Origin of the sequence: Streptomyces tubbatahanensis (genome assembly GCF_022699385.1) — a bacterium.
Classification (GTDB): Bacteria; Actinomycetota; Actinomycetes; order Streptomycetales; family Streptomycetaceae; genus Streptomyces; species Streptomyces diacarni.
Genome location: NZ_CP093846.1, coordinates 3,645,001 through 3,760,343 on the forward strand (window position 1 = coordinate 3,645,001; position 115,343 = coordinate 3,760,343).

Annotated in this window: 82 protein-coding genes, 4 tRNA genes, 1 rRNA gene, 8 pseudogenes and 1 riboswitch (1 of these 96 running past the window's edge); of the genes and pseudogenes, 53 read left to right on the top strand and 42 right to left on the bottom strand. The window is 72.5% G+C overall.

Features of this window, described 5'->3' with window-relative positions; genetic code table 11:
- Positions 1–287 (bottom strand): 16S ribosomal RNA (locus MMF93_RS15610) (it extends 1,242 nt beyond the left edge of the window).
- 689 nt (positions 288–976) lie between these two features.
- The gene (locus MMF93_RS15615) at positions 977–1,513 is read right to left on the bottom strand and encodes a MarR family winged helix-turn-helix transcriptional regulator (RefSeq protein ID WP_242751959.1); all 537 of its coding nucleotides are present in this window, start codon (positions 1,511–1,513) and stop codon (positions 977–979) included.
- Positions 1,514–1,663: 150 nt separating this feature from the next.
- Between MMF93_RS15615 and MMF93_RS15620 the strand changes: the two are divergent.
- A pseudogene (locus MMF93_RS15620) lies at positions 1,664–2,968 on the top strand (MFS transporter); the annotation flags it as partial.
- Between the two features lie 283 nt (positions 2,969–3,251).
- On the opposite strand, the gene MMF93_RS15625 reads toward MMF93_RS15620, so the two are convergent.
- Complete coding sequence (locus tag MMF93_RS15625; RefSeq protein ID WP_423835609.1) at positions 3,252–5,123, bottom strand: ATP-binding SpoIIE family protein phosphatase; 1,872 nt, start codon at positions 5,121–5,123, stop codon at positions 3,252–3,254.
- Between the two features lie 614 nt (positions 5,124–5,737).
- Complete coding sequence (locus MMF93_RS15630) at positions 5,738–7,465, bottom strand: NAD(P)/FAD-dependent oxidoreductase (RefSeq protein WP_242751962.1); 1,728 nt, start codon at positions 7,463–7,465, stop codon at positions 5,738–5,740.
- Positions 7,466–7,823: 358 nt separating this feature from the next.
- Here MMF93_RS15630 and MMF93_RS15635 point away from each other — a divergent pair, with 358 nt between their 5' ends.
- The gene (locus tag MMF93_RS15635; RefSeq protein ID WP_242751964.1) at positions 7,824–8,660 is read left to right on the top strand and encodes a TetR/AcrR family transcriptional regulator; all 837 of its coding nucleotides are present in this window, start codon (positions 7,824–7,826) and stop codon (positions 8,658–8,660) included.
- A gap of 829 nt (positions 8,661–9,489) precedes the next feature.
- Positions 9,490–10,002, top strand: a pseudogene (locus tag MMF93_RS33710) (RNA polymerase sigma factor); the annotation flags it as partial.
- Between the two features lie 839 nt (positions 10,003–10,841).
- Here the strand turns inward: MMF93_RS33710 and MMF93_RS33500 are convergent.
- Complete coding sequence (locus tag MMF93_RS33500) at positions 10,842–14,789, bottom strand: AfsR/SARP family transcriptional regulator (RefSeq protein WP_341483271.1); 3,948 nt, start codon at positions 14,787–14,789, stop codon at positions 10,842–10,844.
- An 88-nt stretch (positions 14,790–14,877) separates the two neighbouring features.
- Positions 14,878–17,343, bottom strand: coding sequence for an asparagine synthase-related protein (locus MMF93_RS15650; protein ID WP_242751966.1), 2,466 nt, complete (start codon positions 17,341–17,343; stop codon positions 14,878–14,880).
- Positions 17,344–18,494: 1,151 nt separating this feature from the next.
- Here MMF93_RS15650 and MMF93_RS15655 point away from each other — a divergent pair.
- The 4 genes from MMF93_RS15655 (at position 18,495) to MMF93_RS15670 (ending at position 24,267) form a co-directional block, all read left to right on the top strand.
- Positions 18,495–20,036 carry an NsdA family TPR-like regulatory protein gene (locus MMF93_RS15655; protein ID WP_242751968.1) on the top strand — a complete coding sequence of 514 codons (1,542 nt, stop codon included), beginning with the start codon at positions 18,495–18,497 and terminating at the stop codon, positions 20,034–20,036.
- A 239-nt stretch (positions 20,037–20,275) separates the two neighbouring features.
- Complete coding sequence (gene lhgO, locus MMF93_RS15660) at positions 20,276–21,559, top strand: L-2-hydroxyglutarate oxidase (protein WP_423835442.1); 1,284 nt, start codon at positions 20,276–20,278, stop codon at positions 21,557–21,559.
- Between the two features lie 316 nt (positions 21,560–21,875).
- Positions 21,876–22,610, top strand: a complete 735-nt coding sequence (gene trmB / locus MMF93_RS15665) for a tRNA (guanosine(46)-N7)-methyltransferase TrmB (protein WP_242757595.1) — start codon at positions 21,876–21,878, stop codon at positions 22,608–22,610.
- Between the two features lie 163 nt (positions 22,611–22,773).
- Complete coding sequence (locus MMF93_RS15670; RefSeq protein WP_423835610.1) at positions 22,774–24,267, top strand: PrsW family intramembrane metalloprotease; 1,494 nt, start codon at positions 22,774–22,776, stop codon at positions 24,265–24,267.
- Between the two features lie 62 nt (positions 24,268–24,329).
- Here MMF93_RS15670 and MMF93_RS15675 read toward each other — a convergent pair whose 3' ends face one another.
- The 5 genes from MMF93_RS15675 to MMF93_RS33505 all read right to left on the bottom strand — a co-directional run bounded on the left by MMF93_RS15675 (position 24,330) and on the right by MMF93_RS33505 (position 32,319).
- On the bottom strand, positions 24,330–25,283 hold the full coding sequence (locus tag MMF93_RS15675; RefSeq protein ID WP_423835443.1) for an aldo/keto reductase: 954 nt from the start codon (positions 25,281–25,283) through the stop codon (positions 24,330–24,332).
- Positions 25,284–25,436: 153 nt separating this feature from the next.
- Positions 25,437–26,888 (bottom strand): M23 family metallopeptidase, encoded by a 1,452-nt coding sequence (locus MMF93_RS15680; RefSeq protein WP_242751972.1) that lies wholly within the window; start codon positions 26,886–26,888, stop codon positions 25,437–25,439.
- 13 nt (positions 26,889–26,901) lie between these two features.
- A riboswitch (cyclic di-AMP (ydaO/yuaA leader) is annotated at positions 26,902–27,061 on the bottom strand.
- A 154-nt stretch (positions 27,062–27,215) separates the two neighbouring features.
- Positions 27,216–28,355, bottom strand: a complete 1,140-nt coding sequence (locus tag MMF93_RS15685) for a PP2C family protein-serine/threonine phosphatase (protein WP_242751974.1) — start codon at positions 28,353–28,355, stop codon at positions 27,216–27,218.
- Positions 28,356–28,884: 529 nt separating this feature from the next.
- Complete coding sequence (locus tag MMF93_RS15690; RefSeq protein ID WP_242751976.1) at positions 28,885–29,739, bottom strand: DUF4232 domain-containing protein; 855 nt, start codon at positions 29,737–29,739, stop codon at positions 28,885–28,887.
- Between the two features lie 255 nt (positions 29,740–29,994).
- Complete coding sequence (locus MMF93_RS33505) at positions 29,995–32,319, bottom strand: serine/threonine-protein kinase (RefSeq protein ID WP_341483272.1); 2,325 nt, start codon at positions 32,317–32,319, stop codon at positions 29,995–29,997.
- A gap of 18 nt (positions 32,320–32,337) precedes the next feature.
- Here MMF93_RS33505 and MMF93_RS15700 point away from each other — a divergent pair, with 18 nt between their 5' ends.
- From MMF93_RS15700 to MMF93_RS15720, 5 genes are all read left to right on the top strand, one after another.
- Complete coding sequence (locus MMF93_RS15700) at positions 32,338–33,039, top strand: RNA polymerase sigma factor (RefSeq protein ID WP_114024807.1); 702 nt, start codon at positions 32,338–32,340, stop codon at positions 33,037–33,039.
- A 163-nt stretch (positions 33,040–33,202) separates the two neighbouring features.
- Positions 33,203–34,300, top strand: coding sequence for a sigma-70 family RNA polymerase sigma factor (locus MMF93_RS15705; RefSeq protein ID WP_242751978.1), 1,098 nt, complete (start codon positions 33,203–33,205; stop codon positions 34,298–34,300).
- A gap of 136 nt (positions 34,301–34,436) precedes the next feature.
- Positions 34,437–35,297, top strand: coding sequence for an SDR family oxidoreductase (locus tag MMF93_RS15710; RefSeq protein WP_242751980.1), 861 nt, complete (start codon positions 34,437–34,439; stop codon positions 35,295–35,297).
- Between the two features lie 69 nt (positions 35,298–35,366).
- Entirely contained in the window at positions 35,367–36,200 is an 834-nt protein-coding gene (locus MMF93_RS15715; protein WP_242751982.1) for an alpha/beta fold hydrolase, read from the top strand.
- 82 nt (positions 36,201–36,282) lie between these two features.
- Positions 36,283–37,407 carry an NAD-dependent epimerase/dehydratase family protein gene (locus MMF93_RS15720; protein WP_242751984.1) on the top strand — a complete coding sequence of 375 codons (1,125 nt, stop codon included), beginning with the start codon at positions 36,283–36,285 and terminating at the stop codon, positions 37,405–37,407.
- Positions 37,408–37,430: 23 nt separating this feature from the next.
- On the opposite strand, the gene MMF93_RS15725 is transcribed toward MMF93_RS15720, so the two are convergent.
- Complete coding sequence (locus MMF93_RS15725; protein ID WP_242751986.1) at positions 37,431–38,552, bottom strand: sensor histidine kinase; 1,122 nt, start codon at positions 38,550–38,552, stop codon at positions 37,431–37,433.
- A 6-nt stretch (positions 38,553–38,558) separates the two neighbouring features.
- Positions 38,559–39,464: a response regulator transcription factor gene (locus MMF93_RS15730; protein ID WP_242751988.1), complete on the bottom strand. Its 906-nt coding sequence runs from the start codon at positions 39,462–39,464 to the stop codon at positions 38,559–38,561.
- Positions 39,465–39,708: 244 nt separating this feature from the next.
- Between MMF93_RS15730 and MMF93_RS15735 the strand changes: the two genes are divergently transcribed.
- From MMF93_RS15735 to MMF93_RS15745, 3 genes are read left to right on the top strand one after another with little or no spacing between them, the layout of a single operon-like run.
- Entirely contained in the window at positions 39,709–40,488 is a 780-nt protein-coding gene (locus MMF93_RS15735; protein WP_242757597.1) for a glycosyltransferase family 2 protein, read from the top strand.
- Positions 40,485–41,270, top strand: a complete 786-nt coding sequence (locus tag MMF93_RS15740; protein ID WP_242751990.1) for a TIGR04282 family arsenosugar biosynthesis glycosyltransferase — start codon at positions 40,485–40,487, stop codon at positions 41,268–41,270. Before MMF93_RS15735 ends, MMF93_RS15740 begins: the two co-directional genes overlap by 4 nt.
- Complete coding sequence (locus MMF93_RS15745) at positions 41,267–42,043, top strand: class I SAM-dependent methyltransferase (RefSeq protein ID WP_341483273.1); 777 nt, start codon at positions 41,267–41,269, stop codon at positions 42,041–42,043. The genes MMF93_RS15740 and MMF93_RS15745 overlap by 4 nt, the downstream gene beginning before the upstream one ends.
- Here MMF93_RS15745 and MMF93_RS15750 read toward each other — a convergent pair.
- Together MMF93_RS15750 and MMF93_RS15755 are read right to left on the bottom strand one after the other, a co-directional pair.
- Positions 41,995–42,711, bottom strand: a complete 717-nt coding sequence (locus MMF93_RS15750) for a hypothetical protein (protein WP_341483274.1) — start codon at positions 42,709–42,711, stop codon at positions 41,995–41,997. The two genes, MMF93_RS15745 and MMF93_RS15750, sit on opposite strands and share 49 nt — an antisense overlap.
- The gene (locus tag MMF93_RS15755) at positions 42,708–44,084 is read right to left on the bottom strand and encodes a molybdopterin-dependent oxidoreductase (protein ID WP_242751992.1); all 1,377 of its coding nucleotides are present in this window, start codon (positions 44,082–44,084) and stop codon (positions 42,708–42,710) included. Before MMF93_RS15755 ends, MMF93_RS15750 begins: the two co-directional genes overlap by 4 nt.
- Positions 44,085–44,523: 439 nt before the next feature.
- On the opposite strand from MMF93_RS15755, the gene MMF93_RS15760 reads away from it, so the two are divergent.
- Positions 44,524–45,909: a hypothetical protein gene (locus tag MMF93_RS15760; RefSeq protein WP_242751994.1), complete on the top strand. Its 1,386-nt coding sequence runs from the start codon at positions 44,524–44,526 to the stop codon at positions 45,907–45,909.
- A 129-nt stretch (positions 45,910–46,038) separates the two neighbouring features.
- Positions 46,039–48,305, top strand: a pseudogene (locus MMF93_RS15765) (ATP-binding cassette domain-containing protein).
- Positions 48,306–48,330: 25 nt separating this feature from the next.
- Here MMF93_RS15765 and MMF93_RS15770 read toward each other — a convergent pair.
- Both MMF93_RS15770 and MMF93_RS15775 read right to left on the bottom strand, forming a co-directional pair.
- Positions 48,331–49,065: an SDR family NAD(P)-dependent oxidoreductase gene (locus MMF93_RS15770; protein ID WP_423835445.1), complete on the bottom strand. Its 735-nt coding sequence runs from the start codon at positions 49,063–49,065 to the stop codon at positions 48,331–48,333.
- A 164-nt stretch (positions 49,066–49,229) separates the two neighbouring features.
- Positions 49,230–49,745, bottom strand: coding sequence for a cupin domain-containing protein (locus tag MMF93_RS15775; RefSeq protein WP_242751999.1), 516 nt, complete (start codon positions 49,743–49,745; stop codon positions 49,230–49,232).
- A 280-nt stretch (positions 49,746–50,025) separates the two neighbouring features.
- Between MMF93_RS15775 and MMF93_RS15780 the strand changes: the two genes are divergently transcribed.
- The 5 genes from MMF93_RS15780 (at position 50,026) to MMF93_RS15800 (ending at position 55,286) form a co-directional block, all read left to right on the top strand.
- A complete protein-coding gene (locus MMF93_RS15780) occupies positions 50,026–50,385 on the top strand; it encodes an STAS domain-containing protein (protein WP_114024822.1) in 360 nt (119 codons plus the stop codon).
- A 209-nt stretch (positions 50,386–50,594) separates the two neighbouring features.
- Positions 50,595–51,578, top strand: coding sequence for a Bug family tripartite tricarboxylate transporter substrate binding protein (locus MMF93_RS15785; protein ID WP_242752001.1), 984 nt, complete (start codon positions 50,595–50,597; stop codon positions 51,576–51,578).
- Positions 51,575–52,138, top strand: a complete 564-nt coding sequence (locus MMF93_RS15790) for a tripartite tricarboxylate transporter TctB family protein (RefSeq protein WP_423835446.1) — start codon at positions 51,575–51,577, stop codon at positions 52,136–52,138. The genes MMF93_RS15785 and MMF93_RS15790 overlap by 4 nt, the downstream gene beginning before the upstream one ends.
- Positions 52,139–52,150: 12 nt before the next feature.
- Positions 52,151–53,683 carry a tripartite tricarboxylate transporter permease gene (locus MMF93_RS15795; protein ID WP_242752003.1) on the top strand — a complete coding sequence of 511 codons (1,533 nt, stop codon included), beginning with the start codon at positions 52,151–52,153 and terminating at the stop codon, positions 53,681–53,683.
- Positions 53,684–54,047: 364 nt separating this feature from the next.
- Entirely contained in the window at positions 54,048–55,286 is a 1,239-nt protein-coding gene (locus MMF93_RS15800; protein WP_242757600.1) for a cation:proton antiporter, read from the top strand.
- Positions 55,287–55,464: 178 nt separating this feature from the next.
- Here the strand turns inward: MMF93_RS15800 and MMF93_RS15805 are convergent, their stop codons facing one another.
- Positions 55,465–56,799 carry a DedA family protein gene (locus tag MMF93_RS15805; protein WP_242752005.1) on the bottom strand — a complete coding sequence of 445 codons (1,335 nt, stop codon included), beginning with the start codon at positions 56,797–56,799 and terminating at the stop codon, positions 55,465–55,467.
- An 861-nt stretch (positions 56,800–57,660) separates the two neighbouring features.
- Here MMF93_RS15805 and MMF93_RS15810 point away from each other — a divergent pair.
- The 3 genes from MMF93_RS15810 (at position 57,661) to MMF93_RS15820 (ending at position 60,666) form a co-directional block, all read left to right on the top strand.
- On the top strand, positions 57,661–59,328 hold the full coding sequence (locus tag MMF93_RS15810; RefSeq protein WP_242752007.1) for a M28 family metallopeptidase: 1,668 nt from the start codon (positions 57,661–57,663) through the stop codon (positions 59,326–59,328).
- Positions 59,329–59,578: 250 nt separating this feature from the next.
- The gene (locus tag MMF93_RS15815) at positions 59,579–59,875 is read left to right on the top strand and encodes a type II toxin-antitoxin system VapB family antitoxin (protein WP_003999914.1); all 297 of its coding nucleotides are present in this window, start codon (positions 59,579–59,581) and stop codon (positions 59,873–59,875) included.
- 125 nt (positions 59,876–60,000) lie between these two features.
- Positions 60,001–60,666 (top strand): LytR C-terminal domain-containing protein, encoded by a 666-nt coding sequence (locus MMF93_RS15820; protein ID WP_242752009.1) that lies wholly within the window; start codon positions 60,001–60,003, stop codon positions 60,664–60,666.
- Positions 60,667–60,833: 167 nt separating this feature from the next.
- On the opposite strand, the gene upp is transcribed toward MMF93_RS15820, so the two are convergent.
- Positions 60,834–61,469 (bottom strand): uracil phosphoribosyltransferase, encoded by a 636-nt coding sequence (gene upp / locus MMF93_RS15825; protein ID WP_242752011.1) that lies wholly within the window; start codon positions 61,467–61,469, stop codon positions 60,834–60,836.
- Between the two features lie 187 nt (positions 61,470–61,656).
- Here upp and MMF93_RS33715 point away from each other — a divergent pair, with 187 nt between their 5' ends.
- The 6 genes from MMF93_RS33715 (at position 61,657) to MMF93_RS15845 (ending at position 66,151) form a co-directional block, all read left to right on the top strand.
- Positions 61,657–61,950 (top strand): hypothetical protein, encoded by a 294-nt coding sequence (locus MMF93_RS33715; RefSeq protein ID WP_423835447.1) that lies wholly within the window; start codon positions 61,657–61,659, stop codon positions 61,948–61,950.
- 287 nt (positions 61,951–62,237) lie between these two features.
- Positions 62,238–62,789: a tRNA adenosine deaminase-associated protein gene (locus MMF93_RS15830; protein ID WP_242752013.1), complete on the top strand. Its 552-nt coding sequence runs from the start codon at positions 62,238–62,240 to the stop codon at positions 62,787–62,789.
- A 136-nt stretch (positions 62,790–62,925) separates the two neighbouring features.
- Positions 62,926–63,510, top strand: a complete 585-nt coding sequence (tadA, locus tag MMF93_RS15835) for a tRNA adenosine(34) deaminase TadA (RefSeq protein WP_423835448.1) — start codon at positions 62,926–62,928, stop codon at positions 63,508–63,510.
- A 10-nt stretch (positions 63,511–63,520) separates the two neighbouring features.
- Positions 63,521–63,607, top strand: a tRNA-Ser gene (locus MMF93_RS15840).
- A 707-nt stretch (positions 63,608–64,314) separates the two neighbouring features.
- Positions 64,315–64,857, top strand: coding sequence for an SLATT domain-containing protein (locus tag MMF93_RS33720; protein WP_423835449.1), 543 nt, complete (start codon positions 64,315–64,317; stop codon positions 64,855–64,857).
- A gap of 187 nt (positions 64,858–65,044) precedes the next feature.
- Positions 65,045–66,151, top strand: coding sequence for a hypothetical protein (locus tag MMF93_RS15845; RefSeq protein WP_242752015.1), 1,107 nt, complete (start codon positions 65,045–65,047; stop codon positions 66,149–66,151).
- A gap of 159 nt (positions 66,152–66,310) precedes the next feature.
- Here the strand turns inward: MMF93_RS15845 and MMF93_RS15850 are convergent, their stop codons facing one another.
- Positions 66,311–67,072 carry a GntR family transcriptional regulator gene (locus tag MMF93_RS15850; RefSeq protein WP_242752017.1) on the bottom strand — a complete coding sequence of 254 codons (762 nt, stop codon included), beginning with the start codon at positions 67,070–67,072 and terminating at the stop codon, positions 66,311–66,313.
- A gap of 180 nt (positions 67,073–67,252) precedes the next feature.
- On the opposite strand from MMF93_RS15850, the gene MMF93_RS15855 reads away from it, so the two are divergent.
- From MMF93_RS15855 to MMF93_RS15865, 3 genes are all read left to right on the top strand, one after another.
- On the top strand, positions 67,253–67,426 hold the full coding sequence (locus tag MMF93_RS15855) for a hypothetical protein (RefSeq protein WP_242752019.1): 174 nt from the start codon (positions 67,253–67,255) through the stop codon (positions 67,424–67,426).
- Positions 67,427–67,781: 355 nt separating this feature from the next.
- Positions 67,782–68,096: a hypothetical protein gene (locus MMF93_RS15860; protein ID WP_242752021.1), complete on the top strand. Its 315-nt coding sequence runs from the start codon at positions 67,782–67,784 to the stop codon at positions 68,094–68,096.
- The gene (locus MMF93_RS15865) at positions 68,077–68,664 is read left to right on the top strand and encodes a hypothetical protein (protein WP_242752023.1); all 588 of its coding nucleotides are present in this window, start codon (positions 68,077–68,079) and stop codon (positions 68,662–68,664) included. The genes MMF93_RS15860 and MMF93_RS15865 overlap by 20 nt, the downstream gene beginning before the upstream one ends.
- A gap of 406 nt (positions 68,665–69,070) precedes the next feature.
- Here the strand turns inward: MMF93_RS15865 and MMF93_RS15870 are convergent, their stop codons facing one another.
- Together MMF93_RS15870 and MMF93_RS15875 are read right to left on the bottom strand one after the other, a co-directional pair.
- Positions 69,071–69,694: a GyrI-like domain-containing protein gene (locus MMF93_RS15870; protein WP_242752025.1), complete on the bottom strand. Its 624-nt coding sequence runs from the start codon at positions 69,692–69,694 to the stop codon at positions 69,071–69,073.
- A gap of 749 nt (positions 69,695–70,443) precedes the next feature.
- Positions 70,444–70,830, bottom strand: a complete 387-nt coding sequence (locus tag MMF93_RS15875) for a MerR family transcriptional regulator (protein WP_242752027.1) — start codon at positions 70,828–70,830, stop codon at positions 70,444–70,446.
- Positions 70,831–70,881: 51 nt separating this feature from the next.
- On the opposite strand from MMF93_RS15875, the gene MMF93_RS15880 reads away from it, so the two are divergent.
- Entirely contained in the window at positions 70,882–71,769 is an 888-nt protein-coding gene (locus MMF93_RS15880) for an MBL fold metallo-hydrolase (protein ID WP_242752029.1), read from the top strand.
- Between the two features lie 171 nt (positions 71,770–71,940).
- A complete protein-coding gene (locus MMF93_RS15885) occupies positions 71,941–72,357 on the top strand; it encodes a hypothetical protein (RefSeq protein ID WP_242752031.1) in 417 nt (138 codons plus the stop codon).
- Positions 72,358–72,368: 11 nt separating this feature from the next.
- Here the strand turns inward: MMF93_RS15885 and MMF93_RS15890 are convergent.
- Positions 72,369–73,107 (bottom strand): annotated as a pseudogene (locus MMF93_RS15890) (IS5 family transposase).
- Positions 73,094–73,620: pseudogene (locus tag MMF93_RS15895) on the bottom strand (pyridoxamine 5'-phosphate oxidase family protein). Before MMF93_RS15895 ends, MMF93_RS15890 begins: the two co-directional pseudogenes overlap by 14 nt.
- Positions 73,621–73,708: 88 nt before the next feature.
- Between MMF93_RS15895 and MMF93_RS15900 the strand changes: the two are divergent.
- The 8 genes from MMF93_RS15900 (at position 73,709) to MMF93_RS15935 (ending at position 82,336) form a co-directional block, all read left to right on the top strand.
- Positions 73,709–74,461, top strand: coding sequence for a DUF4232 domain-containing protein (locus MMF93_RS15900; RefSeq protein WP_242752033.1), 753 nt, complete (start codon positions 73,709–73,711; stop codon positions 74,459–74,461).
- 139 nt (positions 74,462–74,600) lie between these two features.
- Entirely contained in the window at positions 74,601–75,854 is a 1,254-nt protein-coding gene (locus MMF93_RS15905; RefSeq protein WP_242752035.1) for a glycosyltransferase family 4 protein, read from the top strand.
- Positions 75,851–77,053, top strand: a complete 1,203-nt coding sequence (locus tag MMF93_RS15910; RefSeq protein WP_242752037.1) for a hypothetical protein — start codon at positions 75,851–75,853, stop codon at positions 77,051–77,053. Before MMF93_RS15905 ends, MMF93_RS15910 begins: the two co-directional genes overlap by 4 nt.
- 248 nt (positions 77,054–77,301) lie before the next feature.
- The gene (locus MMF93_RS15915; protein ID WP_242752039.1) at positions 77,302–78,249 is read left to right on the top strand and encodes an NADP-dependent oxidoreductase; all 948 of its coding nucleotides are present in this window, start codon (positions 77,302–77,304) and stop codon (positions 78,247–78,249) included.
- 225 nt (positions 78,250–78,474) lie between these two features.
- On the top strand, positions 78,475–78,639 hold the full coding sequence (locus tag MMF93_RS15920) for a hypothetical protein (protein ID WP_181861162.1): 165 nt from the start codon (positions 78,475–78,477) through the stop codon (positions 78,637–78,639).
- A 228-nt stretch (positions 78,640–78,867) separates the two neighbouring features.
- Positions 78,868–79,965, top strand: a complete 1,098-nt coding sequence (locus tag MMF93_RS15925) for an RNA polymerase sigma factor SigF (protein WP_423835450.1) — start codon at positions 78,868–78,870, stop codon at positions 79,963–79,965.
- Positions 79,966–80,163: 198 nt separating this feature from the next.
- Positions 80,164–81,249, top strand: a complete 1,086-nt coding sequence (locus tag MMF93_RS15930; protein ID WP_242752041.1) for an RNA polymerase sigma factor SigF — start codon at positions 80,164–80,166, stop codon at positions 81,247–81,249.
- 430 nt (positions 81,250–81,679) lie between these two features.
- Entirely contained in the window at positions 81,680–82,336 is a 657-nt protein-coding gene (locus tag MMF93_RS15935; RefSeq protein WP_242752043.1) for a hypothetical protein, read from the top strand.
- Between the two features lie 251 nt (positions 82,337–82,587).
- Here MMF93_RS15935 and MMF93_RS15940 read toward each other — a convergent pair whose 3' ends face one another.
- Entirely contained in the window at positions 82,588–82,812 is a 225-nt protein-coding gene (locus tag MMF93_RS15940; RefSeq protein ID WP_242752045.1) for a hypothetical protein, read from the bottom strand.
- A 260-nt stretch (positions 82,813–83,072) separates the two neighbouring features.
- Here MMF93_RS15940 and MMF93_RS15945 point away from each other — a divergent pair, with 260 nt between their 5' ends.
- The 3 genes from MMF93_RS15945 to MMF93_RS15955 all read left to right on the top strand — a co-directional run bounded on the left by MMF93_RS15945 (position 83,073) and on the right by MMF93_RS15955 (position 87,379).
- The gene (locus tag MMF93_RS15945) at positions 83,073–83,549 is read left to right on the top strand and encodes a MarR family winged helix-turn-helix transcriptional regulator (protein ID WP_114016640.1); all 477 of its coding nucleotides are present in this window, start codon (positions 83,073–83,075) and stop codon (positions 83,547–83,549) included.
- A gap of 181 nt (positions 83,550–83,730) precedes the next feature.
- Complete coding sequence (locus tag MMF93_RS15950) at positions 83,731–86,247, top strand: MFS transporter (protein WP_242752047.1); 2,517 nt, start codon at positions 83,731–83,733, stop codon at positions 86,245–86,247.
- Positions 86,248–86,434: 187 nt separating this feature from the next.
- Complete coding sequence (locus tag MMF93_RS15955; protein WP_242752049.1) at positions 86,435–87,379, top strand: YceI family protein; 945 nt, start codon at positions 86,435–86,437, stop codon at positions 87,377–87,379.
- 44 nt (positions 87,380–87,423) lie between these two features.
- Here MMF93_RS15955 and MMF93_RS15960 read toward each other — a convergent pair whose 3' ends face one another.
- Both MMF93_RS15960 and MMF93_RS15965 read right to left on the bottom strand, forming a co-directional pair.
- Complete coding sequence (locus MMF93_RS15960; protein WP_242752051.1) at positions 87,424–88,230, bottom strand: TetR/AcrR family transcriptional regulator; 807 nt, start codon at positions 88,228–88,230, stop codon at positions 87,424–87,426.
- A 173-nt stretch (positions 88,231–88,403) separates the two neighbouring features.
- A pseudogene (locus tag MMF93_RS15965) lies at positions 88,404–88,781 on the bottom strand (winged helix-turn-helix domain-containing protein); the annotation flags it as partial.
- Between the two features lie 325 nt (positions 88,782–89,106).
- Here MMF93_RS15965 and MMF93_RS15970 point away from each other — a divergent pair.
- Complete coding sequence (locus tag MMF93_RS15970; protein WP_242752053.1) at positions 89,107–89,622, top strand: hypothetical protein; 516 nt, start codon at positions 89,107–89,109, stop codon at positions 89,620–89,622.
- A 101-nt stretch (positions 89,623–89,723) separates the two neighbouring features.
- Here MMF93_RS15970 and MMF93_RS15975 read toward each other — a convergent pair.
- Both MMF93_RS15975 and MMF93_RS15980 read right to left on the bottom strand, forming a co-directional pair.
- Positions 89,724–89,796: transfer RNA gene (locus tag MMF93_RS15975), tRNA-Arg, on the bottom strand.
- 216 nt (positions 89,797–90,012) lie between these two features.
- Positions 90,013–90,102, bottom strand: a tRNA-Ser gene (locus tag MMF93_RS15980).
- 455 nt (positions 90,103–90,557) lie between these two features.
- Here MMF93_RS15980 and MMF93_RS15985 point away from each other — a divergent pair.
- Both MMF93_RS15985 and MMF93_RS15990 read left to right on the top strand, forming a co-directional pair.
- On the top strand, positions 90,558–90,914 hold the full coding sequence (locus MMF93_RS15985; protein WP_242752055.1) for an SSI family serine proteinase inhibitor: 357 nt from the start codon (positions 90,558–90,560) through the stop codon (positions 90,912–90,914).
- 470 nt (positions 90,915–91,384) lie between these two features.
- A complete protein-coding gene (locus tag MMF93_RS15990) occupies positions 91,385–96,373 on the top strand; it encodes a PAS domain-containing protein (protein WP_242752057.1) in 4,989 nt (1,662 codons plus the stop codon).
- A gap of 53 nt (positions 96,374–96,426) precedes the next feature.
- Here the strand turns inward: MMF93_RS15990 and MMF93_RS15995 are convergent, their stop codons facing one another.
- The 11 genes and pseudogenes from MMF93_RS15995 to MMF93_RS16045 form a co-directional block, all read right to left on the bottom strand.
- Positions 96,427–98,082, bottom strand: coding sequence for a long-chain fatty acid--CoA ligase (locus MMF93_RS15995; RefSeq protein ID WP_242752059.1), 1,656 nt, complete (start codon positions 98,080–98,082; stop codon positions 96,427–96,429).
- Positions 98,083–98,420: 338 nt separating this feature from the next.
- A pseudogene (locus tag MMF93_RS16000) lies at positions 98,421–98,987 on the bottom strand (SigE family RNA polymerase sigma factor); the annotation flags it as partial.
- Between the two features lie 170 nt (positions 98,988–99,157).
- Entirely contained in the window at positions 99,158–100,303 is a 1,146-nt protein-coding gene (locus MMF93_RS16005; RefSeq protein WP_242752061.1) for a DUF1906 domain-containing protein, read from the bottom strand.
- An 88-nt stretch (positions 100,304–100,391) separates the two neighbouring features.
- Positions 100,392–101,552: a lipid-transfer protein gene (locus tag MMF93_RS16010; RefSeq protein ID WP_242752069.1), complete on the bottom strand. Its 1,161-nt coding sequence runs from the start codon at positions 101,550–101,552 to the stop codon at positions 100,392–100,394.
- Positions 101,549–102,043, bottom strand: a complete 495-nt coding sequence (locus tag MMF93_RS16015; protein ID WP_274709466.1) for a MaoC family dehydratase — start codon at positions 102,041–102,043, stop codon at positions 101,549–101,551. The genes MMF93_RS16010 and MMF93_RS16015 overlap by 4 nt, the downstream gene beginning before the upstream one ends.
- Complete coding sequence (locus tag MMF93_RS16020) at positions 102,040–103,188, bottom strand: acyl-CoA dehydrogenase family protein (RefSeq protein WP_242752073.1); 1,149 nt, start codon at positions 103,186–103,188, stop codon at positions 102,040–102,042. The genes MMF93_RS16015 and MMF93_RS16020 overlap by 4 nt, the downstream gene beginning before the upstream one ends.
- Entirely contained in the window at positions 103,188–104,228 is a 1,041-nt protein-coding gene (locus tag MMF93_RS16025) for a bifunctional MaoC family dehydratase N-terminal/OB-fold nucleic acid binding domain-containing protein (RefSeq protein WP_242752075.1), read from the bottom strand. Before MMF93_RS16025 ends, MMF93_RS16020 begins: the two co-directional genes overlap by 1 nt.
- A complete protein-coding gene (locus MMF93_RS16030) occupies positions 104,225–105,361 on the bottom strand; it encodes an acyl-CoA dehydrogenase family protein (protein WP_242752077.1) in 1,137 nt (378 codons plus the stop codon). The genes MMF93_RS16025 and MMF93_RS16030 overlap by 4 nt, the downstream gene beginning before the upstream one ends.
- A gap of 146 nt (positions 105,362–105,507) precedes the next feature.
- Positions 105,508–105,789: a hypothetical protein gene (locus MMF93_RS16035; protein WP_114016697.1), complete on the bottom strand. Its 282-nt coding sequence runs from the start codon at positions 105,787–105,789 to the stop codon at positions 105,508–105,510.
- Positions 105,790–106,344: 555 nt separating this feature from the next.
- Positions 106,345–106,431 (bottom strand) — tRNA-Ser (locus MMF93_RS16040).
- 45 nt (positions 106,432–106,476) lie between these two features.
- Complete coding sequence (locus tag MMF93_RS16045) at positions 106,477–108,390, bottom strand: S1C family serine protease (RefSeq protein WP_242752079.1); 1,914 nt, start codon at positions 108,388–108,390, stop codon at positions 106,477–106,479.
- 852 nt (positions 108,391–109,242) lie between these two features.
- Between MMF93_RS16045 and MMF93_RS16050 the strand changes: the two genes are divergently transcribed.
- The 3 genes and pseudogenes from MMF93_RS16050 to MMF93_RS16060 all read left to right on the top strand — a co-directional run bounded on the left by MMF93_RS16050 (position 109,243) and on the right by MMF93_RS16060 (position 112,577).
- The gene (locus MMF93_RS16050; protein WP_274709467.1) at positions 109,243–110,202 is read left to right on the top strand and encodes a glycerophosphodiester phosphodiesterase family protein; all 960 of its coding nucleotides are present in this window, start codon (positions 109,243–109,245) and stop codon (positions 110,200–110,202) included.
- 71 nt (positions 110,203–110,273) lie between these two features.
- Positions 110,274–110,823, top strand: a pseudogene (locus MMF93_RS16055) (ATP-binding protein); the annotation flags it as partial.
- A 764-nt stretch (positions 110,824–111,587) separates the two neighbouring features.
- Positions 111,588–112,577 (top strand): DUF5926 family protein, encoded by a 990-nt coding sequence (locus tag MMF93_RS16060; protein ID WP_242752081.1) that lies wholly within the window; start codon positions 111,588–111,590, stop codon positions 112,575–112,577.
- A 271-nt stretch (positions 112,578–112,848) separates the two neighbouring features.
- Here the strand turns inward: MMF93_RS16060 and MMF93_RS16065 are convergent, their stop codons facing one another.
- Both MMF93_RS16065 and MMF93_RS16070 read right to left on the bottom strand, forming a co-directional pair.
- A complete protein-coding gene (locus tag MMF93_RS16065; RefSeq protein WP_242752083.1) occupies positions 112,849–113,499 on the bottom strand; it encodes a hypothetical protein in 651 nt (216 codons plus the stop codon).
- Positions 113,500–113,916: 417 nt separating this feature from the next.
- Positions 113,917–114,642: a bifunctional DNA primase/polymerase gene (locus MMF93_RS16070; RefSeq protein WP_242752085.1), complete on the bottom strand. Its 726-nt coding sequence runs from the start codon at positions 114,640–114,642 to the stop codon at positions 113,917–113,919.
- Between the last annotated feature and the right edge of the window lie 701 nt (positions 114,643–115,343).

A 115,343-nucleotide genomic window follows, 5' to 3' on the forward strand; every position in this document is an offset into this window, starting at 1 on the left:
CGGCTACCCGTCGTCGCCTTGGTAGGCCATCACCCCACCAACAAGCTGATAGGCCGCGGGCTCATCCTGCACCGCCGGAGCTTTCCACACGGAGACCATGCGATCCCGTGTCATATCCGGTATTAGACCCCGTTTCCAGGGCTTGTCCCAGAGTGCAGGGCAGATTGCCCACGTGTTACTCACCCGTTCGCCACTAATCCCCCACCGAAGCGGGTTCATCGTTCGACTTGCATGTGTTAAGCACGCCGCCAGCGTTCGTCCTGAGCCAGGATCAAACTCTCCGTGAATGCTTGCATCATCCACAGGAAGAGCGGAACAGGCCGGAGGAATAATCCAACCCGTTCACAGCGTCCTCGCTGTCATGTGTTTCAAAGGAACCTCAACCCACCGGAAACCCGGCAGGTCGGGGTATCAACATATCTGGCGTTGACTTTTGGCACGCTGTTGAGTTCTCAAGGAACGGACGCTTCCTTCGAAACCGTCTCACCGGTTTCTCCGGACGTTTGCCCTTTCGGTGTCTCCGACTCTATCAGATCCGTTTCCCGGCCCGTTTCCGTGCCGTTCTTCCGAATCGGATTCCCCTGTCGGCGAGGCGCCTTCCGGCTGGTCTCTACTTTAGAGCCTTTTCCCTCCGGCTCCAAATTGAGCCGGCCGCAGAAGAAATTCGGCATGCCGAAGAAACCCCTGCGAAGGGAGATCGTGCTCTCGAAGTGGTACCCGCCGGAGTGGCGAAGAGGAGTCGCCGCGAAACCAGGACGGCTTTGCGGCAACCCGATGAACCTTACGGATCACTGGTCGTACTGTCAACCAGGATCGGCGCCCCCCTCAGCGTCCGTGGAGGCGACACCGGCGACACCGGCTAGCCCGCCGTGACCGGCCGCGAGCGGCCGGTCGACGTCCATGCCCCCGGGGCTGGTCGACGTCCGTCCGCCGTGGCTCCGGTCGGCGTCCGGCCACCGCGTCGGGTCGAGACCCGTCAGTCGAGGTCGGTGAGTCGGCCGCCGGCGTCGTGCTGGGCGTGCTCGACGCGGCGCAGGAGGCGGGTGAGCATGTCGCCCAGCTGGGTGCGCTCCGTCGTGGAGAGGTCCTGGAGGAGGTCCTCTTCGAAGACCGAAGCCTTGCGCATGACCTCCAGCCACTTCTCCCGGCCGGTGTCGGTCAGGCCGATGATGACGCGGACGCGGTTGTCGGGGTCGCGCTCGCGGGTGACGAGGTCCTGGCCGAACATGCGGTCGATGCGGTGGGTCATGGCGGCCGGGGTGAGGCCGAGGCGCTTGGCGATGGTGCCGGGCCACAGTTGATAGGGGCTGCCGGCCATGACGAGCTCCTTGAGTACCTCCCACTCGGGGCTGCTGAGCCCGAGGGTGGCGAGCTGGCGGCCGTAGGCGACGTTCATGCGGCGGTCCAGCCGGCTCAGCGCGTTGACCACCTTCTCCACCTGGGGGTCGAGGTCGCGGTACTCGCGCTGGTAGATCGCGATCTGCTCGTCGAGGGTCGGTTGTCGGTCCGGCATGTGGCCAGTATCCCATGGCAACTCGTTCGCCCTAAACGGTTGCCCTGTGTATTCTTTAGTATCGAACTTTAGCTTCGAACTCTGCGGGCTCGGCGCCCGTCTTCCCTCCATCCCCCTTCTCGATCTAGGCAGGTGAGTGTGACCACGGCGATGGCCGCCGCGCTGCGGCGGATCCAGCTCGGTAACGCGCTGGCAGCTTTCGGCAACGGCTTCACGGTGCCGTTCCTCTTCGTGTACGTCGCGCGGGTGCGCGATCTCGGCGACGGCACCGCGGGTGCGGTGCTCGCCGCGTTCGCCGCGGCCGCGCTGATCGTGCTGCCCTTCACGGGCCGCGTGATCGACCGGAGCGGACCTCTCGTGATGGTCGTCATCGGGGCGGTCTCGGCCGCCCTCGGTGCCCTGGGATTCGGGTTGTCGACCACCGCGCCCGCCGTACTGGCCGCCTCGGCCGTGATGGGCGCGGGCATCGCCGTACTCCAGCCGGCGCTCGCGACGATGATCGTCTGGTGCTCGACACCGGGTACGCGGTCGCGGGCCTTCGCCACCCAGTTCTTCCTCAACAACCTCGGGCTGGGTGTCGGCGGGCTGCTCGGCGGCATGCTCGTGAACGAGCACGACCCGGCGAGCTTCACCCTGCTGTTCTCCATCGAGGCGACGATGTTCCTCGTCCTGCTCGCCGTCCTGGTGACGGTCAGGGTGGCTCGGCCCGCCGAGGCGGCAGCCGGCTCCGGCGCGGGGGCTGCGTCCGGTGCCGGTTCCGGCGCTGCTCGGGGCTCCGGGTGGGGCGTGCTCCTGCGGGACCGTCCGATGGTGCTGCTCGGCGTCCTGGGGTTCGTGATCTTCTTCGCGTGCTACGGCCAGTTCGAGTCGGGTCTGTCCGCGTACGCCGTCGAGGTCACCCACATCTCCACCGCGACGCTGGGGACGGCGTTGGCGGCGAACACGGCGATGATCGTGCTCGCGCAGTTCGTCGTCCTGCGGCTGGTGGACGGGCGCAGGCGCAGCCGGGTGGTCGCCCTGGTGGGCGCCATCTGGACCGTCGCGTGGTTGGCCGCGGGGGCGTCCGGGCTCGTGCACGGGGCGCAGGCTGTGGCGACCGCGCTCCTCATCGGTACGTACGCGCTGTTCGGCGTCGGCGAGACGATGCTCTCGCCGACGGTCGCCCCGATGGTCGCCGACCTGGCGCCCGCTCGGCTCGTGGGCCAGTACAACTCGGCTTTCGCCCTGGTCAAGCAGCTCGCTCTCGCCGTCGGACCCGCCGTGGGCGGGGCGATCGCCGCGGCCGGCGCGTGGTCGACGTACATCGTCATGCTGGTGCTGTGCTGCCTCGGCGTCGTCGGGCTCGCCTTCCTGCTGGGCCGGAGGCTGCCCGAGCGGGTCGACCGGCCGGGGTCGGTCGTCATCGCGCGCGGCGGCTCTCCCTCCGGCAGCGGCGGGGAGGCCCCGGAGAGTGCGGTCGCGACGTCGGCACAGGGCGCCCTGTCACCCGAAACCGCGGTGCTGTCGGGCAGTGCCGCGGTCTCGGGCAGTGACGTGCTGTCCGAGAGTGCGGTGCTGTCGAAGGACGCGGCGGCGCCCAGCGGTGGCGGTGCGGTGTCGTCCGGCGGTGCGGGTGAGCGGGTGCCCAGCGCCGTGTGACCGTGCTCCGGGCGGCTGCCCGCCCGGCCGTCGCGGTCCCTGTCCAGCCAGGTGACCCCGCCCTTCCCCGACCGGAGGGGCGGGGCTCCTTCCGGTCCTGTTACGCGCTCGGAAGAGCGAACTCGCACCACACCGACTTGCCGCCCCCGGGCGTTCTGCGGCACCCCCACGAGGACGCGATCGTCGCGACGATCGAGATGCCCCGCCCCGACTCGTCACCCGGTTCGGCGCGGCGGCGCCGGGGCAGGTGATCGTCGCCGTCGGTGACCTCGACGATCAGACGGCGGTCCGTACGGCGGAGCCGCAGCCGCATCGGCGGGGTGCCGTGCTGGAGGGAGTTGGCGACGAGTTCGCTGGCGGCCAGCACGCCGAGGTCGCGGAGCTCCACCGGAAAACGCCAGGAGGCCAGCACGCCGGAGGCGAAGGCGCGGGCGCGCGGGGCGGCCTCCGTGCCGCCGAGCAGATCGAGCGCCGCGTTGTGGAACAGCTCGGCGTCCGTGCCGGTGCGCTCGGGGTGCTGGCAGACGAGGACGGCCACGTCGTCGTCGTGGTCCTCGGTGATACCCAGGGCGCGCAGCAGGCGGTCGCAGACGATGTCGGGCGAGCCGGTCGCGCCGGCGAAGGCGGCTTCCAGCGCCGCCACGCCCTCGTCGATGTCGGCGTCCCTGCGTTCGATCAGACCGTCGGTATAGAGCACGGCGGCAGCGCCCTCCGGCAGCGGCACGCTGCCGGAGGTGTGCAGCCAGCCCCCCGTCCCCAGGGGCGGGCCCGTGTGGTCGGTGGCGCGTCGGACAGTGCCGTCGGGATCGCGCACGAGGACGGGCACGTGGCCGGCAGACGCGTAGCTGAGTCGGCCCTCGCTGGGGTCATGGACCGCGTAGACGCAGGTGGCGATCTGGGTGGCGTCGATCTCTGCGGCGAGGTCGTCGAGGAGTTGCAGCACCTCGTGGGGCGGCAGGTCCAACCGCGCGTAGGCCCGCACTGCCGTACGGAGCTGACCCATGACGGCGGCGGCCCTGACACCGCGCCCCATGACGTCGCCGATGACGAGCGCGGTGCGGCCGGCGCCCAACGTGATCACGTCGTACCAGTCACCTCCGACGGCGGCGTCCGTGCCGCCCGGCTGGTACGTGGCCGCCACCCGCAGGTCGTCGGGCTGTTCGAGCTCCTGGGGCAGCAGGCTCCGCTGGAGGGTGACGGCGGCTTCCCGCTGCCGGCGCTCGCTGGCGCGCAGGCGTTCGACGGCCTCGACCTGGTCGGTCACCTCGGCGGCGAAGATCAGCACCCCGCTGTCGTCGGAGGTGGTGATGGGTGTGCAGGTGAACGTGTAGTAGTGGCCCGTACGGCGCCTGGATTCCTGGCGCGTGGCTCCCTTGGCGCCAGCTGCCACGGCTCCCTTGGGACCGGTCGGACCTCCCTTGGGACCGGCCACGCCTCCCTTGGACCCGCCGGAGCCTCCCACCGGGACGCCGGACGTCGTCGCCGTCTGACGCTGCTGGACCCTGCGGGACTTGACCGTACGGGGCGTGCCGCTGCGCCGTACCTGGTCCATCAGCGGGAGCAGTCCGAGCTCCACCAGCTCGGGCAGCGCCTCGCGCGCCGCCGCCCCGGTGGGGCGCGGGCCGAAGACGCGGGTATACGCGTCGTTGACGAACGCGATGCGGTGCTCCGGCCCGTGGACGATCGCGGCCAACGCGGGCACCTGGCCCAGCAGGTCGTGCACGGGCAGCGCGTCGATGCCGCCGCGCTGCCGTGGCGGCCGAGTGCCGCCCCCGGCCTTCGGCGTCCCCGTGTCCCCCTTCGCGGAGGGCGGGTCCGTCTCGGAGCGGGGGCGGCCCCGGGCGCCGGGGACGGTGGGTTTCTCCGCCGCACGCGTGACCGGGGCCGGCTGCGGGTCCGGTCCCGTGGGTGTTTCGGCGCTCCCTTGCGCACGCGTGCTCACGTCCGCACGGGCGTCACCGTCCGGTGTCATGTCCTCGGGATACGGCTCCCTGCCCGCCGGCGGCGGTTGCCTGGCCACGTGGGCGCCCGCGTACCCGCCCGTGCGCACGTCCGCGTGGAGGCCCGGGTCCGGGTCGCTGCGGGGTCCTCGCGCACCGCCCTCGTCTCCGCCCGTTCCTTCGGCGTCCGCGCCCGTCCCTCCGGACGCACCGGAGCCTTCGTCTCCGTGGCCCTCGCCTCCGTGGCCCTCACGGTCGCCCTCGCTGTCGCTCTCCGAACGGTCGGCGTGAGCCGGGCCGGACGACTGCGCTCGCGCCTTTATCGCCGCCTGAGCGGCGGCGGTCCGCCGCTGTGTGCCGGGCAGTCGGGCGCTCCAGCGCGTGAAGTTCACGTCGTCCGATTCCTCATGTGGTTCGCGGTGTTCGCTCGGGTCGCTCGGGGGCCGCTCAGGGATCACTCTTCGCAGACGCGGGCCCACCCATGGTCACACGTCCAGTGTGGCGCACCGCGCCGACATTCGTCAGACGCCGCTGAGCGGCGGCCACTTGCGACGCGGCGACTTCGGTCTTCTCGGTGCTCCAGGTGCTCCAAGTGCTGCCGGTGCTCCAGGTGCTACCGATACCGCCGATGCCGCTCCGGCGGGGGTCAGTTCTTGTCGGGATGCCGTACGGTGCCTGCCGCCATCTCGAACTCGGCGCGCGGGTGCTCCAGGGATCCCAACGAGACGATCTCCCGTTTGAACAGCCCGGAGAGCACCCATTCGGCCAGCACGCGGGCCTTTCTGTTGAAGGTCGGCACGCGGCTGAGGTGGTACGCGCGGTGCATGAACCAGGCAGGGTAGCCCTTGAACTTCCGTCCGTACACGTGCGCGACGCCCTTGTGCAGTCCGAGTGAGGCGACCGAGCCGGCGTACGCGTGCCGGTACTCAGTGGGCTCCGCCCCTTCGAGCACCGCGGCGACGTTGTCGGCGAGGCGGCGCGCCTGGCGCACGGCGTGCTGGGCGTTGGGAGCGCAGAGGGGTGATTCGGCACCGTCTCCCGCGGCGCGTGGAGCACCTGCCACGCCGCTGTGGGGCGCTCTGCTGACGGTGCCGTCGTGCGCCCTGTCGCCGGTCCCGTCGTGCGCCTCGCCTCCGGCGCCCTTGTGCGCCGTGCTTCTCGCCGCGTCGTGCGCCGTGCTTCTCGCCTCGTCCATCGCCGTCAGGTCGGGTACGGCTGCCGCGTCGCCTGCCGCCCAGGCGTGCTCCGTGCCGGTGACGCGGAGAGTCGTCTCGCACCTGAGCCTGCCGCGGGAGGTGAGGGGCAGGCCCGTACGCGCCAGGAGGGGGTGCGGTTTGACGCCCGCCGTCCACACCAGGGTGCGCGTGGGATGGCGGGATCCGTCGCTGAGAGTGGCCACGCGCCCCTCGCAGGAGTCGAGGCGCGTGCCGAGACGGACGTCGATGTTCCGGGCGCGCAGCTCGCGCAGCGCGTATCCGCCCATCTCCTCGCCCACCTCAGGAAGGATGCGGTCGCTGGCCTCCACCAGGAGGAAGCGCAGGTCGTCGGGGTCGATGTTGTGGTAGTAGCGACAGGCGTAGCGGGCCATGTCCTCCAGCTCCGCCAGCGCCTCCACCCCCGCGTAACCGCCGCCGACGAAGACGAAGGTGAGGGCCGCGTCGCGGACGTCCGGATCGCGGGTGGAGGAGGCGATGTCGAGCTGTTCGAGCACGTGGTTGCGCAGCGCGATGGCCTCCTCGACCGTCTTGAACCCGATGCCGTGCTCGGCCAGACCCGGCACCGGGAGAGTCCGGGAGACCGAGCCGGGTGCCAGCACCAGTTCGGTGTAGGGGAGTTCGAGGGTGGACGGCTCGCGCCGGAAACCCGGGCCTGCCTGAGCGGCACGTGTCGCGTCGGCCTCCGCGGTGGCGAGGGTGGTGATGTGGGCGACCCGGCGCTCGTGGTCGATGCTGCGCGCCTCACCGACGATGACCTGACAGCGCGGCAGGACGCGGCGCAGGGGGACGACGACATGACGCGGCGAGATCGAACCGGCGGCGGCCTCCGGCAGGAACGGCTGGTACGTCATGTAGGGGTCGGGATCGAGGATCGTGATGGTGATCCCCGAGGCGGACGGCAGCGCAAACGGGGACACGCGCGGGGACGGGGGATGGGGCAGCGGGTGGGACGGGGAGGAGGGCTGTGACGGAGACGCAGCAGGCAGCGTCGGGTCAAGGGTGGAGGCGGGGACGGGGGCAGGGGTAGCGCGCGGCGCCTCGCTGAGCCGCTGCTTCAGCTTCTGCTGGAGGCGCAGCGCCGTGTACATGCCGACGTAACCTCCGCCGACGACGAGGATGCGTGTGGGGTCCGCAGATTCCTTCGTGGCCTTCGTCACTCGACCATGACGCACCCTCAGTCCCTCGTTTGTCCACAGGTCACACGATTCGTATGACTGCTGTGCGCCGGGCGCTCACCGGTGTCCCGATCTCCTGCAGGATTTCGTTCACGCAGGTCACCGGGGAAGAAGAGGGGGCGCGTGGGCCGGTGCCCTGGGCGGAAAAGCGGTCGTGGCCGAGGAAGGCGAAAGGCCGCGCGGCAACGCCCTCTTCTCTCACGACCTGGGCTCAACTATGTTCGTATCCCAGAGCGGGTGCGACGTGTGGACCAATGTGTCGCAGCCCGTCCCCGCGAACGCGGGGGTCTCCGGGGGGAGACAGGGATTTACCGGGGGAACGAATATGCACATTCAGGGTATGCACGGGTCTCATGCCACCGCGGCGGCCGTTTCCGCCGTGCCGGAAGGCCCGATCAGCACGAACGCCGCCGCCGCGAGCTCCTCAGGCGTCGCCCAGGCGGCCGCCGTCACTCCGCGCACGGCCCCGCTGCGCGTGGACGCCCAGCGCAACCTCGAGCACGTGCTGCGCGCGGCCCGCGAGGTCTTCGGAGAGCTGGGTTACGGCGCACCGATGGAGGACGTCGCCCGCCGAGCCAGGGTCGGGGTGGGAACGGTCTACCGCAGGTTCCCCAGCAAGGACGTCCTGGTGAGGCGGATCGCCGAGGAGGAGACGGCCCGGCTGACGGAGCAGGCGCGGTCGGCGCTGGGGCAAGAGGAGGAGCCCTGGTCGGCGCTGTCCCGTTTCCTGCGCACCTCCGTCGCCTCCGGTGCCGGACGGCTGCTGCCGCCACGGATACTGCGCGCGGACGGCTGGGCGGCGGACAGCGCACCCCGCGTACCGCCGCAGCGCCCGCCGGCCCAGGCCGAGTTCGCCGAGGACGCGCGGCTGGACGGAAGCACACCGCCGGGTCTGCGGCTGGTGGAGCGCACCGCCCCCACCGTCGTGGCACAGGAGGTGGGCTACGAGGGGCTGGAGGAGGACCCGGGAGCGGTCGAGCTTCTCCAGGTCGTCGGCCAGTTGGTCGAGCGAGCCCGGGAGGCCGGCGAGCTCCGTCCGGACGTGACGGTGGGCGACGTCCTGCTGGTGATAGCGACGGCCGCGCCCTCGCTGCCTGACGCCGCCCATCAGGCAGCGGCCTCCACCCGCCTCCTCGACATCCTGCTCGAAGGGCTGCGCTCGCGCACCGCGCACTGAGCGGTAGGTACCGAGGGGCCCGTGCCGAACGGCTCTTCCCGAGGGGCGCCTTCGATGGGCTTCTTTCCGAGGCGCGCCTTCGGTGGGTTGGCGTGCTCGCTCAATACCTCGTGCGGTCGCTTCTCTTGCCGAGTACGCGTGAGAGGTGCGGTACGAGCGAGCGCTTTGCCGGGTTGGTGCCTCGCGGGCCGGTCATCGAGCACACGTGCGAGAGGCCACCGGGCGGGGTGATTCGTCAGCTTGTCGGCTTCCCGGCCGGCACCGCTGTGCCACGCTGACGCGATGTTCCGCAGGCAGGGTGTGCACGGAAGTCACGGCTATGGCTGGTGACGAGCAGCGGGAGCCGGAGGGACCCGAGGAGCCGGAGGCACCGGGAAAGCCGGAAGCGTCGCCGGAGCCGAATGCGTCCGGGGAGCCGGAAACGTCAGCGGTGACCGAAGCATCGGGGACATCCGAAGCGTCGGGGGAGTCCGAAGCGTCGGAGGTGTCGGGGCAGGAGACGGAGACGGGCTCCTGCTCGGACCTCGACCCGCAGGTCCGGCCGCAGCAGTCGGCTTCGCCTCAGGTCCCCGAACAGCGTGGGCGCCACGACGCGGACAGAGCCGGCCGCCCGCGCGGCCCCCACCGTACGGAGCGAACCGACGCCCCGGGCGGGCCGCCCAACGCGGGGAAGGGCACGGCACTGCCCGGACGCCGCGGCGCGGACAAGGCCGGGGCGCCGAGCGGGCCGCGCGGCGTGGACAAGAAGCCCGGGGCCCCGCGCGGGGTCCGCGGGGCGGGCGGCGGCGGGACGCTCGGCGGGGTGTCGGACGCGGAGTTGCTGTCGCGGATGCGGAAGGGGGACGACGGGGCCTACGAGGAGCTGTACCGGCGGCACGCCGAGCCCGTGCGGCGCTACGCCCGTACCTGCTGCCGGGACGCGGACACCGCGGAGGACCTGACCGGTGAGGTCTTCGCGCGCACGCTGCAGGCGGTTTGCGGCGGCAAGGGGCCCAGAACCGCGGTGCGCGCGTACCTGCTCACGTCCGTACGGCACGTCGCCGCGGCGTGGACGCGCACGCGGCGGCGGGAGCGGCTGGTGGACGACTTCGCGGTGTTCGTGCAGTCGGCGGCCGCCGCCTCGGCGCGGGATGTGGACACGCTGGACCTGGGCGCCGACGTGCGGGCCATGCACAAGGCCGAGCAGACCCTGGTGGTTCGCGCGTTCGAAAGTTTGTCGGAGCACGACCGGATGCTGCTGTGGCACACGGCGGTCGAGGGCGGCAGGCCGCAGGACGTGGCGGTGCTGCTGGGCACGTCGCGCGGCGCGGTGGCGACGGCTGCGCACCGGGCGCGGGAGCACCTCAAGCAGGCGTATCTGCAGGCGCACGTCAGTCAGGCGCTGACGCAGGGCGGGGAGTGTGCGCGGTACGCGGATCGGCTGGGCGCGTACGCGCGCGGTGGGCTGCGGATGCGGGCCGAGCGGGGGCTCGCCCGGCACCTGGAGGAGTGTCCTGCCTGCAGCCAGGCGGCTTCGGAGGTGAAGGACCTCAACGAGCACATCAGGCTGGTGCTGCCGGTGGCGCTCATCGGCTGGTTCGGTACGGCCGGCGGGGCGAAGGCGTTCGCCGCGCTGCTCGGTGGTGGTGCGGCCGCAGGAGGGGCCGCGGCCGGTGGCGCTGGTGCGGGGGCGGGTGGCGCGGCGTCGGAGGGGCTCGGGGCCCCGGCGAAGGTCGGCATCGGTCTGGGCGTGGCCGCGGCGGCGGGTGCGGTGCTCGCGTACGCGTTGACCGGCGGGGACGAGCCGGTCGAGAAGCCGCGGGCTCGTCCCTCGCCGCCGCACGCGGCGCCGGACCAGCCGCCTCGGAAGCCCGATCCCGCGCCGCCCGAACCCCGCCAGGAGCCACGGAAGCCGACGGGGCGACCGCCCGCTCCCGGGCCGGAGCCCGTACGGGCCGCGCCGCGGCGCCCGGCCCAGGAGGCGGCTCCCGTACGGCGACCGGGCCCGCGACCGTCCGCGCCTGAGCCCCCGCGGAGCCCGGACCCCGAGCCGCCCACGCCCCCGCCTCCGTCTTCTCCCCCGGCTCGGCCCTCTCCTCCGGCTCCGGAGCCGGCTGAACGGCACCTCATCCGCGTCACGGAGCGCGGCGTCGTCCTCGAGTCGACGACGGGGGAGCGGACGGTACGGCTGGTGGTGGAGCGTCAGCCCGACGGAGGGACACCGGACTCGGTGGCGAGTTGGTCGCACAGCTTGTCGAGACAGGCCGCCGCCTCGGCGAGGGTGAGGGGCGCCCCCACTACCTCGGTTCCGTCGTCCGAGGAGCCGCCGCGGCCCTCGCCCGAAGCACCGTTGGAGACGTCGTCGGAAGCGTCGGCGGCCGCACCGGCAAAGTAGGCGCGGATGGTGGTGTCGAGGCGCAGTTCGGGGACGCTCGCGGGCAGGTCGCCGCGCGTCGCGCCGGCCGCGTCGGCAAGCTGGACGGCGAGGGCGGGCCGACCGGCCCGGAGCAGAATGAAGCCGGCGGTCAGCAGGGCGTTGCCGGTGAGCGTCTCGGGGACGGCCACCGCCAGTCCGGCGTGGAGGGCGGCGTTGATCTTGCGGAGGGCTTCGGGGATCAGCTCGTCGCCCTCACATGCCGTGATGCGGGCGTCGAGTACGCGGAGAGGCACCTCGAAGACGGCGGGCAGGCTCCCGACGGAGGCGTATTTCTCGGCTTGCCGGTACAGCTCGCGGGCGCGTGCGACGTCGTCTTCCTCTACGGCGGCCATGGCGCGGACGAAGAGGGCGAGGGTCGGTGCGTCGCGGACACCGAGGCGGTCGCCGTCTTCCAGGGCACGCTGGGCGAGCTGGTCGGCCTGCTTCGTGTCGCCCTGGCGGTACCAGATCTCGGCGATGCGCACGAGGAGTACCGGCATCTCGGTGAGGGCGCCGAGCTGCTGCGCGTAGCGCATGGCCGTCTCGCACTCGGCGCGGGCGTCCTCGTAGCGGCCCTCCTGAATGGCGATCTCTGCGCGCAGGCCACACAGCTGGCTGAGCAGCCAGCGGTCGCCGGTGCTTTCGGCGAGGGCGCTGATCTCGGGGAGGTCCTCCTTCAGGCGCGGGAGGCCGCCAGGGGTGTCGAGGCGGATGTGAGCGCGGAAGAGCAGTGCGACGGCGAGTTCCCAGGGGCCGCTGTAGCGGCGGCAGTTCGTGACGAGCTCATGCATGAGGGGTGCGACGCCCTGGCCACCATCAAGGAGGAAGCCGGCGAAGGGCCAGAGCATTCCGGGGAAGCGCGCGGAGGCCGGACCGGGCTCGCGGAAGGTGGCGACCAGCTGCTCCGCGATGGCGCGGTGATGCGGCTGCGTGACCAGTTCCTGGGTGCGGTGTTCCGACAGCAGGAAGTAGTCGAGGAGCTGGAGTTCCCGGACCAGCAGTTCCTCGTCATCGTCATCGTCCTCGTCCCGCCGATCAGCGTCCCTTTCATCAATGGGACGCTGATCGGCATCCCGCCTCTCGGCGCCCCGCCTCTCGGCGTCCCGTCTCTCGGGCGAGGTCGGCAGCAGGGTGAGGGCGGCCTCGACCCAGCGGGCTCCCTCGTCACGGAAGTTGCGCAGCCACCAGAACCAGCCGGCCGCGCGGACGAGTGCGACGACGGTCTTGTGGTCGCGCTGGTACAGGGAGCGGTGGAGGGCCGCGCGAATGTTGTCGAGGTCGGCTTCGACGCGGGGCAGCCAGGAGAGCTGTTCGGCCGAGCGGATGCGGGGTTCGGCGGCGGTGGCGAAGCGGAGGATCTGGGCGGTGTGCCGGGCCTCGGCCTCGTCGCGCTCCTCGGGGTGTTCGGCGGCGCGTTCACGGGCGTAGTCGTGGATCGTCTCCAGCATGCGGTAGCGCACGCCGGTGCCGGTCAGGGCGGGGGGCTGGTCGGCAACGAGGATCGACTTGTCGACCAGGGCGGAGAGCAGGTCGAGTACGTCGTCCGGGTGGATGTGCCCATTCGGTGGCGGCCCGGGGTCCGGCGGCGACTCGTCCGCGCACACGTGTTCGGCGGCAGAGAGGGTGCAGCCGCCCGCGAAGACGGACAGCCGGCGGACGGCGGTGCGCTCGCGCTCGTCCAACAGGTCCCAGGACCAGTCCACGACGGCCCGCAGCGTCTGCTGGCGGGGCAGCACGGTACGGCTGCCGCTGGTCAGCAAGCGGAAGCGATCGTCGAGACGGTCCGCGATCTGTCGCGGAGTGAGCGAGCGGAGCCGTGCGGCCGCCAGTTCGATCGCGAGGGGCAGACCGTCGAGCCTGCGGCAGATCTCCGCCACGGCCTCCGCGTCCTCACTCGGACGGAAACCGGGACGCGCCGCGGCGGCGCGGTCCGCGAAGAGGCGGTGTGCGGGCGCGGGCGGCAGCGGCTCGACCGGACGCACGGCCTCCCCCGGCACGCCGAGGGGTTCGCGGCTGGTGGCCAGCACGGTCAGCCCGGGGCAGTGGGCGAGAAGCGTCTCGGCGAGCGTCGCGGCCGCGTGAATGACGTGTTCGCAGTTGTCGAGCACCAGCAGCGGAGTGCGGTGCTGCAAGTGCTCGACCAGCAGCGCCGTCGCGTCCTGCTGGCCACTGAGCGCACGCGCGCCCTCCGTGGCGGCCGTGGACAGCGCGGTCCCCCGGCGGCCGAGCGCGCTGAGGACGGCACCCGGCACGGCGGTGGGATGGTCGAGCGGCGCCAACTCCACGAACCACGTGCCGTCGGGGTGCGGAGTCGGATCGGCCGCCCCCGTCGTGGCGGCCACCTGCTCGGCGAGCCGGGTCTTGCCGGAGCCGCCGGGGCCGGTCAGCGTCACCAGCCGGGAGGCCGCGAGGTCGGCGCCGAGGGTGGCGATGTCCGTCTCACGGCCGACGAAGCTGGTCAGCCGTGCCCGGAGGTTGCCAGGTGGGCGCGCCGGGCCCTGCCCCTCGGGGACGGGTGCCTGTCCCTCCGCGGTGGGCGTCGGTCTCCCGCCGCCCGGTGTCGGCCTCCCGCCGCCCGGTGTCGGCTTCACCCCGCCCACCGCCGGCTTCGCGCCACCCGCCGCCGGCTTCGCGCCACCCGCCGTCGGTGTGCGTCTCGCACCGCGCGTGGGGGCGGGCTCGGTCTCACTCCCCGGCGGGAGCGGGTGCGGGTGGTCGCCCTCCGGGGTTGTCCGGTGCTCCGGTGCCGTCCGGTGCTCCGGTGCCGTCCGGTGCTCCGGTGCCGTCCGGTGCTCCGTGGTCGTCCGGTCCTCCGGTGCCGTCCGGTCCTCCGGTGCCGGCACCGGCGTGCGGGTCTCATCGGTCAGCGCCGTCCGGACGGACCGGCCCGTGCCGGAAGCGCCCTCCTCAGGGGCAGTGACAGGGTCAGGGACCGACACAGGGACTGACACAGGGGCCGGGGCGGAGGGAGTTTCCGTACTGGCCGGGGTGCTCGCCCGGAGGAGTTCCGCGTGGAGTGCGCGCAGTTCCGCTCCGGGGTCGGCGCCGAGGCGGGACGCTATCCCTCTGCGTACGGACTCGTAACCGGCCAGCGCCTCCGCCGTCCGGCCGCTCTCGTGCAGGGCTCTGAGGTGGAGGACCTGGAGCGGTTCGTCGAGCGGGTGTTGCGGGGCCAGCTGGCGGAGTTCGGGCAGGACGCGGGCGGCGTGGCCCAGGGCGAGATCGGCGGCGAGGCGCCGTTGGAGGGCCGCGTGCCGCAGGGCCTCCATGCGGGCGGCGACGGCGACGCGGTCGGGCAGGTCGGCCAGCGCGGGGCCGCGCCACAGAGCGAGGGCTTCGCGGAGTACCCGCGCGGCCCGCTCCGCGTCACCCTCCTCCAGTGCGCGCTCCCCTTCGGTGGCCAGGCGTTCGAAGCGGAGGAGATCGACCTCGTCGCGCTCGGGGTCGAGTCGCAGCCGGTACCCGCCGGTGAGCGATTCGACGGCGTCCCTCCCCAGGGCCCGGCGCAACCTTCCCACCAGCGCCTGCAGTGCGGCCGGCGCGTCCTCCGGCAGGGCGTCGGGATACGCGTCGGCCCACACGTCGTCGATGAGCGCCTGGGGCGAGGCGGGTGCGCGGCTGTGGGCGCGCAGCGCGAGGGCGGCGAGCAGCGCGCGCAGGCGCTGCCCGCCGAGCGGCACGGGACGCCCGGCGTCGTCGCGGGCCTCGCTCGCCCCCAGGATCAGATAGCGCACATGCCTATTGTCCCTGTCGGTGCCGTCATGTCCGCGCCCTTTTTTCCGTTGGTGTGACCGGGGGCCGAGCGGGGCGGAGGCCCGTCCGTCATCTGGGCGTGGGCGGCAGGCTGCGTTCGTGGCGGGCGTCGGGGTGGACGCCCGCCGCCGCGGCGCGGTGGCGGGGCGCCGCGGCGCCGGTCCAGCAGGTGCCGCGGCGGGCGAGCAGGCGGCTCAGCCACAGTTCCATGGCGGCCAGGTCGGCGATGCCCTCCGCGGGGAGCGGTTCGCCTCGGGCCACCCGTTGGACGGCCTGCCGTACGACGCGGGCCTCGACCAGCCCTGCCTCGGCGAGCAGCGGTGCCTGGAACAGTTCGAGCAGCCGCTCGGAGGCGAGGCGTATGCCCGTGCGGAGGGCGGCGTGGTGCGTGGCCTGCGTGGGGGCGCCCCAGCCGGGCGGGACGTCGTGGACGCCCGCCCCGGCGAGCGCGGCGCGCAGGATGGAGGCGCGTGCTCCGGGGCGTACGCGCAGCGCGTCGGGGAGCTCCCGGGCGGCGCGCACGACCTGGTTGTCGAAGTAGGGGGCGTGCAGCCGCTGGTTGCGGATCTCGGCGGCCTGTTCGAGGACGCGGTGGTCGGCGGCGGACCGGGCGAGGGCGGCGCGGGCCCGTCGTTCCCCGGGCCTCTCCACGGTCGGGCGGGCCTGGGCCGCGGTCTCCAGGCGCAGGGAGACCTCCGCGAGCGCCTCCCCCGTCAGCCAGCGGGCCGCCGGTCCCGGGCGGCACCAGGTGAGCGCGGCCACCGAGGCGTCCACGGCGCTCTCCCCGCCGTCCGGATAGGGCGCGAACGCGGACGCCGTGAAACCGCCGTCCCGCAGCAGTGCCGCCGTCTGCTCCACCCCTTCCCTGTAGGGCGTACGGGCCAGCCTGCGCGCTGCCCGGTAGACGGTGACGGGCACCAGCAGCGAGCGCCCCGCCACCTGCCCCTCTCCCCGTTGCCCCTCAGCGCGGGCCAGCGCGGCGACGGGACGGACGAGGTGGCGGCGGCGCCGGTCCAGCAGCAGGTCGGCCAGGCGGGCGGGGTGCGCGTCGAGGACCTGCCGGGCCCCGGCGCCGACGAAGTGGTCAGCGCTGCCCGCCGTGAGACGGCTGCGGTGGCGTTCGGCCGCGACGAGTGAGGGTCCCGGCTCGTCCGTGAGCGGACCCGCGGTCAGGTCCGCGTACGGCAGCGTCTCCTCGCCGCCGGTGACCACGAGGTGGCGCAGCCGCGGGTTCTGGGCGATGGCGTGTGCCCGCTCCAGTTCGGCGGTGTGGTCCCCGGCGTCCGCCGGGTCGTGGGGGCCGCGGTCGTGCGGGCCGCGGTGTGCGGCGCCCGTTCCCGTGGTGAGGTCGTTGAAGGTGACCGCCAGCAGCCGCTCGCCCGCGCCCGCCGCGCCGGAACCGAAGACGGTTCCGGGGGTGCCGGGCAGCCCGGCGGCGAGCAGCGCGAGGGTGCCGGAGGCGGGCCCGCCGGACAGGTCGGCGCCGACGCCGGGCGCGGGTCCGCCGCGCGCCCGCTGCCGGTCGGCCGGGCCCATGCCGGGGACGGGGCCCGGATCCCGTACGTCGATGTCGTGTTCGGACGCGTGGCGGGGCGCGGTCAGGCGGGCGCGGACAGCGTTCACCAGCGCGTCCCTGACGCCCGCCACGGCCGCCTCCGGGTCGACGGGCGGCGCGCCGACGACCAGGGACGTGGACGACTCGTACCCGGCGATCTCCCGGCTGCCGCCGTCCCGCACGATCAGCGCGTGCCCCGGCGGCACCCGGCTGACCCCCCGGTAGGGGGTGCCGTCGCCCAGCGCCTCGGGGGCGTCGGGGCAGGCGAGCAGCGCGGCGAGGTGCCCGAAGTCGAGCTCCGCCTCGGCCAGGTCGGCGAGCGGCAGCGCGGCCGTCGCGTACGCGGTACCGCCCGCCCACGGCGTGTGGAAAACGGGCCGCACACCGGCCAGGTCGGCGGCGACGGTGAGCCGGCGCCCGACGCAGGCGACGGCCGTGTAGCTGCCGGGCCACGCGGTCAGGTGACGAAACGCTCCGCCTCGCGCGGCGATCAGCCCGAGCCGCAGTTCGTCGTCGCTGGCGCCGCAGCAGCCGAACACCGCGAGCCGGCTGCCCGGCTGGGCCTCCACCACGCGGATCTCGTCGGGACGCCAGTCCCCGACCGCCCACAGCGGGTCCGGGTCCCCCCACACCACCTGCGCCCCGACGGGCTGCAGGATGCCGTCACCGCCATCGGGCACGTGCGCGGTGTGCGGGGCGTGACCGTAGCGGCCGACGGAGTCGTACGGGTCGTAGGCGTCGTACGGGCCGCGGGAGTCGGACGGGCCGTGAGAGTCGTACGAGGCACGGGAGTCGTACGAGGCACGGGAGTCGTACGAGGCACGGGAGTCGTACGAGGCACGGGAGTCGTACGAGGCACGGGAGTCGTACGGGCCGCTCGAACCGGTGGACGCGCGGCTCCGGTTCGTGGTGGCCCGGGAGCCGCCGCGACGGCCCTGGGGCGCTGCCGCGGCGCTGCTCCACCCCACCAACCAGCGCATCGCCGCCTGCCTTCACGTCACTTGCCGGCACTCCCGCCGGCGTCCGCCGCCCCGCGCGGGCCCTGGGGCGACGGGTGTGCGTCGCCCTGAGACCGCTGCCGTTGCGGCTATGGTGCCACGTATGTGGCGCACGGGAGGCGTGTAAGGGGCGCATACCTCAGTGGAGTACGCGGCCTTTCTTCCGTCCTCCCACACCCCCGTACGGGTCCGCTGATCGGGCTCCGCGCGCGCATATTCCTCTGGCGTCGGCCTCCGGCACCGCACACGCGACCGATGTCATTCGGCCAAATCTGCCCGTTCGACCGACCACGACGGCCGCCGCCTTGACGCCCCGGGGCGCACTCGCGACGCAACACCGGGCGGGCGGCGCACGGATGGCGGCGGGAGGGGCGGGGACCATCGGTGGTAACGCGCGACAGGCGTGCACGCCGAGCGCGCGGCACCGTCGCGTACGCCGGGCACGGAGGCACAGCGGCACACGCGTGTGGGCCCCCGCTGAGCAGGAGACCGTCCCGACAGGGAACCGAAAGAAACTGCGCGCCTGTCCGAGCGGCCGACGCGCCTGTGCGAGCAGTCGTTGCGCCTGTCCGAGCGGTGGAAGGGGCTCAGCACTGCGGCCGAGAGGGCGAACGCAGCGGTCCAGAGGGCGAGCGCAGGGAGAGAGCGCCGGCACCGGGGCCGAGCGGGGGGGGCGAGTCGGCCGGGCCGGAAGGCACATGCGCACCTTCCGGCCCGGACCGCCGCCCGCGGGGAATGGGACGGCGGTGTTCCCCCAGCCCACTGATCCTGTGCAGCGGGCCGACCCACGCGGCTCCCATGGAACCGCTGACCTCGCAGGCAGGGCAGGCGCATGGGCGGGCGCACGGCCACACGGCCGGTGCACGGTGAACAGCGCCGCGAAACCACCCGGACCGGCGGTGGGCGCGTACGATTCCGGCCGCTCGACCGGGGGCACGCTGAGGGTGGCACGTGACCCCTGCACGTACACGCGTACGGAGAGAGATCCCGCCATCCCCCCTGACACCCCTTAACGGTGGGCATGCGGCGAACTACGCTGTGTTGGCAGTGCTTTCCGCGCCGCGCAGTGCGCAGTGACGGGAGGGGGCCCCGCGTCAGCCGCGGGGCGGTCGTCGGTGTGGTCAGGGGTGCGCATGTCCAGGGAGTCACGCGGGCCGAATGAGAAACTCGGCACCGTCCTCGCCCTCGCAGGGATCAGCAACGCCGGACTCGCCCGACGGGTCAACGACCTCGGCGCCCAACGGGGCCTCACGCTCCGGTACGACAAGACGTCGGTGGCCCGCTGGGTATCGAAGGGGATGGTGCCGCAGGGAGCGGCGCCCCACTTGATCGCCGCTGCCATCGGCAGCAAGCTCGGCCGTCCGGTGCCGCTGCACGAGATCGGCCTCGCGGACGCCGACCCGACCCCGGAGGTCGGACTCGCCTTCCCGCGCGACGTGGGAGCCGCCGTCAAATCGGCCACCGACCTCTACCGGCTCGACCTGGCCGGCCGGCGCGGTGGCGGCAGCATCTGGCAGTCCCTCGCCGGATCGTTCGCGGTCAGCGCTTACGCCACCCCCGCCTCGCGCTGGCTCATAACCCCGGCCGACAGTTCGGTCGCCCGCCACATCGAGCTGCTCGAGGGGGTGGCCCCGTCCGCTGCCGACGGGTCCAGAACGGAGGCCGCCAGAACGGACGCGGCGAACGGCGCACTCACCGCCGTCGACGCCGGGCCGGGAAACGGGCACGGGGGCGAGCAGGAGGGCGCCACCGCGCCGCTGCGCGTCGGACACACCGACGTCTCCAAGCTGCGCGAGGCCGCGGACGAGGCCCGCCGGTGGGACTCCAAGTACGGCGGCGGGGACTGGCGTTCGTCCATGGTCCCCGAGTGCCTGCGGGTGGACGCCGCGCCCCTGCTGCTGGGCGCCTACACCGACGAGGTCGGACGCTCCCTCTTCGGTGCCACCGCCGAACTGACCCGACTGGCCGGGTGGATGGCCTTCGACACCGGCCAGCAGGAGGCGGCCCAGCGCTACTACATCCAGGCGCTGCGCCTCGCCCGCGCCGCCGCCGACGTCCCGCTGGGCGGCTACGTACTCGCCTCCATGTCGCTCCAGGCCACCTACCGCGGATTCGCCGACGAGGGCGTCGACCTCGCCCAGGCCGCGCTGGAGCGCAACCGCGGGCTGGCGACGGCCCGCACGATGAGCTTCTTCCAACTCGTCGAGGCACGCGCCCACGCCAAGGCCAACGACGCACAGGCGTGCGCCGCCGCGCTGGCCGCGGCCGAGAGCTGGCTGGAGCGCTCCAGGGAAGGCGACCCGGACCCCTCCTGGCTGGACTTCTACTCCTACGACCGCCTCGCGGCGGACGCCGCCGAGTGCTACCGCGACCTGAAGGCACCGCGCCAGGTGCGCCGCTTCACGGAGAAGGCGCTCTCGCAGCCGAAGGAGGAGTTCGTGCGCTCGCACGGGCTGCGCCTGGTCGTCTCGGCGGTCGCGGAACTCGAATCCGGCAACCTCGACGCCGCCTGCGCGGCCGGTACGCGCGCCGTGGAGGTCGCCGGGCGCATCTCCTCCGCCCGTACGACGGAGTACGTACGCGACCTCCTGCACCGCCTGGAGCCGTACGGGGACGAGCCGCGCGTCGCCGAACTGCGCGAGAGGGCCCGGCCGCTGCTGATGGCCCCGGCGTGATCGGGGCCATCAGCTCGGGTACGTGAGCGACGCGGTCGCACGAGCGCCGCCCGCCCTGCTCGCCGACCGCCATGCTCGACCACCGCCGTGCTCGGCCACCGCCGTGCTCGGTCGGCCGCCTGCTCGACGGGTGCGCGCCCTGCGGATCGCGGGGCGGCCGGGGGCCGGAGAGGAACCGGGAGGGATTTCTTGATCGTCGGGGTGACGGGTGCCGCAGCGAGCTGTCAGGTGTGGGGTTCATGATGGTGGGCGTGACCTCGACGTCCAGAAGACTCGACCGCTCAGCCGTCGGCAAGGGCGCCGGCCGGCTCGACTGCGACGTGCTGGTGATCGGCGCCGGCGTCGTCGGGCTGTCCACCGCCTACGCCCTCACCCGCCGAGCGCCCGGAACCCGGGTCACCGTCCTGGAGAAGGAGCCGGGCCCGGCCCGGCACCAGACGGGGCGGAACAGCGGGGTGATCCACAGCGGCATCTACTACCCGCCCGGCTCCCTCAAGGCGCGGTTCGCGCTGCGGGGTGCTGCCGAGATGGTCAAGTTCTGCGCGGAGCACGGGATTCCGCACGAGGTCACCGGCAAGCTGATCGTCGCCACCGAACACGAGGAACTCCCCCGGCTGCACGCCCTCATCCAGCGCGGCCGCCAGCACGGCATCCCCGTCAGAGAACTCGGCCCGGCCCAGATTTCCGCACACGAGCCCCATGTGCGGGGCCTGGCCGCCATCCACGTCGGCACGACGGGCGTGTGCGACTACCTGGCCGTCGCCCGGCAGCTCGCCCGCCTGGTGCGCGACGCGGATGCCGAAGTGCGGTACGGCGCCGCCGGACAGGTCACGGTGATCGACCGCCGCCCGGGCCGCGGCGTCGCCGTACGGACCGCGGACGGGACGGTGCTGCGGGCACGCGCGCTCGTCAACTGCGCCGGGCTCCACTGCGACAGCATCGCCCGCCTCGCCGGAGACGCCCCGCAGGCCAGAATCTTCCCCTTCCGTGGCGAGTACGCCGAGCTGGTCCACGAGCGCGAACACCTGGTGCGCGGTCTCGTCTACCCGGTGCCCGACCCGGCCTTCCCCTTCCTCGGCGTCCACCTCACCCGAGGGGTACACGGCGGCGTGCACGTCGGACCGAACGCCGTGCCCGCGCTCGCCCGCGAGGGCTACACGTGGTCCGCCGTACGCCCCGCCGAGCTGGCCGGACTGGCCGCGCACCCGGGCACCTGGCGGATAGCCCGCCGCCACTGGCGCTACGGCGCCGGCGAGATCCGCCGCTCCCTCTCCCGGCCCTCCTTCACCGCCGCCGTACGGCGCATGCTGCCCGACGTGACGGAGGCCGATCTGCGCCCCGCACCTGCCGGAGTACGGGCCCAAGCCGTACTGCGGGACGGCAGCCTCGTCGACGACTTCCTCTTCGCGGAAGGCCCGCACACCGTCCACGTCCTCAACGCCCCCTCCCCGGCCGCGACGGCCTCCCTCCCGATCGGCAGAGAGATCGCCCGCCGCGCGTCGGCGGTACTGGCCGACGCCTGACCGCCGCCCGCTCACCGACAGTCCGCCGTCGACCACACACCGGACAGGCCCGTCACTGCGGTACGGCTGCCCGTAAAATCGAAGCATCGTGTCCGAAAGCAAGCACTTCTCTCCGAACGACGGCCTCGCCCGCGAGGATCTCGCCCGCCGGGACCTCGACCACGAGGCCGCCTCTGCCGATGCCACCCCCGCCGATGCCGCCCCCGCCGATGCCGCCCGCGGCGCCCACGACGGGTCCGACGACTCCCAGGGCTCCCAGAGCTCTCAGGGCTCTCAGGGCTCCGACGGCTCCCACGCGGAGCGTGAGCCCCGGCCCATGGCCCGGATGTTTCCGCCCGGCGCCGGGCCCTCGCCCGACCCCGCCGGGTCGCACCACGAGCGTCGTATCCGCAGCTTCCAGCCCCGCCGCAGCCGCGTCACCAAGGGCCAGCGGACCGCGTTGGAGCAGCTCTGGCCCCGCTGGGGCTTCGACGTGGACGGGATGCGCCAGCTGGACCTCGGCAAACTCTTCGGCGACCCCGACCTGCCCATCGTCCTGGAGATCGGCTTCGGTATGGGCGAGGCCACGGCCGAGATGGCCGCCGCCGACCCGGCCACGGGCATCCTCGCCGTCGACGTCCACACGCCCGGCCAGGGCAACCTCCTCCGCCTCGCCGACGAGCAGGGCCTGGACAACGTGCGGGTCGGCAACGGCGACGCCATCATCCTGCTCCGCGAGATGCTCGCCCAGGACTCGCTCTCCGGCCTGCGGATCTACTTTCCCGACCCGTGGCCGAAGGCGCGCCACCACAAGCGGCGACTGGTGCAGCCCGAGTTCCTCGACCTGGCCGCCGGACCGCTGCGTCCCGGCGCCCTCCTGCACTGCGCCACGGACTGGGAGGAGTACGCCGAGCAGATGCTGGACGTCCTGTCCGCGCATCCCGAGTACGAGAACACCCGGCCCGACGGCGGCTACGCGCCCCGCCCCGCGCACCGCCCACTGACCCGTTTCGAGGGGCAGGGCCTCACCAAGGGACACGCGGTGCACGACCTGGTGTTCCGACGCAGCTGAGCACGCGGCCGCGGCCCGCGGGGGACTGTCCGCGCCGTCCCGCACGCCCGGGCCGCTGTTGCTGCGTAGTTGCCGCAGGGCCGCAGCACATGTCACCCACACTGGTTACTGTCGATGCGTGCATGACGAGGCAGCCGGCGCCCCAGGCGCGCCGCCGAACCCGATGACGTCCGGGCAGCCCTCGGGCCCGCCCGCGCCCGTCCCCTCGGCGCGCCCTGCCCAGCCGCAGGACGCCCCGGCAGGACACGGCGGCGGCCACCGCCCCCCGGAGGCGGAGCACCCGCCCCGCCCCGGCTGGCACTCCCCACCGGCTGCTCCGCCCGCACAGCCCCACGCCACTGCCCCGAGGCCGCCGACCCCCTACGCCCCGCACGCCGGGGCCGGGGCCGGGGCCGGGGCCGGCGTCGGACTCCCCTACTCCGCCGTGCCGACACACCCGGTGCCGTCCTGGTGGCAACGGCACCGCAGGACGCTGCGCGCCACCGCGCTGATCGTGCTGCTGACGCTGTGCGGCTTGATGATCCTGGCGCTGGTACGGGAGCAGACAGGGACGACGGGCCTGCTCGTCGGATTCGGGCTCGCCCTCTTCCCCGTCCCACTGCTGCTGGCCGCGTTCCGCTGGCTGAGCGCACCGCTGCCCGCGCCGTGGCGCACCCACCTGTTCGCCTTCGCCTGGGGGGCCTGCGCGGCGACACTGGTCGCCATCCTGGCCAACGGCTTCGCCACCGACTGGCTGGCCTCTTCCGTCGTCGTCGACTCGCCGCACGAGGCCGACACTCTCGGCGCCACCGTGATCGCGCCGGTCGTCGAGGAGACCACCAAGGCGGCCGCCGTCCTGCTGCTCTTCCTCTTCCGCCGCCGTCACCTCGACAGCGTCGTGTCCGGCATAGCGGCGGCGGGCATCACTGCGGCCGGTTTCGCCTTCACCGAGAACATCCTCTATCTCGGTACGGCGTTCGACCAGGACGCCGCACTGAGCCCCGACGGTCTGGCCGGCTCGGCGACCGCCGGCACGTTCCTCATCCGGATCATCTTCGCGCCGTTCGCCCACCCGCTGTTCACGGCGATGACCGGCATAGCCTTCGGCATGGTCGCGGCCCTGCCACGGCGGCGCCGGGTCCTGCGTACGGTGCTGCCGCTGCTGGGCTGGTGCACGGCAGTGCTGCTGCACGCGATATGGAACGGCTCGGCGTCCTTCGCCAACTACACGTTCCTCGCCGTGTACGGCCTCTTCATGCTCCCGGTGTTCGGCGCCCTGACGTGGCTGGCCGTCTGGTCACGCCTGCACGAGTTGCGGATCGTCCGCGAGACGCTGCCCGCGTACGCGGCCGCCGGCTGGTTCAGCGAGCCGGAGCCCTGGTCGCTCTCGTCCATGCGGGCCCGCTCGATGGCCCGCGCGATGGCCCGCCGCAGCCACGGCCCCGCCGCGGCCCGCACCCTGGCCGCCTACCAGCACGACGCCACCGCACTCGCCCTCCTCCGCTCCCGCGCCACCAACGGCGCCACGGCCCCCGACTTCGCCGCCCGCGAACACCAACTCCTCCGCTCCCTCCGCGCCAACCACCCCCTGTCCGGCCCCCCCACCACCAGCGCCGCCCTGGCCCTGAGCCGCCCTTACCTGCCTCCGCGGGGGTGGGCGGGGTATCCGGTGCGGTGAGCGGCCGCGGAGCGTTCCCGCGAAGGAGCGAGCCCGGAGGGGTGGCGGTAGAACGGGCCCCCTTACGACGAGGCGTCTGTGAGGAGGTGGAGTTCGTCGTGGGTGAGTTGGAGGTCGGCGACGGCCATGAGGGCCGGGAGTTGGTCGACGGTGCGGGCGCTGGCGATGGGGGAGGTGACGGTGGGCTGGGCGAGGAGCCAGGCGAGGGCGACGGTGGCCTCGGGGGCCTGGTGGGCGCCCGCGACCGTGGAGAGGGCTGCCAGGACGCGTTGGCCGCGCTCGGTGGCCAGGAGTTTGGCCGCCTGGCCTGACCTGGCGCCCTCGGGCGGCTGTTCGCCGGGCTGGTACTTGCCGGTGAGGAAGCCGGCGGCCAGCGCGTAGTACGGGAGCACGGCCAGGGACTCGCGCCGGGCGAGGGTTTCGAGCTCTCCCTCGTACGTGTCGCGGGAGACCAGGTTGTAGTGCGGCTGGAGTGCGACGTACCGGGCGGTGCCTTCGCGGTCGCTGAAGGCGAGGGAGGCGGCCAGGCGTTCGGGGGAGATGTTCGAGGCCGCGATCTCGCGGACCTTGCCGGCCTTGACCAGGTCGTCCAGGGCCTGGAGGATCTCGGAGACCTCGACCGACTCGTCGTCGAAGTGCGTGTAGTACAGGTCGATGCGGTCGGTCTGCAGGCGGCGCAGCGAGTCCTCACAGGCGGCCTTGATGTTCTGCGGGTCCAGCCCCATGCGGTCGGGGTGCCGGGCGACCTTGGTGGCGACGACGACGTCGTCGCGGACCGCGGGGCCGCGCGCCGCGAGCCACTGGCCGATCACCGTCTCGGACTCGCCGCCCGAGTTGCCCTCCACCCAGGAGGAGTACCCGTCGGCGGTGTCGATGTGGTTGCCGCCGCCTTCGGTGTAGGCGTCCAGCACGGCGAAGGACGTGTCCTTGTCCGCGGTCCAGCCGAAGACGTTGCCGCCGAGTGCGAGCGGCGCGACGGACAGCTGACCGATCTTCTTGCCGACGTTCATCTGCATGCCGCGACCGTAGCGCGCCGTCTCCCTCCGGTGCGGGCACAGCGCGCGGGACTCCCCCGCGCGGCTGTGGGGAGCGACAGTTTTGCCAGGCGCCCCCACGGCGTCGCGGGGAGCCACGCGGGCGCGTGCGGGGGCTCCGTCGTCAGGGCCGGGTCAGACGGTGACGCCCTTGTCGCGCAGCCACGTCAGCGGGTCCACCGGAGCGCCGCCGTCCGGGCGGACCTCGACGTGCAGGTGCGGTCCTGAGGAGTTGCCGGTGGAGCCGACGCGGCCGATGACGTCGCCGGTGCTCACCTTGTCGCCTGCCGACTTGGTCATGGAGGAGAGATGGCAGAACCACAGTTCCGTGCCGTCGTCCAGTTCGAGGACGACGCGGTAGCCGTACGAGCCGGCCCAGCCGGCCTCCTTGACGGTGCCGGTGTGGATCGCCTTGACGGGCGTGCCGTTGGGGGCGGCGAAGTCCTGGCCTGTGTGGTCGTTCTGCCATCTGCCGCCGGCCTGGCCGAAGCCGGCGCTCAGCTGGTAGGAGGCGACCGGCGCGACATAGCTGCGGGCGAGCTTGGCCCGGCGTTCCGCCGCCGCCTTGGCCTTCGCCGCCTCGGCGGCCTTCGCCTCCGCGGCCTCGCGCCGGCGTTCGTCCTGCGCCTCGGCTCGCGCGCGTTCCTCGGCGGCGGCCCGCTTCGCGGCCTGCTCAGCGGCGGCGCTCGCGGCCTGGCGTGCCGCGTCCTCGCGGGCTTGTGCGTCCGTCGCGGAGTGGTGCCGCTCGGCCTGCGCGAGGATGCGGGCCCGGAGTGCCTCGCCGGCGCTGCCGCCGCCCGTGCCGGCCGCCGCCTCGGCCGCGTCGGCTCCGTGTGCCGCCTGGGCGCCGTCCGTTCCCTGGGCACCGTCTGTGCCGTCCGCGTCGTCGGAGACGAACGCCCCGAGGCCGGGGATGTCCTCGGCGTCGGGCAGGTGGCCGGTCAGGTCCCGCGCGGTGTCGGCGGCGGCGCCGAGGTCGGGTACGGATATGGAGCCGGGGTCCTTGTCGTGTGCCGTGGCCATGCCGCCCGCGCCCACGGCGGCGATCATGCCGACGCCGAGGACGGCCCCGCCGCGCGCCACACCGCCGGTCCGCTGCCGGGCGACCCGGTGCTTGCCGCGCAGCGAGCGGGCGGCCTCCTCGGTGGGATTCCACTCCTCGGTGCGGTGCCACTCGTCCTGCGGGCCGTCCCCGCCGGAGGACTCGCTGACGCCGGCCTTGGACTCGCCGTAGGGGTGCTCAGTGCCGTACGGGTGCGCGGAGCCGTGCGGGCCCGAAGCGCCATGCGGGCCCGGAGCGCCATGCGGGGCCGAAGCGCCATGCGGGCCCGGAGCGCCATGCGGGGCCGAAGCGCCATGCGAGCCCGGAGCGTCGTACGGCCCCGACGTGCCGTGCGGATGCGGAGCACCGTACGGATGCGCGCCGCTGTACGGGAGCGGGCCACCGTACGGCTGAGGACCGCCGTACGGCTGGGGGCCGCCGTGAGGGGCGGCCGGCGCGGGGGTGGGAGCGGGGGAGCCGACGGTGCCGGGCTGCGGGCCGTACCCGACGGCCTCGGGGGCAGGGCCCTGGGATGTGGACGCCACGGTGGGCGCTCTCCTTTCCTTCCTTCTCGCCTACCGGGTTAGCTGACGGGTTCGGAGCAGGAAGGTCTCCTACGGGCATCCCGTGCGGGGCGCCCGATTCACCCCGTCCTTCCCGACATGCTGACGAGAAGGGGTGGTTCCCCGGTTCCCGCGGGGCCTGGCCGGTGAGTTGGGCCGGCTGGTGCTCCGTGTGCGGGATTCGGCGTCGGCGCACGGTGCCGTCTTCCGTGACGACAGTGACGACCGTGCCGCGTTATCGGACGGTAATAGAACAGCACCCGTGTTTCCAAGCCGTTCCCCACAATTGCCGCTCGCTGTGGGGCCGGATCACGTGCTCCGCCGGGTCTCGTGGGCGACAGCCAGCAGTGCCATGTCGTCGACCGCCTCGCCGCCCGTGTGGTCGGCGACGTCGATGAGGACGGTTTCCAGCAGTTCCTCGGGGTCGGCGAAGTAGCTGCGGGATAGCCGTCCGGCGGGGTCGTAGAAGACGCCGTCGGCGTTGCGGGCCTCGGACAGGCCGTCGGTGTAGAGGAGGAGTTGGCTGCCCGCAGGGAAGGGCACCTCGTCGATCTCGTCGGGCCACACGCCCAGCTCCGTCATGCCGAGCGGGAGCGAGGGTTCGTCCGGTTCCAGGAGCGTCGTGCGGCCCTGGTGGAGCAGGACGGGGCCGGGGTGGCCGCGGTTGACCAGGCGCAGTACGGGGCCGGATGCGGCGTTCTGCGGGGCTGTCGCATGCGGCGTGCCGGGGCCGCCCGGAGGGGGCGGGTGGGCGGGGATCTCCGCGAGTACCGCGGTGGTGAAGCCCTCGAACCGTGCGGTGCCCAGTTGCCGCCGTCCTTCCCGCTGGAGGGCGCGGTCGAGGCGGGCCGCGACGTCGGCGAGGGTCTCTTCCTGTTCGGCCGCCTCGCGGAAAGCGCCCACCACGATGACGACGGCCTCGACCGCGCCGAGCCCTTTGCCGCGTACGTCCCCGAGAAGCAGCCGTACGCCGTACGGGGTCTCCTCGACGGCGTAGAAGTCGCCACCGATGCGGGCGTCCGTCTGTGCGGCGCGGTAGCGGGTGGCGAACACCAGACCGCCCGCACGGGTGGGCGGCGTGGGCAGGACCGCGAGCTGTACGGCCTCGGCGACGACACGGGCGGAGGCCAGCTGCTCGCCGCTGCGGCGCAGCACGTAGTTGACGCCCACGGCGAGCGCGGAGACGGTCGCGATGGTGATGGACCGGGCCTCGGGTTCGATGTCGGGGCCCGCCTCGTCGTGCAGCCAGGTCAGCAGGACGACGGTGCCGGAGGAGGCGACACCGGCGACGACGGTGGCGCGGAACGACAGCAGTGCGGCCGCGGCCAGTGGCGTGGCGGCGAAAGGCGCCGAGACGGTCACGTTCGGCGGCGTGGCCAGCTCCAGGACGAGCCCCAGGGCGAACAGCGCGGGAGGGAGCAGCCGCGCCAGGCGCCGCAGCCGCCCCACGCCGCCCTCGTACCCGCCCGCAGGATCCGCTCCGCTCTCGTCCTCCCAGCTCCGTCTCCGGCCCGTTCGTCGGCTCGTCCGTCCGCCTGTCCGTCTCTCCTGCACGCTCTCAATCTGGCCCGCCTGCGGACGCCGGGCCACTCGGGCGTGGTCGGGTCGGGTGACGGGGGGTGACTGCCGCGCGCGGCGTCCGGAAGCGGTAGCACGGGCCCGGCCATGCCGCACCCGTGCGTACGGCGAACGGGCGCCTCACGCGGCCCCTCGCCGCCGTGGAGGCCCGGGCGGTGAGGCAAGGACGGACGGCGCCCGGCACCCTCCCGTGGAGCCGGGCGCCGTCCGTCGGTACGGGGCGGTCCTTCGGTTCCCGCCGGCCCTCGAACGCGGCAGTGTCCCGTGGTCAGGGGACACTCCGCCGTCCGGCCGACGGCCACCCCGTCGCGGTTGGCCTCCGCACGGAGATCCCGTCACGGAGATCCCGTCAGGGAGATCCCGTCACGGACAGCCGCGCCGGTCGCCCCGTGCGTGTGGTTCAGCCGCCGGTGCCCGGGGCCAGGGGTCCGATCTTCGGGACGGACGCCGTCCCGCTCTTGGTGACCTCGCCGCCCGACCACGGTGCGGTGAGCGAAGCGTGCTCGTCGGGCGGGGTGACCTTCGCCGCGGACGGCTTCACCGTCGGGACGTCGGTCATCTCGGGGTTGGAGTAGGAGAGCGGCGCCCACGCGCTCTTTCCTGGCGCCAGTGTGACCGTCCGCACCTGGCCGCCGGTCCGGTTCGGGTCGATGGAGACCTCCTCGCCCGCGCTGTTGACGAACGCCAGGCCGGGGTAGCCACGCACGGTGCAGGTGGCGTCCGACGTGTTCGTGAACACGAGGGAGTAGTTCTCCTGGCCCGCGCCCGGGTGGTTCGGACCGAACGAGGCCCGCAGGTCCCCGGTGGCGCAGCGGGAGCCGGAACCGGAGCCCGCGTGTGTCCCGCCGGCGCCTGACGTACCCGCCGAAGAGGAACCGGACGAGTCGGACGAGCCCGAGGAATCCCCCGATCCGGAATCGGACCCGTCGGAGCCGCCCTTCGCAGCGCCGTCCGTCTCGCCCTTGCCGCCGTTGTGCTGGTCGCCGCCCTTGCCGTCGCCTCCGTTGTCCTTGTCGGAGTCGCCCCCGGCGGGCGCCGCCTCGCCGCTGACCTTCTTCGGTGCCCCGTCCCCCGCGTCCTTGTCGCCGTCACCGCACCCCACCAGCAGTGCCCCCGCAGCCAGCACCGCCGTCGCTCCGGCCGCGACGCGGGCCACCCGGCGCCGGGGGCGGTGTCCGGCGCCTCCGGAAACGGATGCGGATTCCGTCGTCTCGTGCACGACCCGCTCGCCTGTCACGTGTTGGCGCTGTGTCATGGCTGCCGTCACTCCCTGGTCACGCGTCTCGCGGTCGTTCGGCCGCCCGGGATGCCGTTCGTGTGTCCCTCACCAGCGTGCACCCCGGGCTCTTGCGCCGTACACACCGTTCGATGGCCGACTCCCCGAGAAAGTTCACGGTTCCGGGAAACTTTTTCCGGCCGCGGGTCTGCCGACCGGATCACGTGTGAACAATACGGACAGATATGGGCACTTCCGGCCGACATTCCAGCTGACATGTCCGGCCGACCGCCTTCAGCCCTCCGAGGCGCCGCTCACCTCCAGACTGCCCAGCACCTTGTCCGTCCTGGCCACGCAGTCCTCGTCGCAGCGGATCTGCACGTACACCGGGGGCTTCCCCTTGTGCCGGGGCGTCAGGCTGATCTCCTCCAGCGATATCCCCGAGGAGGCGCAGGAGGACCAGGTACGGATGCGTCCCTGCCAGTTCTCGCCCTTGTACGCGCGGCTCGCCGCGTCCTGGCAGGCGGTGCGGTGGCTGATCGCCCCGACCTTGTCCGCCAACGTGTCACCGGACTTCCCGGCGTCGGCACGGGCGCCGTTCGTCCGCTCGTCGCCGTTCGCGCCGTCGGTGTCGGCTCCCTTGCCGTCGCTGTTCTTGCTGTCCTCGCTGTTCTCGCCGCTCTCGCTGTCGCCGCCGAGACCGACGAAGACCCCGCTCGTCTTCGAGGTGAGGTCCTTCCAGCCCTTCACGTCCTCCGCGACGAGCATCCCGGGAGCGTGGTCGGCCGGCAGGCCGATCGACGACGGGCGCCACCCGTCACGTGTCACCTCGCCCGCCCACTCCGCCGGTATCTTCATGCTGATACGTCCGCTGGCGTCGTGTACGAGCGTCTCGTCCGGCTTCTTCGGCTCGTCCGGCCTCAGCTTCACCACCGCCGCTCCCGCGCCGGCCAGCGCCGCGACGGCGACGGTGAGGACGAGGGCCGTACGCCCCCGGCGTCGACGACCGGTGGGAGGCGAGGCCGGGTGCGGCCCCGCACCCGACGGTGGGACGGCGGCCGACGAGGGCTCTTGGGCGGTCGCCGGGTGCGCCTCGGCAACCGTGGAGGCCTCCGAATCCGCCTCCGTCACGGGTGAGATGTATCCCACACGGGAGCCACGCCCGGCCTGGGACGCCCCGGCCGCGACCGCACCGGACGGGACCGCGTCCGACCGCGCAGCGTCCGCCGGCATCGCGTCCGTCGCGACCGCGTCCGACCGCACCCCATCCGCCGGGACCGCGTCCGCCGGGTTCGCCTCCGACGAGGACGCGGGAACCGTCGGGGAGGCAGCGATCGGCGCGGAGGCGGCAGCCGGCGGAGAGGCGGCCCAGCTCGGAGAGTCGGAGCGAGCGGACGTGGCCGGCTCCGCCGAGGACACGGGGCTCGCGAAGTTCGCGGAACTCGCGGAGTTCGCAGGAGAGGTCGGGGCGCCCGAAGAGTCCGCGGATGACACGGAATCGACCGAGGAGTCGGGATCCGCCGACGAGGAGGCAGGGGACCGGGAGGAGACGGGAGACGCGGAGGAGACGGGCGCCGTCGGAGGCTCTGAGGCGGCCTCTCGCGCCGCGCGGGACGCGGGCGCGCCCGTTGGCCACTCGGCGGCCGTCGAGGCCTCCTCAGGTGCCTCCAGGCGCTCCTGGGCGCCTTGGGCGACCCCTGCGCCGGCCCCACCGCCCGCCGCGACCACACCGCCCGCGGCACCCGCGGCACCCGCAAGGCCCACACCGCCCGCACCGCCCGCAAGGCCGGCGCGGCCCGTGCCCGGGTCCTCGGACAGGCGCCGGACGCTCTCCGCCAGCCGGTCCAGCTCGTGGGCGAAGGCACCCGCTGTGGGCCAGCGGCGGTCGCGGTCGGGCTCCAGGGCGCGTCCGACGACCTCTTCCAGCTCCCGCGGCAGCCCCGGGCGCACCCGGCCCAGCGGCGGCACCCGGCCCGGCGCCCCGGGCACGGTCCCGGTCACCAGGTGGTGGAGGAGGGCGCCCAGGCTGTAGACGTCGGCGCGGGCGTCGATGCCGTCGAACGGTTCCGCCTGCTCGGGCGCCATGTAGCCGGCCGACCCGGCGACCACCGTCAGGCCCGAGGCCTGCGCGAGGTTCTTCGCCAGGCCCAGGTCGGCGACCAGCACCCGCTCGCTGCCCCGCGCGCCGCCGCTCGCCAGCAGGACGTTCGAGGGCTTGATGTCGCGGTGCGCGACCCCCGCCTCGTGCAGCGCCCGCACGCCGCGGGACGCCTCGGCGGTGAGCCACAGCGCCTCGGGCACCGGCAGCGGGCCTCCCGCCAGTCTGTCGGCGACCGTGCCGCGGTCCGCGTACTCCATGACGAAATAGGGGCGTTCGTCGTCCAGCTCGCCGACGTCGAAGACCTGGACGACACCGCCCGAGGAGGCCTTGCGCAGCAGTCGCGCCTCGGCGAGGAAACGGTCGCGGATGTCCATACGGCAGGCCCAGTTCTCGGCCATCACCTTGACTGCGACGGGAGCCTCCAGCCGATCGTCGTGCGCGAGCCAGACGACGGCGAAGGCTCCGGATCCGAGGGGCTTCTCGACCCGGTAGCGGCCGAACTGATCAGGTGAGGGCATGCCCCTTATGATGCCTGGATGTGTCCCCCGGCTTCCGCAGACGCCGCGAACCAGCCCTTCGGCCCGGCCGAACCGGCCACTCCGGCCGCCCCGGCAACACCAGCCGGCACGGGCGTCCCCCCAGGCGCCGCACCTCACGATAACGAAACCTTCGACCCCCAATCCCCCGACACCGAGACCCTCGCGCTGTTCGCGGCGCAGGGCGACAGCGCGTCCCTCGACGCGCTGCTCCGCGCGATCCGTCCCGACATCGTGCGCCGCTGTGGCCGCTTCCTCCTCTACCGCGAGGACGCCGAGGAGGCGGCACAGGACGCGCTGCTGCAGGTCGCACGGAACATCCACCGCTTCGAGGGCCGCAGCCGCTTCAGCACCTGGCTGCACACCGTGGTGGCCAACTGCTCCCGGCAGAAGTACCGCGAGCTGAAGCGGCGCGCGGCCGAACAGCCCACGCCCCCCGACGAGGCGAGTGCGCCCGAGCGCCGTCCCGACCCCCGCACGACGAGTGTGATCGCGGGCTCCAAGGTGGACGTGCTCGAAGCGCTCGAACGCCTGGAGCAGGAGAGCCCCCACCTGGTGGCGCCCCTGGTCTACCGCGACCTGTGCCAGATGGACTACGCCGAGATCGTCGACCGTCTCGGCATCCCTCTGGGCACCGTCAAGTCCCGTCTCCACCACGCCCGCCGGCACATCCGTCCCTGGCTCACCTCCCAGGAGTGGTGACCGGTCCCGCGGTCCGGGCCCCGCGGCCCGGACCGCGCCCCCATGCGCCCCTCGCGCCGCCATGCCCCCCTCGCGTCGGCACGGTCCGCTGTGACGTGGAGCGGACGGACGGTGACGGGGGCTGGTACGCGGGCCGCTGAGTACGGCGTGGTCGACTGAGGCCATGGCGGATGCGGCGGTGGCGCGGTTCGAGGCACACAGGGGGCGGCTGTTCTCGATCGCCTACCGGATGCTGGGTTCGGCGACCGACGCCGAGGACGTCCTGCAGGAGGCCTACCTGCGCTGGCGGCGCGCCGACCGGGAGGCCGTCGCGATGCCCGGCGCGTGGCTGGCCACCGTCGTCACCCGGCTCTGTCTGAACGAGTTGGCGTCCGCCCGCGTGCGCCGTGAACAGTACGTGGGCCAGTGGCTGCCGGAGCCCGTGCTGACGGGGGCCGCGGTCGTGTCGGAGCGCGGGAGCGCGGTCTGGGGCGGGTCCGGTGCGGCCCCGCTCGGGCCGCTGGAGACGGCCGAGCAGCGCGACTCCGTCTCACTGGCGCTGCTCGTCCTGTTGGAGCGGCTGACCCCGCCCGAGCGTGCCGTGTTCGTACTCCGCGAGGCCTTCGGCTATCCGCACCGGGAGATCGCCGGGGTGCTGGACGTCTCCGAGGCGAACTCCCGTCAGCTGTACCGGAGGGCGAAGCGCGCCGTCCACGGGAGCGCGCAGTCCGCCCGGACGACGGCGCGGACCGGCTCAGCAGCGCCCGACGGCGAGGCGGCGCCCGAGGGCGAGGCGGCGCCCGAGGGCACGCCGTCGCAGACCGGTTCAGCACCGCCCAACGGCTCAGCAGCGCCCGGCACGCCGTACCGGAGCCGCTGGAGCGGGCTGGTCGAGACGTTCGTGGCCGCGGCGCGCGAGGGCGATCTGAGGCGGCTGGAGCGGCTCCTTGCCGAGGACGTGGTCTCGTACGCGGACGGTGGCGGCAAGGTCAACACCGCGCGGCGCCCCATCAGCGGCCGGGCCCGGGTCGCCCGGTATCTGGCCGGGGGCCTGGGGCGCTTCGCGGCCGGGGTCGCACTGGTGCCGTGCGAGGTCAACGGCGGGCCCGCGCTGCTCGGCGTGGCGGCGGGGCGGCTGTTGGGCGTGCTGTCGCTGGACGTCGTGGAGGGCCGGATCACGACCCTGCGGATCATCGCGAATCCGGACAAAATGCAGTACGCGGCACAGCAGCTCGCCTCGCGGGGCGCGACCGTCCATGGAGGCGCACGAAGCGACGTGTGAGCCGTCCGCGGGACCCGTTGTCGCCGTTCGCCACGCCCGTTGTCACGTTCCGCGCCGCTGTCCGGTTCTCCGTTGTGGGCCCCCTCACCACCAGGGCGGGCCCTCCCGGCACCCGCACCGACCCGGAGGCACACCGATGACACCCCCGCCCTCTCCGCCGGCCCCCTCCCCCTCGCACGAAAACGCCCACCGTCCCGCCGGGCCCGTCCTGGTGACCGGCGGCACCGGCACCCTCGGCCGTCCGCTCGTCGACCGGCTGCTGGCCGACGGCGTCCCCGTCCGCGTGCTGAGCAGGAGGCCGCGCCGGGAGGGTGACGAGCGCCCCTGCGAGTGGGCCGTGTGCGACCTGACCAAGGGCGCCGGCCTGACGGAGGCCGTCTCGGGCGTGCGCGCCGTCGTGCACTGCGCCACCGACCCGTGGCGCGAGGCGCGGATTCTCGCGCGCCTCGCGGAGGCGGCTCGGCAGGCGGGCGTCGCGCACCTGGTCTACATCTCCATCGTCGGCGTCGACCGGATCCCGTTCCCGTACTACAGGGGGAAGTACGCCGCCGAGCGGCTGTTGGAGACGTCGGGCCTGCCGTGGACGATCCTGCGGGCCACCCAGTTCCACGACCTGGTCGCGACGCTGACCACCGTCCAGCGGCGCATGCCCGTCGTCGTGGCACCGTCGGGCTTCCGGTTCCAGCCGGTGGAGGTCACCGAGGTCGCCGGGCGGCTCGCCGAGCTCGTGGGGCGGGAGCCGGCCGGGCGGGTGCCGGACATGGGCGGGCCGCGGGTGCTCGGCGCCCGCGAGGCGGCCGCACAGGTGCTGCGCGCCACCGGGCGGTCCCGCCGCGTCGTCGGTCTGCCACTGCCGGGCCGCACCGCCCGCGCGTTCCGCCGGGGCGGCAACCTGGCCCCGGATCACGCCACCGGAGCGGGCACCTTCGAGGAGTTCCTGGCCAACCGCTGCGGCCACCCGGGCCCCCACGATCCCCCGGAACCCCATGGCCGCTGAGGCCGGTGCCGCCGCCTTGTGGCGCACCCTCAGGATCGGCTCGCCCCTCCCGCGTGAGAGCGTGACGGCATGCCCTACGCGACCGCGGCCGACGGTGCCGCGCTCCACTACGAGGTCCACGGCGCCGGCGGCTCGCCGCTGCTGCTGTTGAGCGGGCAGTCCAACGACCACAGGTGGTGGGATCCGGTACGGGCCGACTTCGCCGCGGCGTTCACCACCCTGGTCTGGGACTACCGGGGCACGGGCCGCAGCGACCGGCCCGACACCGACTCCTACAGCACGCCCGGCTTCGCCCGGGACGCGCTGGCCGTCCTCGACCACGCGGGCGTCCAACGGGCGCACGTGTACGGCACGTCGATGGGCGGCCGGGTCGCCCAGTGGCTGGCGGCCGACCACCCTTCCCGCGTCGACCGGCTCGTCCTGGGCTGCACCTCTCCGGGCGCCCCGCACGGCATCGAGCGGGGCCCTGAGGTGCGGCGCGCCCTCGTACAGCCGGACGCGCGGGCGGCCCGCGAGGCGCTGCTCGACCTGATGTACACCCCCGCCTACACCGCCCGGCACCCGGGCCCGTTCCCCACGTTGGGCGACCCCTCGATGCCAGGGCACGCACGCCGGCGCCATCTGAGGGCGAGCGCCGGGCACGACGCGTGGGAGGCGCTGCCCCGCATCGCGGCGCCCACCCTGGTCGTGCACGGCACGGAGGACCGTTTCAACCCCACGGCCAACGCCCCGCTGCTGGCGGGCCGGATCCCGGGCGCCGTACTCCGGCTGATTCCGGGCGCCCGGCACGCCTACTTCGAGGAGTTCGCGCACCAGGCGACGCCCCTGGTGGCCGGGTTCCTGCGCGACGGTGAGGCCGGCATGCCGCCGGAGGGACGGCCGGAGGGGAGCGGGCGCACGTGAGCGGCCCGCTGGTTCTTACGGACCGGTGACACAGGAGCGGTGCGGCGCCGCCAGGCGGCCTCGCGGGCCTAGCGTGGTGCGTATGCGCGTTCTTGTCACCGGCGGGGCCGGTTTCATCGGGTCACACATCGTCGACGCCCTGACGGAGGCGGGCCACGAAGCGGTCGTGCTCGACGCCCTGTTGCCGTCGGCGCACGAGGGGGGCGGTGCGCTGCCTCCCAGCCCCGTGCCGGACGTGCGGTACCTCGTCGGCGACGTCCGCGACCTCGACACCGTCGCCGACGCGCTGCGCGGCGTGGACGCGGTGTGCCACCACGCCGCCATGGTGGGGCTCGGCAAGGACTTCTCCGACGCGCCCGCGTACGTCAGTTGCAACGACCACGGCACCGCTGTGCTGCTGTCCGGCATGGAGGCGGCCGGGGTGCGCTCGCTCGTGCTCGCCGGTTCCATGGTCGTCTACGGGGAAGGCCGTTACGTCTGCGACGAGCACGCGCAGGTGCGGCCAGGACCGCGTGCGGTGTCCGCTCTGCGCGCGGGACGGTTCGAGCCGCCGTGCCCCGAGTGCGGGGCCGCGCTGCGGCCCGGGCTCGTCGGGGAGGACGCGCCCACGGACCCGCGCAACACCTACGCCACCACCAAGCTGGCACAGGAGCACCTGGCCGCGGCGTGGGCGCGGGCCGCCGGGGGCCGCGCCGTCTCGCTGCGCTACCACAACGTCTACGGGCCGGGGATGCCGCGTGACACCCCGTACGCGGGGGTCGCCTCGTTCTTCCGCTCCGCTCTCGCGCGCGGCGAGGCGCCGACCGTGTACGAGGACGGGGCGCAGCGCCGGGACTTCGTGCACGTGCACGACGTGGCGGCCGCCAACGTCGCGGCCCTGGCCGCCGTCTCGGACGCGCGGACGGGCACGGACACCGGCGCCACGGGAGCGGGCGGGGGCGGTACCGGCGACGGCGCGGCGTTCGCCGCCTACAACGTCGGCAGCGACGAGCCGCACACCATCGGCGAGATGGCCGCGGCGCTGGCCGAGGCCTACGGCGGGCCCGATCCCGTCGTCACGGGCGAGTTCCGCCTCGGTGACGTGCGGCACATCACCGCCTCCTCGCAGCGTGCGGCCCGTGAGCTGGGCTGGCGCGCGCGGATCGGGTTCGCCGAGGGCATGAAGGAGTTCGCGACGGCCCAGATGCGCGCCTCGTCGGGCAGCTGAGCCACGAGGTGGTCCGGCGCGGGTCAACCGGCCTGGGTGACCGGGATCGTCAGCTCGAAGCAGCAGCCGCCGGTGACGTTGCGGACCGCCGCCGAGCCGTGGTGGGCCTCGACGATGCCCCGCACGATGGCGAGCCCGAGCCCCGCGCCCGGCGGCGTGCGGGCGTGGGTGCCCCGCCAGCCGGTGTCGAAGACGCGGGGCAGGTCCTCCTCGGGGATGCCGCCGCAGCCGTCCGTCACCGAGAGGACGACCGCCTCGTCCGTACCGCGGGCGTGCACCGCCACCGTGCCGTCAGCCGGGGTGCGGCGGATGGCGTTGACGAGCAGATTGCCCAGGACCCTGGTCATCTCGCCCGGATCCACCTCGACGGGGACGGCGGCCACCGCGTCCCCCACGAGCCGGACACCGCTCTTGCGGGCGAGCGGGTCGGCGCCCGCCAACGCCTCCTCGACGAGCGCGTCCACGGCCACCTGGTGGGTCGTCAGCGACAGCGCGCCCGCGTGGATGCGGGACAGCTCGAACAGGTCGCCGACCATGGAGTTGAGCCGCTCGACCTCGGCGCGGATCTGCCGCAGACAGCGCCCGGTGTCCTCCACCATGCCGTCCTCCAGCGCCTCGGACATGGCGCGCAGACCCGCGAGCGGCGTCCGCAGATCGTGCGAGATCCAGGCGACCAACTCGCGCCGTGAGCTCTCCAGAGCGCGCTCGCGGTCGCGCGAGGCGGCCAGTTTCTCGCTGGTGGCGGCGAGTTCGCGGGTGAGGGCCGCGAGCTCGGCCGGGTCGTCGTCGGCGCCCTCGCGGGGCGTGGGGAAGCGGCCGCCGTCGCCGAAGGAGCGGGCCGCCGCGGTGAGCGCGTTGCTGCGCGCGGCGACCCAGCGGCCGAGCAGCAGCGCGGTCGCCAGCGAGACGACGGCCGCCATGGCGACGACGGTCGTGATGACGAACAGGTCGTGGCGGGAGAGGAACATGGCCCAGGCGACGGCGAGCGTTCCGGAGAACATGGCGACCACGGTGACCGTGGAGACGACCGTCAGCGAGACGATCAGCGAACGGTGCCGCAGCGCGCGCAGCGCCAGCGCGCCGAGCACCCCAGCGGCGGCGGCGCCGAGGAAGGCGAACAGAGCGATCAACAGCATGTCGTGCACGTCGTCTCAGCCCTCCCGGGCTCCGGTGGGGCCCGCGTCCTGGGAGGCCTGACGGGTCACCGCGTCCTGGGGGGCTGGCCCGGTGGCCGCGTCTTTGGTGGCCTGACGGGCCTCCGTAGCCGGGTGGTCGCCGGAGGCGAGGCGGTAGCCCACGCCCCACACCGTCTGGATGAGCCGGGGGCGGGCCGGGTCGTCCTCGATCTTGGCGCGCAGGCGGCGGACGTGGACGGTGACGGTCGACAGGTCGCCGAAGTCCCAGCCCCACACCTCGCGCATCAGCTCCTCGCGGGTGAAGGCGCGGGCCGGATGCCGCAGCAGGTGCGCGAGCAGATCGAACTCCCGTACGGTCAGGTTGAGCTCGGTGCCGCCCTTGGTGGCCAGCCGAGCGCGCGGATCGACGGTCAGTTCCGCGGCCCGCAGGGGTTCCTCGGCGCGCGCGGGTTCCACGGCCGCCGCGGCCTGGCCGGTGGCTGCCGCCTGGCCGGTGGCATCCGCCTGGCCGGTGTGCGCCGGCTCTCCCGCGCCGCCGCCCGCGCCCCTGCTGCGCCGCAGCACCGACTCGACGCGCAGCACCAGTTCGCGGGGGCTGAAGGGCTTGGTCACGTAGTCGTCCGCACCCACCTCCAGGCCGAGGACGCGGTCGTTCTCGTCGCCGAGCGCGGTCAGCATGATGACGGGCACCGGGCCCTTTTCCCGCAGCCGGCGGCAGACCTCGAGGCCGTCCATCCCGGGCAGCATCAGGTCGAGTACGACGAGGTCGGGGCGGCGCGCCGCGGCCCTCTCCAGCGCCTCGGGACCGGTCTCGGCACGGTCGACGGTGTGACCGGCCCGATCGAGGTACCCGGCGACGACCTCGGCGACGGTCGGGTCGTCGTCGACCACCAGGACGTGGCCGGAAGGTGGTGTCTGCATGTGCTCAGGGTGGCACCGCACGAGCGGACGGGGCAGGCGGGCGGTTGACGGAGACGGGCGATGTCCGTGTTTCGTAAGGACACGAAGCCCGGAATGTCGCTTTCTGCTCCGTAGGGTGTCCCGCGTGACCGATCCCCAGCCGGACGCCGCCCCGCCCCCGGGGACCGCGTCCGGGCCCACGTCCGTGTCCGCCCTCGAAGCCGGGTCCGCACCCGGACCGAACCATCCGGAGGAGGCCGTGCCCGTGCCCGCCGTCGATGTCGTCCTTCCCTGTCTCGACGAGGAACAGGCCGTGCCCTGGGTGCTGGAGCGGATTCCGTCCGGCTGGCGGGCGATCGTCGTCGACAACGGCTCGACGGACGGTTCGGCGGCCGTCGCACGGGAGCGGGGCGCCACGGTCGTCACAGAGGAGCGGCGCGGCTTCGGAGCCGCCTGCCACGCGGGTCTTACGGCGGCCGAGGCGGACATCGTCTGTTTCTGCGACTGCGACGCCTCCCTCGACCCCTCCCTCCTGGAGCCGTTCGTGGCGGCCGTGCGCGAGGGGCGCAGCGATCTCGTCCTGGGGCGCAGACGCCCGCAGACGCGCGGCGCGTGGCCCGTGCACGCCCGCGCGGGCAACCTGGCGCTCTCCCGCATGCTGCGCAGCCGGACCGGACTGCGCCTGCGCGATCTGGGGCCGATGCGCGCCGCCCGCCGCGCGGACCTGCTGGCCCTCGGTCTGAGCGACCGGCGCAGCGGCTACCCGCTCCAGATGGTCGTCAGGGCCGCCGACGCCGGGTGGCGGGTCGAGGAACGGGACGTGCCCTACCGGCCTCGCGCCGGCAAGTCGAAGGTCACCGGCACCTGGCGGGGCACCTGGCACGCCGTACGCGACATGCGCGCCGTCCTCAACGCACCGTCCGAACCACCCGCACCACCCACGCCGGCGGCCCCGACGAGCCCGCCCGGGTCGATGATCCCGGGCACGCCGACGGGTCCCGGCTCGTCGCGCCCGCCGCACACCACCGAGGGGGCCGCCCGATGACCAGTGCGCACGCGCAGCCGCCCCGCGAGGGGGACACCACGCTGCTCGTCATCGCCAAGGAGCCGGTGCCGGGACGCGTCAAGACACGTCTGTGCCCGCCGTGCACCCCGCAGCAGGCGGCCGGGCTCGCACAGGCCGCGCTGCACGACACGTTGGCGGCGGTCGCGGCGATGCCCGCCAGGCGCCGCGTTCTCGTCCTGTCAGGACGGCCCGGTGAGTGGCTGCCGTCCGGCTTCGACGTCGTGCCCCAGTGCGCGGGCGGGCTGGACGAGCGGCTGGCCGCCGCGTTCGACGGCGTCGGCGAGGGGCCCGCGCTGCTGGTCGGCATGGACACCCCCCAGCTGACACCCGCGCTGCTGGCGCCCGTTCTGGGGCCCGACGGCTGGCAGGAGTGCGACGCGTGGTTCGGCCCGGCGGCCGACGGCGGCTTCTGGGCACTGGGCCTGGCCCGCCCGGAGCCCGCGCTCCTGCGGGGCGTCCCCATGTCCACCCCGGTGACCGGACAGGCGCAGCTCGACCGGCTGACGGACGCGGGCCTGCGAGTCCGTCACCTCCCGTCGCTGCGCGACGTGGACACGGCGCAGGACGCCGTACAGGTGGCGACTCAGGCCCCGAAGGGCCGGTTCGCCGCCGCCGTCGCCAGGATCGGTCCCCTCGTCCCCCGGCAGGCGGGCGCGCAGGAGGCCGGACAGGGTGCCGGACAGGTTGCCGGGCAGGAGGCCTCGTCGGCGTCCGCAGGGCCCCAGGAAACCTCCCCCTCCCCCGGAACGGCCACCCGATGACGGCGCCCACCGACACGACCCCGCAGCAGACCCCGACGCCCCGCCGGCCGCCGCACCAGCCGGCCGCGCCCGGCCAGCCCTCCGATCCCGCCCCGGGCGCCCCGGACTCCGCCGCTCCCCGCGGCATCCGCCCCAGCTGGAGCGCCGATCCCTACACCGACGCGCTGCGCAGCGGACACGGGCCGCTCTTCCTGCGGCGGGCCGACGGCTGGCTGCTCCCTTTGGACGTCGAGCGCTGGTGCGCGAGCGCGGACGCCGCCGACATGACGGTGCTGCGGCTGTGCGAGGGCTCCGTGCTGGATGTCGGCTGCGGTCCGGGGCGGCTGGTGGCGGCGCTGTCCGAGCTGGGCAGCAGGGCGCTGGGTATCGACGTCAGCCAGGAGGCGGTCACGCGCACGGTCGGCCTGGGCGCCACCGCGCTGTGCCGTTCCGTCTTCGAGGCCCTCCCCGGGGAGGGCCGCTGGGGCAGTGTGCTGCTGCTGGACGGCAACATCGGCATCGGTGGCCGTCCCGGCGCGCTGCTGGAACGGTGCGGCGAACTGCTCGCGCCCGAGGGACTGCTGCTGGCCGAGACCGCTCCCGTGGACGTGGACGAGCGGGTGGAGGTACGCATCGACGACGGGAGGGGCGCGGGCGAGCCCGTCGGGCAGTCCTTCCCCTGGGCGCGGGTGGGCGCGCGGGCGCTCCTGCGGTACGCCGCGCACGCCGGATGGTCCCGGGCCGCTCAGTGGGAGTCCGGCGGACGGTCGTTCCTCGCTCTGCGGCGCTCCTGAACCGCCCCGCCGACGGCCCGCACGGCCAGCCACAGCGCGGAGACGGCGAAGAGCCCGACGGTGAGCCACAACCAGTGCAGTGCGTAGTGGGTGGTGCCCTCCGGCCGTCCGGTGGTTTTCGCGTACCGGTCGGGCGGCCCCCAGATCAGTGGCAGCCACACCAGGAGCAGCAGCAGCGACAACAGGGCCGGGACGCGCAGGTGGTTGACGTACCGGCCGGCGAGCCGGGGCAGCCGGTCGGCGAGCGAGTACAGCGGCAGCAGCACCAGGTCGTGCAGCAGTGCCGCGCCGACGAACCAGACGGCGACGCCCAGCCAGTCGTCGGTCGGCAGCCGTGTCCCCGCGTAACCGGCGAGCACGAACGACGCCAGCAGCAGGACGATCTGCAACGGGCTGCCGAGGCGGCGGCGCAGCCGTCCGGCGCCCCGCGCGGGCCCGGCCTCCATCCGCCCCCCGGCCGCGGGACCCGACGGCCCTGCACGGCCCGGCCCCTGACGCCTGTGCGAGTCGTCACCGGCTGAGGGGGTGACGTCGGCGGAGGGGGTGCCGTCCGTCGGCGCCGACGGACCGCCGGTGGGTGGCGGCGTACCGCCGGTCGGTGGCGGGCTGCTGCCGCCGGCCGGTTCGTCCTCGGGTCCGCTCTGGGACTCGCTCGGCGGTTCGCTCATCGGTTGGCTCCGAAGGACAGCTGGGACACCCACTTGGTGTTGTGCACGCCCGGGGCGGCCGGAACGATGACACGGGCCGGATAACCGTGGTCCAGCGAGAGGTCCTCACCGCCCACCCGGAGCGCCAGCAGGGAGCGCGGATCGCGCACCTGGTTGTCGCGCAGCGCGGCCTGCCGGAACGCGCCGGAGCGCTGCAAGGAGGAGACGAACACGCCGGGGAGCGCCTCCCTCGGGTCGTACCCGGCCAGCTCCGCGAGGTCGCGCAGGCGTACGCCGCTCCAGTGCTGGTCGGAGGTGGACCAGCCCTCCACACAGGCGATGGGCAGGGCCGCCGTGTGCTGCGGCATGTCGAGCAGCTGGGCGCGCGAGAACCGCCGTTTGCGCCCGTCCGCGCCCTCGACGGTCAGCCGCCAGCCGTCACCGGTCTCGTCGGCGGTGACACCGACCGCGCCCGCCGTCTTGTTGATCTGGAAGGCGTTGGCCCCGCTTCCGGGTTCCGTACCGCCGTGCGGCGCCAGCAGGGCCGTACGGCGGAGGGGACCGTCGACGTTCTGGCCGGCCGTCACCCCCAGCAGCAGCACGGAGCCGCCACCCACCACGCCGAGCGCACCGCGCCGCGAGAGGGTGGGTCCGGCGGGCTCGGGGGCGACCAGTCCGGTCTCCCTGTCGGGCTCCCGTGCGGCGGCCGCGGAACGCTTCCGGCGGCCGGAGGCCAGGTCGTTCGGTGCTCCCGCCCGCAGCACTCGTACGGCCTTGGGCAGCCGCAGGGCGACGTGCACCGCGAAGGCGGCGGCGAACACCCACGCCCCGTAGAAGTGCAGCGGGTAGAACGAGCCGGGGAAGAGGTAGTCGAGCTGGACGTTCAGCAGCCCGGTCACGAACTCGAACAGCACGCCGCCGACGAGCAGCAGCAGCGAGACGCGTTCCAGCGCGTGCGCGGCCGAACGGGCCGGCGGCAGGGTGAACAGTTTCGGGACGACCGACCACAGCTTCGCCAGCAGCACCGGCACCAGCACCACACCGACCGTGACGTGCAGGCCCTGGGTGAGCCGGTAGAGCCAGTGCGGATCGGTGGGCCAGGCGAACAGGTAGAAGCCGAGCAGGCCCCGCTCGGGCGTCTGGTCGTTGGCTGGGGCCAGATCCGGGTTGTAGGCGGCGTAGGAGAGCAGCCCCGTGACGAACACCACGGTGATGCCCACCAGCAGGACGACGCCGAGCAGCGCGGTGAGCCACGGGCCGCGCAGCGGGCTGCGCCAGAAGCCGCCGTCCGAGGGGAGCCGCGGTCCCGTGCGGCCTCCCCCCGGCGGCGAGGAGCCGCGCGCAGGAGGCCGCTCGTCCGGCGGTGGGCCGACGGCGGTGCTGTGATCACCCATGTGGCGACCGTATGCGCCGGTGCGGTCCCGTGGGGGCGGGGAAGGCATGACGAAACGCTGACGTCCTCGCCCGATGACCCGCGTGCGCCCCCGGGCGGCCTAACGTGCACCTGTGGCACCAGAACCCTTCCCCGCACGCCCCCACGGCCCCGGCCACCGGCCGGACGGCCGCGCACCCCGCCAGCGCGAAGGACACGCGGGCACGCCCCCGCAGCCGCCTGCCCCCTCGGATCCGGACGCGCCCTCGGACCTGACCGCCCCCGCGCAGACGACCGCCCCCTCGGAAACGACCGCCCCCTCGGAAACGACCGCCCCCTCGGAAACGACCTCCTCCTCGGAAACGGCCTCCCCCTCGGGAACGTCCGCAGACCGGTCGGCCGCCGGCGGACGCGGGCCCAGTGAGGCATCGGACAGGCGGGGGACGCGGCACCGCGGCCCGGTGCTCGACCTGCTGACCGTGCTGGCCGCCGTGGCGCTGGTCTCCGCTGCCGTCGTCATCGGCTCGGCCATCGAACGCGAGCACGGCACCCTGCGGGTGCACTGGCCGCCGTTCTACGCCGAACTCGAACCCCACGTCGGCCCGGGCACCCCCTTCGCCCTGCTGATCGCCGCGGCCGTCGTGGTGTACGGGCGGACGGTGGCGGAGCGGCTGCCGTGGCGGTGGCTGCCCCCGGCGGCCTGGGGCGCCTCCATGGCGTGGATCTGGTCGCTCGCCCTGGTGGACGGCTGGCACAGAGGGGTGGAGAACCAGCTCACCTCCGCCTACGAGTACCTCCAGGAGATCGACCGCTTCGACGACGTGGGCGCGGCGCTGCGCACGTTCACCGACCACATCCTGCTGCACTCTCCCGACAACTGGGTGCCGCACGTCGCGGGCCACCCGCCCGGCGCCGTCCTCACCTTCGTCGGACTGGACCGCCTGGGCCTGGGAGGCGGCCCCTGGGCTTCGGCCTTCGTCATCACCGTCGGGGCGTCAGCCGCAGCGGCCCTCCTGGTGGCCCTGCGCGCGCTTGCGGACGAGGAACACGCCCGCAGGGCGGCCCCGTTCCTGGTGCTGGCACCCACCGCCGTGTGGGTCGGTGTGTCGGCGGACGGCTACTTCACCGCCGTCGCCGCGTGGGCGCTCGCCCTGCTCGCGCTGGCAGCCACCCGCACGGTCCGCGTGCCCTGGGTCGCCGCCCTGGTCTCCGGGCTCCTTTTCGGCCTCCTGTGCTACCTGTCCTACGGGCTCACCCTGTGCGCCCTGCTCGGCCTCACCGTCCTCGCACTGGCACGCACTCTGCGGCCCCTGCCGCACGTGCTGGCCGGGGTCGCCGTGGTCGCCGCCGCGTTCACCCTGGCCGGTTTCAACTGGTGGGAGGCCTACCACCTGCTGACCGAGCGCTACTACCAGGGCGCGGCGGGCATCCGCCCCTACAGCTACTGGGTGTGGGGAAACCTGGCTTGCGCGGTCACCGTCGCCGGGCCCGCGGCGCTCGCGGGCGTACGACGCGCACTGGTGTGTGGAGCCGCCACGGGGCGGGAAGCGATCGGTCGCCTGAGGGCGCGGCGAGCCGGCCGCGAGCACCCGGACCCGGCCGGCGTCCGGCAACGGCCCGACAGCCGGAGCCGGCTCGTCGCACTCGTGCTGGCGGCTGCGCTCACCGTCGTCGTCGCCGACCTGTCCGGCATGAGCAAGGCCGAGACGGAGCGCATCTGGCTGCCCTTCCTCACCTGGCTGCTGCCCGCCGCGGCGCTCCTGCCGCGGGCGGGTGCCCGCTGGTGGCTCGCCGCACAGGCGGCCGTGGCCCTGCTCGTCAACCATGTGCTGCTGACGGGTTGGTGAGGGCCGAAGAGCTCTGCGGAGCGTGAGCGGCGCCGTTGTCATACCCGGCGCCTAGGCTGACAAGCCGATCACTTCAGGAGGGGTGTCCGTGCGCCGCCGTGCCCGGACAGGAGTAGAGGAGAGCCGTCCATGCCCGTCGAGAACGCGCCGGCCACGAGAGCCGACAGCCACGACGTCATCGAGGTGCACGGCGCCCGGGAGAACAATCTCGCGGACGTCTCCGTCGCCCTCCCCAAGCGCAGGCTGACCGTCTTCACCGGGGTCTCGGGCTCGGGCAAGTCGTCGCTGGTCTTCGGGACGGTCGCGGCCGAGTCGCAGCGGCTGATCAACGAGACGTACACGGCGTTCGTGCAGTCGTTCATGCCGAGCCTGGGCCGCCCCGACGTGGACGCGCTGCGGAACCTGAGCGCCTCCATCATCGTCGACCAGGAACGGATGGGCGCCAACTCCCGCTCCACCGTCGGGACGGCCACCGACGCCTACACGATGCTGCGGATCCTCTACAGCCGCGTGGGGACGCCGCACATCGGCACCTCCACGGCGTTCAGCTTCAACAGCGCCGAGGGCATGTGCGCCGAATGCGAGGGGCTGGGCGAGACGACGACCATCGACACCGACCAGGTCGTGAACCGCGAGCTGTCGGTGCGCGAGGGAGCGATCACCGCGCCGGGATTCGCCGTCGACACCTGGTTCTGGCAGGTGGTGGTGGGCTCCGGGTTCTTCGATCCGGACAAGAAGGTGCGCGACTTCACCGAGGAGGAGTGGCACGCGCTGCTGTACCAGCCGACGACGAAAGTCAGGATCGGCACCTCCAACCTCACCTACGACGGAGTGATCACCCGCATCCAGCGCACCTACCTGTCCAAGGACCGGGAGGCGATGCAGGGCCACATCCGGGAGTTCATCGACCGGGCCGTCGCCTACGCCCCGTGCCCGGCGTGCGGCGGCAGCCGGCTCAGCCAGGCCGCCCTCTCGGTGACGATCGACGGGGTGAACATCGCGGACTGCGCCCGCATGCAGATCAGCGACCTGGCCGGGTTCGTCCGCCGCGTCGACGACACCTCCGTGGCGCCCCTGCGGGACACGCTGTGCCAGACCCTCGACTCGCTGGTCGACATCGGCCTCGGCTACCTGAGCCTCGACCGCCCGGCCGGCACCCTCTCGGGCGGCGAGGCGCAGCGCGTGAAGATGGTGCGGCACCTGGGCTCCAGCCTCACCGACGTCACCTACGTCTTCGACGAACCCACCATCGGCCTGCACCCGCACGACATCCAGCGCATGAACGACCTGCTGCTCCTGCTGCGCGACAAGGGCAACACGGTGCTGGTCGTCGAGCACAAGCCGGAGGTCATCGCCATCGCCGACCACGTGGTGGACCTCGGCCCCGGCGCGGGCAGTGACGGCGGCCGGATCTGCTACGAGGGCGACGTGGCGGGGCTGCGCGCCTCCGACACGCTCACCGGGCGCCACCTCGGCCACCGCGCCAGGCTCCGCGAGTCGGTGCGCACTTCCAAGGGAGCGGTGCAGATCCGGGGCGCCGACCTGCACAACCTCAAAGGCGTGGACGTGGACGTACCTCTCGGTGTCCTCACCGTCGTCACCGGCGTGGCGGGCTCGGGCAAGAGCTCGCTCGTCCACGGCTACCTCGCGGGCCGTGAGGGCGTGCTGGTGGCCGACCAGTCCGCGATCCGCGGCTCCCGGCGCAGCAACCCGGCCACCTACACGGGCCTGCTGGGCCCGGTCCGTACGGCCTTCGCCAAGGCCAACGGCGTCAAGGCTCCGCCAACTCGGCGGGCGCCTGCCCCCGCTGCAACGGCATCGGGCTCGTCTACACCGACCTGGCGATGATGGCCGGGGTCGCCTCCGTGTGCGAGGAGTGCGAGGGCAAGCGCTACACGCCCGAGGTGCTGGGCTACACGCTGCGCGGCAAGAACATCAGCGACGTGCTGGCCATGTCCGTCGCCGAGACCCGGGAGTTCTTCGAGACGGGGCAGGCGAGCACGATCCTGCGCCGGCTCGCGGACGTCGGGCTCGGCTACCTGCGCCTGGGCCAGCCGCTCAACACGCTCTCCGGCGGGGAGCGGCAGCGTCTGAAGCTGGCGATCCACATGGCGGAGAAGGCCGCCACCTATGTGCTCGACGAGCCGACGACGGGGCTGCACATGGCGGACGTCGACCAGCTCCTGGCGCTCCTCGACCGGCTGGTGGAGGACGGCAACTCGGTCGTCGTCATCGAGCACCACCAGGCGGTGATGGCCCACGCGGACTGGATCATCGACCTGGGCCCCGGCGGCGGCCACGACGGCGGCGAGGTCGTCTACTCGGGGCCTCCCGCACAGCTGATCGCCGAGGCCGACACGCTGACGGCACGGCACCTGCGCGCGTACGCGGGCTGAGCGGCCCCGTGCGCAGTCGCCGGTCTCACCAGGAGGGGCGCGCGGTCACCCCGCCGTCCAGCACCAGGTCGTGCCCATTGATCCAGCGGGCGGCCGGTGAGGCGAGGAACACGCAGGCGTCGCCCACCTCCTCGGCCGTACCGAGGCGCCCGTCCGGCGCGGCCTCGCGCCACCTCCTGACCCCCTCGGGCCACTGCTCCTCGATGCCGTCGCGCCACACCAGACCCGGCGAGACGGTGTTCACCCGCACCCCGTGCGGGCCGTACTCCTGGGCCGCGGCCCGCGCGTGGGCGACGATCGCGGCCTTGGAGGCGGCGTAGTGGGCGTGGCCCGGCGTGGGCTGGGCCGCCTCGATGGAGGCGATGTGGGTGACGGAGCCGCCGCCGGCGGCCGCCAGCAGCGGTGCGGCGGCCTGGGTGCAGCCGTAGACGCTGAGCAGGTTCGACTCGAGCACCGCGCGCCACTCCCGCTCGGACATGTCGCACAGGTGAGTGACCGGCTGGGTGCCGGCGTTGTTGACGACGGCGCCGAGCCCCGCGTCCCGCCGCCACTCCGCCGCCCGCCCGACGACCGCGCGGCAGCCCGCCTCGGTGGACAGATCTCCGTGGACGGCGCGCGCGGCGCCGCCAGCCGCCTCGATGGACGCCACCGTCCGGCGGGCGCCTGCCTCGTCACCGCGGTAGTGCACGGCGACGGCCGCGCCCGCGGCGGCGAAGCGCTGCGCGATCCCGCGCCCGATGCCCCCGGAAGCGCCGGTCACCAGAACGGTCCGCGGCGCGGATGCCGGGTCGGCCCGGAGACCGGACGCCGGGTCGGTCCTAGGCCCGGACGCCGGGTCGGCCCGGAGACCGGACGCCGGGTCGGTCCTGGGGCCGGACGCCGGGTCGGTCATGGGCCCGGTCGTCGCCGCCTCGTCTCGCCGCGTCATCGGCCCAGCCGCCGGATGGCCCCGGCGTGTTCCGGGTACCGCTGGGCGAGCGCTTCCGCGTCCCCGTGTTCGTACCCCGCATCCGTGTAGCCGGGCGCCATGGTGCAGCCGAAGAGACTCCAGGCGCCGCCCGCCGCGACCCGCGCGCCCATCCACGTCCCGGCCGCCACGGTGAGCTGGACGTGGTGTCCCGCGCCGAGCACGTCGGGGCCGAGCACGGGGGTGCGCGCCGTGCCGTCGGGGGCGAGGAGGAGCAGGTCGAGGGGGTCGCCGAGGTAGTGGTGCCAGATCTCGTCGTCCGGCAGCCGGTGCAGGGCGCAGTAGTCGTCCGGCGCGGCGGTCAGCAGCATCACGATCGCCGACCCCTCGGGCCGCCCGTCGCTGCGCCGCGGTCCTGCCCACAGCCGGCGGAACCGGCCGCCTTCGCGGGGCAGCGGCTCCAGTCCGAAGTGTGCGGCCAGCGCCTCGGCCTCTCGTGCGTCCCGCGCCTGTTCCCGTCCGTCCTGTCGCATCCCTCATGCACTGCCCCTTCCGCGTGCGGGACATGCGCGGGACATGCGCGGGGCGCAGGAGGCGCGGGAGGGCCGAGGGAAACCCACCGGCCCCCCATGTCACTCGTAAGGGTGAGATCAAGGCACTGAAGGGTTCGATATCCGCACTCACGCCCCAACCCCCACGAGGCGTGCCTAGAGTGCACTCGTTCGGCCCCGGACCCCGGCCGAACGAGGGAATCGCCGAGGAAATCGCCGTCGTGTCGCACCACCGTGCCACCCGCAGCGGAAGGGGTCATTCATGGTCGCCGTCCCCCGCCCCGACGCCCCGGAGCCCACCCGGTTCCGGATCGTACGCGCGAGGGGCGAGCTGGACATCGCCACGCTGCCCGAGCTGGAGACCGACCTGGTGCGGGCGTTCGGGCCCCCGGGGCCGCCCCGCGTCGTGCTGGACATGCGGAAGGTGACGTTCCTGGACTGCTCCGTGGTCCGCGTCCTGATGCGGGCCCGTGGAAGGGCGCTGTCCCGGGACGGCTCGCTCGTGCTGGTGTGCGCGCACGTGCCGGTCGGCAGGCTGCTGCGCCAGCTGGAGCTGGAGCACCGGCTGCCCGCCTACGCCTCGGTGGACGACGCCTGCTGCGGCGCACAAGTCAGCCGGTAACCGGACAGCCGCGGACATCCCGCGGTCGCGACCACAACGACCACAACGACCAATACTTTTCTTGCCGCCGAAGGGCAGACACCGCCGTGGCGGGCGGGCAGCATGTGGGCTTCCCCCGCCGCCGCCGGTCCGGACGTCCCCCTCAGCACCGGGCCGGCGGCGGGTCACCCCCGTCCCTGCGGACTGCCCCGGAAAGGCGGTGTCCCCGCGTGCGCACGCGCGCCCTGCTCTCCCCCCTGGCAGCCGCGGTGGTCGTGCTGCTCGTACCGCCGCTGATCACGACCGGCAGCGGCACCTCGGGCGGCACGAACATCCCCGGCCTGCGCTTCATGGTGCCCAACACCCCCGGCGGCGGCTACGACATCACCGCCCGTACCGCGGCCAAGAACGCCGAGGACGCCGGGCTCAACCACAACATCGAGGTGTTCAACCTGCCCGGCGCCGGCGGCACCGTGGGCCTGTCCCGCCTGGTGAACGAGCGCGGCAACGGCAAGCTCGCCATGTCCATGGGCCTCGGTGTCGTCGGAGCCGTCCACACCAACCACGCGCCCTCCACGCTGGCCGACGCGACGCCGATCGCGCGGCTGACGGAGGAGCCGGACATCGTGGTCGTCCCGAAGAAGTCCAAGTACAAGACGTTCGACCAGCTGCTGGCCGACTGGAAGAAGGACCCGGGCGCCCTTCCCGTGGGCGGCGGCTCCTCCGCGGGCGGCCCCGACCACCTGGCGCCGATGCTGATGGCCCGCGCCGCCGGCATCGAACCGAAATCCGTGAACTACGTGCCGTTCGACGGCGGTGGCGAGCTGCTGGCCTCCGTCCTCGGCGGCAAGGTCAAGTTCGGTGTCTCGGGACTGGGCGAGTACCGGGACCAGATCGAGTCGGGCGAACTGCGGCTGCTCGCCGTCACCGGGCCCGAGCGGGTCAGGGGCTTCGACGCGCCCACCCTCAAGGAGTCCGGACTCGACGTGGAGTTCACCAACTGGCGCGGCTTGATGGCCCCGCCCGGCCTGTCCGAAGCGCAGCGCGACAAGCTGATCCGCTTCGCGCGCGAGCTGCGCCACTCGAAGGAGTGGAAGGAGTCGCTGCGCACCAACGGCTGGGACGACGCCTGGCTGCCCGGTGAGAAGTACGGCCGCTTCCTCAAGAGCGAGGACGAGCGCGTCGACACGGTACTGAAGGAGCTGGGCCGGTGAGCACGCCCGAGACCCCACCCCCCGCGGACGCTTCCGCCGCGCCCCCTCCCCCCGCCGAACGGCCCACGGGGCTGCGCGCCTACTCCGAACTCGGCGTCTGCGGCCTGCTGCTGGCCGTCGGCGTGCTCGTGCTGGTCGACGCGGTCACGATGGAGACCGTCGCCTCCGTGCGCGGGCCCGTCGGCCCGCGCACCGTCCCGCTGATCGTCGGGACCGCGCTGCTGGTCGTCGCCGTGCTGCTCGCGGTGGACGTGCTGCGCGGCGGGCGCGGCGAGGCCGAGGGCGGCGAGGACGTCGACCTGAGCGAACCAGGCGACTGGCGGACGGTCGCCCTGCTCGCGGGCGTCTTCCTCGCGTTCGCCGCCCTGATCGACCCGCTCGGCTTCCCCCTGTCCGGGGCACTGCTGTTCTGGGGTTCGGCGTACGCGCTGGGCAGCCGCACCCACACGCTCACCCGCGACCCCCTGATCGCGGCCGGCCTCTCGGTGGCCACCTATGTCCTCTTCCACACCCTCCTCGGTGTGCAGCTGCCGGGCGGACCGCTGATGGGAGTGGTGTAACCGATGGATGTCATGCTCTCTGCGAGCTCGGCGAGCTCCCTGATCGACGGTTTCGGTACCGCGCTCACCCCGCTCAACCTGCTGTGGGCCGCCACCGGCGTCCTGTTGGGCACCGCCATCGGCGTCCTGCCCGGCATCGGGCCCGCCATGGCCGTCGCCCTGCTGCTGCCCGTCACCTACGGGCTCGATCCGACAGCCGCCTTCATCATGTTCGCCGGCATCTACTACGGCGGCATGTTCGGCGGCTCGACCACGTCGATCCTGCTCAACACCCCAGGTGAGAGCGCCGCCGTGATCGCCGCCATCGAAGGCAATCCGATGGCCAAGTCGGGGCGCGGCTCCCAGGCGCTGGCGGCAGCGGCCGTCGGCCACTTCGCGGGCGGCATGATCGGTACGACCCTGCTGGTCGTCCTCGCGCCGACCGTCGCGGACCTGGCCGTCGACATCGGCGCCCCCGACTACTTCGCCATCATGGTGCTGGCCTTCATCGCCGTCACCTCCGTCCTCGGCTCCTCCCGCGTGCGCGGCTTCGCCTCCCTGCTGATCGGACTGACCATCGGGCTGGTCGGCCTCGACCAGATGACGGGCCAGCAGCGGCTGACGTTCGGCAGCCTCCAACTCTCCGACGGCATCGACGTGGTGATCGTCGCCGTCGGTCTCTTCGCCATCGGAGAGGCCCTGTGGGTGGCGGCCCACCTGCGGCGCGGCGGACAGGGCGCCATCCCCGTCGGCCGCCCGTGGCTGGGCCGCGACGAACTGCGGCGCACCTGGAAACCGTGGCTGCGCGGACCCGTCATCGGCTTCCCCTTCGGCGCGATCCCGGCGGGCGGCGCGGAGATCCCCACGTTCCTCTCCTACATCACCGAGAAGCGCCTCTCGAAGAACAAGCGGGAGTTCGGCAAGGGCGCCATCGAGGGCGTCGCCGGACCCGAGTCGGCGGCCTCCGCCTCGGCCGCGGGCACGCTGGTCTCCATGCTGACACTCGGCCTGCCCACCACGGCCGTCGCGGCCGTGATGCTCGCCGCCTTCCAGCAGTACGGCATCCAGCCGGGACCGCTGCTGTTCGAACGCGAACCCGAGCTGGTGTGGGGCCTGATCGCCTCGCTGTTCGTCGGCATGGTGATGCTGCTCGTCCTCAACCTGCCGCTCGCCCCCGTCTGGTCGAAGCTCCTGCGCGTCCCGCGGCCCTACCTGTACGCCGGCATCCTCTTCTTCGCGGCCGTCGGCGCCTACGCGGTGGGCGGTGAGGCGATCGACCTCGTCATCCTGCTGATCATCGGCCTCATCGGCCTCATGATGCGCCGCTACGGGCTGCCCGTCCTGCCCGCCATCATCGGCGTCATCCTCGGCCCCAACGCCGAGCAGCAGCTGCGCAGGGCGCTGCAGATCAGCGACGGCAGCGTCACGGGGCTGGTCAACACGCCCTTCGCGGTGACCGTCTACGCGATCATCGTCGTCCTCCTCGCCTGGCCGTGGCTGAAACGGCTGCTGCCGAGTGCGCGCCGGAGCGAGGGGCGGCGCGAGCGCGTGGAGGACGGCGGCTGAGCCAGGCGCGCTGCCGCGCGGCCTGCCTCCCTCCCTCCCTCCCTCTCCTCTCGCTCTCGTCTCCCTCTCCCTCCTCTCGCTCCCTCTCCCTCTCCCTCTCCCGCCGCAAGGGACTCACCCCGGGCGCGGGCCTCCGAAACCGGAGGCCCGCGCCCTTCTGTCGTCCGGCCCGGTCCCCCCTGGATTTGGTTTGGTAAAGTAACTATTAACGCTTTCTTGACTACCTCTTTGCCTGATCATGTGCAAGAGGCCGGACGCCAGGAGGAGCCATCAGCTTGCCGACGCCCGACCACCCCGCAGTTGCCCGCACGCCCCTCATCTCCCCGGGGGACTGAGCATGGGCCACGCCGACACCCTGCTCGCCATGGGCGGCGCCTTCGTCGCCGCCGCCGTCCTCGCCCGCCTCGGCAACCGCATCGGACTGCCGACGATCCCCCTGTTCATCCTCGCCGGGATCCTTCTCGGCCCCCACACCCCCGGCTACGTCCTGGTCGACGACCCCCACGAGCTGGAAATGCTCTCGGCGCTCGGCCTGGTCCTGCTGCTCTTCTACCTCGGCCTCGAGTTCCACATGGAGGACCTCAAGGCAGGCGGCCGCAAGATGGCCCTCGCCGGCGGCCTCTACCTCGCGCTGAACGTCGGCGCCGGACTCGGCTTCGGCTTCGCCCTCGGCTGGGGCACCTCGGAAGCGCTCGTGCTCGCCGGGGTGCTGGGCATCTCGTCCTCGGCCATCGTCACCAAGACGCTGGTCGACCTCGGCCGCCTCGGCAACCCCGAGACCAAACCCATCCTCGGCATCATCGTCGTCGAGGACATCTTCCTCGCCCTCTACCTGGCGGCGCTCCAGCCCGTCCTCACCGGCGCCGACGAGGCGGGGACCGCGCTCCTCCAGATCGCCAAAGCGTTCGCGTTCCTGCTGGTGCTGGGACTCGCGGCCCGTTTCGGCACCCGCGTGATCGGCAAACTGTTCGCCACGCGGGACAACGAACTCCTCGTCATCTCCTTCCTCGGCGCCGCCGTGCTGGTCGCGGGCGTGGCGGAGGAATTCGGCGTGGCCGACGCCATCGGCGCCTTCATGGTCGGCCTCATGCTCGGCAACACCGCCTCGGGCGACCGCATCCGCGAACTCGTCCACCCGCTGAGAGACGCCTTCGGCGCCATCTTCTTCTTCGGCTTCGGCCTGTCCATCGACCCCGGCGACCTCCCCACGGTCGTGGTGCCCGTACTCGTGGCCGTCGCGCTGACGCTGGTCATGAACGTGCTGGCGGGCCTGTGCGCCGCGCGCGTCTACGGGTTCGGACCACGCCCCACGGCCAACGTCGCCACGACCCTGCTGGCGCGCGGCGAGTTCGCCCTCATCCTGGCCACCATGGCCGCGGCGGCCGGACTCGACGACCGCCTCGCCCCCTTCATCGCCGGCTACGTCCTCATCCTGGCCGTACTCTCCCCGCTGATCACCGGCCAGACCTCACGCATCCCGGCGAGCCCCTCCTCCACCAAGGAGCCCCCCGCCGAGGCCGCCCCGACCGCCGTGACCTCCCGGGAGTCGTCGGGGGACGAGACCCCGTCGGACCGGCCGTCCTACGCGGAACCCCCGGCCTGACCGGCACGCACGACGCCCACAGCGCACGGGCCCCGGCACCGCGATCGCGGTGCCGGGGCCCGGTACTTTGCTCGCGCCACACGAACCGCTGTGGCCCGAGGAAACAGCGGCAGACCGGCTCGAAGCCCCTGGCGACGGGCCGGCCCGGAACCTCTCACGGCAGACCGGCCCGGACCTTCTAGCGACGGGCGTGGCGGCCGCGGCCCGGACGGTTCTGCGAGCCCGACGGGTCCTCCGACGGCGCCGACGGATCCCGGGGCGATCCCGACGGGTCCTGAGGCGGCGCGGAGGGGCCGTGCGGTCCGCCGTCCCCGCCGTACGGGTCACCGGCGGCGGGGGCCTGGGGCGTGCCGCCCCGCCCGTACGGGTCCTGCGGCGCCGCGCCGTCGTGCGGGCCCGGGTAGACCGGGGCACCGTCGCCGTAGGGCGCGCCGATGTCGCCGTGGGGGCTCTGAGGGCGGCCCTGCTGCCCGTACGCGCCAGGTACTCCCGGCGCCCCCGAGGCACCAGGGCTGCCCGGCGCGCCGTACCCCTGGCCGGGGCCGTAAGCGCCCGGAGGGTTGCCCGCGCCCGGGCCGTAAGACTGCTGGGGCCGGCCAGGACCGTGGCCATAGGGCGCGTTCGGGTCCTGGGGCCCGGGCCCCGGACGACCCGCGCCGTAGCCCGGCTGGGCATTCGGCTGGGCAGCACCCGGCTCCGGCGCGTACGCACCGCGCATGTTGTGGTTGCCGGGGTGCTGGGCGGGCCCGGGACCGTAACCCGGACCAGGACCCGGGTGGCCGTGGCCGTGGCCGTGGTCACCGGTGGGCGCGCCCGGCGCCTGGGGGTGCGCCTCGTCGGGCGCGGGCTCGGCGGAGGCCGCGGGCGCGGCGGAGGACGCGTCGTTCCCCGCGGAGCCCTTACCGCGGTTGCGCAGGTACTCGATCACGATCGGGACGACCGACAGCAGCACGATGCCGACGAGGATCAGCTCGATGTGCTCGTGGACGAAGTCGATCTGGCCGAGCGCGGCGCCCAGCAGGGTCACGCCGGCCCCCCACAGGGTGCCGCCGATGACGTTGAAGAGGACGAACGAGCCGTACCGCATCCCGCTCACGCCCGCGATGATCGGCGTGAACGTGCGGACGACCGGCACGAAACGAGCCAGCACCAGCGACTTGGGGCCGTGCTTCTCGAAGAACTCGTGGGCCTTCTCGACGTTCTCCTGCTTGAACAGCCGGGAATCCGGCCGCTTGAACAGCGCGGGGCCGACCTTTTTTCCGAACAGATAGCCCGCCTGGTCACCGAGCACCGCGGCCAGCACGATCAGCAGACACATCAGCCACAGCGGCATGTCCAGCTGGTCGGTCACGATCAGGAGGCCCGTGGTGAACAGCAGCGAGTCGCCAGGCAGGAAGAAGCCGATGAGCAGGCCCGACTCCGCGAAGACGATCGCCAGGATCCCGACCGGGCCGAACGTGTTGATCAGGAAGTCCGGATCCAGCCAGCTGGGTCCTAGTGCGAGGTTGGTCACGGGGGGCTCCTGATCAGGGGCGCGAGTTGGGGGCACCTCCCGGCCGGGGGCTGGGGGAGGGCGGCGCGGACAGCACACGGGCCGTATCGGACGCTACACGCTACCAACGCGCCCCCCTCACCCACCGTTCCCGACCACTCGATGCGCCAACGCGCGCTCACTCGATGCGCCAACGCGCGCTCACTCGGTGCGCGAGCGCGCGGCACGCGGGCGCCCCGAGCGCCACTCCGGAGAGCGGGTGCCCCGGAGCGCACGTGCGCGGCGGGAGCCCGGTCGGCGGGAGCCCGGTCGGCGGGTGCCCGGAGCACGGGCCCCCAGTCCGCAGGCACCCGACCCCGGGGGCCCAGTCCGCAGGCACCCGACCCCGGGGGCACCCGGCACGCAGGTGCCCACACCGCAGACACCCGGTCTGCGGGCGACCCGGCCCGCAGGCACGCGACCGGCAGGGCACGATCTGTCCGCACTCGGCCCACAGATGCCCAGTCCGCGGGCACCCGGTCTGCGGGCACCCGGCCCGCAGACACGCACCCGGGCCCGCGGGCACCCGGCGCGCGGCCCGAAGGCGGCCGGAGCAGGAGCGCGTACGGGGCGCTTCCCCCCTCCCGTACCCAGGGCCGCGGCCCTGGGGCTCGGAGAGCCAGGGCGCGCACCAGGCGCCGCGCAGCGCCCCAGGTACCCCAGGTGCCCCTCCCGTGATCCCCCACGCGGCGGGCCCACACGCCACGTGCCCGTACGGGCGTTCCCTCGGGGCCCGGTGCCCGCTAGCTTCCCTCTCACCGAGTCCGCGCGTCCGTATGCCGGACGCCCCACGGACATGGAGCACCACACGCCGAACAGCCGTTCCCCGAAAGGACCACGACTGTGTCCGTACCGCTCCGTTCCCGCTCGTCCCTCGGCTTCTTCCGCAAGAGATGCGCCAGTAACACCGTCGCCGCCGTCGCGGCGGCGGCCCTCGCGACACCGCTCCTCCTCGCCTCCACCCCGGCGGGTGCCGCCCCGCGCCAGCCCCCGCGTCCCCAACCCCATGCCCACCCCCTCCCGCATCCCCACCCGCGTCCGCACCCGGACGCGGCGAAGGAGGGCGACAAGCTCGCCAGGAAGCTGGTGCACCGCACCGGTGCGAAGGGGGCGCGCCGGCACCTGACGGCCCTCAGCGCGCTCGCGAGGGTCAGCGACGGCAACCGGGGCGCCGGATCCCGGGGGCACGACCGTTCGGCCGCGTACGCGGGCGCCCTGCTGAAGGCGGCCGGCTACAAGGTGGCGTTCCAGGAGTTCGAGTTCACGTTCCGCGAGACCCTCGCGGAGAAACTGACGGTGCTCGGGCCCGAGCAGCACGACGTCCCGCTCACGCTGATGACGTACACGAAGAGCACGCCAAAAGGGGGCGTGGAGGCGCCCGTGGCGGCGGTGCCCGTGGACGCGGACGGCTCCAGCGGTTGCGACGCGGCCGACTACGCGCAGGGCACGTTCGAGGGGCGGATCGCGTTGATCCAGCGCGGCTCGTGCTCGTTCGCGCAGAAGCAGGCGGCGGCCGCGGAGGCCGGAGCGGTCGGTGCCGTCATCTACAACAACGAGGACGGCGCGCTCAACGGAACCCTCGGCAGCCCCGACGACGCCCGCATTCCGACCGGCGGCATCACCCGGGCCGACGGTGAGGCGCTGGCACAGCAGGCAGGGAAGGGCGGGGTCACCGTCAATCTGGAGGTGCGCGAGTTCCAGGAGCAGCGCACGACGCACAACGTCCTCGCGGAGACCCGGGGCGGTGACGCGGACCATACGGTGATGCTCGGCGCCCACCTGGATTCCGTACCCGAGGGGCCCGGCATCAACGACAACGGGTCGGGCTCCGCGGGTGTCCTGGAGGCGGCGCTGCAACTGGCGAGGGCCGACCACAAGGGCAGGCACGCCAACAAGGTGCGTTTCGCGCTGTGGAGCGCCGAGGAACTGGGCCTGCTCGGCGCTGAACACTACGTGGAGCAGCTTCCGGAGGGTGAGCGCGGGAAAATCGCGCTCTATCTGAACTTCGACATGATCGCGAGCCCGAACTACGGGGTGTTCGCCTACGACGGCGACGACTCGGACGAGACCGGTTCGGGGCCGGGGCCGAAGGGTTCGGCGGCGCTGGAGAAGGACCTGGTGGACTTCCTCGCCAGCCGCGGACTCACGACGCGCGGCACCGACTTCGACGGCCGCTCCGACTACGGTCCTTTCATCGCGGCGGGCATTCCGTCGGGCGGCACGTTCACCGGTGCGGAGGGTGTGAAGACCGCGGAGGAGCAGAAGCTGTGGGGCGGCACGGCGGGTGACGCCTACGACGGCTGCTACCACCAGGCCTGCGACACCCTCGACAACATCGACATGCGCGCGTTCGACGCCAACGTGAAGGCGATCGCCAACGCCGTCGGCCACTACGCCTGGGACACCAGCGGGCTGCCCGACGGCACCGACCGGCCGGCCGACGCGCGGACGACCGCCACCCCGACCGGGCCTGCGTACGGCCCCTACAAGGGGGCGCGCCTGTTCCGCTAGTCGTCACACGCCACGTCCGGTCGCCCCGGGAGGCGCCGGGCGACCTCGGTGGCGTTTCGTTGTCCACAGGCTGTGGACAACGAAACGCCACGGCAGCCCGCCCACCCGGCGGTGGCGCGGGCTCGCACCGCCGCCCTCGCCGGGCCACTCACGTCCTGCCCGCTTTCCCCCCGCTTTACGGGTAGATCGTCCGGATTGCACCACGGTCGCGAGGCTGCGCCCGGTACCGGTGGCCCGGTAGGCTTTCCGTGTGATCTTCAAGCGAATCGGAAACGGGCGGCCGTACCCCGACCACGGCCGGGAAAGCACCCGTCAGTGGGCGGATGTGGCCCCGCGACCGGTGCGCCTTGACCAGCTCGTCACCACCAAGGGCCAGCTCGACCTGGAGACGCTTCTCGCCGAGGACTCGACGTTCTACGGCGACCTGTTCGCCCACGTCGTCAAGTGGCAGGGGGACCTCTACCTGGAGGACGGGCTGCACCGCGCCGTCCGCGCGGCCCTCCAGCAACGCCAGGTGCTGCACGCACGCGTGCTCGAACTCGACTGAGCGCCGTCCTGCTGCGCACGCATGGCCGGGCGGAGAGGCGTCCGTGTCCCCCGTTCGGGTGCGTGTCCTGACGAGTCGTTGATCATCTAGTAGGCAGTACTGCCTTTGGCCATTAGCCTGCGCACATGAGCATGCTCACTCCTCCGGGCCTGGGCGGGAAGTACCGCATCAGGGGCGACCGTTACCCACGGATGCGCAGGCCACGGCGGAGGGGGAGAGTTCTCGCGGTCTCGCTGTCGGGAGCGGCGGCCCTGGCCGTGCTGGGATGGGGCACGCTCCAGCTCGTCGACATCTTCTCCGCCGACGAGCCCGCCGGCGCCGCCGGCCAGCGCCACGCCAAGGCCGCCGACTGCGCCTCCCCGGCCGCAGCCGTCCGGCCCGGCGCCCGCGGCAGCGCGCACCTCCCGAAGCCCGGTGACGTCACCGTCAACGTCCTGAACGCCACCTCACGTACGGGCCTGGCCAGGGACACCGCCGACGAACTGGAGAAGCGCGGCTTCACCGTAGGCAAGGTCGCCAACGCGCCCGCGGGGCTCGCCAAGGAGATCAAGGGATCGGGTGTCCTCATCGGCGCCCCGGGCGCGGAGAACACGGCACGTCTGAAAACCCTCGCCACCCAGCTGAAGGGCGAGGAGATCCGCTACGACGAGCGGGACGGCGACGCGCTCGACCTCGTCCTCGGTGAGAAGTTCACCGAGCTGACCGAGGAGAAGGCCGCCACGGCCGCTCTCGCCGGACCGGCCGCACCCCGACCGTCCGCCTCGACGCCCCACGACCCCACCACCTGCTGAGCCGGAAACCGCCGCAAGGCGCATCCGCGAGGGGGGGGGACGGTGTCCGCGACGGGACGAGCTGCGTCCGACGGGACGGACGAGCGGTGGCCGTCCGGACGGACGGGCGGTGGCCGGGAGTGAGAACGCGGGGGCCCGCGAAGACGCGGCAGCGCGGCGCGAAGGTGCTAGCTCACCGTTCCGTACATGCGGTCGCCCGCGTCGCCGAGCCCCGGCACGATGAAGCCCTGTTCGTTGAGGCGCTCGTCCACCGAGGCGGTCACCACAGTGACCGGCGTCCCCGCGAGCTCGCGCTCCATGACGGCCACGCCCTCCGGGGCCGCCAGCAGGCAGAGCGCCGTCACGTCCTCGGCGCCGCGCCGGATCAGCTCCTGGATCGCGGCCACCAGCGTGCCGCCCGTCGCGAGCATGGGGTCGAGGACGTAGACCTGGCGCCCGGAGAGGTCGTCGGGCATGCGGTTCGCGTACGTCGAGGCCTGCAGGGTCTCCTCGTCGCGGATCATCCCGAGGAAGCCGACCTCGGCGGTCGGCAGCAACCTGACCATCCCCTCCAGCATCCCGAGCCCCGCACGGATGATCGGCACCACCAGGGGGCGCGGACGGGAGAGCTGCACGCCGGTCGTCCGGGTCACCGGCGTGGTGATTCCGACCTCCTCGACGCGCACGTCGCGGGTGGCCTCGTACGCGAGCAGTGTCACCAGCTCGTCCGCCAGCCGGCGAAAGGTGGGCGAGTCGGTGCGCGCGTCGCGCAGGGTGGAGAGCTTGTGCGCGACAAGGGGATGGTCGACGACGTGGGTCCGCATACTTCGACAGTATCCGAGGCCCCGCCCACCCGACCCCGCCGGGACCCCCGCCGGTCTCGACGCCGGTCTCGACGCCTGCCGCACCGCGAACGAGAGCCGGGGCGCGCAGGCGAACGAGAGCGGGGGGGCGCACGGGCGTACCACCGGCGCACCGGGGAAGGTGGCCAGGTACACCGGAGGTGTGCGTATGACACAGGCAGAAGCCGAGACGTCAGCCGAGACGTCGAAGCCCGTCCGGCAGCCACGGCGACGGGCCGGGGAGCCGGATCGCCAAGGCCGCCGTACCGACCGTGCGGAACAGCCGGACAGGGACAGGGCGGACAGGAAAGCCCCCACGGACACGGAGCGGCTACGCCGTCGAGCCCGCTTTCTCCGAGAGCTGAACGAGGCGAAGCAACTGCGCGAACGCGTCCACCCGCGCCGTTCGCGCGCCGCCCGAAGGCGCCGGCAGGCACTGCGGATGCGCACGTTCCGCTGGTGAGCCCGGCGCCTGTCCCACCGATGAGCCGGACGCGCACCCCGCCGGGGAGCGCCGAAACGCCTCGCGCCGGAACGCGCTCCGTGGGCTGCTCTGCGTCGCGAGTTGTCACAGTGAGTCGTCGCAGGCGGGGGCGCGGATGAACGTTCGGGCAACAGTCGGGCAAACAGCACGGCGACGCACTGTCGAAGACCCTTCGCACAGCCCGGGTTTCTGCCACGATGCCCGATGGGGCGGGGCACGGTCCTCGTCAGCACTCGGGCACCTCTTGAATCAGTGGGAGAGTCACGGTGTATTTCGCCGCGCTGCTCGCGCGCACCGAAGACGGGTGGGAAGCGAGCGACACAGAGCTTGACGATGTGGAGACCCTGGCCGACCTGGCCGACCTGGCCCGGGAGGCCACGACGGACGACGAGACAGTGCTGGTCTGCATCGAGCAGGAGGGGGAATGGTTCGGCGTCGTCCGCGTGGACGGTGAGGACGATCCGCGCGTCTACGTGTCCGACGCCGCGGCGGCGATGCGCAGTTCGTACGGTGAAATACTGCTGTCGGACGAGCTGCTGGGCCGCCAGCCGGAAGACCCCTCCGCGCTCGACCAACTCGTGGACCTGGACGGCACGGAAGAGGGGGAGCCGGAAGGCGCCGAGAACGACGACGAGGAGGCCGAGCGCACCGCCGTCGCCGACGCGGAAACCGCACCCGCCGGACCGCTGGGCGACCCGGACGTCCTCTCCGACCTGGGCATGGACGGCAAGGCGCTGCTCTCGCTCGTCCCCGAGGACGCGCTGGCCGAGGTCGCAGAGGCCCTCGGCTGTACGGACGTCCTGGAATCCGTGCGCTGACCGCGTCGGGCCGCGGCCCGACGCGGTGCCGGCCCGACACACACACGCATCCGGCCCAGGCCCGGCCCGGATGCGTGTGTGATCCCGGGCCGGGCCACGGCGCCGGGGGTCGCGTCCCGGGCGCGACACTGGACCCATGACCCCCGCACACGACGAGGCCGAACGGCCGGCGGACACGGCCCCCACCCCTCCCTCCTCCCCCGACCCGGTGCGCGACCGCTGGCGCGAGCCCATGAGGCTGGCCCTGACGGAGGCCGAACGGGCACCGGGAACGGGGGACGTGCCGGTCGGCGCCGTCGTCCTCGGGCCGGACGGCGCCGTACTCGGCACGGGGCACAACGCCCGCGAGGCGGACAGCGATCCGACCGCGCACGCGGAGGTCCTCGCCCTGCGCGCGGCGGCCGGGAAGCGGGGCGACAGCTGGCGCCTGACGGACTGCACACTGGTCGTCACCCTGGAGCCCTGCACGATGTGCGCAGGGGCCGCCGTGCTCTCCCGGGTGGCGCGCGTCGTCTACGGCGCCCCCGACACGAAGGCGGGCGCCGCCGGCTCCCTCTGGGACGCCCTCCGCGATCGCCGCCTCAACCACCGGCCGGAGGTCGTGAGCGGGGTACTGGCCGAGGAGTGCGCCACCCTCCTCACCACCTTCTTCCGCACCGCACCCCCCACACCCCCCGCGGGCCCTCCAACCGATTTCGACCCTGGGCCCTCAGTGGGCTAGAGTTCCTCTCGGTAGCGTGTCCGAGCGGCCGAAGGAGCTCGCCTCGAAAGCGAGTGAGGGGGCAACTCCTCCGTGGGTTCAAATCCCACCGCTACCGCTTGTGAGCAGGAAGAATGAAGGGCCGGACCCCACGCGGGGTCCGGCCCTTCGTCGTCGGGGTCTCAGTTGAGCTCAGGTGCCTGCTGGCAAAGACCTGACTCTGGGCGGAGCGGTTGTGGGTGGCAACTGACACTGCGCTGAGAAGAGTGCTGGCCCCGCCGATCAGCCTGTACAACGCATGCCCTTGACGTCCTTCAGGACCACTGGCGATCGATCGCTGCGTGCACGCCCGAGACTTCAGCCTGTTCTCCGTTCCTCTCAGCGTACGTGCTAATCAGAGAGTGAGCGATACAAGATTAATATGCTGCTCGCTTGGACAAACGCCGATCCTCCGAGAAGAAGGAAGATGCCTCCCTCCGGCTTGATCAGATGCGGCGGCAGACGAGGAAGCAGGGGCCGGGGAAAGCTTCAGGCCAGCGAACATGAAGTGGTTTCACCGCTTTCAAGGCTGGTTACATGCTGCGCCACACTTCTCTCCGCTCGATGCGTCCGAACCTATAGCAGCACGGATGTCAGACCTCTACACTTTGGGTGACCGATCCTTCGAACAGTGATCTTCGAGTAGAAGGAGCCAAGAGATGATCGATGAAGCGCAAATGCGCCTAACACACCAAATGCAATTAACGCAATGCTTGGCATCGTTCTGGTCGTCCTCGCACTTTGCTCTATCGCACAGCTATATGCCGAGTTCAGCATTGCGGCTCATTGGGAGGAAGCTCGGAAATCTGTCAGAGAACTCAGCTCGAACTCGCCCTGGCAGAGGAACGGCGCATTCTAGAGGCGAGGAATCTGACTCCACCTACCCAGGACCGGCAGGCTTCATACAAAGAGGACCTACCAAGTGAAATAGCCAGACTTCGAAAAGGGTCCACGCATTACCGGCACATACATCTGACGAGGCAGTGGGCGCTGTTCCTCCGTTCGGCAGCTGTTTCAGCGATCACAGCTTGGTATGACCCGCCACAGCCGGGAAAGGGAGCTCTCATCGCACTCGGTTTCGTCGTCACCCTCGTCACAGCAGCTGCCGGGTACATCAAACCACGGGAGCGAGCCTTCAATCTACAGCAGACCGCCGACAACATTGAGCAGCACGCCATCGCCCTAGAGTTGGGCATCGCCCCATACACGCTGGACGGCGAATCCAATCTTGTCCTCTTCGCCACTACCGTGGAAGGACTCCGAGCGGAGCAACGCGAGCGTGAGCAACAGCTCGACCAACCCCACCAGAACCAACGGGGGGTCGTATAGCCATCTGCTGATGGGTGCCCCCGGGAATGCAGCGACTCTGGTGGTTCTCAAGAGCACCCCCTACGCCACGGCTCGGCGCCCCCCGAGGCTGAGGGAGGGCCACGGAAGAGAGCAGGCCCCCGGAAGCAGCTGCGAAGAGGTACTGGATTGGGATTTCATGCACTGGATTAGGCAAAGTAGGCGTTGGTTGCGGCTGGAGATCGCACAAGAAGCACAAATGCGAGCCTTAAGGGATATTTTTCATAAAGCCCGCTCTCTTCCGATCGCTTCTGATCGAAAAGGGGATTTTCTGCGATGCGTGATGGCCGCCGCTAGGCGCGAATTGTTTGTGCGCCGCCGATTCTCCTACCTGGCTCATACTCCCTTACCGTTGGCGCTTATCATCCCGTGCGTCTTTCTCGTTTTTTTCGGTAACATCCGCCTACTCAGCTTTATCATGGCATCTGTATGGCTGCTTCTTCCAATCGTGATGTGGAGCGCACTGTCTCATAAAATCCTCAAAGCCCGTATCGCCTACGCGCTCACTTCTGCCCTAATGGTATTCATCGTTGCTGAGGCGTTTAGCGCGCCGAAGCTATACGCACCATGGAGTGGCCCGCTCTGGGCTTTCCTGTCGGTCGCATCCCTATTTGCCGGGTTGCTTATTTACGCGAGAATATGGTGGGCCTGCAGAGTCAAATCACTGGAAAGTGGATGCCACGATTTTGACTTAGTGGTCGTTGCTGGAGTCAGACTAGCCCACGCCATGAACGAGGAAAGAAACGACTTGGCCTCAACGTCAACTGCCCGTCGATGGTGCGGCATGCTAGAAGGTCTTGCGGTGGCCTCTGCCAGGGCATTGACTCTTCGCTCCCGCGCTGACCCCGGGGACGCTGCGATACGTCGGGAATTGCACGCGGACGGTTTGCGAGTAGCTCAGCTGATCCGCGTGCACAAGCATCGAGTGATCACAGCCAGAAGCGTCGATGACATTGACCTTATCGTGACGTCTCTCGTCGAGGGAACGTTCGCATTCGCTCTCAAGGACAGAGAAGCCCTGCTCGCCAATGCCCCAGAAGCACCTACCAACGTGCGCCAGCTGCGAGCAATTTTTTGGCGGGTTTTACCCGGCCTTTCATTCATCGGCCTAGCCTTCTTGCTACCAATATTCCCCATGGTCGCTGCACACCCGGAAGCAGCTCACGCGTTGCGGGTCGTATTCATCGGCATGGGTATTTCTCTTCTCGTCTCGTCAAGCCCAGAGCTTGCAGGGCGCGTGGGGGACGTCCTGAGTAAGGCAGTGCCATTCAAATAGGAGCCGGTTCCGCATAGATCAACGCGTAATGCCGAAGGTGAGCAGCCTGCGTGCAGGTCCGGTGAACTGTGCTGCGTGCCGCAGACAGCGTTGACGAGATGCTGGCCCTCGCCTGAGTCACATACGAGAACTTATGATGCGTAGCTATTCGCCTGTCTCTTACTGATCCGGGCGGATCTGTACCTCATAGACGATCTCCGCGTGTGCTGCCGGAACGATGATGTCGGCCGTCTCCACGGGACGTCCGTCCTGGTCGTGGTACGTCCGCTGAATGCGTGTGACCAGTGATCCGCGCTGCAGGCCAAGGAGTTGGGCCTCTTCTGCTGTGGCATGGCCGGGCTCGGGCTGTTCGACCGCGTGACTGACGTGGATGTCGATCGCGGCCATACGTTCCAGGACACCACGGCCGGCATGCGGTCCACCCTCGGGAAGGACAACGATCGTGCCGCCGGTCAGGGCGTAGGGCTCCCAACTGGTCGACAGTTGCACCGGCTTGCTGTCCGACAGGAACTCGTAACGGGTGCGAACGCAAAGATCGCCCTCACCGATACCGAGGCGAGCCGCGATTTCCGGCGGAGCTGGCACCTTCGCATCCGTGTGGTGCTCCCACGTGCTGTTCCGACCGAGAGCGGCCATGTCTGCGCGGAACGGTGAGCCGCCGCGGCATTCGCGGCTGAGCGAGCGGACCATGCGCATACGACGGCGAGGCTCCGCAACATACGTGCCCGAGCCCGCGCGGCCCTCCAGCAGCCCCTGGGAGATCAGCAGCTCCTGTGCTCTTCGGATGACGTTGTCGCCGACGCCGTACTCGGCGCCGAGCGTGACGCGGGAGGGAAGCCGGTCGCCGGGTGACCAGTCACCGTCAGCGATGCGCTGCCGGAACAGGTCGGCGATGCGGAGATAGGGCGGCTGCTCAGGCATGTGGAAAATCTAGTCCACTAGCTCTAACCTAGTTAACTAGCTTTACTCCACGTGACCAACCCGTGGCGGAGGATCGTCATGCCTCAACCCGTTCTGAGAGCGCGTTCGATCGCAGCTCGGCTCTTGGCCATCGGCCTCAAACCGCGCATCAGGCGGGGCCACGCTGGCTTTCGAGTCGAAGTGACCCCGCCCGTTGGGCCGAGTGCTGCCCAGTGGACGGCACTCCTGGCCGCGTTGGAGCAAGGCGACCAGTTCGGGCTCCGCACCGACGGTGCTTCCACCGTCGCGTGGGCCCTCGTCCTCTCCGAGGATCCGACCTCGCCGACCAAGCGGGGCACGGATCCGCAGCCGTAAGGAGCTGCGTCGTGCGCCCCTACCACCAAGCGTTGCTCACACTGCTACGCCAACGACCGAGCCGCCACACACCACCCGCCCAGGTGGACAAAGCCCGCCAGCTCCCGGCTCGGCGTCATCCCTGCGTCATCTCCCCGGGCAGTCGCTTCCACTGCCCGGACGCCTGGCGCCCGCTCCTCGTCCCGGCTACTGACGGCCCTCTCGTTCGACCGTTCTTCCTCGCCCACGAAGCCCGCACCCTCCAAGGCGCTGGGGCCGTCGGTGGTGAACGCCCGTGAGCTATCGCTCCACTGACTGTCACCTGGGTCGACACGGAGCCTGCCGACATGCCCACGCCCGCAAAGGCCATCCCGGCGTGACGTTCGAAGCCTGCGACTGCGCGTGCCACCTCCAGCCCACCCAGATCCGAGCCCCACGGGACAAGCCGCTCCAAGCCCGCTCCGCCCAACAGGTCGCCATCGAAGTAAGCGCCGGCGAGCTGAAGACCGGCGACGTGATCCAGGTCGGCGGCCGTTCGATGGCCGTGGCGGACCTTCGGCACATCACTGGTGGCGCGAAGCACATCGGCTTCCAGACCGGCGATGCCCTCACCATCACGCCCAGCACGACGCTGGTCGTCTTCCGCACAGTAGAAGGGGGAAGGACTCCACATGCTGATCTACGACCGTGACGCCGTGCCCACGCCTTCGTCGCCGGAGTTGCGTCTTCTCCCGTGGGCCACCGAAACGGGGAAGCCCTGCTACCTGAACGGCAACCCCGGGTCTCCCCTCTCTCTGTACGCCGATGCAGTGGAAGACGCCCACCTCATCAACGGTGACCGTGCCCTCAAGCGTGCCGTCCAGCTTCTCGACGCGATCGCCGCCTCGGAGGACTCAGAGCAAGAGGGCGGAGAGGCGGACAGTGCCGTCCAGGCGCTCCGGGACACCGTGACCGCCCTCAGCAACGCGCTCCGGATCGCTGACAGCCGCGAAGCCCGGTTGATGGACGAGGATGGCGATGCTACCTGCCCTCAGCACGTTGAGAGGGAGATGGGGGCGGCGGCCCCTTTCTACCAGCAGAAGCCTTCGGCTGAGCGAGCATCAGCATCGCCCGTGCAGGGTCTCAGTTCGGGTCTCATTCAGGGCCGTCCGGCAGCGTTCGCCGAGGCCCACCACCACCGCCCCGCACAGCCCACGAACGCCCCTGAACGACCACGCACAACCCCCTCACCACCCCGAACAGACCTCGAAAGCGAGTGAGGGGGCAACTCCCCCGTGGGTTCAAATGCCACCGCTACCGCTCTGAGCAGGAAGAATGAAAGGCCGGACCCCACGCGGGGTCCAGCCCTTCGTCGTGTCCGTCTCAGTTTCTGTCTCAGCTGTTGCCTGAGTCGGCCCGGCCAGGGTCGATAGCACCACCCAAATCCCTCTGCGATCTTGAAGGTCCACGCAGATTCCGGGGAGGAGTGCGTCTCCTCCCCCATTTCTATGCAGCCCTGCAAGCCCTTCGATCTGAGCCGATGGCGAGGGGACTGGCCACATGTAGCCGGTCCCCTTACGACCTTGGGTGCAATGGAGAGCTGGGCAGGCCGGCCTGAGGGTCCGGCCGGTGGGGGGGTTCAGCAGGCCGTCGCGGGCGGGCACCAGGCCGGTGGCGATCGGGTACCTACTGGTCGAGGCGCCCGACCGGCTGACGCAGGATGGTCTTCAGCTTCTCGGGGGCGGTCTTGCGCGGATCGCTGAGGTAGATCTCGTGGTGCAGGCCCGTTGGCCGCAGACCGTTGGCGGCGAGGTAGGCGTGGTGGAGTTCATGCAGCACGGGTGCCTCATCGTCGTAGGAGCCGATGTGCAGCACTTGGGCGCTGGGGCCTTCGTGGAGGGCGAGGTGTCGGACCTGGGAGATCGTGGGGAGCTTCTTCTTGGCCAGCGCGGTCTGCTTGGCGTCCTCGATCATCTCCTTGTTGATCCAGGTGGGCATGGTGAGGAGCATGGTCCAGTTCCAGCTGTCCTTGGCTCCGCTGGTGAAGGCTTCGGGCGTATCCGCCCACCACAGCCCTTCCAGTGGAGCGACGACGAAATCGCCGTCCGCCGTGTGCTTGCCGGCGAACTTGAGGGTGTAGGCGACCGCGTAGAGGGCCTCGACCGCCCTGGCACAGGCGGGCGCCGTGTTGGGGTTCCCTGTACCGTCGATGGCGAGAAACTGCTGCTCGGGAACGTCCACGACGGCCCACGCCGTGTTCTTGGGTGCATAGAACTCTTTCCGCTCCCGCTTGACGTCGTACGCGGCCATGGGTGTCTCACTTCTCCTGGAAGAGGCGCATCGCCCGGTGATACCCGTGTACGGCTTCGGGGCAGCCGAGCCGGACTGACGAGCTGTCAGTGGTAGGCGGCACGATCGGGGGATGTGACCTCTGACCTGAATCGTGCCGCGCTGTCTCATCCTGCCTTCACCGGGATCTCCCGCCAACACTTCGCCGAGCTCATCTTCGAGCTGGCGCCGCGTTGGGAGGGGCCCCGGGAATCCGACCGCACCGAACGCCGCGGCGGCCGGCGTCGGCGAGCGGCCGGTGCGGCGTGGGCCCTCGTCCCCAACGAGGGCCCCCTGCGTCTCCGGCGCAGCGAGCGGATCCGCAGCCATAAGGAGCCGCAACCATGCGCGACCACCTTCGCCGAGTATGCGGCACGCTTCTGTGTCGGCCCTTCGGCCCAGCAGGCCCTACCAGGACAACGCCCCCTGAGCGTTTCCGTCCGCGCCCCCGTGCCGCGCCCGCTCTTCGCACTGGTGGCCACCTCTCACCCCAGTCTTCGACGACGGCGCGCTCGTACGTCCGTACGTCCTGGCGCACGAAGCTAGCTCGCACGCGGGGGGCCGCACTCTCTCCACTTCCGCTCGGCGATGAGCGGAAGTGAGCGACAGCTCTCCCGCGGGCGAGCTCGGTCGGCACCACGAGTGCCGTCGTGAGCAGGATGAACGAGGGCCCCGACCGGTGACGGTCGGGGCCCTCTTCGTTTTCTCTCGGCGGCGACCAACGCGGCGGGTCACGTCGTCGAGGACGCGAAGTCCCGACACGCTGGGCACTCGCGGACCACGGGGTGGGAACAGTCCAGGACGTGATCGAGGAAGGCCGCGGTCTGTTCGAGTCGGGCGCGTTGCCGGTCGATCGCGTCGCGTTGCTGCGCGATGAGGTGTCTGCGGTCTTCTCGCCGGCCGTTCAGCAGCTGGGCGATCACGTTCAGCGGCAGGCCGGCCTGCCGGCACTTGACCGCGATCGAGAGCGCGTCCAGCAGCTCCGGATCGTAGCGTCGGGCATCGCCCGCGGTGCGATGCGGGGTGATCACCCCCTCGGCCTCCCAGTGCCGAAGGAGGTGCGTGGAGACCCCGAGACGTGCAGCCGCCTCGCCGATTCGCAGGAGCTGAGTGCGCATGGACTCATGGTCCTTGACTTCGTGTCGACGCGAACTTCTACCGTCCACCGCGTGCGAATCCACGAACTCAACTGCGGAACTCTCGACGTCCCCGGTGGGGAAGCCGTCTTCGGGGTGCCCCGCTTCGTCTGCAGATGTCTCCTGATCGAGCTGGAGGACCGGCTCGTCGTCGTGGACACCGGGATCGGGCGCGGAGATATCGAGTCCCCCGAGCTTCGCCTGGGGAGGGACTGGATCGCGCAGGTCGGTCCGGCTCTCGATCCCGGCGAAACGCTGATCGCCCGTGTCGTCGCGCTGGGTTTCGCTCCAGGGGACGTCTCCGACGTGATCTTGACCCATCACCACCGCGACCACGTCGGCGGGCTCTCCGACTTCCCCTCGGCCCGGGTCCACACCACGAGCGCCTGCCGCTCCGCCGTCGAGGAAGGCGAGGGACGTGTTATCCCCGCGCAATGGGCGCACGGCGTGGTGTGGGCTCCCGCGCCCGTTCCCGCCGCTGACTGGCGGGGACAGGCTTCCTGGACACTCGACGGTCTCCCGGCCTCGATCCGTCTGGTCGCGCTGTCCGGCCATTCCCCGGGACATGCCGGGGTACTCGTCGACGACGCCCTCGGGGGCCGGGACCTGCTGCACATCGGCGACGCGGTCCACCATCACGCACAGCTCACCTGCACGGCGCCGCCCGCGGTCGAAGCGTTCGCCGCCGCCACACAGCACGACGAAACCGCCAGGCTCCACACGCAGCGGCTGCTGGCCAAGCTCGCCGGCGAGGGGACGGTGCGTCTGGTCAACTCGCACGACCCCGATCCCGATGTCGGCGCCGATCCTGTCTTCGGCGCCGGCCCTGGGACCGACTCCGGCCCGGATCGCGATGCTGTACCCGTCAGCCAGTCCCGGAAACCACTCACCGCCCGGCACGTCGGTGCCGGCCAGCGCTGATCCCGGTGATGCAGCGCCACCTGATCCAGCGCGGCCTCAACCGCGCCGCCGAAGTCCGCTAGGCCGTTTCGTTCGGATCACCGAACCCTTGGCATGTGAGGGCGCTCGTCGAGTTCGGCGCCTCCGACGGCCTCTGTAGCCTGGTGGCGCTGGAGTCGGGGGGAGCTGACCGTGGAGAACGTTCTGTCCGTGGCCATCGGGGCCGCTATCGGCCTCATAGGGGCAGTGTTCGGTTCGTGGTTCACCGCGCGCCGACAGGACCGCATGTGGCTCCGGGAACAGAAGCTCAAAGCCGGGATCGGCTTCAACACGGCCGTAGTTCAGCTACTGGACCACCTGAAGGAAACACAGCTGAGTGACGACGGTCTCGGAGCCAACGAGCTGGCGAACCAGATGCAGGAGGCACGCTCAGCCCTCTACCTGCTCTGTGCGAGCGACACCGTCGATCTCGCCGATGCTCTCGCGCGCAGGGTCTGGAGTACCCGGCCCACCGACGGCAGGGACGACCGCCGGGCCGAGTTCCGAGAGACGTTGGACCTCCTGCGTCGCTTCACCCACCGGCTCCGGCAAGAAATCGCCAGATTATAGTCCCCATTGGATCACCGGGCGGACCGGAGGAAGATGCCTGCGATGTGGAGTCCGGCCAGGTAGATGGTGGCGGTCTTCTCGTATCGAGTGGCGATGCCCCGCCACTGCTTCAAGCGGTTGATACACCGCTCGGCGGTATTGCGCTGCTTGTAGGCGTCACGATCGAAGGCCGGTGGTCTGCCGCCTCGGCTACCGCGACGGAGTCGGTGACCCTGCTGGTCGGCCGGGACGGGGATCACCGCTCGGATGCCGCGCTTGCGCAGGTGCTCGCGGATCGCGCGGGAGGAGTATGCCTTGTCGGCCAGGACCGCGTCCGGCCTGGTCCGGGGGCGTCCGCGGCGCCTGGAAAGGCGCAGGGGGCCCTTTTTTGCAGGCCCCGGCGGCGTGCTGGTGGGCCCGCACGATGGTGGAGTCCACCGAGACGGCCCAGTTCAGGTCGTCCTCGGTGTCGGCCTGGGCCATCAGCGTCGTGAACACCCGCTCCCAGGTGCCGTCGATGGCCCACATCCGCAGCCGGTTGTAGACGCCTCGCCAATTGCCGTACTTCTCCGGCAGGTGGACCCACTGCGTTCCGGTCTGGAACTTGAAGGCGATGGCGTCGATCACCTCGCGGTGATCCCTCCACCGGCCACCCCGTTGCGGCGTCCGGGCCGGGAGTAACGGCTCGATTCGCGCCCACTGCGCGTCAGTCAACGGCACATCCGGACCAACGACCGGCTGATCCAAACGAAACTGCCTAGCCGTCGACATCCAGGGCCGTCCCGTACAGCTGCTCGGCCCTGAGCCGGATGACGAGTCTGCGCTCGGCGACCAGTTGCTTGAGGAAAGCGTCCTCGTTCTCCGGCTTTGCGGGCATGACCGTCAGCAGCTCCCGTCCCACCGCGTCGCCGGGAATCGTCGTGAGCTCGGAAGCCTCTGCAACGCCCTCTGCAACACCCTCTGCAACACCCTCTGCAACGGCGAACGACCACACGTCGCCGCCCGGTACGTGCAGCGCCGCGCGCGGGTCGCGCTGCACGTGTTTGACCTTGATGCGGTCGGCCGTGGTGGAGAGTCGAACGATGCGGGCTTGGGGGTCCCAGCTGTAGGCATGGTGGTCACGTGCGGGTGGCCCACTCCCCTGCCCCCGCTCCTGCCCTTGTGCCTGCACCGTCGCCGCAGGTGGTCGCATGCGGGGCGGGCGGGCTGTCGCCCGCCCGCCCCGCACCGGGCTGTTACACGGTGCGGACAGATTCCCGTGAACAATCCCCGTCGGGCCGTCATCACAGTGAATGTACCGACAAGCGAACCCGGCCGGGGACCCCCGCGGAAGTGGGCGGCCGTGCCGCATCGACACCTGTGGGGGAACCTCGTGAAGACCGCTCGTACGCGCCGTACTTTCCGATCCGCCGGCCTCGTCGCCGTCGCTGCCGCCGCCGCGTTCTCGCTGACCGCCTGCCAGGACGGGGGCGGCAAGGACGACGACGCCGGCTCGTCGTCCTCGTCGTCCTCCTCGGCGGCGGCCAAGGACTCGCAGGCCGGAAAGTCCGACTCGGACGGTTCCGGCTCCGCGGGTGACGGCAACCCGGACAACGGGAACGGGCACGGCGGCGACGGCAACGCCCACAGGGGGCAGGGGGGCGACGGGAACGCCGCTCTGCGGGCCGAGGCGGGTACCGGGGGCGCGAAGGCGGCATCGGGGGGCGTGAAGCGGTCGGCGTGCGACGTCGGTTCTGTCCAGGTCAGGCTCCAGCCGACCGGCGGTTCCGCGCCGGTCATCCTGCTCAAGGCCACCAACAAGGGCGACGACCGCTGCGACCTGTACGGCTACCCCTTCGTCGGCTACCCGGGCGCCCAGGCACCGATCAAGGCCGGCGGCGGACAACCGCAAGCCGTGGTCTCCCTGGAGCCGGGCACCTCCGCCTACGCGGCGCTCAGCCTGGAGGAAGGCGACGGCGCGAACACGCACCGCGAGAAGGAACTCACCGTGGAGCTGGCCAACCGCGACCAGAACGGCACCGGCTCCACCGCCACCGTCAACGCACCCGAAGGCGCCGGCCTCGCACTGAGCGACAACTCCACCGTCTCGTACTGGAACACCACCCCCGAACTGGCCCTGCAGTAAGCGAACCAACCCCACAGTAGGGCGTTTCGGGGGAGCTCGCCGGATTTTTCCGGCGCCGCGCGGTCATCGCTTCACCGCTGCCGTGGAAGACATACAGCGAGTGGCGGAGCGTCATCCACTTCTAGAGGTACGAGGAACGATGCACATCTCCTTCTTGATCTTCAGCGCGTACGGGATGGGAGGAACGGTCCGCACCACCTTCAACCTGGCGCAGGCACTCGCCGAGCAGCACGAGGTGGACGTCGTCTCGGTCTTCCGCTACCGGGACAGGCCGTTCTTCGAACCGGACAACGGCGTACGGCTGTCGTCACTGGTCGACATGCGCCGGCACAGGCCCACCTTCGACGGCGACGATCCCGAACACGCTCGCCCCGCCCGGGTTTTCCCCGCAGCCGACGGCCAGTACAAGCAGCACAGCGCGCTGACGGACCGCAAGATCGGTGAGTACCTGAGCAGCACAGAGGCGGACGTCGTCGTCGGCACGCGGCCCGGACTCAACGTGCACGTGGCCCGGCAGACGCGCCGTGGCCCCGTGCGTCTGGGGCAGGAGCACCTCACGCTCGCCACACACTCCGCGCGGATGAAGCGCCTGCTGCGTCGCACCTATCCCCGGCTGGACGCGGTCACGACGGTGACCGAGGCCGACGCCCGCGACTACCGCGCCACCCTGCGGCTGCCCGGCGTGCGCGTCGAGTCGCTGCCCAACAGTGTGCCCGAGCCGGACGTCGCTCCTGCGGACGGCAGCAGGAAGTGGGTCGTCGCCGCGGGCCGGCTCGCCCCGGCCAAGCGGTACGACGTGCTCATACGCGCCTTCGGCGAGGTCGTCCGCGAACGTCCGGACTGGGGCCTGCGCATCTACGGTCACGGCCGCGAGGCGGACAAGCTGCGGAAGCTCATCGACGAACTCGGCCTCTACAACCACGTCTATCTGATGGGCTCGGCCAACCCCATCGAGGCCGAATGGGTGAAGGGTTCGATCTGCGCGGTCACCTCGAGCCTCGAGTCGTTCGGCATGACCATCGTCGAGGCGATGCGGTGCGGTCTGCCGGTCGTGGCCACCGACTGCCCGCACGGTCCCAAAGAGATCATCCGCGACGGTGTGGACGGACTTCTGGTCCCGACGGGCGACGTGCAGGCGATCGCCGGCGGGCTGCTCCGTCTCATCAACGACGAAGGACTCCGCACACGGATGGGCAAGGCGGCGCACAGCGCGTCGGCACGGTTCGACCCCTCACAGGTGGCCGCCCGGTACGAGGAACTGATGACCTCGCTGGTCAACCGGCGGTCCGGCACGCTGCACCGGGCCCGCGGCACCCTCCTGGGCGGGGCGTACGCGGCCAGGGAAGCGGCTCGGCTGGGAGTGAAGTACGCCCTGGAAGGAGCACGGACATGACTCTCGCACTCTTCGGCACCTCTCCGAGCGGCGTACCCCCACGGGGCGTGTCCCCGCACGGCGTGCCCCCAAGCGGCGCGTCCCCACGCGGCGCGGCGGTGGCAGCTCCGCCGCTGGAGGTCACCTCTCCCTCCGTACCCGAACTCCCCGTATCGGAGATCTCCGTACCGGAGTCCTCCGTACCCGAGGCCCCCGTACGCGCGGTCCCGGCGCCGGAAACCCCCGTCCCCGAGGTCCACCACCCGCGCGTCGACTGCACGGCCGACAGCACCGTGGGGCTCACCTTCACGGTGCGGCTCTTCGGCAAGGACGCCAAGGAGATCGCGGCCTCGAAGGTGCCGGAGTCCGCGGCCGTGCTCCTGCGCCTGCGCCACCAGCACGGCCCGGACGCCTCCCTTCGGCTGCCGCTGAGCCCCCTCGCGGCGGACGGCAGGCTGCGCGCCACCCTGCCCAGCACCACGCAGCTGCCCGAGGGGCGCTGGGACGCCTATCTCTCCCTTGCCGATGAGGAGCCGCAGCGACTGCTTCCCGGGGTGCACGATCTGCGTTCCCTCGTCGGCGGCGGCTCGCCCTCCGACGCGCACGCGTGGCTCGGCGTACGCATTCCCTACACGACCAAGAACGGCAATCTCGCCATCCGTGCGTGGCTGCGCAGACCGCACGCGGAGGCGGGGACGTTGCGGGTGGAGGACGGCGCCATGGTGCTGCAAGGGAGGCTCTACGGGGCGCGGCTCACCGCCACCGCGTGTCTGGAGGCGCTCCCCCGCGACACAGCGGCATCCCCCGTGCGCGTACCGGTGCGCCCGGACAGCGAGGCGGACTCCGATCCGGAGAGGGCCCCTGAGCGCCCGGAAACCGTCTCCGAGGCCCCGGAGAGGGCCCCCGAGGGCCTGGAGGGGGAGCCCGGCGGCGCCGACGCACACCACGCGGCACGCGACTTCACCGTCGAGCTGCCCTTCGCGTCCCTGCTGCCCGGCCACCAGGCCTGGGATCTGTGGCTGCGGCCTTCCGCGGACGAGGAGCCCGTTCGTCTCGCACGGATCCTCGACGACATCCCCGACAAGAAGCGCATCTTCACCTACCCGTCGCGGCGCGTGACCGACCGCGACGGTGCGCTCCACTCGGTGAAGCCGTACTACACGATCAACAACAACCTCTCGGTGCAGGTGAGCACGGAGGACAAGCAGGCGGCGGGGTGACGGTCGCCGGAGAGGGGGTGACCGTCCCGCACCGTCGGTGACCGGACGAACGACCGGACAGAGGGCCGAACCGGCGACCGGACGGAGGGCCGCACCGATGGCCGGACGGAGGGCCGGACGGAGGGCCGGACAGGCGGAGGCTCCCCGCTCCGCGAGGCCCCGCCCGTGCGGACTGCGAGGCGGGGCCGCCTGTCGTACGTTGAAAGGGCGACCGCTGGTCCCAGGGGGGAGCAGGGAGGCGCGAGCGGATGCGTGCTGTCGGTGTGCGGGAGCGGAACGGGCGGCCCGAGGTTCTGCAGGCGCGGCGGCCGGAGCCGGGCGAGGGCGAGGTCCTGGTGCGGATCGCCGCAGCCGGCCTCAACCCGCTGGACTGGAAGATCGCCGACGGCGTGCTCGAGGACGTGGTGCCGTACGACTTCCCGCTGGTGATGGGCGTGGACTTCGCGGGCGTCGTCGAGGGGAACGGCCCCCAGGCGCACCGGTTCGTCACGGGTGAGCAGGTGTTCGGACACGTGGTGAGCGAGCCCGTGGGGCGGGGCACGTACGCCGAGTACGTCGTCGTGAACGAGACGGGCAGCGTGGCGCCCGCGCCTCTGACGCTGCCGCTGACCGCGGCCGCGGGGGCGCCCACGGCGGGGATGGCGGCGCTGGGGATCATGGGTGCGGCGGCGTTGCGTTCGTACCGGTCCCTGCTGATCATCGGCGCGGCGGGCGGCGTCGGTACGTTCCTCACCCAGCTCGCCGCGGCCGAAGGGCTGCGCGTGGTCGCCGCCACGCACGGGCACGACCAGGCCCGTATGGCGTCCTTCGGCGCGGCCCTGACCGTCGATGCCAGGGAGCGTCCGCTGGAGGAGGCGGTACGGGAGGAGTATCCGGCGGGTGTGGACGCGCTGGTGGACCTCACTTCCCACGCCCGGGAGGACTTCGCGGCGCACGCGGGGCTCGTACGCGACGGGGGCGTGGCGGTCTCCACCGTGGACGCGGCGTCGCTCGACGCGCTCCACGGGCGCGGTATCGAGGGCATCAACTTCCACCTCGACCCCTCCGCCGAACTGCTGGAGGGACTGGTCAGGCAGATCGACAGCGGCCGGGTCGCCGTCCCGATCGAGGCGGAGGTCCCGCTGGACGAGGCCCCTGGCGCGCTCGCCCGCAACCGGGCAGGCGGCGCCCGCGGCAAGACGGTCCTGCTGCCCTGAGCTCTTCCCGTTCGGGCACGTCCGCGTCTCCCCTGCTGCGCTGCGCCCACCCGTCGGCGTCTCGTACGCCTCCCCGTCCCCGTCCTTCCCGCTACACTCGCCGCCGCACAGCCATACGGCGCACAGGCGGACGCAGAACAGACGTACTGGCGCACAGGAGTGCAAACGACAGGACACGCAGGGGCGCAGGGTGTCGATGAGCGCACCCGGGGGAGGGACAGCGCGATGGCGCAGGCGAAGAAACTCGTGGGCTACCTTCTGGTCGTCTTCGTGCTGTACACGGTCATCACGTCCCCCGAACGCGCCGCCGATCTGGTCCAGATAGGTTTCGAAGGCATCTCCAGCGCCGCCCAGGGTGTCGGCCGGTTCATGACCTCGCTCGTGAACTGAGAGCCCCGCAGAGCCCCTCCGGCGCCCCTCCGGCGCCCTCTTCTCCCGCACCCGCCGGGGGCTTCGGCGCGCAACGGACCAGCAACACGGAGTGATCCGGTGCTTGCGCACAGTGCACCTGTCTTGTGATGCTATGACCGCTTTTTGCAGGGCGAATCGCGACCGAAGTACGCGCGATCGATCACGACAGATCGACACCGATCTGCACCGTAAAGGGGTGGTGGCTGAGTGGACGGGACCCGGACGCCCACCCAGACTCACTCCGGCGATGCCGCGACGGCATCCGACGCGCCCCCGGTGACCCCGGCCGCCGTCCCGCCCGCGGCCTCCCCGGCTGCCTCGTCTCCCACCGCCTCGTCTCCGTCCGCCGCGTCTCCGTCCGCCGCGTCGACTCCGTCCTCCCCCTCGGCAGTCGCCACCCCGACGTCCGCCACCTCGACGGCCGCCACCCCGACGTCGGCCCCCTCGACGGCCGCCACCTCCGCGGCCGCCACCTCTTCCGAGGCCCCCTCGGACGCTCCCTCGGAGGCACCGCGCACGCCCGCCGAGGCGCAGCGGGAGCGGGCCGCGCGGACCCGGGCGCTGACGCAGTCCCTCTTCGAACAGCTGTCCAGGCACGAGTCGGGCACGGCCGAGCACGAGCGCATCAGGGCCGCGCTGATCGAGGCCAACCTGCCGCTCGTGCGGTACGTCGCGGCACGCTTCCGCAGCCGGAACGAGCCGATGGAGGACGTCGTCCAGGTCGGCACGATCGGGCTGATCAACGCGATCGACCGGTTCGACGCCGGCCGCGGGGTGCAGTTCCCCACGTTCGCGATGCCGACGATCGTGGGCGAGATCCGCCGCTACTTCCGCGACAACGTCCGCACCGTGCACGTGCCGCGGCGGCTGCACGAGATGTGGGTGCAGGTCAGCGGCGCCACCGAGGATCTGACGACGCTGCACGGGCGGTCGCCCACCACCGCGGAGATCGCCGAGCGGCTGAAGATCTCCGAGGAGGAGGTGCTCGCCTGCATCGAGGCCGGGCGGGCGTACCGGGCCACGTCACTGGAGGCCGCTCAGGAGCGCGAGGACGGCATGCCGGGACTGCTGGACCGGCTCGGCTACGAGGACCCGGAGCTCGACGGGGTCGAGCACCGCGATCTCGTCCGCCACCTGCTCGTACAGCTGCCCGAACGCGAGCAGCGGATCCTGCTGTTGCGGTATTACCGGAACCTGACGCAGTCGCAGATCAGTGCCGAGCTGGGCGTCTCGCAGATGCACGTCTCGCGGCTGCTCTCGCGCAGCTTCGCCCGGCTGCGGGCCGCAAATCGAATCGACGCGTAACCGGATCGAGCGACCTCAACTTCCGCCCCACCGCTCCCAGCTGTGCAGTTTTATCGACATGAGGCTACGTCGCGTTGCCTACTTGTGACATTCTGCAAGAGCTGCGTTTGCCGCGGCGGCGGTCCCGGTATGGAGGGGGAGGTGCCTCTTCCAGCCGAGGGCGCCGCAGCGACCCGTCCGCGACCTCAAGGGGGTGGCATGTCCGTAGAACTGGGCAGCTCGAAGGTGCTCACCGAGAACACGTCCCCGGCCCCGGGGGCACCTGACGGGCCGAGGGGGTACGTCCTCCCTCACGCCCTCGTCGACGAGCCCGTCACAGAGCCGGGCGCCGAACTGGCAGAGGGCACAGGCCTGCCGGGTGGCGCCGAGCTGGCAGCCGACCTGACGAGCGACCTGGCCGGCGGAGCGCAAAGCGCTGAAGGACCCGACGGGCCGGACGGCGCGGGCACGGCGGCCGGGGAGCTGGCGGGTGTCGCCGCGGCGTCCGGTGAAGGGCTCGACACGCGCACGCTCTCCCGCTCGCTCTTCCTGCGCCTGGCCGCGCTCGACAAGGCGGCGGCAGAGTCGCCCGGTACGGATCCGACCGCCGAGCGGATGTACGTGCGGGACACGCTCATCGAGCTGAACCTGCCGCTCGTGCGGTACGCGGCGGCGCGCTTCCGCAGTCGCAACGAGCCGATGGAGGACATCGTCCAGGTCGGCACCATCGGTCTGATCAAGGCGATCGACCGGTTCGACTGCGAACGGGGCGTGGAGTTCCCGACGTTCGCGATGCCGACCGTCGTCGGGGAGATCAAGCGCTTCTTCCGCGACACCTCGTGGTCGGTGCGGGTGCCGCGCCGCCTCCAGGAGCTGCGGCTGGCGCTGACGAAGGCGAGCGACGAGCTGTCGCAGACCCTCGATCGCTCTCCGACCGTCACGGAGCTGGCCACCTGCCTGGGCGTCTCGGAGGAGGACGTGGTCGACGGGCTGGCCGTCGGCAACGCCTACACCGCCTCCTCGCTCGACTCCCCCGCGCTGGAGGAGGACGGTGGCGAGGGTTCGCTGGCGGACCGGCTCGGCTACGAGGACACGGCGCTGGAGGGCGTGGAGTACCGCGAGTCCCTCAAGCCGCTGCTGGCCAAACTGCCGCCGCGCGAGCGCCAGATCATCATGCTGCGGTTCTTCGCGAACATGACGCAGTCCCAGATCGGTGAGGAGGTCGGCATCTCCCAGATGCACGTCTCCAGGCTGCTGACCCGCACACTCGCGCAGTTGCGCGAGGGACTGATCGCGGAAGACTGACATCGTCGAGGCGATCGGGGGGCCGAGTGCGGCGGGGGACACACAGACGAGCAGGCATACGGAGCCGAGCGAGGACAAGGAGCCGAGCATGCGCACACGTACCGGCGTACGAACGAATACGGGAAGACGGAGACTTCACATCTGACGGCCCGTCAGTGACACTGGCGCCATGCGAGGGCAGAGGAGCCAGCGAAGCCACACGAGCCGGGCCGCCCGCGGAAGTCAGGGACGGCGGAAGAGCGGCGGCAGGACTCGGAGCCGCCGAGGTGGTCGGATAGCCGCCTCGGCGGCTCTCGTCTGTCTGGGCGCGCCCCTGCTCGGCGGGTGCGGCGGCAGCGGGGACGAGGGGTACGTGGCGGTCGGCGCCGGCGAGTCCTCCGGCGGGAGCGGCGGTAGCTCCGACGCGGGAGAGGGGGGCGGAAAGGTGCGGATGGTGCCACTCCCGGGCGAGGGCGGGGAAGACGGCGGTGACAAGGGCGGCGGCGACGCCCAGCGCGGTGACGGAGACGGGACCGGGAGCAGCCGGGACGGCGAGAAGGACGACCCCGCGGGCGCCGGAGAAGGCCGGGAAGGCGACGGGGACGGCAGCGCAGCGGGCGGGGGGAGCGGTGGCGGCCGGCCGCCCGGCTCCCCGGCGTCAGGCTCCGGCGACACGTCGGCCGGCGGCGGGTCCGGGGCGGGCGGCGGGGGCGGCAGCCCCTCCCCCGGAGGCTCGGGTGGCTCGGGTGGGTCTTCGGGAGGCTCGGGCGGGCCGGACACGGAGCACGACGGTCCCGCGGTTCTCACCGCGGGCGAGCCGCAGCGGGCGAAGGCGGACAAGCGATGGTGCGAGAAGGTGACCGTCCGTCTCGCCAACACCGGTGGCCGCCCGGTCACGGGCGGCAAGATCACTTTCTCCACCCACATCATCGGCGGTCTCGGCGTCGACTGGGCCACGCGCGAGAGCACGCGGGCGCTCCCCGTGCCGATCGACGCCGGGGAGAAGAAGGAGAAGACCTGGAAGGTGTGCGTGGACGCCTGGCGGGTGCCGCTGGGCATGCACGTCGAGACCCGCGAGGTGGAGCTCTCCGGCTGGAAGGAGAAGTGAGCCTCTCCGGCTGGAAGAAAAGCCAAACCCGCCTCGGGCGGGAGGGGTGAAACTCTCCGGCCGGCAGGAGGAGCGCCTCTCCGGCCGACGGGAGGAGCGCCTCTCCGGCCGACGGGAGGAGCGCCTCTCCGGCCGGCAACAGGAGTGTTCTCTCCGGCCGGAGGAAGAAAGAAGTGAGCCGGGCGGCCCGGTGACGCCGCGCACACCGTGTGAGATGGCGTGACGCGGCGCGCACGCCGCCCGGGGAGCTGTCAGGAGAAGGCCAGCCAGGCGACGGCGCCGAGGACGACGACGGCTGCCACGATGCCGACGATCAGGCCGACGCGCGGCCCCGCCGGGGCCGGTGCCGGAGCGGGTCGCCTGCCCTGCTGGGGGCCGCCCTCGTCGACGAAGGCGCGGAACATCTGGGTGCTGCCTGCCGGGTCGGGGTGTCCCTGTGCGTCCGGCCCCTGGGGCGCGTGCGGGTTGTGAGCCATGTCCCAGGACCCTAGCGAACCGTCGCTCGGATGGCACAGCGCGGCCCTGACCGCCGGTGTGCGGTCCCTCACATCCGGGCCCGGGCCCGCCGCCGTGATGCCCCGCACCCACCTGGGGTTTTCCCGGGCTGGCGACCCGTGCTTGAAGGGTGCCACACCCGGACTTGGTCCAGTGTTTGCCTGGCTTGCCCGGAATCAACTTGCCTACAGCAACCAACCACTCGTATGGTTGCCTTAAGCAACAAGTTCATGGGGTGCAGATGGCCGAACGCAGTCAGTACGAGGAGCTGGCCCGGCAGATCAGCGCCATAGGCGCCGTCAAACGAGAGATGGCACGTGGTCTCCCCCCGGAGTGTCCGCCCGCGTCGGCGGCCGTACTGATGCTCCTGAACAAACACGGGGAGATGCGCACCAGCCAACTGGCCGAGCTGATGGCGATCGACATGTCGGTGACCAGCCGGCACGTCGCCCACGTCGCCGACCGCGGCTGGATCGAACGCCACCCTGACCCGCAGGACGGCCGCTCCCGGCTGCTGCGGATCAGTGACCGAGGTGAGCGGTTCCTGACGGACCTCTCGGCACACACGATCGAGTCGCTGGCCGCTCACCTGCACGACTGGAGCGACGAGGACGTCGCCCAGCTCAACGACCTGCTGAACCGGCTCCGCGCGAGCTTCGGGGACTGCCGCGCCCGCGGCGGGCAACCCCACGAGACGAAAACCACCGCAACACACTGAGTGAGAAGGACGCCGAATGGCAACAACCCGACCCCAGCCACCGGTTGGGGGGCCCCGCGACGCCGTGCAAGGGGCCGGCGGCGGGGCCCGACACGCGGCTCACGGACACGCAGTCGGCGGCCAGGCCCCGGCTCCGGGTGCGGGCACCCCTGCCGCACCGGCATCCGACGGCACACCGAAGATGACACACCGGCAGATCATGGAGGCGCTCTCCGGGCTGCTGCTCGGCATGTTCGTCGCCATCCTGTCGTCGACGATCGTCTCCACGGCCCTGCCGAAGATCATCGCCGACCTGAACGGCAGCCAGAGCTCCTACACCTGGGTGGTCACGGCGTCGCTGCTGGCGATGACCGCCTCGACCCCGCTGTGGGGCAAGCTGGCCGACCTCACCAGCAAGAAGCTGCTGGTGCAGGTGGCACTGATCGTCTTCGTCCTGGCATCGGCGGGCGCGGGTCTCTCGCAGAACCCCGGCATGCTGATCACCTTCCGTGTGGTCCAGGGCATAGGCATGGGCGGTCTGTCCGCCCTGGCTCAGATCATCATGGCCGCGATGATCTCCCCGCGTGAGCGCGGGCGGTACAGCGGCTACCTCGGCGCCACGTTCGCCGTCGCCACCGTCGGCGGTCCGCTGCTCGGCGGCGTCATCACCGACACGAGCTGGCTCGGCTGGCGCTGGTGCTTCTACGTCGGCGTCCCGTTCGCGATCATCGCGCTGATCGTGCTGCAGAAGACGCTGAAGCTGCCCGTCGTCAAGCGGGAGGGCGTCAAGGTCGACTGGCTCGGCGCGTTCCTCGTCGCCGCCGCGGCCTGCACCCTGCTGCTGTGGGTCACCTTCGCGGGTGACAAGTACGACTGGGTCTCCTGGCAGACCTACGCCATGGTCGGCGGCGCCATCGTGCTGGCACTGCTGTTCGTGCTCGTCGAGTCGAAGGCCAAGGAGCCGATCATTCCGCTGCGGCTGTTCCGCAACGGCACGATCTCGCTGGCCGCCATCGGCTCGCTGTTCGTCGGTATCGCGATGTTCGGCGCGACGGTCTTCCTCAGCCAGTACTTCCAGCTGGCGCGCGGCGAGTCGCCGACGATGGCCGGTGTCATGACGATCCCGATGATCGCGGGACTCTTCGTCTCCACCACCATCTCCGGTCAGATCATCACCCGCACCGGCAAGTGGAAGCGGTTCCTGATCGCCGGCGGCGTGCTGATGACGGCGGGCATGGGCCTGCTGGGCACCATGCGCTACGACACCGAGTACTGGCACCTGGCGATCTTCATGGCGCTGCTCGGACTCGGCGTCGGCATGATGATGCAGAACCTCGTGCTCGCCACCCAGAACCAGGTCAAGGCAGCCGACCTGGGCGCGGCCAGCTCCACGGTGAACTTCTTCCGTTCACTGGGCGGTGCGGTCGGCGTCTCGGCGCTCGGCGCCGTGCTCTCCACCCGGATCACCCACTACATGGAGGACGGCTTCGCCAAGCTGGGCATGAAGCCCGGCGCGACCGGCGGCTCCACCGGCGGGGGCGGCAGCGCGCTGCCCGAGGTCGACAAGCTGCCGGGCCCCGTGCGCACCGTCGTGGAGAGCGCCTACGGCCACGGCATCGGCGACATCTACCTGTACGCCGCGCCGATCGCGCTGCTGGCGCTGCTGAGCGTGCTGTTCATCCGCGAGGTCCCGCTGCGTACCACCTCGGCCAACGAGGCGGACGAGGACGACGCACGGCAGCCCGCCATGGCGACGGCCTCCGCGGGGGTCTCCGCACAGCCGGCCGACACACCGGCCGTCGAGCGCACGGCACCGCAGCCGATGGCCGGCACGCAGGCCGCACCGGCCGCCGTCGCCCAGCCGCAGTCCGCACAACCGGGGGGCGACACTCAGCAGTTCAGGGAGTACGCATCCATGGCCACAGCCCAGTCCCCGGCTCCGGTACCCACCAGCGGGTACGGGGTCTACGGCACCGTACGCAACGCCGACGGCATCGGTGTCGCCCGCGCGGCGGTCACGCTGATCTCGCTCAGCGGACGGCAGCTCGGACGCTCCGTCGCCCACGCCGACGGCTCCTACGGGCTGGACGCGCCGGGGCCCGGCTCGTACGTCCTGATCGCGGCCGCCGACGGTCACCAGCCGCAGGCGTCCACGATCGTGATCGGCGAGGGTCCCCTCAGCCACGACCTGCTGCTGTCGGGCACCAGCGGCCTGGCGGGCCAGGTGCGCGGGCTGGCGGACGGCGCGCCGGTGAGCGGCGCGATGGTCGTCGTCACCGACGTGCGCGGCGAGGTGCTGGCCACCGGCGTGACCGGCGACTCCGGCGACTACCGCTTCGACGAGCTGGTCACCGGCACCTTCACGCTCGCCGTGAACGCCGGCGGCTACCGGCCCACCGCGGTCCCGGTCGAGGTCCAGGGCCAGGGCGTGACCCGGCTCGACATCGACCTGGCGTCCGGGGCCCGGGTGACCGGCACCGTGCGCGCGGGTGCGCACCGCACCCCGCTGCAGGACGCGCGGGTCACGCTGGTGGACGCCGCCGGCAACGTCATCGCCACGTCCACCACCGGTGAGGACGGCGCCTACGCCTTCACCGACCTGGACGCAGGCGACTACTCGGTCATCGCCAGCGGGTACCCGCCCCAGGCGAACGCGCTGCGCGTGGCCGGACCCGGAGTGGACGCGTACGACATCGAACTGCACCACCCGGACGAGTGACCCCCCGGTCCGGACGGCGCGCGTCATCGAGCGGAGCGCGCGCCGTCGGGACCGGGCTGGGGAAGGGCCCCGGCCGCCCGGAGAACCGCACTGCGACCGCACAGCGAACCGCACGCGAGCGCGGGCAAGGGACGGCCCGCCGCCGAGGCGCCGGGGCCCGTCGTATGCGAGAAGGAGCAAGGAAGACATGACAGTCGGGGCAAGCGGAGCAGACGGCGCCCACGGCGCCGACCTCCCCGGGACAGGAGTCCCCGGGACGGGTGTCCCCGGGGCTGGCGCCCCGGGGGCGGGCGCCGGCGGCAGGGGCGCCGGCGGGGGCGGCGTGCGCGCACGCGTGCGGACCCGGGACGGCTGGGCGGTGCAGCACGCCGTGCTGACCGTCACCGACATGACCGGCAACCAGGTCCTGCGTGCCGAGGCCGACGACGAGGGGTTCGTGCGCAGCGCGGAGCCGCTGCCCGCGGGCCCGTACACGGTGATCGCCACGGCCGTCGGTTACGCACCGGCCGCCTCCACGGCGATGGTCACCGCCTCCGGGCGCGCGGACCTGGGCACCCTGGTACTCGCCCGGCAGGGCGGCGTCGAACTGCCGCCGCCCGGCGCCTGGACGATCGACCCGATGCACTCCACGGTCGCCGCCAGCGCCCAGCACCTGGGCATGACCAGCGTGCACGGCAGGTTCACCGAGTTCGGCGGCCGCATCGAGATCGCCCAGGACTCGGAGAAGTCGTCGGTGGAAGCCGTCATCAAGGCGGAGTCCATCAACACCGGCAACGACATGCGCGACCAGCACCTGCGCTCCGGGGACTTCCTCAACATCGAGACCTACCCGGACATCACCTACCGCAGCACGGGCGTCGACGTGGCAGGGCCCGACCGGTGGACGGTGCACGGACAGCTCGGTATGCACGGTGTCGTCCGCGACGTGGACCTGGACCTGACCTACCTGGGCACCGGGCCCGACCCGTGGGGCGGCGTGCGGGCCTCGTTCCGCGCCACCGCCGAACTGCGGCGCTCGGACTTCGCGATGAACTACAACCAGGTGCTCCAGGCCGGCATCGCGGCCGTCGGCACCACCCTCAGGGTCGACCTGGACATCCAGGCCGTCCAGGGGGAGTCACTGCCGTTCTGACGGCGAGCGGCCGGCGCCGGGGATCTCACGATCCCCGCCGGCCCTCACCGGTCCTCGGGGGACGGTGGCTGAGGCGGAATCACGGGCGTGGCCCGGCCCTGCGGGGCCGGGCCACGCCCTCCTCGCGTTCCGGCCTCGATACCGGCGATCACGCACTCCAGCGCGACACCGAAGTCCCGCTCGGCCACCGGATACACGGCCTCCGCACCGGCCGTGTACTCAGGACGCGCCCCCAGCGCCGTACGCAGCGCGTCGAAACAGTCCTGCGAACTGACCCCCGCCTCGCTGCACCGGCGGTTCCAGCTCTCCTCGACGGCCGCGTGCCCGTAGACGAACGAGAAGAGAGCCGCCAGCGCACCGTCCGCCTGCTGCTCGGGCAGCCCGGAACGCAGCAGCACCCGCCGCACCCCCAGCTGGAAACCCATCGCGCTCGGCCCGACGTTCAAGAAGCTGCCCAACGTGCCCGACGCCCACGGATGGCGGCGCAGCAGCCCGCGCAGCGCGAACGCCGCCTGCCGCAACTGCTCACGCCAGTCGGCGCCTTCGGCCTCCGCGTCCGGCACCTCCAGCTCACCCTCGACCGCGTCCAGCGCCAGTTCGAGCAGATCGTCCTTGCGATCCACGTACCAGTACACCGACATGGCCGTGACGCCCAGATCCGCGGCCAGCCGGCGCATCGAGAACCTCGCCAGCCCCTCGGTGTCCAACAACCGCACCGCCGCAGCCGTGATCTTCTCCCGGTCCAGCCCCTCCGTCTGCGACGCACCGGACGCCTTGCGCCGCGCCTCGGGCCGATCCTCCAGCCACACACTGGTCCTGCGCATCCGGCTGGTGCGGCTGCCGTCGCTCATGGCACGCCCTCCTTCGTGGGCCGGCCCGGCTCCAGAGCCGGTCTCAGGGGCGGAACGGGGCGGCAACAGCCCGGGGGAACCCGGACCGTTACCCCCTCGATGCTAATCCGTATCCGCCCCCTCATCCGCCTTCGGCGACCCGAATACTGCTATTCCGGATCCGGGCGGGCCGGCTACTCCACAGGTTGCGCGGGCTGCTCGGCAGGTTGCGTGAGCCGCTCGGCGGGTTGCGCGGGCTGCTCGGCGGGCTTGAGGACGTAGCCCGCGCCCCGCCGGGTGTGGATCATCCGCTCACGCCCCGCGTCCACCTTCCGCCGCAGGTAGGAGATGTAGAGCTCGACGAGGTTCGCTCGGTCGCCGGGTACGCCGAAGCCGTCGTTCCACACCCTGTCGAGGATCTGCGACTTGCTCAGCACCCGGCGCGGGTTGCGCATCAGGAAGCGCAACAACTGGAACTCGGTCGCGGTCAGCTTGATCGCGTCGCCACCGCGCCAGACCTCCCGCGTCTCCTCGTCCAGCGCAAGATCCCCGACGACGAGCAACGAGCCGCTCGCGCAGGCGCGTTCGCGCGCTCCGTGCGCCGTGCGCGCCGTGCGCGCGTCGCCCGCCCCGCCGACCGGAGGCGCCCCGCGCGCCGCGTCCGTCCCGTACCCGTGTCGCTGTACGCGCGGCGCCGCGGCCGCGCTGATTCCGCTCCGGCTCATCCCACCACCCTCGGGCAACAGCGTGAGAGGACTCTTGGCGGAATCTGTGATTCCGCTGAGAACGAGCCGGAGCACCCCTCGGTACGCGCACCCGTACCAGGCCCCCGTACCGGCGCCAGGAAACCGTAAGGCACCGACGGCGCCGGCCCACCGGGCCGCCTAGGGTCTCCCTGTGACAGCAGTCGTAGCAGCAATGATCACGGCCGTGGTCGGTGTTCTGGGCACCCTGTTCGCGCCCGTACTCACCCAGCGCATATCCGCACGGCAGCGCGCGGAGGAACGGGTCGAGAACGAACGGCTCCGCCGCTTCGAGGAGCGCCGCGCCGCCTACACGTCGATGAACCGCGCCTCCCGCCAGTTCAGCACCCTCCTCAAGGACGCCCTGCACCGCCTGCGCGACGGCGTCTACACCGACCACGAGCGCACGGCCCTGGAAGAGGCCCGCCTCGAGTACCGGGACGGCTACGCGGAAGCCCAGATGATCGTCCCCGAACGCGTACTGGAGGCGTCCCGCGCCGCCAACCGCGTCCTGGCCGAGGCCGACGGAGCGGTCAAACGCATCGACCGCGGCCGCCCCCTCGAAGGCGAGGACCCCGAGTCGGCCCGCCACACCCTCACCACCGAGGGCGACCCCAAGCTGGCCGCCATGCGCCACCTCATGCGCAGGGACCTGGGCGTGACCGGCTGAGCCCTGTGAGGCGCCCAGCCTCCGCCACCGGAACCCGCGCCGCCGTACAACACGAAAGAGCCCCGCTCCGACGATCCGGAGCGGGGCTCTTACCTGAGGTGCGCGCTCGGCAGGATTCGAACCTGCAACCTTCTGATCCGTAGTCAGATGCTCTATCCGTTAAGCTACGAGCGCTTGCTGTCCGGCTGTTTTCTTGCCGGTCGGCGTTGCGGGAACAACATTACATGACCTGCGGCCGGAGGCGAAATCCGTTTGTGATTGCCGTCCTGACCTGCGAAAACGATGGAACTGGGCGAAAACCCGTGCGGTGGCGCGGCACGTACGGCGGCGCACACGACGAAAGCCCCGGCCTGGGGCCGGGGCTTCGGTGATCACGCTGCGGATCAGAAGCGGAGGCTCCGGGATTTGAACCCGGGATGGGGGATCACCCCAAACCGCATTAGCAGTGCGGCGCCATAGACCAGACTAGGCGAAGCCTCCAGACACACTCGGCGCGCCCGAAGAGGCGGACGAGGTGTGTGCTGATGATGGCACAGCCTCGGGGGCTGTCTCCAATCGGCCCCTACCGTACTCGGTCGGCGGACCCCTGGGCAAAGCGTGAGGCCGGTCCCCTTGCTCTTCCTCTGTGCCATTTCCTCTACGGCCTCCGCGGCCTCCCGTCCCGCCCGGACGGCCAGGTGCCCGGACGGTGCGCGCCCGGACGGGTTCCGAGGCGCAACGGGGCGGCCGGGGCGGCGTTAACCCACAGGGGGGCGTACTCGCGGCGCCCCCTTCTCTCTCACCCCAAAGGACTGCGCGCCCCGTCAGCAGCGGGGGCGCCCCTCACTCGCTGGAGTCGCCCCATGCCGTGTCGTACCGCTCTTGCGCCGGCCGCCCTGGTATCCACCGCGGCGAGTCTTCTGTTCCTCGCCGGCGCTCTCTCCGCTGCCCCGGCGGTGGCCCCAGAAGCGTCCGCCGCCGTCCGGCCCGCCGACGAGCTCACCTTCACCGTGTCGGACAGCGGCACGTCGCACGACGGGTCGTACACGCTGCGGTGCCACCCCTCGGGTGGGGATCACCCTGCGCCGCGGCAGGCCTGCGCGGCACTCGACCGGGCGACCTCGCAGGGCGAGAACCCCTTCGAACCGGTGTCCGCCGACGCCACGTGCACGCTGGTCTACGGCGGTCCGGCGACCGCCCGGGTGACGGGCACCTGGCACGGTCGCGACATCGACGCCAGGTTCAAGCGGGCCAACGGCTGCGAGATCGCGCGGTGGAACAGCCTCGTACCCGCCCTCCCCCGGACCGCCTGAGACCTCCCCTTCGCCGAAGACCATCCCCCTGCGGGGCGCCTGCGATCGTCCCCCGCGCCGAAAACCGTCCCTCTGCGGGCCACCTGAGACCGTCCCTGCGCACCGCCTCCAGCCCCTCACTCGTAAGGGGCGTCCTAAGGGGCGTCCGAGGTCCCTCTCGGTCCCCTCGTACGGGCCGTGGGAGACCGCCCCGCGCGGCCCGCACAGGCGGCGGCCCGCCACGTCCACAGCCCGCCGTTTCGGCGGTTGCGGGCGGGTCCGCCGTGGGGCCTTCGCGGCCGGTGCTTGTGCGGGACACGGGTGGGTCCCGTGCATCCGCCGCCGCGCTCATCACCGCGGCCCGTAGACTCCCCCCTAGTGACACGCCCGGGGCGAACGGCAGACTGGCAGCCGTGACCTGACCGGACCAACAGGGAAGAAACGGGCGGAAGGTCACGAGCACGTGAGGTCAGCAGGAGGGAATTGTCGCCGTGAGCAGCAGGCCATCCCGAGGCGCTGCTCGCCTCGCCGCCATACTCGACGCCCTGCCCGACGCGCTGCTCCTGGTGAACTGCAACGGCACGGTGGTGAACGCCAACGCCATCGCGCTGGAGGCCTTCGAGACGCCGGGGACGGCGCTCGTGGGGCGCGGACTGCTCGACCTGTTGCCCGAGTTCGACTCGAAGCGCATTCCGGGCTCGATGCGCCGCCCCGACGAGGCCGAACAGGCGCAAGGCCGCCAGAAGCCGACCCGGATGGTCGCGCGGCGCACGGACGGCACCGAGTTTCCGGTCGAGGTGACCAGCGCGAACCTTGAGGACGGACGGACGCCCTACGCCTCCGCGATCGACGCGGCGTTCGCCGACCATCCGAGAGGCGCCGGGTACACGGGCGACGAGTTGCTGATGCTCGTCGTGCGGGACCTGACGGGCACCCTGGACACCGAGGCGGAACTGGCGCGCCAGCAGCGGCAGACCGAGATGATCCTGCGCGCCGCCTCCGAGGGCGTCGTGGGGGTGGACACGGCGGGCCGCGTGGTTCTCGTCAACCCCGCGGCCGCGCACATGCTCGGTTACCGCGCCAGCGATCTGGGCGGTCAGGAGCTGCACCCGCTGGTGCACCACTCCCGTCCGGACGGGGCGCCACTGCCGTTCGAGGAGACCCCGCTGGCCGACACCCTGCGCTCGGGCCGCAAGCACCGGGTGCGGGCGGGGCAGGTGCTGTGGGCGAAGAACGGCCACGCGGTGGCGGTCGATATGACGACGGCTCCGGTACGGGACGGCGATCAGCTGGTCGGTGCGGTGCTGACGTTCGCGGACCGCCGTCCGTACGACGCGGTCACCGCGCGTCAGAAGCAGTTGCGCGCCGTTCTGGAGGAGTCGCTGCGCGGACCGCTGGAACAGTTGCGCGAGGAGCTGGCGTCCCTGACGTCCGATCCGGCGGCGCAGCTGTGGCCCGAGGCGAACCAGATCCTTCACCACCTTTCCGCCGGCTATGCCCGGATGACCACGCTCGTCGACAACGTCCTGGGCTACCAGCGGCTGGACGCGGGGCAGGAACGGCTGAGGACCGAGCCGGTGCCCATGGACGCCGTCGTTTCCGCGGGGGTCGAGGGCGCCATCGAGCTGATCGGGCCCGGGCGCGCCCAGTTCGCCGTGCACGCGCCGCCGATCGAGGCAGAGGTCGATCCCGAGCGCCTCGCTGTCGCGCTGGCGCACCTGGTCGCGGACGTGGCCGGGGTGGACGCGACGGGGCGTGCGCAGTCCGCGCCGCCGCCCGGCGCCGACCCGACGATCGTGGTCGCGGCGGCCCAGCGCGGCGAGGTCGTCCGCATCGAGGTGCGCGGCCCGTACGGCGGCGGGAGTCCGGTGCACGAGCCGCTGGTGCGCGGCATCGTCACGCAGCACGGCGGCGTGCTGCAGACGCACGAGGTGCCCGGCTCGTCGGGCGGCAGCGCGTACGTGCTGGAGGTCCCGGTCAAGGCCGTCGGCAACACGGCGCGCCCCTCCGGCGCCCGCGCCCGCCGCGACGGCGGCGGCGCGAACGGGACGGACGGTACGGGGAGTACGAGTACCGCGGGCAGGAGCGCGGACGGTGCGGTCGGTGCGACCGGCTCGGGGGGATCGGACAGTACCGCCGGTGCCGGCCGGGGCGGCAGTCACGCCCGAGGGGGCCCACGCCTCCAGGAACAGGCCGCCGCCGGTGGCGGTGAGGGCGGTTTCGGGGTGCCCCGCGTCGTGCAGGGCAGCGAACACGGCGAAACGACGGTCATGCCCATGCCAGTCGCGCGGATGCGCGGAACGGACGGGCCCGAAGGGCCCGAGGGACGCGACGGGCCCGAGGGACGCGACGGGCCCGAGGGGCGCGGCCAGAGCGGTCCGGCGACGCATCAGCACCCGGACGGCGCGCCAGGCGGCCACCAGCAGCCGCCGCAGCCGTCGCGCTTCCCGGGCCCGGCGGCCGACGGCCCCGCTCCGGACGCCGCGGGGGACGCCCGTACGGGCAGGGAGCAGCAGGGTGGCCGGGCTCCGGCAGCCGCCCTGGAGCCGGTACGCGATCCGCGCCAGGTCGCGAACACGGGCGGCCATGTCCCCGATCCACGCCAGAGCCTCGAACTGGGGCCCGGGCCGTCCACACCGCCAGGCGGCGGTCCACCGATGCCCGGTGACGGCCCGATGCCCGGTGACGGCCCGATGCCCGGTGACGGCCCGTCGGCGCCCGGGGACGGCCTGCCGGCGCTCGGCGGCCCGTCCGCGCACGACCGCGTCGGTGCAAGCGCGCAGTCCGAGTTGAGTCCGGTCCGGGTGCCGGGGCGCGAGCCGCAGCCTGGCCCGTCGGGCGTCCCCGCCTCGGGGCCCGGTGCGCCGGGCGATCCGCACTCCGGCCCGGAAGCCGCCACCCCACCTGGCTGGGGCTCCGGAACGGGTGCCGGGGTCGCGGCCGAACCGAGTGCGCCGACTGACCCGAACGCGTCGGTCGATACGGGAACACAGACCGGCCCGAACGCGTCCGCCGGGGCAGGCGCCGCGGCCGACCCGAGGGCCGTTTCCGTCGCTGCACCGGGTGCCCCTGAGACCCTCGGTGCCCCTGGGATCCCCGGGGCGCGCGTTCCCGCGCAGGAAGGTCCCTTCGAGGGGCCGTTCGAGGGTCCGCACAACGACGCCGCGCCAAGCGTGCCCCGGCCCACGGGGCGGCGGCGCGGCCGGCCGAGTCCGGACGAACAACTGCCCGACCAGTCCGCCGCCGGTACCGAGGGCGCGGCTGCCCGCGACGCCGCGGGCCCCCTCGCGCTGCCGCCCGTACCCGCCCAGAGCAGGGGGCGGCGCGCCCGGCGCGCACTGGCCGAGCCCGCCGAGGGGGCGGCCGCCCCGGCCTCCGCAGGCAGGGAAGAGGCCCCGCATCCGGGGCAGGTCCCGCCGCCCACCACGAGCGTCGCAGACGAGTTCGCCGGCGAAGCGGACGAGTTCGCCGGCGAAGAGGTGGCGCACGGGTCCGAGGCGGGCGAACTGTCGGCTGCCGGTGGCGGGCGCAGGGCGCGGCGCATCGCCGCGGCTCGCGCGCGGGCGCAGGCGGAGGCCGAGGCACAGCAGGGGCCACGACATGCCCCGTTCGCGCTTCCACCCGCCCCCACTCCGGACGCCTCCGTTTCCTCTGCTGAGGCTTCCGCACTGACGACGGCGCCCCTTGCTCCGGAGGCCACCGCACCGCAGCCCACCGCGTCGGACTCCGCGGGGCAGCAGGCGCTGGACGCCGCCGGGCAGCAGGCGCTGGGCACCGGCGGGCAGCAGGCTGCTGAGGAGCCGACGGGCGCCGCCGCGGGGCACGCCGAGGACGACACGGACTCCGCGGACTCCGAGGGCGCCCAGGAGGCGGGTCGGGCCCAGCGGCCTGAGCACTCGGTGGTCGCCGCCAGCCCGATCCTGGGTGGCGGCCCGCCTCCCCAGCAGCCCCAGCCGTCCCAGCCGCCGCAGGAGACGCAGGAGACGCACGGGACGCGGCCCGGTGGGTACAGGGACGTGGATCACGGGCCGCGCGTGCGGACGCTGGGCCAGGGCGTGCCGTTCACCGAACGCATGGCCGAGCAGGCGGCGCAGCAGTGGCCGGGCCCGCAGGCCTCGGCACCGTCGGCTTCCTCGGCCATACCGTCCACCCCTTCCACCCCCGCGCCCCCGCCCGGCTCGGGTCGCCGCCGGAAACTGGCCACCCCGCAGGAACGCTCGCACGGTGGGCCCGCCCAGCCGGGGCCTGTGCCGTCGGGGTTGGAGCCGTCGGGGTCGGAGCCGTCGGAGGCGGGGCAGCCGCAGCCCGCCGCCCACCCCGCCCCGCCCGAGGCCTGGACGCCCGGGCCGGGAGCCGCGGGTCCCGAGCAGGGCACCCCGTGGACGGCCGCCGGGGGCGGACCGCTCCCCGCGGAGGCCGGGCAGCACTCGACCGCCCCGAGCACCGGTGCGCCACCGCAGGTCCCGGGCCCGCAGCCGCAGGCCACCGGGCCGGGCCAGGTCGCGGACTCCGCGCCCGCTCCCACGCCGCCGCAGGCGGGCGCCGCGGCGCAGCACCAGCCGCTGCCCCAGCCTCAGCAGCAGCCGCAGCCGTCGTCTCTTCCCGGGCCGCTGCCGGGCGCGTACGAGCCGCACCGTCGCGCGGGCGGCGAGGACGTGGCGGAGGGTCCTGAGCCGTTGGACGGTCCTGACAGTCCCGTCGCGGTGACGGACGGCCGTGGTCCCGGAGGCGCGCCGCAGGCCATGGACGACGAGTTGCCGCCCGAGCCGTTGGACAATCCGCGGCGGCTGCTGGTCTGGCCGGAGCCGGACGTCTCCACGCAGCAGGCGCTCTCCGACCGGGGATACCGTCCGGTTCTCGTGCGCTCGCGCGAGGAGGTGGACGCGCAGATAGCGGCCTACCCGGCGGCGCTGTTCGTCGATCCGCTGACGGGTCCGATCACCAGGACGGCGTTGCAGTCCCTGCGTACGGCTGCGGTGGCGGCCGAGGTTCCGGTGCTGGTGACGGCCGGGTTGGGACAGGCGACGCGGGAGGCGGCGTTCGGCGCCGATCCCGCGGTGCTGCTCAAGGCGCTCTCCCCGCGGGACAGCGAGCAGCATCCGCCCCGGGTGCTGCTGGTCGAGGAGCGGCAGGCCATCGCGGCGGCGTTCGCGGCGACGCTGGAGCGGCGCGGGATGCGGGTCGCGCACGCCCCGACGGACTCGGAGGCGGTCAACATCGCGGCGCAGGTGCGTCCGAACCTCGTGGTGATGGATCTGATGCAGGTGCGGCGCCGTCGTGCGGGCATCATCGACTGGCTGCGGGTGAACGGGATGCTGAACCGCACCCCGTTCGTCGTCTACACCTCGGCCGACCTCGACCCGAGTGAGCTGCCGGGGCTGGCCTCAGGTGAGACGGTGCTGTTCCTGGCGGAGCGTTCCACCAACGCGGAGGTGCAGGCGCGGATCGTCGACCTGCTGACGAAGATCGGCGCGAACTGAGCGGACGCCCTCCAGGTGTGCGGGGCCGGCCGCGCACACCCGGAGGGCCGGGCTCAGAGGGTGGTCACTTCCAGCTCCCCCGCCGCGTACTGTCCGCGCAGCACCTTCTTGTCGAACTTGCCGACGCTCGTCTTCGGTACGGACGGGAGGGTGACCCAGCGTTCGGGGAGCTGCCAGCGGGCGACCGTCTCCCCGAGGAAGGCGCGCAGCCGCTCGTACGGGACGGGTTCGGTGCCCTCCTTGAAGACGACAGCGGCCAGCGGGCGTTCGCCCCACTTCTCGTCGGTGACGGCGACGACGGCGGCCTCGAGAAGAGCCTCGTGCGCCATCAGCGCGTTCTCCAGGTCGACGGAGGAGATCCACTCGCCGCCGGACTTGATGACGTCCTTGGCGCGGTCGGTGAGGGTCAGGTAGCCGTCCGGGCTGATGACGCCGACATCGCCGGTGCGCAGCCAGCCGTCGGGGCTGAACTTCTCCGCGGGGCGCAGCGGCGGTTCGTCGACGCCCCCGAAGTAGGCGTCGGCGATCCACGGGCCGCGCACCTCCAGCTCACCGGGCGACGCGCCGTCCCAGGGCGCGAACCCGCCGCCGGGCGCGGCCAGCCGGGCCTCCACGCCCGCGGGGAACCGGCCCTGGGTGACCCGGTAGGGCCACTCGTCCTCCGGGCTGAGACCGCCGGGCGGGTGGGCCAGGCTGCCGAGCGGTGAGGTCTCGGTCATGCCCCAGGCGTGAATGACGCGTACGCCGTGCAGCTCCTCGAACGCCCGCATCATGCTGGGCGGACAGGCGGAGCCGCCGATGGTGACCGTCTTGAGGGAGGAGATGTCGCGGGGCGTGGCGGCCAGCTCGCCCAGCAGGCCCTGCCAGATGACGGGCACCGCCGCGGCGTGCGTGGGCCGCTCGGCCGCGATCATCTCGGCGATCGGCCCGGGTTGCAGGAACCGGTCGGGCAGCAGCAGGCCGACCCCGGTCATGAAGACGGCGTGCGGCAGGCCCCAGGCGTTCACGTGGAACATGGGCACCACAGGCAGCGTGGTGTCCGCGGTGGTCAGGCCCATGGAATCGGCCATGTTGACCTGCATGGAGTGCAGGTAGACCGAGCGGTGGGAGTAGACGACGCCCTTGGGGTCACCGGTCGTTCCCGACGTGTAGCACATGGCGGCCGCCGTGCGCTCGTCGATGTCGGGCCAGTCGTAGCTGGTGGGGCGTCCGGCCAGCAGCTGCTCGTAGTCGTGCACGCGGGGCGCGCAGCCCTCCAGTACGGACGTGTCGCCCGGCCCGACGACGACCAGGTGTTCCACCGTCTCCAGCTGGGGGAGCAGCGGTGCGAGCAGGGGCAGCAGGGTGCCGTTGACCAGGATGACGCGGTCGGCCGCGTGGTTGGCGATGAAGACCAGCTGCTCGGGGGGCAGGCGCAGGTTGAGGGTGTGCAGCACCGCGGCCATGGAGGGGATGGCGAAGTAGGCCTCCACGTGGGCGCTGTTGTTCCACATGAGCGTCGCGACCCGGTCTGCGGGGCGGACGCCCAGCTCGTCCCGCAGGGCGTGCGCGAGCTGCGCGGCGCGCTCGCCGGTCGCGCGGAAGGTCGTGCGGTGCGGTTCCGCGTCACCGGTCCAGGTGGTGATCCGCGCGTCACCGTGGACGGTCGTTCCGTGGCGCAGGATGCGCGAGATGGTCAGCGGTACGTCGTCCTGCATCGTGCTCAGCACCGGGGCCTCCCGAGGTACGGCGGTTACGCGGAGCGAGCGCACGGCACGCACGACGGGCCGAGGGCGCTTACGTGCGAGTAATGCGCTGGTTCCGCGGAAGCCTGCCACCGACCGGGCGGTATGTCACGGGGTCGCGCTGCTCAGGCTGCCAGGGGTGCCTCTCCGAGCGCGCCGTCCGGCAGCAGGTGCGGCCCGCGGGCGCGCGGCACACCTGCGTGCGCCACCTCCGCCTCGCCGCGCGCCTCCGCGGGCTTCCCGCGTTCCGGGCGTTCGGGGCATTCGGAGCGCTCCGGGCGTTCCGGGCGTTCCGCATGGCTCTCCGCCCGGATGTCCGCCACCAGCTGCGGGTCCTCCCTCAGCTTGGCCAGGGCCCGGGAGACGGCGCTCTTGACCGTGCCGACGGAGACGCCGAGCACCTCGGCCGTCCGTATCTCGCTCAGGTCCTCGTAGTAGCGCAGCACCACCATGGCGCGCTGCCGCGCCGGCAGCTTGAGCACGGCCCGCCACATCGCGTCCCGTACGGCCTGCTGTTCGGCCGGGTCGGGCTGGGGCAGCGGATCGGGCTCGGGCAGCTCGTCGCAGGAGAACTCGTCCACCTTGCGCCTGCGCCACTGGGAGGTGCGCGTGTTGACCAGCGCCCTGCGGACGTAGCCGTCCAGCGCACGATGGTCGGCTATCCGGTCCCAGGCCAGGTAGGTCTTGGCGAGCGCCGTCTGGAGCAAGTCCTCGGCGTCGCTGGGGTTGGCCGTCAGGGACCGGGCGGTGCGCAGCAGCACCGGGCCGCGGGCCCGCACGTACGAGGTGAAGGTGAGTGGTGATCCCCCGGAGCCTGGCGGCATCGCAGGGGACCCCGCGTGCGTCGTGGAGGTGGTCCGGGGAGTCCGAACTGTCCCAGGCGTGGTCATGGCATCCACGCTAGGAGCAGCCCGCCCTCCCCGGATCGCCCCAAGGTCCCGAAGCCGCGTCCGCCTCAGGGTGTAGGGGTGGTGGTATCTACACCTCCTGAAGGTGGAGAGCGTCCGCCGACGGGATCAGGGGCGCCTCGGGGGCGCCCCCGCACCCGGGTGCCGTCCCCTCATCCGACGACGGCGACGGGCGCGTCCACCAGGTTGTGGTCCACGGTCACCGTGTGCCCTCCGTACGTGCGCTTCACGTTGCCCGTGTGCTGGTGGATACGACGGTGCGGCTGCCACGCCTTCGGGTTCAGATTGCGCTCCTTGTCGAGGGAGGCGGGCACGTGCCACCGCGCGAACCAGACGGCCGTGGGCAGCCCGCGCGCCCCCGCTGCGCGGGCCTTCTCCAGGTGCGCGATGCCGTAGTTGGCGCTGCTGTAGAAGCCGGCGACGTACCCCTGTGCGCGTACCGCGCTGTTCCAGCCCTGGATGAAGCGCAGGGTGGTGTTGGCACAGCTCTTCTTCTTGTAGCGGTAGGCCTCCATGTCGAGGTAGAGGGCGCTGTTCTTGGCCATGCCGAGCTGCTGCGCACTGCGCACCGCGTCCTGCCCCTCCTGCCGGCCCAGCCCGTAGGGGTCCTTGGTGTCCATGCGGAACTTCTGCTTGTTCTTCGCGATCACGCAGGGCGCCTGGGAACCGACGTAGACGGGCAGCAGTTTCCAGCCCTGCTTGTCGACCTCGGTGACCCACTCGGCGCTCAGATGCTTCTGTTTCGGGCAGGCGCGGCCGCGTCCGCCGATGTAGACGCCGACGGCCCCGAACGGGGAGGGCCCCTTCCACGCGCGCATGGTGGCGGCGGACGGTGCCTGGCAGGTGTCGAAGGCGTCCCCCTTGAAGATCTGCGCCCCGAAGTCGCGCGGATCGCCCGTCACCAGCGACGGCTGGTCGGCCGGTACGCCGGGGGCGCCCGGCGCGTTCGGGTCGGCGGGAGCGTCGGGCGCGCCGGGGTCGGTCAGCGCCGTCCGGGGGTCGGCAGGGTCCACGGGCGGCACGGCGGTCCCCTCCGTACCGGGCGGCGCGGGGGTTCCCTCCGTACCAGGCGGCGCGGGGGTTTCCTCCGTACCGGGTGGCGCGGTGGGTGCCTCGGAGCCGGGGGGTGCGCCACCGGGGTCGGGGGGCGGGGACACGGGTCGCCGGGTCGCGGTGGCGTTGGAGGGGGCCGGGACGGGCTCCGCACCGGCGGCCGGGAGCACGCCGCTGGTCAGTGCGGCGGCGAGCCCGGCCGAAAGGAGAGCCACTCGTCGCATCATCGGATTTGTCGTCGCCATGGGGCGAGTGAACGAGTCCCGCCGCGGCGAGCCGCACAGGCGCGCCCACCGGCTGCGGGGATTCAGCCGTCTGGGTCCGTCCCGCCACCTACCGGGTCAGCACCAGCCCGGAGGTGGGGACGCCCGTGCCCGCCGTCACCAGCACCCGTGCACATCCGTCAACCTGGTTGACGGATGTCCCACGGAGCTGCCGCACGGCCTCGGCGATGCCGTTCATGCCGTGCAGATAGGCCTCGCCCAGTTGGCCGCCGTGCGTGTTGAGGGGCAGCACTTCCTCGGCGACGAACGCGGCACCCTCCCCGCGCCCGCAGAAGCCGAACTCCTCCAGCTGCATGAGCACGAACGGGGTGAAGTGGTCGTAGAGCACCGCCACATCCATCTCGGCGGGGCTCAGCCCGCTGGTGCGCCACAGCTGGCGCGCCACGACGCCCATCTCGGGGAGCCCGGTCAGCTCGTCACGGTAGAAACCGGTCATCTGTTCCTGCCCGCGACCCGCCCCCTGGGCCGCCGCCGCGACCAGTGCGGGACGGTGCCGCAGCCCGCGCGCCCGTTCCGGCGAGGTGACCACCAGGGCCTGTCCGCCGTCCGTCTCCTGGCAGCAGTCCAGCAGCCGCAGCGGCTCGACGATCCAGCGCGAGGCGGCGTGCTGCGCCAGGGTGAGGGGCTTGCCGTGGAAGTAGGCGGCGGGGTTGGTGGCGGCGTACTTGCGGTCCACCACGGCGACGTGCCCGAATGCCTCCGGAGTGAGTCCGTAGGTGTGCAGATAGCGCTGCGCCGCCATGGCGACCCAGGAGGCGGGTGTCAGCAGCCCGAAGGGCAGCGACCAGCCCAGCGCCGCCCCTTCGGCCGAGGGTTCACGCTGCTGCACACCGGCGCCGAAACGCCGCCCGGAGCGCTCGTTGAACGCCCGGTAGCACACCACCGTCTCGGCCAGCCCGCAGGCGACCGCGAGCGCCGCCTGCTGAACCGTGGCGCACGCGGCGCCCCCGCCGTAGTGCACCCGTGAGAAGAACGACAGCTCTCCGATACCGGCCGCCTGTGCGACGGTGATCTCCGGGCTGGTGTCCATCGTGAAGGTGACCATGCCGTCGACGTCGCCCGGAGTCAGCCCCGCGTCGTCCAGCGCGGCGCGCACCGCCTCGACGGCGAGGGCGAGTTCGCTGCTTCCCGAGTCCTTGGTGAACGGGGTCGCGCCGATGCCGACGACGGCCGCTCGTCCACCGAGCGTGTCGGCCGCGTGCAGGCTCATGAGGAAGCCCCCTTCCGGTCGGCGGGAGAGACGCCCTTCCGGTCGGCAGGGGAGGTGCCCTCCTGGTCGGCCGCCGTGCGGAGGGTGACGGTGACCGTGCCGGTGACGTGGTTGCCGAGCCGGCCTGCTCCCCGTACGGCGACCTCGACGGTGACCGACTCCGCGCCGGGAGCGTCCGGTGCCGGAGGGGTGACGGCGGTGACACGTCCGGACAGTGCGAGGGTGTCGCCCGGATAGGCCGGGACGCCCAGCCGGATGGCGACCTTGCGCAGGACTGCGTGCGGGCCTGCCCAGCCGGTGACGTAGCGGCCCACCAGACCGTTCGTGGTCAGGATGTTCATGAAGATGTCGGGAGAGCCCTTCTCCCTGGCGGCCTCGGCGTCGTGGTGGACGTCCTGGAAGTCGCGTGAGGCCAGCGCGCCGGAGACGATGAGTGTGCGCGTCACGGGTATCTCCAGCGGCGGCAGCGGTTCGCCCTCGCGAGGGTTCACTTCTCCTCCCTCCATTCGGCGTCCCTGGCGGGCACCGCCAGCGCCTCTCCGAGCGCGGCCAGCAGCGCCCCCGGGGAGCCCAAAAAGGCGTCCAGTTGGCGGCCCCACAGGAAGTGCCGGTGCACGGGGTGGGTGACGTCCGCTCCGACGCCACCGTGCAGGTGCTGCCCCGTGTGGACGACCCTGCGGCCCGCCTCGGCGGCCCACCACGCGGCGGTCAGCGCATGCGTGTGCGCGGGCAGACCTGCGTCGTACCGCCACGCCGCCTCCAGGCAGGTGACGCGGATCGCCTCGATGTCCAGGTGCGCGTCGGCGGCGCGCAGTTGCACCGCCTGGTTGGTCGACAGGGGACGGCCGAACTGTTCGCGCTGCGACGTGTGGGCCACCACGTGCGCCAGGGACCCGGCGCACACGCCAGCCTGGACCGCCGCGAAGACCGTACGGGCGGCCCCGAGCGTCCCCTCGTACACGCCACCGTGCCGGACGCCCGGACCGCCCTCGAGCGGCTCCCCCCGGGCCCCGGACAACTCCAGGCGTCCCGCCGCCCACGGTGCCGTCGTCTCGACCGCTGCGACTTCGGCCGCTCGCTGGTCCTTCGGTACGAGAAAGAGGCGCGGCGCGCCGCCGGAGGCCTGCCGTACGGGCACCAGCACGTGGGTGGCCGCCCGCAACCAGGGAACGACCGGCACCACCCCCCACAGCCGCCCGTTCTCGTCGACCCGCGGCGCGGGATTTTCTTCCGCCCTCCGCCCGGCCGGCGCGCACGAGGCCCCCGCGGACGGGGCCCGGGTGAAAGAGGGAAGCGCGCCGGTCGCCACCACGGTGCCGTCCCGCAGTCCGGGCAGCAGGCGGGCACGCTGTTCGTCCGTGCCGTACGCCGCGACAGGCAGCAGTCCGAACGCGCAGGTGGCCGCCAGCGGGATCTGTGCCGTGCGCCTGCCCTGCTCCTCCAGGACGAGTGCCAGGCCCACCAGGCCGACCTCCTCTGCCGCGGCGAGCAGGCCCGCGCCGCACAGCGTCTTCCACACCACGGGATCGGTGCCGGTGCCGAGCGCGGTGAGGCGCTCGTGCGTGGACAGGTCGTCGAGGATGCCGGCCGCCAGGTCGCGTGCCGCCGTCTGCTCCTCCGTGGGCGTGAAGTCCATCAGGTGGCCGCCTGCTGGGGTGCCGGCCGGAAGACGGGCAGTTCGAGCGCGTCGTCCACCCGCAGGAACTCCAGCTCGACCGGCATCCCGATGCGCACCTCGTCGCAGGGGACGCCGACGAGGTTGCTGACGATCCGGAACCCCTCGGCCAGCTCCACGAGCACCACCGCGTACGGCGGGTCGAACGCCGGGAAGGGCGGGTGGTGCATGACGACGTACGAGTAGACGGTGCCGCGCCCGGCCGACTCGACCGCCGACCACCGCGGCGACCCGCAGGCGTTGCAGCCGGGCAGCCACGGGAAGCGCGGTGCCGCGCAGGCGTCGCAGCGCTGGAAGAGCAGCCTGTGCGCGGCCACGCCCTCCCAGAAGCCGGCGTTGTCCCGGTTGACGACGGGCCGCGGACGGCGGGGCGTTCCCGAAGAGGCCGCCGCCGCGCGAGACGTGGCTGAAGGAGACGTTGCCGGGCGGTACTTGAGGATGCGGAAGCGGTGGGTGCCCGCCGTCGCCCCGTCGACGCGTACGTCCATGCGGGTCGTCACGAAATAGCCGGTTCCCAGCTTGGTCGTCTTGCGCGGTGAGACCGACTCGATCAGCGTGTCGCACGTGACCTCGTCCCCGGGGCGCAACGGCTGCGCGTACTCCTGTTCGCAGTCGGTCGCGACCACGGAGGTGAAGCCGGCGTCGTCCAGCGCGCCCAGCAACGCGTCGTACGCCCCCGTGCGGTCCTCACGCGCCGCGAGCCCGGCCATCGTCCAGACCTGGAGCATCGTCGCCGGCGCGGAACCGTCGGGCGGCACCGGGTGGCCCAGCGCCTCGCACCAGTGCCGGATCATCGGGGCGTTCACGGCGTCGCGGCCACGCACCGGGGCTCCGGCAGGACGTCCCTCGTAGCCGCGCAGCAGGTCGCAGAGCGCGTCATGGTCCTTGGGGGAAGCGTGCCGCGCCTCCACTGCGGAACCGGGCCCGGACGCGTCCCCCGACGCGGGCCCGGGCGGGGGCTCGGACACGGACCGTGGCGTGGGCCCGTCTGTGCCGCTCATCGCCGCCTCCTGACCATCCCGAGCCGCATCGTCGCGACGATCTCCCGCTGGACCTCGCTCACCCCGCCGCCGAAGGTGTTGATCTGCGCGGCTCTGTTCATCCGTTCGACCTCGCCGTCCGCGAACGCGCCCGGCGAGCCGGCGCGCACCGTCCCGGCCTCGCCCAGCACCTCCTGGCACAGCGCGTGGACCGCGACGGTGCTCTCCGTGCCCGCGACCTTCACCCCGCTGGCGTCACCGGGGGTGAGCGTCCCCGCGCCGACGTCCTGGACGAGCCGCCAGTTGAGCAAGCGGGTCGCCGCGAGGCGGGCATGCGCCTCCGCGAGCCGCGCCCGCACCCAGGGTTCGCCGATCAGGCCGGTCTCGCGTACGTGCGCGAGCACGGCGTGGTAGTGGTCCTCGGCCTGCATGCCGAGCGCGGCGAGCGCCACCCGTTCGTGGTTGAGCTGGTTGGTGATCAGGCCCCAGCCGCTGTTCTCCTCGCCGACCAGGGCGCCGTCGGGCAGCCGTACGTCGTCGTAGTAGGTCGCCGTGGTCGTCAGCCCGCCGACCGTCTCGATGGGCGTCCACGAGAACCCGGGTGCGTCGGTGGGCACGAGGAGGATCGAGATGCCCTTGTGCTTGGGCGCGCCGGGATTCGTGCGGCAGGCCAGCCAGATCCAGTCGGCCTGCTGGGCGTTGCTGGTGAACGTCTTCGCGCCGTCGACGCGCCAGCCGCCGTCGGGGGTGCGCACCGCGCGGGTGCGCAGTGAGGCGAGGTCCGTGCCCGCCTCCGGCTCCGTGTAGCCGATGGCGAAGACGAGTTCGCCGCTGAGGATGCCGGGCAGGAAGAACGCTTTCTGCTCCGCGGTGCCGTACTTCATCAGCGTCGGGCCGACGGTGTTGAGGGTGACCATCGAGACGGGCGCCCCCGCGCGGTAGGCCTCGTCGAAGAAGACGAACTGTTCGTCCGGGCCCCGCCCCTGGCCGCCGTACTCGACGGGCCAGCCGAGGCCGAGCAGCCCGTCGGCCCCGATCCGGCGCAGCAGTGCGCGCTGCGGGGCCTCGCTGCCGTCCGGCGGGCGTAACGCGCGGAAGTAGGCGCGCAACTCGGCACGGAGGGCGCGTTGGCGAGCGGTCGGGGCGAGTCGCATTTCCTGACTGTCCGTCAGAAACGCGCACGCTGTCAACCGTCCGTCCGCGCACACGACCGCGCGCCCGCGAACGGATTCGCGGGCGCGCGGCCTCAGCCCATCCCCATGAACGCCCGGCCCGTCAGGCCGGCAGGGCGCTCAGCCGGTCACCACAGGTTGTGGAAGACGACGGTGGTGGTCTCGTTGTGCGTCACGTTGGTCTGGTCCACGTCCGCACCGTTGCCGTTGACGGTGGCGTTGTTGGCGTTGTTGGTGTTGTTGCCGTCGCCCACGGCGCCCTGCACCTGCGAGCTGGAGCTCGCGTTGGAATTCGATCCGTCGTCCGCGAGAGAGCCGTTGTCCGCGTACGCCACGCCGGACATGACGGCGACGGCGAACGGAAGGGCGGCGGCGGCCGCGATGACGCGGGCGGTACGGATGCGTGCCATGTTCAATCCTCCAGGAACCGTGAGTGCGCCACGAGAGCGCTCTGCACCGTAAGTGCCTTTGCGCCGCCTGCAGTTGGCCGACTGCGAGGCGGTCTGGCTGTACGACGTCGCGGATCCAGAGTTGCCCAGCGCACTCGGCGTGAACCCCTACTGACGGGTGGTTTCCCCCGCAAGTATGACGACGTGTCGATAAACCCCCCGTACGCCCCCGACCCCGGCCTTCCACCCCGTGCTCCCCCGCGCTCACCTCTCCGCGCACACACGGCCGCTCGCGCCCCCGCTCACGTCTCCGATACGTGTCCCGCCGGGTCTCGGAATGCGCACCGCTACGCCCCGCAGGGCTGTTCTCCCGCCCTTTCCCCAGCAACGAGCTCCCCGGGGCCACAGGCCTCCTCGCTCGTCGGAGCCCCCCTGCGCGCGAAACCGAGACATCCTCTGTCTGGTGTCTCCACACGGCTCCGCTGTCGCGGCCCGCACACGGCGAAGGGGCACCACCGCGCGGTGGTGCCCCTTCGGTGAACCGGGCCTCTACTGAGGCGACGGCTTCCCGGACTGCGGAGGCGGTGGGATTTGAACCCACGGAGGTGTCGCCACCTCTACGGTTTTCAAGACCGCTCCCTTCGGCCGCTCGGGCACGCCTCCCCGCACCGCCGGTACAGGCGGTGCGGGGGACAGCCTAGCGCGTGGTCACTTGTCGCCCTTGCGGGAGCCGAGGGTCAGCTCGACGGTGTGCTCCTTGCCGTCGCGCTCGTAGGTGACCTCGACCTTTTCGCCCGGCTTGTGGGACCAGATCGTGCCGATCAGAGTGGGGCCGCTGTCGATCACCGTGTCGTCCAGCTTGGTGATGACGTCGCCGGGCTTGAGGCCCGCCTTGTCGGCGGGGCCGTTCGGGGTGACGGGCTCGCTGCCGTTCTCCCCGTCGCGCGAGATGGTGGCGCCCTTGCCCTCGCCGCCCAGCTGCACCGTGGCGCCGATCATCGGGTAGACGGGTTCGCCGGTGTCGATGAGCTGTTCGGCCACGCGCTTCGCCTGGTTGGACGGGATGGCGAAACCCAGACCCACGCTGCCGGCCTGCCCCCCGCCCTCCATGCCGCCACCGCCGCCGCCCGACTGGATGGCGGAGTTGACGCCGATGACCGCGCCCTGCGAGTTCAGCAGGGGGCCACCGGAGTTGCCGGGGTTGATGGAGGCGTCCGTCTGAAGCGCGTTCATGTACGACGCCTGGCTGCCCTGACCGTCACTGGAGGCGACCGGACGGTTCTTCGCACTGACGATGCCCGTGGTGACCGTGCCCGACAGCCCGAAGGGAGCACCGATCGCGATGGTGGCATCCCCGACGGCCACCTCGCCCGAGTTGGCCACCGGCAGCGGATCCAGCTTCCGGTCACCGACGCCGCTCAGCTTGAGGACGGCGATGTCGTACCCCTGCGCGTTGCCGACGACGTGGGCGTCGTACTTCTTGCCGTCGGAGAACGTCGCGGTCAGCTTGCCGCCCTGCGTTGCGTTGGCCACCACGTGGTTGTTGGTGAGGATGTGGCCTTCCTTGTCGAAGACGAAGCCCGTACCCGTGCCCTCCTCACCACCGCCGGACGAACGGATGGTCACCACGCTCGGCAGCGCCTTGGCGGCTATCCCCGCGACCGACTTGGGCGAACGGTTGAGCTTCTCGGGGTCGGCGGAGGAGCTGATGGTGGTGCTGCCGCCGTCCGAGCGGTCGGCCGCCCAGAAGCCGATCCCCCCGCCGATGCCGCCGGCGACGAGCGCGGCGACCACCACACCGACGATCAGGCCGTTGCGGCGCTTCTTGCCGCCGGGCTCCGGGCCGCCGGGTCCTGAGCCCGGCGGCATCGCCCACGGGTCGTGCGGAGGCATCCCGCCACCGCCGGAACCGCCCGGACCCACGGGACCGCCAGGGCCGCCACCGTACGGCGGCGGGGGCGGCGGGGTCGGGTGACCCGTGCTGCCGTGACCCCAGCCGCCCGCCTGTCCCGAGCCGCCGTCTCCCGCGGCTCCGTAACCACCCGACTCGCCGGGCCCTGTCGACCCCTCCGGCTGGTAAGGGCGCTCGGCCCCGCCGGGCTCTGACGCGCTCATGCCGGGGCCGCCGGACGTCGCGGCGGTACCGGAGGCAGCCGCTGGTCCGGCGACGGGCGGAGCGGCGGGCGGCGGCGAGGGTTGCCGCGGCGGGGCGGCCGGGGCGGGGCTCATCGCCTCGGTTCCCGCTGCGGGAACGGGCGCGTCCACGGGCGCGGGCGCATCGTATGAGCCGTCCTGCGGTGACTGCACCAGGGTGTCCGTGGACGCCGGTGCCGACATCGACGCCGGGGCCTCGGCCGGACGGGCGACTGTGTCCTGGACGGAGGTGCCGTGCTGCGTACGGCCTTCGGCCTCCGGGGGTGCGCCGGGCGAGGTGCCGGACGGGGTGTCGGCGGAAGCGACGTCCGGAGCGGCGGTGACGGAAGAGTCAGGGGAGGGCAGCGAGAAGTCGCCGTCCTCGCGGCTCGTCGGGGCGCCGGCGGACGGGGCCTGGGCCGGCGCCGGAGGCGTGGGACCCGCCCCCGCCGCAGGCGTCACGGCAGCGCCGTCGTTCTCGGTGCTCACAGCTCACTCCTCATCAGGTACACGACATCGCAGGGACGGATGCGTTCACGTATGCGGGTATCCATGGACAGCTTTTCCCATCACACGTCAGGCCGACGTAAGCCAACGCTGAGCCTCCGCACTTCCGTCTTTACATCGGGTCAACACGGACACACTTCCCTCCCCGGGTGGTGGGAGACCGGCACGGGTGAACCGGCGTCAGGGCGCCGCCGACTGCTCGTCACCCACACGCCCCAGTGATTCGCACGCACGTGCTCCGCTGTCACGGGACCCAGCGTAGGCGCGCTCCTCCCACACCGCCTTCCGGAGATCCGGGGAAAGCCGGATCTCCGGGGGTCGGATCCCGGGGGTCGGGTCTTCGGAGGCGGGTCTTCGGGTGCGGACGAATTCCCCGGTGAGTCGGCGTGGTGTCCGGGGAGGCGACCAGGAGTCCGGAACGGCGGCCGAAGGTCCGGGCGGCCGAAGGTCCGGGCGGCCGGTGGCCCGGACAGCCGGAGGTCCGAGGACGCCGCAGGCCCGAACAGACCGGAGGTCAGAGGGGGCCGGAGGGCCGAGGAAACCGGAGGGCCGGTCAGGCCCGAGCCCGGAGGAGGCCGGAGGACCGGTCAGGCCCGAGCTCCGAGGAGGCCAGAAGGCTGAGGCCGTCGGAGTACCGAGGACGTCAGAGGGCCGGACAGGCCGGGAGCCCCCGAGGGACCAGGGCGGCCGGGAGGGTGCGTGCCGGAGCGTCCCGCGGCGGCACCGTACACAGCGCGCCTTCCGCGGCGGGACCGCACGCAGCACCCCGCGCGGCGGAATCATGCGCAGCGCCCTGCGCGGCGTGCACGCCTGCTCCGGTGGGACGATGACCGCGTGAGCAACGAGTTCGCCGCCGGGTCGCGCCGCCGTCTCTCCCGCCCGCCGTCCGTCATCGCCCACCGCGGTGCCTCCATGGAGGCACCCGAGCACACCCTGGCCGCCTACCGCCGCGCCATCGAAGAGGGCGCGGACGGACTGGAGTGCGACGTACGGCTGACCGCCGACGGCCACCTCGTCTGCGTCCACGACCGGCGGATCAACCGCACCTCCAACGGGCGCGGCGCGGTCTCGGCGCTGGAGCTCGCGGACCTGGCGGCGCTCGACTTCGGCTCCTGGAAGGGACGGCACGCCGACCCGTACGAATCCCCCGACACCGCCCTCGACACCGACGTCACCGACGCGACCGACACGGCTTACCCAACCGGAGCAGCCGGCGCGGCCGACACCGCCCACCCGGACGGCGCGGCCGACACCGCCCGCGCGGCGGGCGCGACCGGCGCGGCCGGCTCCCGCGCCGATCCCGAGCGGACCTCCGTTCTCACCCTGGACCGGCTGCTCGACCTGGTGGCCGAGGCGCCGCGCCCGGTGGAACTGGCGATCGAGACCAAGCATCCGACCCGCTGGGCCGGGCAGGTCGAAGCGCGCCTGCTCGAACTGCTGGACCGCCACCGCCCGAACACCCCCGTGCGGGTGATGAGCTTCTCCGCGCGCTCCCTCCAGCGCGTGCGCGCCGCGGCGCCCCACCTGCCGACGGTGTTCCTGACCCAGTTCCTGCTGCCCCGCCACCGCGACGGGCGGCTGCCGAACGGAGTGCGCATCGCGGGCCCCGGCATCCGCCTGCTGCGCTCGCATCCGGAGTACGTCGAACGTGCCCACCGCGCGGGCAACCAGGTCCACGTGTGGACGGTGGACGAGCCCGAGGACGTCGAGTTGTGCGTGCGGCTCGGGGTCGACGCGATCATCACCAACCGGCCGCAGCAGGTCCGTGCCCAGCTCAGCGGCGGACCGTACTGACGGTCCGGGAGCGCACCGCACTCGGACCCAGGAGTGCACCGGCGCATTCGGTGCTTATTGCAGTCGCGCGAGTGCGTCAAGAGAAGGGGAGTGGCCGGTTTCCGCCGCACTCGGCTGGGGCATTCATCCCGATGGCGTGGGGCAAAGGAGGTCTCGGGGGTGGCGTTGGTGGTGGCACAGGAAGTGCCTACTTCGTCGACCATGGCCGTGCCCCATGGTCCGTCGGGTGTGCGGCTCGCACGGCGCAGGATGCGCGAGGAACTCCTCGCGTGCGGCGCTCCCGACACGGTCGTCGATGATGCGATTCTGATTCTTTCCGAGCTCCTCAGCAACGCGTGCCGCCACGCGCGGCCGCTGTACGAGGGGTCGTCGGTGACGCACGGAGCGGGCGGTGCCCATGGGGGTGACGGGCCCGAGTCAGGCCCAGGGGGGACGGCGGCCGACGCCGCGACGGTCAGGGCGTCGTGGTGCAGGGACGCGGGCGGCGAGGTGACCATCGCGGTCACGGACGGTGGCGGGCCGACCCGTCCACTTCCGGCCAAGCCCTCCGTCACCGCACGCGGCGGCAGAGGGCTGGCCATCATCACCGCCCTCGCCCGGGACTGGGGGGTGCGGTCCGAACACCCGGACAGACCCCAGCGGAGCAGGTTCGGGCCCCCGCGCACCGCTCCCGAGGACACCGCTTCCGACGACACCGCTTCCGCCGACACGGCGCACGGCCGGAGCGCACGCCGCGGCCGCACCTCCCGTGCCCGTACGTCCTCCGGAGGCTCCTCCGGCACCGGTACGCGCGGCCCGTACGTGCCGGACGGCATCACGCCCGGCACCACGCCCGGCGTCCCGGACGGCATCACGCCCGGCAATCCGGCGGACGGGGAGCCCGCGGTGACGGTCTGGGCAGTGCTGCGGCCGGACAACTCCTTCAGCGGACGGGTCGCGGCCAGTCTCGGCGGCCTCGGTGCGGGATCCGGCGGCCTCGGCGGTGGCGAGCCCGGCGAGGAGTTCGACCTCGCCTCGGTGGAGGAGCTCTGAGCCTCCCGGGCCCACCGGCACTGCTCCCGGACGGAGCATGCCGGCCCTCCCTGCGGCACGTCGGCCCTTACCGGACGCGCGCCGGCCCTGCCCGGACGCATGCCGGCCCTGCCCGGACAGAGGCACCGGCCCTCCCCGTTCGGAGGGGCCCACCCTTCCGGACAAGGCACCGGCGCTCCGGACGAGGCACAGCCCTTCCGGACGGGGCGCCCCCTCCGGCCGCAGGGCGACCGGACGGACGGTCGTCCCCCGCTCCGAGTGCGGGGCGGCGGGGCGGTGCGGGCAGCGCGCTGTGCCCGGCAGCTACTAGGATCACGGCGCCCACAACACCGCACCTCTGGAGAACCGCTCGCATGGCAAACAAGCGCCGACCCCAGACAGCCGCCCCGGCCGCCACAGGGGCGGCAGACAGCGGGAACTACCCGGTGGTGGGGGCCCGCCAGCCGTGCCCCTGCGGTTCGGGGCGCCGCTACAAGGCGTGCCACGGCAGGGCAGCCGCCCAGGCCGCGACGGAGCTGGTGCGCCGCCCGTTCGAGGGACTGCCCGGGGAGGCCGACTGGGTCGCCATGCGGGAGCTGGTTCCGGCCGCCACCGCGCGTCTGACGCTCAAGGGAGGGCTTCCCGAGGGCGTGACGGCCGTCACGCTGGCGACGGTGCTGCCGATGGCGTGGCCCGCGCTGCACAGGGAGAGCGGTGAGATCCTGCTGGGCCTGCAGAACGACACGGCCTCGGGTGACCTGAGCCGGGACCTCGCGGACACGCTCCAGCGCGCGCTCGCCGCCGAGCCCGGCACCCCGGTCGACGCGGGCCGCGCCGATCCGCAGGGCCCGCGTCTGCAGGATCTGCTGGACCTCGACGCGCCGTTCGAGCCGGAGGTGCACTCCGGGTTCGAGTTCTGGCTGGAGGGCGAGGAGGAGCCGGCCGGTGAGGTCGCCGCCTCTTTGGAGAGCGCCAACTCCGCGGCCCTGCCCACCACCCGGCTGACGGGGGTCGAGGGAGCCTACTGGTGCGAGGCGCCGGGGAAGAACCACCTGCGGTGGGTGATGGCCAGGCCCGAGGAGGAGCTGCTGGACGCGCTGGCGCGCCTGCACGCCGCGGGTACCTCGTCGCTGGACGAGCCGCAGGGCGCCGAGGGATCCCGGCTGGTGGGCTCCTTCCGGGCACACGGGCTGACGGTCCCGGTATGGGATCTGCCCTCGGAGATGACGGCCCAGGAGTGCGAGAAGCCCGCCGCGGCGTTCGCCGAACGCCTGGCCGAGGCGCTGGCGGTGACGGCTCCGCTCACGGCCGAGGAGCGCCGCGCGCGCAGCGGTCTCACCAACCGTCAGGTGACGCTCAACTGACGGCAGTCGGGAGATTCGGCGTGGGCTTTGCGAAGGTCCCGTGAGCGTGACACCGCTCACACGCGCGGTCCAACTTGCCCTACTCACAGGTAAATCGGCGTCTCAATCGGGGCGATCGAATTTGCTAACCGCCGATCTCTTGTTACCGTTCTAGAAGCCCGGTCGCTGGTGCATCCCCCGTCGCCAGCGACCGGGTTTTTCTTGTGCCGCCGGGCTTCCCCTCTCTCGCCGACGGACCGCCGCTTCGTGGATGCCGCCGGGCAAGCGGATGTCAACTGCCGCTGGCGGCCCGCAGCAGACGCCGTCGCCCGTCGGCGGAGACGACTTCGGCCACCGCTGAGTAGGCCTCGTGCGCTCGGGCCTTGCCGTGCTCTTCCCCGTCGCCGCGTGGCGTCTCGCACACGCCAGGTGCGGCGGCCGCGGCCATCGTGCAGCGCACCTGTGTCGTGCGCCCTTCGGGGCCTCGCAGGGTCAGGAGGGCGGGCAAGGTGCCCGGGGTGGTGTTCCGGTAGTAGGCGCGGGCCCAGGTCTCCTCGCCCTCGGTCACCACGCAGGCGCGGGCCTCCACCCCTTCGGGTGAGGCGATTTCCGGCCCACAGGAGGACGAAGGCCGCCCCGGGGCGGCCGCTCCCCGTCGCGCCGCCTCGCGCTCGTCGTTTCCTCGCTCACCGGCGGCGCCGCGCTCTCGCTCACCAGCCTTCCGGCGCTCGTCCTCGGACTCACCGACGGTCAGCCGCTCACCCTCGCGCTCGGGCTCTCCGGCGGTCCCGTGCCGGGGCTGGGCCGCCTCGAACGCCTTGGCCGCGAGACGGGCGTCCTGGCCCGCGACCGCCGCCGCGAGCGGTACCGCGGCGACGAGCGCGACGGTGCTGGCGAGGGTGACCACGCGGAGCCTGGACGCGCGCTGGTGCGGCTGGAGCATGAGGGAACCCACCTGGACGAGAGCGGAGCGACGAGAAGCGACGGGAGCGGGAACGAGCGGGGCGGGGCGGGTGAGCACGGGGCCGGGAACCGGACCGACCGGTGAGGTGAACATATCGGGGTCAAGGTGGCGTACACACCCCAAAGACTCCCGTTTCCCCCTCAACTGCCCACGGCTCCAACCCGTACGAGTGAGGCCTCCGCTCTCCGGACCACACCTCGCACCGCACAAAGCACCGTGCGTCGCACTAACCGCACTAACCGCACAACCGCACAACCGCACCACCCGCGTCTGCGCGTCTACCGACCCGGCCCTCCGGCCCGGCCCACCGGCCCGGCCCGCGGCTCGCGGGCCCCGGGCGCGGGAACCCGAAGGCCCCGCCCCCCGGATGCCGGGGCCCCGCCCTGGCCCCAGCGCTCAGTACGCCAGTCGGCTACCCGTGTCCGGGGTCGCGGCGCTCTCCTCGACGAGGACGTCCAGCAGTGTCTCCATCCGGGGCAGCCACGGCCGGCCGTCCGTGCCCGGTTCGGGCTCCCGCTCCCAGCGGGCCCTGCCGGCTCCGGTAAGGGCGCCGGGCAGTGCCACGTAGCCACCACCGCCGTGGAACCGCAGGGAGCTGGGCACCCGGTCCTGGGCGTACAGCAGTTCGCCCAGCTCTTCGAGCGCGTAGGGCTCGACCAGTACCGAGAAGCGGGTGGGCGTCGCGACCACCGGGCCGACGCGGACGCCGGCGGCGTCGAAGGTCGCCAGGGCGCGCGCCCCGGCGACCGCCGGCAGGCTCAACGCGCACGGCGCCGGGCCGCCGGTCGCGAGGATCACCGGGGCGTCGGGCCTGTTGTTCCACCACCAGCCGACCATGGCCTCATCGGTCGTGGCCGCCAGCAGCACGGGGTCGAAGGGGTGTGCCCCCGGCACCACGCACTCCGGATCGCGGCACGCGCAGACGGCGGCCTCGCCCCGGCCCCCACTGGAGGCGAGGGCGGCTCCCGGGACGATGGGCCACTGCCACTCGGTGGCCGCTGTCAGCGCCGTGCTCCGCATCGGTGACCGGTGGGTACTCCGTCCGGACCGCGCCCGAAACCGTCGGCCCTGGAGCTGTCCCCAGGCCCTGAGGGAGCGTCGCCTTCCGAGGATCTCGCGCATGAGCGCTCGTTCCTTTCCGTGAACGCCGAACAACGCCTACAAAGCAAACAACGCCTGTTTACGCAAACACAGTGAACAAACGGCGACCGGCCGAACGGACGGGCCGGCGGGACGACGGGAACGACTCGCCTGCCGAACGCCAACTGACCGTGCCGACCGATCTCCCAGCTCAGTACGTGTCGTGAACCTTGGTGATCGTGCGTGTCTGGCAGTGCATCGTGCTGCGGGCCCGGCGCGGAACGTGGCGAGGCGGCGGGCACGCCGCGTGCATACCGCGGACCGCCACCTGCGCCGGTGCTGCTCGTACTTGCTCGTCACGCACCGCGAACCTCCCCCGGCCCTCGGCCGGAAGGGACCCCGGCATCCGCTCGTACCGCGTCCGTGCTGCCTGTGCAATCCCGCGACTGGTGCCATCGGGCGAAGAGGGACGGGGCGGGGCCCGCTGCCCTCTAGGACGCCATGTCTTCCCACAGGGTTCCGTACCCGCAGCGGCGGTGCCAACGCGCTGCCGAATGGCCTCAGTCGACAGCAGTATGCACGCCAAGCGAGCGATTTTCCGCCAATCTTTCCACCGTACGGCCTGCCCCCGTGAGAGGCATCGTCTCTGCGGACATGCTCGGCACCGCAGCGCACGTACTGGACATGCCCCAACGGCATGTGTACATGTAGTGGCATTGATAGCGGAGCAACATGACATGGGG

Coding starts and splice junctions, on each gene's coding strand:
- MMF93_RS15615 (WP_242751959.1), bottom strand. CDS start 1,513: ATGCCGGACCGACAACCGACCCTCGACGAGCAGATCGCGATCTACCAG.
- MMF93_RS15715 (WP_242751982.1), top strand. CDS start 35,367: ATGCCCTACGCGACCGCGGCCGACGGTGCCGCGCTCCACTACGAGGTC.
- MMF93_RS16010 (WP_242752069.1), bottom strand. CDS start 101,552: ATGAGCCTGCACGCGGCCGACACGCTCGGTGGACGAGCGGCCGTCGTC.
- MMF93_RS15910 (WP_242752037.1), top strand. CDS start 75,851: ATGACTCTCGCACTCTTCGGCACCTCTCCGAGCGGCGTACCCCCACGG.
- MMF93_RS15730 (WP_242751988.1), bottom strand. CDS start 39,464: ATGCAGACACCACCTTCCGGCCACGTCCTGGTGGTCGACGACGACCCG.
- MMF93_RS15670 (WP_423835610.1), top strand. CDS start 22,774: ATGACGTCCGGGCAGCCCTCGGGCCCGCCCGCGCCCGTCCCCTCGGCG.
- MMF93_RS15905 (WP_242752035.1), top strand. CDS start 74,601: ATGCACATCTCCTTCTTGATCTTCAGCGCGTACGGGATGGGAGGAACG.
- MMF93_RS15675 (WP_423835443.1), bottom strand. CDS start 25,283: ATGCAGATGAACGTCGGCAAGAAGATCGGTCAGCTGTCCGTCGCGCCG.
- MMF93_RS15820 (WP_242752009.1), top strand. CDS start 60,001: ATGAGCATGCTCACTCCTCCGGGCCTGGGCGGGAAGTACCGCATCAGG.
- MMF93_RS15795 (WP_242752003.1), top strand. CDS start 52,151: ATGCTCTCTGCGAGCTCGGCGAGCTCCCTGATCGACGGTTTCGGTACC.
- MMF93_RS15625 (WP_423835609.1), bottom strand. CDS start 5,123: ATGACACCGGACGGTGACGCCCGTGCGGACGTGAGCACGCGTGCGCAA.
- MMF93_RS16035 (WP_114016697.1), bottom strand. CDS start 105,789: ATGGCACGCATCCGTACCGCCCGCGTCATCGCGGCCGCCGCCGCCCTT.
- MMF93_RS15920 (WP_181861162.1), top strand. CDS start 78,475: ATGGCGCAGGCGAAGAAACTCGTGGGCTACCTTCTGGTCGTCTTCGTG.
- MMF93_RS15915 (WP_242752039.1), top strand. CDS start 77,302: ATGCGTGCTGTCGGTGTGCGGGAGCGGAACGGGCGGCCCGAGGTTCTG.
- MMF93_RS15940 (WP_242752045.1), bottom strand. CDS start 82,812: ATGGCTCACAACCCGCACGCGCCCCAGGGGCCGGACGCACAGGGACAC.
- MMF93_RS33715 (WP_423835447.1), top strand. CDS start 61,657: ATGACACAGGCAGAAGCCGAGACGTCAGCCGAGACGTCGAAGCCCGTC.
- MMF93_RS15955 (WP_242752049.1), top strand. CDS start 86,435: ATGACAGTCGGGGCAAGCGGAGCAGACGGCGCCCACGGCGCCGACCTC.
- MMF93_RS15950 (WP_242752047.1), top strand. CDS start 83,731: ATGACACACCGGCAGATCATGGAGGCGCTCTCCGGGCTGCTGCTCGGC.
- MMF93_RS15875 (WP_242752027.1), bottom strand. CDS start 70,830: ATGCGCACTCAGCTCCTGCGAATCGGCGAGGCGGCTGCACGTCTCGGG.
- MMF93_RS16060 (WP_242752081.1), top strand. CDS start 111,588: ATGGCAAACAAGCGCCGACCCCAGACAGCCGCCCCGGCCGCCACAGGG.
- MMF93_RS16030 (WP_242752077.1), bottom strand. CDS start 105,361: ATGCGACTCGCCCCGACCGCTCGCCAACGCGCCCTCCGTGCCGAGTTG.
- MMF93_RS16065 (WP_242752083.1), bottom strand. CDS start 113,499: ATGCTCCAGCCGCACCAGCGCGCGTCCAGGCTCCGCGTGGTCACCCTC.
- trmB (WP_242757595.1), top strand. CDS start 21,876: ATGGCCCGGATGTTTCCGCCCGGCGCCGGGCCCTCGCCCGACCCCGCC.
- MMF93_RS16020 (WP_242752073.1), bottom strand. CDS start 103,188: ATGGACTTCACGCCCACGGAGGAGCAGACGGCGGCACGCGACCTGGCG.
- lhgO (WP_423835442.1), top strand. CDS start 20,276: ATGATGGTGGGCGTGACCTCGACGTCCAGAAGACTCGACCGCTCAGCC.
- MMF93_RS15865 (WP_242752023.1), top strand. CDS start 68,077: ATGCTGATCTACGACCGTGACGCCGTGCCCACGCCTTCGTCGCCGGAG.
- MMF93_RS15700 (WP_114024807.1), top strand. CDS start 32,338: ATGTGTCCCCCGGCTTCCGCAGACGCCGCGAACCAGCCCTTCGGCCCG.
- MMF93_RS15740 (WP_242751990.1), top strand. CDS start 40,485: ATGACCAGTGCGCACGCGCAGCCGCCCCGCGAGGGGGACACCACGCTG.
- upp (WP_242752011.1), bottom strand. CDS start 61,469: ATGCGGACCCACGTCGTCGACCATCCCCTTGTCGCGCACAAGCTCTCC.
- MMF93_RS16025 (WP_242752075.1), bottom strand. CDS start 104,228: ATGAGCGGCACAGACGGGCCCACGCCACGGTCCGTGTCCGAGCCCCCG.
- MMF93_RS15690 (WP_242751976.1), bottom strand. CDS start 29,739: ATGACACAGCGCCAACACGTGACAGGCGAGCGGGTCGTGCACGAGACG.
- MMF93_RS15800 (WP_242757600.1), top strand. CDS start 54,048: ATGGGCGGCGCCTTCGTCGCCGCCGCCGTCCTCGCCCGCCTCGGCAAC.
- MMF93_RS15705 (WP_242751978.1), top strand. CDS start 33,203: ATGGCGGATGCGGCGGTGGCGCGGTTCGAGGCACACAGGGGGCGGCTG.
- MMF93_RS15775 (WP_242751999.1), bottom strand. CDS start 49,745: ATGCGACAGGACGGACGGGAACAGGCGCGGGACGCACGAGAGGCCGAG.
- MMF93_RS15960 (WP_242752051.1), bottom strand. CDS start 88,230: ATGAGCGACGGCAGCCGCACCAGCCGGATGCGCAGGACCAGTGTGTGG.
- MMF93_RS16070 (WP_242752085.1), bottom strand. CDS start 114,642: ATGCGCGAGATCCTCGGAAGGCGACGCTCCCTCAGGGCCTGGGGACAG.
- MMF93_RS16005 (WP_242752061.1), bottom strand. CDS start 100,303: ATGGCGACGACAAATCCGATGATGCGACGAGTGGCTCTCCTTTCGGCC.
- MMF93_RS15650 (WP_242751966.1), bottom strand. CDS start 17,343: ATGCGCTGGTTGGTGGGGTGGAGCAGCGCCGCGGCAGCGCCCCAGGGC.
- MMF93_RS15710 (WP_242751980.1), top strand. CDS start 34,437: ATGACACCCCCGCCCTCTCCGCCGGCCCCCTCCCCCTCGCACGAAAAC.
- MMF93_RS15750 (WP_341483274.1), bottom strand. CDS start 42,711: ATGAGCGAACCGCCGAGCGAGTCCCAGAGCGGACCCGAGGACGAACCG.
- MMF93_RS15945 (WP_114016640.1), top strand. CDS start 83,073: ATGGCCGAACGCAGTCAGTACGAGGAGCTGGCCCGGCAGATCAGCGCC.
- MMF93_RS15850 (WP_242752017.1), bottom strand. CDS start 67,072: ATGCCTGAGCAGCCGCCCTATCTCCGCATCGCCGACCTGTTCCGGCAG.
- tadA (WP_423835448.1), top strand. CDS start 62,926: ATGACCCCCGCACACGACGAGGCCGAACGGCCGGCGGACACGGCCCCC.
- MMF93_RS15780 (WP_114024822.1), top strand. CDS start 50,026: ATGGTCGCCGTCCCCCGCCCCGACGCCCCGGAGCCCACCCGGTTCCGG.
- MMF93_RS15655 (WP_242751968.1), top strand. CDS start 18,495: ATGTCCAGGGAGTCACGCGGGCCGAATGAGAAACTCGGCACCGTCCTC.
- MMF93_RS15745 (WP_341483273.1), top strand. CDS start 41,267: ATGACGGCGCCCACCGACACGACCCCGCAGCAGACCCCGACGCCCCGC.
- MMF93_RS15755 (WP_242751992.1), bottom strand. CDS start 44,084: ATGGGTGATCACAGCACCGCCGTCGGCCCACCGCCGGACGAGCGGCCT.
- MMF93_RS15935 (WP_242752043.1), top strand. CDS start 81,680: ATGGTGCCACTCCCGGGCGAGGGCGGGGAAGACGGCGGTGACAAGGGC.
- MMF93_RS15870 (WP_242752025.1), bottom strand. CDS start 69,694: ATGGCCGCGTACGACGTCAAGCGGGAGCGGAAAGAGTTCTATGCACCC.
- MMF93_RS15635 (WP_242751964.1), top strand. CDS start 7,824: ATGCACGGGTCTCATGCCACCGCGGCGGCCGTTTCCGCCGTGCCGGAA.
- MMF93_RS33505 (WP_341483272.1), bottom strand. CDS start 32,319: ATGCCCTCACCTGATCAGTTCGGCCGCTACCGGGTCGAGAAGCCCCTC.
- MMF93_RS15720 (WP_242751984.1), top strand. CDS start 36,283: ATGCGCGTTCTTGTCACCGGCGGGGCCGGTTTCATCGGGTCACACATC.
- MMF93_RS15930 (WP_242752041.1), top strand. CDS start 80,164: ATGTCCGTAGAACTGGGCAGCTCGAAGGTGCTCACCGAGAACACGTCC.